Below are 112,866 nucleotides of genomic sequence, written 5' to 3' on the forward strand. Positions count from 1 at the left end.
CAAAGGCAGTAACCCCATTCACGGTTGCACAGGTGTACTGAGTGATGGCAAGACAGGTTGGACCGCGCAAAGGCAAGCCTGAGACATTTCTCGGACCTCGAGTCCGCTAATTAGATTAGGACCTTTGCGGCGAAATCCATCGGGGCCGGCGGGCATGCCCGCGATCGAGTCCGGATATAAGTCCGCAACCACCCTCCTCGCCACGCACAATCACCTTGCAAATGGGAGGCGACCATATAAGAAATGTCGCGTTTCCACCCGCCACGCGCCAGCCCCGAACCGTCCGACGCGCGCGGGTCGACTCACTGCCCCTGTTGCTGAGCCGCCTGCTCGATCAACGCGGCGACTTCCTTCGGATGCGACTCGTAAACCGAATGGCTGGCGCCATCGATTTCCACCGTCTGGGCGTGAGCGCGCTTCGCGTACATGCGCTCGAGGTCCGGGTTGATGATCTTGTCCGCCTTCGCAACCAGATAAAACGTAGGCTTGATCTTCCATGCCGGATCCGGGATCTCCGACGCGAATACACCTGCCGCAGTCGGCATTTGTTCATGGGCCTCGAATTCAGCCTGCGCAATCGGAAGGTCGGCGGCAAAATCGCGCGGATAGTCGGCGGGACTCAGGTACAGATAGTCGTCGGCTGTCTTCACGATGTCCTCATGGGGCGTCGCATTCGGATAACGCTTGCCATTCGAGACTTCGGTTTCGCCGGCGTCGAGCGCATGAGCGGCAATGTACACGAGCGACTTCACGTGTTCGTCGTTGCCCGCCTCGGTGATGATCGCGCCGCCGTAGCTATGGCCGACGAGCACGCACGGGTCATCCAGGCTATCGATGACGCGCTTCGTAGCCGTCACATCGTCCTTGAACGACGTCAGCGGTTCTTGCACGAGCCTCACGTTATAGCCGTCCTTCGTGAGAATGTCGTACACCGGCCGCCATCCGGCGCCACCCACAAACGCGCCATGCACGAGGACGACGTTCTTGACGGGCGCGGCCTGCGCTGTCGTAGCGGCGCCGGCAACCAGGCAAAGCGCCGCTGCTGCATGGGCAACGGCAGATCGGAAAGAAGGGAAAGACATGGCAGCTCCTCGGAATGACGCGATGTGAACGAATCGATTAACAACACGGCCAGTCTAAAAAGCTGCCTCGAACGGGAGGGTTACCCAGTCATTACGAAAAAATGACGTGCCCGCGCTGCGGCATCGAATCAAAGGGACGGAAGATTCGTTATTTTCTTGTAATGACTGGGTAACCTTGGCGACCGAAGCGCCTGCCTACACTGCAACCACGCAGTAACGCCTTGCCTCGCTTAGCCATGTTTCAAGTTGCTCGTTCCTAAGCCTGTCTTCGCGTCCATGCACAGTCGATGCTGCGGCTTTCCTTCCCGACTCATCCGCTCTACGGATATATAGGAGTATTGATCATGTCCAGGCTTCTTCTCAGCATTCTCGTCGCGGCTTCTGCGGTCGCCGTCCCGGCATATAGCTTCGCGCAGTCCACTCAACCCCTGACCCGCGCCGAAGTGCATGCGGATCTCGTGCGTGTCGAGCAGGCCGGATACAGCCCGGGCCGCGGCGACGACGTCGACTATCCGGCTGACATTCAGGCAGCCGAGGCCAAGGTCGCAGCGGCACAATACGCGCAAGATCCGGCGCAACGCGACATGGGTGGCGTCTCGATGGCGGGCAGCTCGGCTGCGGGTTCGCGTACGCATACCCCCGCATCGTCCACCTGTGTTGGCCCGGTCAGCTTCTGCATGACGTATTTTGGTAGCTGAATCGCCAACGTAAAGTGTTTAGTGATCCTGTTGAGCCGGTTCGCCTTCCATGGACGGCGAGCCGATCTCGCCCGTTGCCAGGGCAAGCGTCGCCGCGGCAGACAGCGCGGCGCTGTAGCTGTCGGTATACGCGTTCTGCGCGGCGAGCAGTTGATTCTGCGTGAGGAGCGCGTCGGTGATGGTGCCGACGCCGTGCCGGTACGCGGCGAACGCCGCATCGTAGGTCGTCTGCGCGGCCTCGACCAGCGCCTTCGCGGCGTCGTTCGACGCGAGGCTCGTCGAAAGCCCGTTCTGCGCGGCAACGATCTGCCGGACGGCTTCTTGCCTCGTATGGGTGAATTGCGCGGACGCACTGTCCGCATCGTTGCGCGCCTGCATCAGCACGGCGGACCGCAAGCCGCCGTCGTACAGGGGAATCGTCACCCCGAGGAATATGCTGCCGCTGCGACGGCTGCCGTTCAGGTTCACCGTCGCCGCCTGATCGCCGACCGGGGGAATTGCCGTGATCGACGTCGTGCCGGTGCCGTACGCGGCCGCGGCGGAGAGGAATATCTTCGGCATGAAGGCAGATTCGGCCGCGCGGATCTTCGCCTGGTTGGCCTGTTCCAGCGCATAGGCGCCCTGCACGTCCGGCCGCCGCGCAATCGCATCGGTCACGATTTCGTCGACGCTCTGGTGCAGCGCCGGCGTGAGCGTACGCGTCGGCAACGGGGCGATCAGCGGTTTCGACAACGGCGAAATGCCGAGCGCAGAGACGAGGCTCAGATAGCTGTCGCTCAACGCGCCGTCCGCCTGCACCTTCAGGAGATTGGCCTGTGCGCGGTTCTGCGTGGCCTGCGCGACCTCGACCACAGTGCCCACGCCCTGCTTTCGCCGTGCGCGCGCGGCGCTGAGAATGCCGTCCGCGTTGTCGAGCGCCTGCTGCGCGGTATGCTCCCTCGCGCTCGCGGCTTCATACGTGTAGTACGCGATGCTCACTTCGTGGATCACGTGCTGGTGAACGGACGTGAAGGCGACGTTCGCCGCCACGGAAAGCTGTTTGGCCGCATCGAGGCGCGCGCGGCGGCCGCCGAAATCGAATAGCAGCCATTGCAGCGAGAGCACCGAAACCGTGCCGTGAATGTTCGAGTTGGTCGATGTGGTGCCGAGCAGCGGCGTCGATGCCGCGCCGCTCGCCGCTTCGTATCCGCCCATGGCGGTGGCGGTGAGTTGCGGCAAGTAGGCGGTCTTTGCGATGCCCGCTGCGAGCGCCGCATCGCGCGCGTCGTTCCAGGCGATTCGCGTGAGCGGGTTCGTCGACTCCGCGAGATCGATCAGCTCGGGCAGCGTGTACGCGTGGTTCACATCGAGCGCCGCCGCGGGTTCGATCGAAGCGAGCGCGGCGCTGCGCGGCAACGTGTAGCCCGCCTGCGTCGCCTCGCCGGCGCTGCGCGGCGGGCCGGGTACGATGTTGCCGCCGGCATCCGTCTGCGGCTGCCAGGGACGGTCCGGCGCGCCAGGCGCGAGATCGATCGACGACGTCGCACATCCCTCGAATCCCGAGATAGCCAATACGGCAGCCAGCGCGGCGGCCAGGACGATGAGCCGGGGCGTCGGTTCAGGGGCGCGCATCGGTCGTCGTCTCCGTGGCCGAAGCTGGGCGCGTGATCGCGGCGATCTGTCCGAACCGCCTGGCGATGACGCTCTGGAGCGCATCAAGTGCGGGGTCGGCCGTGCGGTCCTCCACGGCCCCGGCGTCTTGCGTCTGCGTGTCGGCGGCATGCTGTGCAGCTTGCATGTGCGCGTCGTCGCCGGCAGCGAGGCGCTGGGCGATTTCACCGAGCCGCGCCGCGCCCGCGCGCCCTGCCGCCAGGACCAGCGGCGCCTCCAGCGCCTCGAGCTCCGCGAGCGCACGCCGCCGGCTCGCCACCCATTCAGGCTCAGGACGCACCCAAGAAGGCTCGTAGTGAATCAGGCCGAGATCCTGGCGCAGTCCGCCGTATTGGGCGAGCGCGCCGCCGGCGAGCGCGCTGCGCGTGCGGGCGTCCGCTGCGCGCGCGATGCGGCTCCACTGCGTAACGAGCGCCTTGAACGTCGCGTCGATCCGGCTGGCGATACTCACGGGCCAGACGCGCGTGAAGACCAGATAGATCACGACGTTGCCGATCAGGATGCCGATCACGCGGTCGCGCGCGAGCGTGAGGTCGAATGCGGGCGCCGCGCCCTGGATCACGCACAGGAAGAAGGCGAACGCGATCTGCATGCCCGCGTAGGCGATCCGTGCGGACCCCATCGCCACCCACGCGGCCAGCCACCCGCCCGCGAACACCAGCCCCATCAGCTCACCCACCGAGGTCAAACGCGGCGTCACGAACACGATCGCCGCCGTGCCGAGCACAGCGCCGACGAGGCAGCCCGCAATACGCAGCGTCAGCTTCTCGACGGTTTCGGCCGTGGTGCTGAGCGACACCATATAGCAGGTGATGAAGCACGTATGAATGCCCTGCCAGTCGAGCTGCTGATACAGCACGTAGCAGAACATCGCCGCAGCCGTGGTCTTCAGCGCGTAACGGACGTGATCGGGATTCGAGAAGGCATCGGCGTCGAAAAAGCCGCTGCGTGCGGCAGGCTCGGCGGCTTTTTCTGGCGCGGGAACCGGCGCTGCGGCGGCCTGCGCCGGCGGTACCGCGAAGCCCTCCAGCGCGGCGCGCAGGTCGGCGAGCACGAGCGCCGGTAGCGCGGCTCCCTCGGGCAGGTCCTGCGCTTCGAGCGTGACATCCACGGGATAGCCGCCCGCCTCCAGCATCGCGGCCATCTGCATCATCGTTTCGGCAAGCTGCGCCGCGCACGCGTCGGGCAGGCGCGCGCCGGGCTCGCTCGCCGCGAAATCCGTCGCGACCAGGATCGCCGTCGTGGACGCCGCCGCCTGGCACAGCGCCGCGCCGTCGCTCGGCGTCAACGTGCCTTCGAGCTTCGAGAGCTTGAGCCACGTGAGGATCTGATGGTCGCCCTCGCGCATGCACGCTTCGAATGCGGCGCGCTCCTCGTCGGTCGCCGTGCCCGTGAGGCGGCGCGCAGCGAGCCTCAGGCGCCGCGCAAGCTGCGCGGTGGCGAGTCGCCGCGGCGACGGCGCAATCACGACGTTCACGACGATCGCCACACCAATCGGAATCGCAACCATCAGCCACGCGTACATCAGGCCGCGCGTCGCCGCTTCGCCAAGCGGCGCGAGGCCGAGTTCGTCGAGCCCGAAGCCGACGATCATCGCCAGGATTGCGCCGATTGGCCGAAGCTTGCTTGCCGACGTGGCGAATAGCAGTCCGAACGACAGGAGCGCCATGCTCGCCACCCGCAGCGGCGGCTGGTCGATCGTGAGGATCGCGAAGATCATCACGATGGCGATGATCACGGTCACGAGCAGCATCAAGGCGAACGACATGACCACGCTCGTCATGCGGTCGGGCCGGTTCAGGAAGAACACGATATAGACGGCGGTCGCGGCGTCGGGCGTGCCGTACCCGGCCGTCACGAGCACCGTGAGCGCGCAGATCAGCGCAATGCGTGTGACGAGCGCGGCGCGCCCCGGAAACGGTGCGAGCAGCTTCGCGATTTCCCGCGGACCGGGCCGCCTGATGTCACCGGCAAGACTGGCCATGCCGGACCTCGACGATCGCGCTGGCGCCGATGCGCACCAGTCTGTTGACCGGCGCGTCGATGCGCACGCGAACCGGGAAGCGTTGCGCCACGCGCACCCAGTTCACCGACTGCTGCACGTACGGCAAGCTGCGCGGCAGGTTCAGACGGTCCGTGTCCACGATCCCGGCGCCGATGCCGATCACCTTGCCGCTCATCGGCTGTCTGCGGTCGATCATCGAGTACACGGTGGCGCAGTCGCCCACCTCGATGGCGCCGAGCGCCGTCTCGCGGAAGTTCGCCACGGCAAACCATTCGCCCGAGTGAATCAGCGTGAAGATGGACTGGTTCGGCGCGACCGTCTCGCCCGCGAGGATCGTCAGGCCCGTCACGTAGCCGTCGAACGGCGCGCGCACGACGGTATCGTCGAGGCCGCGCTGCGCGATGGCCAGCGCGGCCTCGCGCGCATGCAGTGCCGCGATGGCGTCGGTGTCGTCGCCTATCGTCTGCGCAGAGGAGCGCTGCTGCACCTTCGCCTGCGCGAGCGAGACGCTCGCGTCGCGCTGCGCCACGACCGCCTGGTCGAGCTGCTGTGTGGACACATAGCCTTGCGCCGCGAGCGGCCGCAGCCGGTCGACACTGCGCGTCGCGAGATCGTAATTGTGCGTCGCACGACGGGTCTGGTCGGCCGCGATCGTCGCGTTCGACGTCTCGCCGATCAGCGTGCGGCGGCGCGTGGCGAGCGAGGCGCGCGCCAGTTCGAGTTCGGCCTGCGCCTGCGCGACCGCGAGTCGGTACGGCACCGGATCGATTTCGAACAGCACGTCGCCCCGGGTGACATGCTGGTTCTCCTCCACGGGAACGCGTATGATGCGGCCGCCTACGGGGGACGCGACGTGGACGACGTCCGCGTCGATGGACGCGTCGTCGGTGGACGGATAGCGCGACGAGCGGTCGTACGCATACCAAAGCGCCGCGGCGCCGAGCAGGACGATCACGATGGCGATCGCGCGGCCCTTCCATGCATGTCGAGGATTCTGGCCGGCCATTTTCATGTCAGAGCTGCCCCGTTCCCCACAGCCAGACGAGCACCCCGGCGACGATGCCGATCGCGGTGCAGACGGAAAGCTGGTACGGCACCAGGCGAATCCAGCCGGTCGAGATGAATACGCGATGCGCGACGAGCGCGCCCACGATGCCGATCATGGCGCTCACGAGCCAGTACGGAAAGTACGCACCGAAGAGCGACCAGGACGGCGCGCCGCGAGCCACGCAACCCGCAAGCGGCATGAAAGCCAGGAATGAACAAACGACAGCGAGTCTGGGCCATGTACGTTGTTTCATCGCATCTTCAAGGCTTCGTGACTGGAATAAACGCTGAATTCCACTCGTACGAACAACCCATGCGCGCACCGATGGGTTGCGTCCCGCATTCCCGATTCAAGGCAGCCCATCATAGCGCGGTTTGTCGCACCACCGCCCCTGGGGCGCCTACTGGCTCCGGTGCTCGCGCTGCCGCGGGAACACGAGCGTAAAGCGCGTCACCCCGTTGCTGCTGGACGCGTGCCACGTTCCTCCGTGCAGCAACATGATGCTGCGCACGATCGAAAGCCCGAGCCCGCTCGACTCCGAAGAGCGGTGCCGTGACGGATCGGCCCGATAGAAGCGGTCGAAGATCCGCTCGAGATGATGCGGCTCGATCGTCGGTCCGCGATTTTCGACATGGAGTGTCGTCGCCTCCGGTCCTTGCTGCGCCAGGGTCGAGATAGCCGTACCCGGCTCCGCATACCGCAAGGCATTCGCAAGCAGATTGCCCAGCGCACGGCGCAGCAGATCCGGATCCGCGCACACGTGGCCTTCTCCGTGCCATTCGAGGCTCACGTTGCGGTCCTCCGCGAGACCTTCGAAGTACTCCTGCATGCGCCCGAACTCCACGGCAAGCGGCAAGTCCTTGCGCTCGATGGCGTTATCGGCCTGCTCGGTACGCGCGAGAAATAGCATGTTGTCGATCATCTTCGACAGGCGTTGCAGCTCCTCGTAATTCGAGCCAAGAAGCCGCTGGTAGTACGCGGTGTCGCGCGTCTGGCTCAAGCCGACTTCGGTCTGCCCGAGCAGATTGCTGATGGGCGTGCGCAGGTCATGCGCCATGTCCGCCGACACCTGTTTCAGCTGCGTGAAGCCGCGTTCGAGCCGATCGAGCATGCCGTTGAATGCCGCGATCAGCGCGTCCAGCTCGGGCGGCGCGGCGCGTTGCTCGATGCGCGTCGAAAGCGTGCTGATGCCGATCGCCCCGGTTTGCGCCGCGAGAACGCGCAACGGCTGCATGTTGCGGCGCGCGAGGACGAAAGCGAGCAAGGCAACGATGGTCGCGCCAGCGGAGGCGAATAGCAGTATCTGGTTGCGGTATGCTCGCAGCAATTGCGTGCGCTCAGTCAGCAAGCGGCCGGAGATGATCTGCAGGTCCTGTTTCCCCGCTACGTCGTGCGCCGCAGCAGCGACGTAGATGAACGGCGTCCCATCGGCCGCAACCGTATGCTGGACGGCGCCGAGCATGAGCGGCGCGTCCACCGGCACCGGCTTCATGTCCGGCACCGCCCTGTGGCCGGGATTCACCGAAATGAGCGGCGCTTCACCGGGAAAGCCCACGATCAGCAACGATTCCGTATTGCCGAGCATGTTCGCGAACAGATGGGGCTTGTCGCGTATCAGCTCGCGCACGTCGACATCGTTCATCAGCGTGCGAAGCTGGTCCACCCGCGTCACCAGCGCCGCATCGTCGCGCACCATCAGTTGCCGCTCCAGGCCGCGATACAGCAACGTGCCGAGCAACGCCATCGCGGTAAATACGATGAGTGCGTATAACAACGCAAGACGCGTGGTGAGGGAAAGCCGCTTCATGCTTCGTACTCGAAACGATATCCCACGCCGTGAATCGTATGAATCAGACGAACCGGGAACGGGTCGTCGATCTTCTGCCGCAGCCGGCGCACCGCAACATCGACAACGTTGCTATCGCTGTCGAAGTTCATGTCCCAGACGCGCGAAGCGATCAGGGCGCGCGACAGCACCTGAGCTTGATGCTCCAGAAAGAACGCCAGCAGGTTGAATTCCTTGTTGGTGAGCGTCAGGCGCACGCCGCCCCGGTCGACTCGCCGCTTCGGCACATCGACCCGCAGATCCCCGACTTCGAAGACCTGCTCCTCCTGCTTTTGAGGCTGGCCGCGCCGCAGTATGATGCGGATACGCGCCAGCAACTCGGCAAACGAGAAAGGCTTGACGAGATAATCGTCGGCGCCGAGATCGAGGCCCTTCAGCCGGTCTTCGACGGTGCCGCGCGCGCTCAGAAATAACACCGGAGTTTTGGTGCGGGCACCGAGCTTCTTCATGACGGTCCAGCCATCCATCTCCGGCATCATCACGTCGAGCAGGATCAGGTCGTAACCCATCTCCTGCGCGAGGTGCAGCCCGTCGATGCCGTTCGTGGCCACGTCCACTACGTAGCCTGCTTCCGTCAAGCCGTTCTGGATGTACTCGCTGGTCTTGGCTTCGTCTTCGATGACGAGGATTTTCATGGCGTCCGGTCCCTGCACTCTCATGTGCGTTTCACTGATTCTGTGCTCGTTTGCGCCCCTATACCAGCCGGGCGTGATAGCAGTCTAGGCAGTGCGTTCCAACAGGGCCGTTACTCAATCATTACAGAGAAATGACGAAGCGCAGCATGTTTCCTCCCTGATATTTTTTTGTAATGACTCAGTCACGCTCCTGTTTTTGCCGGGCGCCTAGACTGCGAATCCGTTGTGCCGCAGACCGACTTGCGCAGCGCCATTTCCGCGGAGTGCGATTGATCACCGGTACCGCACATTCCTCCAATGACCCAGCTTAGGAATCCGCCATGGAAACCACGCAAAACACGGCCAAACTCCCCCAACGCATGACGATTGGCGACTTCCTGCTGCGCCGCCTCGAGGAAGCCGGTATTCGTCATTTGTTTGGCGTCCCGGGCGACTACAACCTCACGCTGCTGCAGCAACTCCACGATCGCGGTGCGCTGGAATGGATCGGCACCACGGGCGAGTTGACCTCATCCTATGCGGCTGACGGTTATGCGCGGCTCAATGGCCTGGGCGCGCTGCTCGTCACGAACGGGGTCGGCGCCTTGAGCGCACTGAACGGCGTGGCCGGCGCCTATGCCGAGCACGTCCCCGTCATCTGCATCAGCGGTTCGATCCCGCTGCGCTCCATCGATCGCGGCCTGGGCATGCACCACACGATGTCCGACGGCAACTTCGATCACTTTCTGCGCGCCTATGCGCCGGTGACGGTGGCTCAGGCGAGGATCACGCCGCGCAACGCCGTCGTCGAGATCGACCGGCTGATCCTCACCGCCTGGCGGGAAAAGCTCCCGGTCTATATGGAGCTGCCGTCGGACATCGCCTATCTGGAAATCGAGGTGCCGGCTGCTCCGCTCCTTCTTGCCCACGTTCCCGGCGATCCGGAACGGCTGCAATCGTGCATCGCCGCGCTCGCGCAACAGTTGTCCGCTGCAACCGCACCGGCGATCCTCGTGGATACGGACGCCGACCGCTTCGGCGTCGTCCCCGAACTCGTGGCGCTGGCGGAAAAGCTGCAGGCTCCTGTCGCGGTGATCAACGCGGCAAAGGGCGTGATCGACGAGTCGCACCCGCAGTACGCTGGCATCTACGCCGGCAAGGGCAGCGAGCCGGAGGTGCAGGAGACGATCGAGAGCAGCGACTGCCTGCTCGCCGTGGGCTACCGGCCGATCGAGGTGACCACGGGCGATTTCTCGGCAACGCTTCCCGCCCGCACGATCCACGCGCGCGCGCACGCCGTGGACGTCGGCGAAGACAACTATCAGGCGGTGACGCTCAAGGAAGTGCTACGGGGCGTAATCGACACAATCCCGCAGGTTGCGACGCGCGTGCAACGCCCGGCTGACGCGCCAGCCGCCCGCACGCACGTCGAGGCTGCGGCGAAGCTGACGCAAGCCGCCTACTGGCAGGCTGTCCAGGATTATCTGCGGCCCGGAGACGTCCTGTATGTCGACAACGGCACGTCATTTTCCCTGCTCGGCCTGAAACTGCCGCCGGGCTGCACCTTCATCGGATCGATCAACTGGGGGTCGATTGGCTATTCGGTCGGTGCCCTGCTCGGCGCGCTGACTGCGGCGCCCGAGCGGCGCCACGTGTTGCTCATCGGCGATGGTTCGTTCCAGGTCACGGCGCAGGAGTTGTCGACCATCCTGCATCACGATCACAAGCCGGCGATCCTGCTGATCAACAATGGCGGCTACACCATCGAACGCGGCTACCTCGGCAAGACCGAGCCCTACAACGACATTGCGAACTGGGCCTACGCTGACCTGCCGAAGGTGCTCCATCCCGGCGCCGCCGTGCAGTCGTTCGTCGCCAGGACCTGCGGGGATCTGCAAAACGCCCTCGCCGCGCCGAACGACCGGATGATTTTTGTCGAATCGATCATGGACCCCTGCGATGCGCCCGCGGCAATCACGCGAAGCAGCAATCTGGGCGCCGAACTCGACTACGGTCCGCGCGGCCCGCAGCACCGCGAGGGTCTCCAGCTCCGGACCGACGCAGCACAGATCTAGAACAAGAACGCCGCCTCGCAAAGACTCGCGTCTGCGATGGCGGCGTGTGTTATTTCTTGCGCATCAAGCCGGCGTGGGCGAACCGGTTCGAGTGCAGGCAATCAATGCTGCGGAATCTTCCCGCCGAGTTCATCGTCGACGAACGCGCGCACGATATCCTTGAACGACGCGTCGCCTTGCAGGCCCAGCTGGGTCGCGCGCGCCATGTCCCACTGCGCGGGCCAGTTGCCGACGATCTTCTCGACACGCTCATCCGCCTTCCATTCGATCCGTGCCGCGACGGCATCGCCCGCCACGTCGCGCAGCGCGGCGATCATCTCGTCGACTGTCACCGATACGCCCGGCAGATTCACCGTGCGCCGGTTGCCGAGCGCCGAGCCGTCGATCTCGCATCCGGCAACGAGGCATTCTATGGCCTTGCGTGGCGACAGCAGCCACAGGCGCGTCGAACCGCTCACCGGGCACACCGCCGTCTCGCCGTTCAGCGGCTCGCGAATGATGCCGCTGGCAAACGAGGACGCCGCCGCATTCGGCTTGCCCGGGCGCACGCTGATGGTCGGCAGACGCAGCACGCGGCCATCGACGAAACCGCGTCGCGAGAAATCGTTGAGCAGCAACTCGGCGACGGCCTTTTGCGCGCCATACGACGACTGCGGATTCAATGCGGTGTCATCGAGGACGAGCTCGGGCAGATCGCCGCCATAGACGGCGACCGAACTTGTGAACACGACGCGCGGCCGATGCCCGCGCTCGCGGCACACGTCGAGCAGCAGCCGCGACGCGTCGAGATTGATCCGCATACCGAGATCGAAGTCCGCTTCCGCCTGGCCGCTGACGATCGCCGCGAGATGGAAAATCGCCGCGGTCCTGTCGTCGATCAGACGTTCAAGCACGCTGCGCTCGGCAATGTCGCCGACTTCGACATGCACGCGTTCGTCAGCCGGCCCCGGCGCCGCGACGACGTCGAGCAACACCAGTTCGGTGATCGGCTCGCGCTGCCCGTCCGCGCCCTTCAGTTCGCCGCGTGCGAGTAGTTCGCGCGCGAGACGCTGGCCCAGAAATCCCGCACCGCCCGTGATCAGTACTTTCATGTTGCTGTTGTTCCTCAGTGTGTCTGTCGAATGCGCGCAGTTTCGTACGCTCAGATACGCGCCTTCACGTACGGCCGGATCCATCCAAGCCCTTCCGATGTGCCTGCGCGCGGCCGGTATTCGCAACCGATCCAGCCGTCGTAGCCGAGTGAGTCGATTAGCGAGAACAGATATGGGTAGTTCACCTCGCCACTATCCGGCTCGTGCCGCTCGGGCACGCCCGCAATCTGGATATGCCCGATGCCCTTCATGTCACCCTTGAGCTTGACGGCAAGATCGCCTTCAACAATCTGGCAGTGGTAGAGATCGAACTGCACTTTCAGGTTCGGCGCACCGACTTCCGCGCAGATGGCCTGCGCGTCGTCTTGCCGGTTTAGAAAGAAGCCGGGAATATCGCGCGTGTTGATCGGCTCGATAACGACGGTGATGCCGTCCGCCTGGGCGGCCTTCGCCGCATAGGCAAGGTTCTTCAGATACACCTCGCGATGCGCGGCGCGCGATTGCTCCGGCGTGATCAATCCGGCCATCACGTGCAGCTTGTCGTTGCCGAGTACACGCGCGTAGTCGAGTGCGGTCTCGATGCTGCGGCGAAACTCGTCCTCACGGCCCGGCAACGACGCGATGCCGCGTTCGCCCGCCGCCCAGTCGCCCGGCGGCGCGTTGAACAGCGCCTGAGTGAGGCCGTTTTCGTCGAGACGCCGCTTGATATCGACGGCCGGAAACTCATACGGGAACAGAAACTCCACGGCCTCGAAACCGTCGTGCGCGGCGGCGGCGAAACGGTCGAGAAACGCGTGTTCGTTGTACATCATCGTCAGATTGGCGGCGAAGCGTGGCATCGAGGCGACTCCTTGAATACGTTTAGCGGTTCACGAGCCGCGCGGGCGTCAGCCAGACGGCGAGCGCGCCGATCACGAGCATCGCGGCAAGCACGTACATGCCGGACTGCGTGCTGTGCGTGAGATCCTTAAGATAGCCGATCATGTACGGGCTTGCGAAGCCCGCCAGATTGCCGACCGAATTGATGATCGCGATGCCCGCAGCCGCCGTCGCGCCGGACATGAACGCCGTGGGCAGCGACCAGAAGAGCGGCGCGCAGGTCAGCACGCCCGCAGCGGCGATCGACAGGAACGCAATCGACACGGCCGTGTTGTTCGCGAACGAAGCCGCGACCGTGAAGCCGACCGCTCCCGCGAGCGCCGGCCCGATCAAATGCCAGCGGCGCTCGCGACGCTTGTCCGCGCTGTGGCCCATCACGTTCATCACGACGATTGCAACGAGAAACGGGATCGCGCTCAGAAGACCGATTTCGAATGCCCCAGTCACACCCGTCGACTTCACGAGCGTCGGCATCCAGAACGTGAGTCCGTATTGGCCGGTGACGAACGCGAAATAGATTAGCGACATCCACCACGTGCGCGGATCGCGGAACACCGCGCCCAGCGAATGCGACTTCGCTGCTTCCTGCGGTTGCGCGGCGATCTCGTCGGCGAGCAGTTTCTTTTCGCGCGGCGTCAGCCATTTCGCGCTGGCAATCCCGTTGTCGAGATACAGGATCGTCGCGATGCCGATGGCGATGGCAGGCACCGCTTCGATCACGAACATCCATTGCCAGCCTGCGAAGCCGTGATGGGAATCGAAAGTCTGCATGATCCAGCCCGACAACGGATTGCCGAAAATACCCGAAACCGGAATCGCCGACATGAACACGGCAATGATCTTTGCGCGACGATGCGACGGGAACCAGTACGTCAGATACAGAATGACGCCCGGATAGAAGCCCGCCTCGGCGAGACCGAGCAGGAAGCGCAGTGCATAAAACTGCATCGGAGTCCGTACGAAAACGAACAAAGCGGAGAGCAAGCCCCACGTGATCATGATCCGCGCAATCCAGATACGCGCGCCAAGCCGATGCATCAGGATGTTGCTGGGCAGTTCGAAGAGAAAGTAGCCGACGAAGAACACGCCCGCGCCGAGACCGAATACGGTCTCGCTGAACGCGAGATCCTGCGACATTTGCAGCTTCGCAAAGCCCACATTGACGCGGTCCAGATACGCGACCACGTAGCACAGCATCAGAAACGGCACGATGCGCCAGAACACCTTGCCGTAGGTGCGTTCGATTTCGGCCGCGCCGGGTTGCCCGGCAGCGTCGGCGGTGGATGCAGGGCGAACCGATTCCGCCTGATAGCTTGTCATGCGTTGTCTCCTTCGTGGTGGCACCGGTTGCGGGCCGTCCGCTTCGTGTCGGACGGCCCTCCGGCTTTTTGCCTGAGGTGGGTGATACAGAGGGTCCGCGTGGGGGCGCGGGATGCTCGATACGCTCGAACGGGTTTACCAGCGCGCGCCGAATACCGTGCGCAACTCCTCGAGTGCGGTGTCGTCGAGCGGCGCGGGTCGCGGGTGACTCATCAGCCACAAGCGCGCCGTCTCTTCCAGTTCTTCGATCACATACGAAGCCTGCGAAACAGAACGCTCCCATACGACCGGGCCGAGCCGCTCCAGCAGCACGCCGCGTACGCTGTCGGCGAGCGAGGCGATCTGTTGCGCGACTTGCGGATCGCCGGGACGCCGGTAGCGGATCAGCGGAATGTGCCCGACCTTCATCACGTAGTACGGCGTGATGGGCGGCAGCACGTCGGCGTCGCTCCAGACGCCTGCGAGCGTCAGCGCGACGAGGTGCGTCGAATGCGTGTGCACGATGCCGCGCGCTTCGCGGTTGCGCTCGTAGACGCCGCGATGCAGCGCCAGCGTTTTCGACGGCTTGCCGCCCGAGACCGCGTTGCCGTCCAGATCGACCTTCGCGATCTCCGCGGGATCGAGGCGGCCGAGGCAGGCATCCGTCGGCGTGATCAGCCAGCCGTCGTCGAGTCGCGCGCTGATATTGCCCGCGCTGCCGACGGTGTAGCCGCGCTCGTATAGGCTTGCACCCGTCACGCAGATTTCTTCGCGGACCTTCGCTTCGCAGCTGGTGTGAATGGCCGCCGTCATTGCGCGCCTCCGTCGAGCATACGCAGCGCCTTCGCGAAGAAGTCGATCGCGCCGAAGTTGCCGGACTTGAGCGCGAGCGCGAGCGGCTCAACACCGATGGTCGCGGTTGCGGGCACCCCCGGATCGATCTGCTTGCCGATGCGCAACATGTCGACGCCAAGCGCCTGCACCACCGCGCCCGAGGTCTCGCCGCCGGCGACAACGAACTTGCGCACGCCGAGATCGCGCAGACCGCGCGCGATCGACGCGAGCGTGCGTTCGACCAGCTCACCCGCTTGCGCCACGCCGAGTTCGCGCTGCGTCGCCTTCACCTCGTCGGCCGATGCCGTCGCGTAGATCAGCACGGGCTGCGGCTGCGCTGCGTGCATGTGTTCGCGCGCGAAGGCCAACGCGTGTTCGGCGACGGGCTCGCCGCGCGCCGCCGCAAGCGGATCGACGCGGAACGCGGGACGCGTTTCGCGCCATGCGGCAACCTGGGCATTTGTCGCCTTCGACGCACTGCCCGCCAGCACCGCCGACGCCCCGTCGATACGCGGCAGTTCGCCTGCATCGGCGGAATCGGCAAGCAGACCGGCGCGGCGGAAATTCGCGGGCAATCCGAGCGCGACACCCGAGCCGCCCGTGATCAGCGGCAGGTCCGCGCACGCTTCGCCAAGCGTGTAGAGATCGGCATCCGAGACGGCATCGGCGATTGCCATGCGCACGCCGTCGGCACGCAACGCGTCGATCGAAGCGCGCACGGCTTGCGCGCCTTGCGCAACGGCGTCGTAGCGCACGAGGCCGACTTTCGAGCGCGTTTGACGTTGCAGCACGCGCACGAGGTTCGCGTCCGTCATCGGCGTCAGCGGATGATGCTCCATGCCCGACTCGTTCAGCAGCACGTCGCCGACGAACAGGTGCCCGCGATAAATCGTGCGGCCGTTCTCCGGAAACGCGGGACAGGCGATGGTGAACGGCCCGCCGCCTCCGTTGGGTGACAGCGCGTCGAGCAGCGCGTCGGCCACCGGCCCGATGTTGCCTTGATCGGTCGAATCGAAGGTCGAGCAGTACTTGAAGAAAAACTGGCGGCAGCCTTGCGCGCGCAGCCATTCGAGTGCGGCAAGCGATTGCGCCACGGCGTCGGAGGCGTCGATCGTGCGCGACTTCAGCGCGACCACGAGCGCGTCGGCTTCGATGCGCGTGTCGGCGCCGGGCACGCCGATCGTCTGAACGGTGCGCATGCCGCCGCGCACCAGCATGTTTGCGAGGTCGGTCGCGCCCGTGAAATCGTCGGCGATACAGCCGAGCAGCGGCTTGCTTGCAGAGGCGTTCGTGTTCGTCATATCGTTGCGCCCTTCTCGCTTAGCGCTTCGCGGGCACATCGATGCCCGGGAAAATCTTGATGACGGCCGAATCGTCTTCGCCGCCGTGCCCCGCCGTCGACGCCATCATGAACATCTGATGCGCAGCCGCCGACAACGGCAGGGGAAACTTCGAGCGTCGCGCGGTATCGAGCACGAGGCCGAGATCCTTGACGAAGATGTCGACGGCCGACAGCGGCGTGTAGTCGCCGTTGAGAATGTGCGGCACGCGGTTTTCGAACATCCACGAGTTACCGGCGCTGTGCGTTATCACGTCGTAGAGCGCGTCGGGATCGACGCCTTCGCGAAGACCGAGCGCCATCGCCTCGGCGGCGGCGGCGATGTGCACGCCCGCGAGCAACTGGTTGATGATCTTCACCTTCGAGCCCGCGCCATGCTGCTCGCCCAGCCGGTACACCTTGCCCGCCATCGCGGCGAGCACGTCCTCGCACGTGGCGTACGCGGCAGCGGGCCCGGACGTCATCATCGTCATTTCGCCCGATGCGGCGCGCGCCGCGCCGCCCGATACGGGCGCATCGAGCAGTTGCAGGCCGGCCGCTTCCACGCGGCGGCCGAGGTCGATCGCGAAATCGGGCGCAACCGTCGCGCACGCAATCACGACGCCGCCCGGCTTCATCGCCTTGACCGCGCCCTGCTCGCCGAACAGCACCGTCTCCGTTTGCGCCGCATTAACGACGAGCGTGACGACCACGTCGCACTGCGCGCCAAGCTCGGCCGGACTCGCGCAGGCCGTGCCGCCAGCGGCGACGAACGGGTCGAGCACTTCGCGGCGCACGTCGCATGCATGGACATTGAAACCGCCGCGCAACAGCGAACGCGCGACACCCATGCCCATCGCGCCCAGACCGATCACTCCGACATTTCTCGACATACCCTTTCCTTTACGAACAGTGCTGCAGACCGCGCGCCGCGCATCGCGCGAGCACATGCGTTTGAGAAATGCGTCTGCAAACTCAGCAGATCCCGGCTTCGGCCAAACGGCGCGCCGCGTTGTACATGTGCGTTTGCGCGGCATTACGCGCGGCCATCGGGTCGCCTGCGCGGATCGCCGCGGCGATCGCTGCGTGCTCGTCGCGCACCTGACGCGAGAAGTCCTCGCGCAGCGCCTCGTTGCGGCGCGTGACGACCGTGCCCGCTTCGAGGTATTGATTGAGAAACGTCAGCGTCTTCAGAAAGTACGGATTGCCCGTCACGGTGGCGATCGCGCGGTGAAACGCGACGTCTTCGGCAACGCCGTCGCGGCCTTCGGCGACGGCTTCATCGATCTTCCTGAGCGCGGCGTCGATCGCCATCATGTCGGCGTCGGTGCGGCGCATGGCGGCTTCCGCCGCGACTTCGGCTTCGATCGCGCGGCGCACCGCGAGAATCTGCAGCACCGAGCCGCCTTCCATCGCTTCCGCGTAGTCGATGCGCAGCGGCCGGATCGCGCCATGCGCGGCTACGTACACGCCACTGCCCTGGCGCGGTTCGACCACGCCTTCGTTCTTCAAACGCGAAATGGCCTCGCGGATCACCGTGCGGCTGACGCCGAACTCCTGAGCGAGCACGGCTTCCGTCGGCAGCTTGCCGCCGCGTGCGAACGTGCCCTTGTCGATCTGCGCGAGCAGTTGTTGCGCCACGGTGTCGCTCAGCGCCCGGTTGGGAATTTTCTCGAACATATCAGCAGATTTGCCATGTCATAGGGTCATCATACAAATTTTGACACGTAGGAAGGCACCAGGGTGAACCCTGAAGACTGCACGCGGGATCGAAACATTAATGCGTCACGAGACCCGCGGCCTTCATCGCAAGGCGCAGAATCTCCACGGCACCCATCGTCACGCACACGCTGGCGGTCCAGATCGCCAAGAGCCACAGCACGCGCGAACGCCACACCCGCACGCCCTTGCCTCTCGCCTTCTCCGATTGCGTCGTCGTCATGGCGGCGCTCAGTGATAACCTTCGCCCGGCCGAACCTTGCCGCGAAACACGTAATAGCTCCACGCTGTGTACATGAGAATGAACGGCAGAATGAAAAGCGCGCCTACGAGCGAGAACAACTGGCTTTGCGGCGGCGAAGCCGCGTCCCAGAGCGTAATGGAGGGCGGCACGATATGCGGCCAAAGGCTGATGGCGAGGCCGCTATAGCCGAGGAAAATGACCATCAGCGTAATGATGAATGGCATGACCGTTGCCCGGCGCGCGAGCGAGCGCAGCTTCGCGAGGAAACCGAGGATGAGAAGCACCGGTACAGGAAGAAAGAACAGCAGGTTCGGCATCGTGAACCAGCGGTGCGCGATGGCCGGGTGCGCAAGCGGCGTCCAGAGGCTCACGAGACCTATCGCGATCAGCAACGCCCACGCAAGCGTGTGCGAAAGCTGGTACATGTGCGTCTGCAACGGCCCTTCGGTCTTCATGATGAGCCACGTGCAGCCCAATTGCGCGTAGGCCGCAAGCAGCGCGACGCCGCAAAAAAGCGGGAACGGTCGCAACCAGTCGAGCGAGCCGCCTACCCACTCGTTGTTGCGCACCGGAAAACCGTCGATGAATGCACCCAACACCACGCCCTGCGCGAATGTCGCGACGAGCGAACCGCCGATGAATGCGAGATCCCACAAATGCCGCCGGTGCTCGTGGGCCTTGAAGCGAAATTCGAAGGCCACGCCGCGAAAGATCAGCCCAATGAGCATGATGATGAGCGGCAGATACAACGCGCTCAGCACGACGGAATACGCAAGCGGAAACGCGCCATAAAGCCCCGCGCCGCCCAGCACGAGCCAGGTCTCGTTGCCGTCCCACACGGGCGCCACCGTATTCATCATCACGTCGCGCTCTTCCTTGTCGCGCACGGTGAAGAACAGCAACCCGATGCCGAGGTCGAAGCCGTCCATCACGACATACATCATGATGCCGAATGCGATGATCGCGGCCCAGATCAAGGTGATATCGACGCCCATTGAATCGCCTCCATTTCCGTTCTTCGGGTCACTCCTGGGTCGGGGCCCGCTCGACGCGCTCGGGCGCCGCCGACAGCGGCCGCGCCGGCGTGCGCGAGCGTCCCGCGCCGCCTTCCGTCACGCGCTCGCCCTCGTGCGGCTCTGGCCCCTTGCGCACGAGCCGGAGGATATAAAGGATGCCCGTGCCGAACAGCGCGAAATAAACGATGACGAAAAGCGCGAGGCTCAGGCCAACCTGGGCGGGAGGCGTCGGCGAAGTGGCGTCCACGGTGCGCATCACGCCGTAGATCACCCATGGCTGGCGCCCCACTTCGGTCGTGACCCAGCCCGCAAGCAGCGCGATGAGGCCCGCCGCGCCCATCCATTGCGCGAATGCCAGGAACGGACGCGACGAATACAGCTTGCCGCGCAGCCGCAGCAGGAGCGCCCACAGGCCCATCGCGATCATCAGGAGGCCCATGCCCACCATCGCGCGAAAGCTCCAGAAGACGATCGTCGAATCGGGGCGGTCTTCGGGCGGGAACGATTTCAGCGCCGGAATTTGCCGCGACAGGCTATGCGTGAGGATGAGGCTGCCGAGCACGGGAACCTCGACGGCGAAGCGCGTTTGCTCGGCCTTCATGTCGGGCCAGCCGAACAGGATGAGCGGCGAAGGCTGGCCCGGAATGTTCTCCCAGTGACCTTCGATCGCCGCGATCTTCGCGGGCTGATGCTCGAGCGTATTGAGGCCGTGCGCGTCGCCCACCACGGCCTGGATCGGCGCGACGATCACCGCCATCCACATGGCCATCGAAAGCGCGGTGCGGATCGGCGTGTTGTCGTTGCGGCGGCGCAGATGCCATGCCGAACTCGCGCCCACGAAACACGCGGTGGCGAGAAACGCGGCAATGGCCATATGCGCGAGACGGAACGGGAACGAGGGGTTGAAGACGACGGCGAGCCAGTCGACCGGCACCGCGCGGCCATCGATGATCCGGTAACCCTGCGGCGTCTGCATCCAGCTATTGGACGAGAGTATCCAGAACATCGAAACGAGCGTGCCGAGCGCAACCATCGACGTGGCAAGAAAATGCAGGCCCCGCCCCACGCGGTTCCAGCCGAACAACATCACCCCGAGAAAGCCGGCTTCCAGAAAAAAGGCCGTGAGCACTTCGTAAGTCAGCAGCGGCCCGGTGATGCCGCCCGCAAAGTACGCAAAGCGGCTCCAGTTCGTGCCGAACTGCCACGCCATCACGACGCCCGAAACCACGCCCATGCCGAAGTTCACGGCAAAGATCTTCGACCAGTGGTGGTATAGATCCCGGTAAGCCTCACGCCCGGTCTTGAGCCAGAGTGCCTCGAGCACGGCCAGGAAACTCGCGAGCCCGATCGTAATGGCCGGAAAGATGATGTGAAAGCCGATCGTGAAGCCGAACTGGATGCGCGCGAGAATGAAGGCCGTCGTGTTCGAAGTATCCATGCCAGGTGCCCAATGCCAACGTATGCGCCCTGGCATGCATCCTGCGTTCCCGCCGCATGGCCGGTGCGCACAGCTAGTGTTCACTGATTCGTTGAGGACACCCACACCTGCGACGAGAGTGGGCAGCAAAAAGTACGACAAAGTCGTCGGCGACGTGGGGCGCGCCGGTCATCACAGCATACGCGGCTTCCGATGAACCGGCGATGAAGTGGGCAAGCGCGCGTGGGGTTGCGCGCCGGCGTTCAGGCCTGTCGCGCGGGGTGGTCTGCCTGCCGACCCGGCAGCCTTAACCCGCCGTTCATTCGGTAAAGTCACCCACTTCAATATCGAGCAGCGCCATGCTCATCGACTTGCCGTGCGCGTCCAGCGCCAGCGAACGCGTGACGCCTCCCCCCAGCGCGTTACCGAGCACGAAATTGAACGCGCCCAGCAGCGGCAGTTCGTAGCGCACGACCTCACCTTTGACCACATCGGCGAGATGAGCCTTGACGCGCTCCGGCGTCAAGACGTTGCGCAGATGGGCGTAGTGCTTTGCGTCATAGCAGATCACGGAAATATTCAGCGTATTGCCTTTGTCGCCGGTGCGGCCATGGGCCAGTTCACGCAGTTTCATCGCTTGCCTCGACAACCTGGAAAGCCGGATTCACCTGTTCGCGCGGCAGCAACACAGACTGCACGGCGAGCACCTCGCGAGTCGTCTTCGTTACGCCCCCGCCGCCCGCAGGCCCGTTGGTGTAGAGCGTTTCGACCTCGTTGCCGATGCGCGCCGCTTCCTTCGCGTTCGCCGTGCGCCCCGCCACGCGAATACGCACTTCGTACGGCTCGTCATGATTCGCCGCGAGTGCATCCCCATAGAGGGCATTCATGCCGATCACGTCGAAGCGCAATTCGGTCGTGTCGACGCCCGTGGTCACGAGGCGCTCCCGCACGATGTCGAGCGCGAGTCGCGCACGTTCAACCGCGCCCGGTCCGCCGTAGGAAATCTGTCCCTCTCCGATGTAGCCGTCGACATACGCGACCGACACCTTCAGTGTTCCGGGGCGGGCGCTGCCGCGCCCGCCCGTCACACGCACGCGGTCTTGCGCCTCTTCCACGATACGCACTCCGCTGAAATCAGCGACGACATCGGGTTGAAGGTAGCGTTGCGGATCGTGAATCTCGTAGAGCAATTGTTCCTTGCATGTCGCCTCGGTCACGCAGCCGCCCGCATGCGGCACCTTCGTCACGACGACGCTGCCATCGGCGCTCACTTCGCCGATCGGAAAACCTAGCCGCGCGAGATCCGGTACGTCCTTGAAACCGGGATCGGCGAAGTAGCCACCTGTGACCTGCCCCGCGCATTCGAGCAAATGCCCGACGACGGTCGCCTGTCCGAGCGTGTTCCAGTCGTCCATGCGCCAGCCGAACTCGTGAATGAGGGGTGCCGTGAACAACGACGGGTCCGCGACGCGCCCCGTCAGCACGATATCCGCGCCCGCCGCGAGCGCCTCGACAATCGGCGCCGCGCCGAGATAGGCATTCGCCGAAACGATGCGGTCCCTGTAGTGGCTGACATCGTCGCCGGACTCTTCGAAGCGCAGTTGGGAGCGCAGGACGACATCGAGCACATCGTCGCCAGTGACAGCGGCAATCTTCAGTCCACCGAGTCCAAGCGCCTGCGCGATCTGGGCGGTCCTGATCGCCGCTGCACGCGGATTCGCCGCGCCCATGTTCGAAATGATCCGCACGCCGTTGCGCATGGCGACCGGCAGGACGGCGCGCATGCGCGCTTCGAGCAGTGGATCGTAGCCGAGTGCGGGATCGTGACGGCGCGTCTGTTGGGCGATCGCGACCGTGCGTTCCGCGAGGCATTCGAATACGAGGTAGTCCAGCGCGCCGTGCTCCGCGAGTTCGGCAGCGGGTTCGATGCGGTCGCCCGAGTAGCCTGCGCCCGCGCCTATCCGTATGCGCCTTGGTGATTCGGTCCGGTTCATGACTGCTACCACTCCTGTTTACAGCGGAAACACGCCCAGCACGACGCACGCGATCGTCATGACGATCGACGCGCCGAACAGCAGCGGAAACGTGAACTTCTGATGATCGGCCAGATCGATTCCACACAGGCCGACGACGAGAAATGTCGCCGGCGTGAGCGGGCTCACGGGAAAGCCGGTGGTCATCTGGCCGAGCAGCGCGGCCTGGCCAATGTGCACCGCCGGCACACCGAGCTGCGACGCCACTTCGGCGATCACCGGCAGCACGCCGAAATAAAACGAATCGGGGTCGAAGAGCATCGAAAGCGGCATGGACAGCACACCGAGCACGACCGGAATGTGCCCGGCAAACGCAGGCGGCACGAAACCGACCGCCGCCTGCGCCATCGCCTTGAGCATGCCGCTGCCCTGCATGATGCCGGTGAACACGCCCGCTGCGAGCAGAATGCCCGCCATCATCAGCGCGGCGCGCGCGTGGGCGTCGATGCGCTTGCGCTGCATGTCGACGTTCGGGTAGTTCACCATCAGGGCGATGCACAAACCCACCATGAACATGATCGCGGGCGGAATCTTCTCGCCCATCACGACCATCGTGCCGAGCACGACGATCGTCAGGACGATGTTGAACCAGAAGTTCTTCGGGCGGCGCAGCGCCTGCTCCTCGGCTGTGAGTTCGCGTTTGGGCAGCGCAATCGTGCCGCTGGCGGAGGAATAGCCGAGGCGCTTTTCCTCGCGCCTGCCGAGCCACCAGGCCATGCTGAACACGAACACGAGGCCGATCGCCTGGACCGGAATCAGCGGATTGAAAAGCGCAGATATCGGCAGATGCAGCGACGCCGATGCGCGGATCATCGGCCCCGTCCACGGCAGGAAGTTGATGCCCGCCGCCATCGAAACAGCCGCCGCCAGCACGCGCTTGTCCATGTTCAGGCGCTCGTACAGCGGCAGCATGGCGGGGATGGTGACGAGAAAGCACACGGCGCCCGAGCCGTCGAGGTGAATGAGCAGCGCGAGCAGCGTCGTGCCCACCACGATACGCGTCGGTTTGGTGCCGACCGTGCGCAGGATGCGGTCGATGATCGGATCGAGCGTGCCCGCGTCCGTGATCGTGCCGAAATAGAGAATCGCGAACACGAACATGCCGACGACGGGCGCGAGGCCTTTCAATCCATCGATGACGAACTTGCTCGTCTGAAAGCCGAATCCGCCGATCAGCGACGCGACGAGCGGCACGATGATGAGCGCGACGAGCGGCGACATGCGTTTTGAAAGAATCGCGGCCAGCAACACCACGATCGTCACGAGCCCCAGCAACGGCAGCATGTTGTGTCTCCAGTCTTGTCTTTTAGTGCGGACCAGCGTAAGTTCGGCACTGCAATAACACAATTGAAATGAATTGATCGCAGCTATCACAGTTCATTATGGATCTCAACCTCCGTGACATTCGTGCTTTCGTGACCGTGGCGCACGCGGGCAACTTCACGCGCGCGGCGGCCCGGCTGCATTTGTCGCAGCCCGCGCTAACCGTGCAGATTCGACGCCTCGAGGAAACGGTGGGCGCGCGTTTGTTTGATCGCAACAGCCGCAGCGTGGCGCTGACCCAAACGGGCCGCGAATTGCTGCCTATCCTGACGCGATCGCTAAGCGATATGGAGCAGGCCCTACGAGATGCGCGCGCGCTCGGCGACGGGTCGAGCGGCACGGTGCGACTCGCGTGCCTCCCGACCTTCGCCGCCAGCGCGCTGCCCGAGCTGATCCAGGCGTTTCGCCAGCGCGTGCCACAGGCGCGGTTTCAGGTTCGCGATGTCGTCGCGAGCGCCGTCAACGCACTCGTGCGCAATGAAGAGGTCGATATCGGCCTGACCGGCGGCCATAGCGTCGATGCGACACTCGATATCCTGCAGACGGGCGAGGACCGCCTCGTGATCGTGTGTCCGAAGACCCACCCGCTTGCGCGCAAGCGCACGGTGACGGTCGACGACTTCGCTTCGCTGCCGCTGGTGCTGACCGCGCCGGGAACCAGTGTGCGCGCGGTGGTGGACGCCGCGCTGTCGAACTCGCGTTGCACGCCCGATATCGCGTGTGAGCCGATGTATATGATGACTGCGGTTGCGATGGTGCGCGGCGGCCTCGGGATCTCCGTGCTTCCGGAATCCGCGCGCGAAGTGCATGCCGAGCGTGGTCTCGTTATGCGGCCGATCGACGATCCGGCGTTCGTGCGGCCGATTGCGCTTGTCAAGAAGCGCGGTCGGACGCTGCCTCGTGTGACTGAGGATTTTGTCGATACGGTCGATCTTGGGGGCAAGGTGGGGGGTGACGCGGCCTGGACGTAGCGGGCCACTACGGCGGAGAAGGCGGCCCCTGCATCGGGTCCGGCGAGTCGATCAGCTGGCTGAACCCGGGCGCGACCCGGCACAGTTGCTTAGCCGCAAGCATCCGCCTTCGCGCTTGTCGCATTTCGATCGGCGCGGCTCAACGACCGCCGCCGTGACTCGTTCGTACCGTTAAACGATTCGAAACCGCTCTGACGCCGCGAACTGACCTTGCCGCGCTACTGGCCCGCTCGATCTGTGAACGCTGTGGTACCCACCCAGTCAGCGTAGCGATGCCGCCGCGCACCTGTACGTGAATATTCATGGAGTTCAGCCCGGGATTGCGCACGAGAGCTCGACGGACGTCGCCAGCCAGCATGGTATCGGACCTCCGTCGCGGCGCGGCCGTTGCAACCGCCGCCGTTTGCGCGGAGCCGTCGACAGATGGACTTACCGGTGTTTGTGCACCGGCACAGGGCGCGCCGCCTGCGATGGCAATTGCCAGCGCGGCACCGACGACTTGTCCTCCGGGGCGACTTCCCATGCTCCCTCCGGGTCGGCTTCCGAACGGCACCTCGCGACGAACATTCTCGCGTGAGCCCAACAGCGCGCAACGGTAAGACGGACACCCGACGTGCTCATGCGTGGATATCGTCACTGCTCAATATAGCTTCCCGTCGCGCACACGAGAGACCGATCGCCAGTGCAGATGTCACAGGTTTTGACCCCGGTATTTGAAGGCCCTTCGGAAAGGTACGAATACCCCGAGCAGAAGGCGCACCGCGCCGGTATCCGGTGAGCTGTTACAGGCGCGGCGCCGCAACCGCGTCGCTCCCGGCCTGGGCCCCACGCCGGCCCGACGGGCTGCCCAGGGGCCTGCGGCGGGACCCGTCGCGCTCGACCTCCACGATGCGCTCAAGGTCATCTTCGCGGGCGCCGCGGCGTGGCTGCCCTCGCGGGAACCTGGGAGTCTGGCAGCATGGCTGCCGCCGGTTCATTCCCTGGGGTGCTTCATGTTTTCCGATTCGATGGCCGCATGCCATTCCTCGCTCGCCTCATCGGGTTCCAGCGCGTCGTCGATGGACGCGCTCGCGCGCTCGGCGGCCGCCCTCGCTTCGTCTGCCTCGACTTCAGGTCCCTCGTCGGTGACCTCGGGGGGCCGGATCATCTCCTTGAGCATCGCGTCCAGCTCGGGCGTATCCCATGGAAGGTGACGCTGCATTTGCAACTTGATGTAGTGCCTCACTTCCGCATCCTGCTCAGCAGTCAGAGGCAATCCCCGAAACGTGCTTTCTGGGCCGAGGTCAATCATGGCGTCCTCCTGTTGCTAAGGCCTGCTGTCTAGCAGTGTAACCCCGGTGTCACGGCCCCGCTCCCTGAGCGAACGCACCCAGCAGCGCGACAAGGATGAAGTGCGAACGGAGACAAACCCTCTGCGGCAACTTCCGGTGAATATTCGTGACCGTGTCGCATCGTCGTATCTGATTCCATTCGATGAGGTAGCAATGAGGCACGATCGGAGTGGCGGCGAGTCTCCGCCTTGTGGTTCGCGCAGGACCTCCAATGGTTTTAAGTTCTCACATGGCTTTCGCCAGAAACCGCGCGGGTCAGATGGTCGCGGCGAGCGACCTGCCGTCCGTTGGACCGGCGATTTTCCATTGCGCCGGCTGCGGTGGCGAGGTCACTCGTGCGTCCCGCCGCAAAGGCCCGAGCGCCAGAGATTTCACGATGTCGACGGTGCTTGGCTGGCTGTACATGCGCTACAGAATTGTTCCGGCGCTCGAGGATGCGGAAATGGTCGCGGTCCATCAGTATCTTTGGGTGCTCACTACGCAGGGCTATCTGTCCGAACTGCCCGACCAGCAATTCCGCGTGCTGCCGGAGCCGCGTCCCGACGTACTCTCGACATTGCGGCGGAATCGAGATTCGAGGTTGAGCGTCAGCGGCCTGCGCGTCTGCTCGGAGCGGATGCGGATGGAGATTCCGGTCAACCAGGTCTAACGGCTGCTGGAGTATTTTGAGGATGGCCATCCTGCAGTATCGGTGGCGACCTTCGTGCATGACACCATGCTCCGGCTTCATGCCCTCGAGCGCACCATTGTGGCGCTACTGCGTGAGGCTGATCTGATCGTCGGACAACCGGGTGCGGGTCGACAGTTTGAAGCGGGGCACGAGCGTGTGCGCCGGTTGGATGCGGTTGCAAACAGAAACGACGCCGCGAGACCAATAGCGTCACCGTACAGAAAAAGATACGCGGGGGCAGCGATGGAGATGATCGAACGCACGTCGGCCGGAAAAGAGCGACTGTGGAGGGCGTGGTGAATCTGTCCGCATGTAAACGCGAAAGCTCATCGCCGTATCAACGACCACAACAGCAGCGCCAGCAATAGAACCGAGATCCCCTGCCAGAACAGCACTGGTTCGCTCTCGAGCAAGGGCTTGCGTCGAACCGGAGCCATCGCACCCTGGCCGCTCGAAAGGCGCTCGAGATCGGCGCAGACTGCGAGTACGTCCTGATACCTGCGTGCGGGATCGGACTGCAGCGCTTTCTCCAGCACGAGGTCAAGCCAATGCGGCGCGTCGAGCCGGTACTCGTAGAGCGGCACGCGACCATTGAAGCCGTACGGCAGTTTGCCGCCACTGAACAGCCGGTAAAGCGTCACGCCATACGCAAATACCTCGGAGCGCGCATCGCCTTGCGCACCCCTCATCAACTCAGGCGCCATGTACGCGGGTGAGCCAGGCGCGGAGGCTGGGCCCGGTAGCTCCATACCGGGCATATAACCAAAGCCCAGGTCGAGCAGGCACGTCCTGTCGTCCTGCATCACCAGCACGTTCTCGGGCTTGATATCGCGATGGAAGACATTGCGCCGATTCAGCGCGTCGATCGAGCGGCCCAATTGCCGTGCTATTCCGATCGCGCGCGGCAGCCCTATGGGCTCGGGCGCCGAAAGCAGCTTTTCGAGCGTGACTCCCGCGCCGAGCGGCATCACCACATAAAGCCGGGTTTGCCGATTGGCGTCAACAGGCAGCGGCGCGAGCACGCCGACGTCGCCGACCTTGCCTGCGAGCCAGCGCTCCCGCACGGTCGACTGGCGTATGTTCTCGTCTTGCTCGACGCGCGGTTTGGGAAACTTGAGCGCCAGTGGCGTGTCCGGATCGGCCAGATCGTAGCCGGCGAAGATCCGCGAATAGAAGCCATCGCTGAGCACGCTCTTGAGCAGATATCCATCGATCACGTCGCCGGCGTCGGGCACGGCGAGAATCGGCAGCATGCCGACCACTCGCTCCAGGTAGCCGACGTCGAGCAAAGGCACGCTGCCGACGTCAATCACCGCGCTCGTGACGTCGTCCTGGGAGCCGCGCGTCAGTGCCAGCGCGTCGAGTCGGCGCGCAGTTTCGAGCGCGCCATTGCGCGTCGCGAGCACCGTCTGCAGTTCCCGCACTGGCACATGACGATAAAGGCCGTCTGAGCACAATAGCAGGCGATCATCCTCGCGCAGTTCGAACGTTTCGAAGCGGGTCACGAGCGCCGGGTTCATGCCAACGGCGTGCGCCACGTACGAACCAAAAGCAACCGGCACAATGTCGTCTTCGCCGATTTGTGCCAGTTGCCCGTCGCGCAGCAAATAGAGCCGCACATCTCCGGCCGCTACCAGATACGCTGTGGCGCGCCGTATGACCAGCGCTGCAAATGACGCGGCCATCTGTTTAAGCTTTGGATCGACGCGGCCCATGTGGTGCAGCCAGCCGTGCACCGCCTGTAGCGAACGCGCAGCGGCCACGCTGGGCTGGAGCGTTTCGGGTAGCCCGTAATACGCATCGATGAAGGTACGCACCGAAAGCTCGGCCGCGACCCGGCCACCCTGACTTCCGCTCACACCGTCTGCCAGCGCGATCACACTGCCACGCGCGGCGCGCGCAGCAAGGTCGCCGAGCATCACGCCGAAATAGTCTTCGTTGACGCGATTTTGCCCACGCAGACGCGCCGGGCGGGAGACGCAGCCGATCTCGAGCGCGGCGCATTCGCCGCGCTCGGGCTGCAACTGCAAGTCGACTTCCTGAGGATCCGTTTCGCGAGGAGCAATGGCCGTCCCGGCTGCATGGACCGACCTCCAGTCCGCAGCCGGTGCGTAAAGGTGGTCCAGGGAGCGCGGTTCAGTCATTTACTTTTTGCCGTGAGTCATCACGTCGCTGGTTTCCAGATCGTGTTCGATCTTCTCGAGCACCTGAGGCGAACGCTTCTTCAGCATGAGCAACCAGACCGTGCCGACCAGCATGTACGCTACGAACAGATACGGCAGTATGTTATACGGATAGTCCGGCACCGGATAGACGCTGCCGATCACTGCGCCGACCATCGCCAGCGCGCCAAGCACGCTCCACAGCACGTTGACCGGCTTGAGCACGCCCAGTTTCTTCAGATAGATAGGCGCGGAAACCGCGACGAGAAAATAGGTCACCAGAAAGCCAAAGGTGGCGAACGTACTCGTGTAACCGAAGGTATTGAGCGGACCGGTGCCAAGCATCGCAATGCACACAACGAGCGTCACGATCGAGGAAAACGCCACAGCGAGATACGGTGTCTGGTGCGTGCGGTGAACCATTCCCATCGAGCGGTGCACGAACTGGTAGCGCCCCATGGAGTACAGCAGGCGGCTGGACGAGTTGATGCACGCAAGGACGCACGAGAACGCGCTGACCGAAGCGATCAGATAAAACACCGGGCCGAGCGGCGAGGCGCCGACGCTTGCAAGCAAGGTAGTAAGCACGGCCGAATCGGCACCGAGCTTGGCTGCATCGTCGTGGTAGGCGATCGTCATCGAATAGGCGACGAACATGAAGAACAGGCCCGACAGGATCACGCTCCAGACCACGGCGCGCGGAATGATGCGCAGCGGGTTCCTGGTCTCCTGGCCGAGCGAGGCAGCACTTTCGAAGCCCACGTACGAGAAGATGCCCAGCACCATGCCCTGCGCCATACCCTTCCTGCTCACGCCCTGCAGGCTCAATTGCGTATGGTCGATGATATGGTCAGGATGCAGGGCGAGCACGTAGATCAGCACGCCGCCCACGATCACCACCGAAGCTGCCTCGATTGCCAGTGAGAGGCGCGAGGAAAGCTTCACGTCGCGTGCGGAGAAGAACCAGGCGAGAGCAATGAAAACGGTGTAGACCGCCCACGACGGGATATTGATGCCCCAGGAAGAGAAGGCATTCTGCACGAACACCACACCTGCGGCACCCACCCCCATCGCGGTGCCCACATACGCCGCGATCAACCCCCAGCCGGCCATGCCCCCTGCCATCGGCCCGAGCGCGCGCGAAATATAGATGAAGAATGACCCGGCGGTTGCAATCCGGCTCGAGAGCGCGATGATGCTCATGCTGACCAGCAGCAGCCCGAGCGTCGAAAGTCCATAAATCAGCCAGGTCCCCGCGCCCGCCAGCGCCGCGATCGCGGTCACATTGATCGAAGGAGTAAAGGTTGGCGAAACGTTTGCGATAGATTGGCCAATCACCTCGGCAAAACCTAAAGTACCGGCACGCAGGCCGGTTGACGATGCTGGCGCGGTGCTTTGCGTACTCATGTAGGGCTCCTGAAAGATTGGTGATTTAACGGACTTTGCTTAAATTTCCCAGAGTCAAAAATTCCAGCCAACTGAATTTAATTGTTCCAGCCAGGAATCCACGAAGTGCCCGCGAGCGGCACGCGTGCCATCGCTGCGGCTTCCACGGTCAGGGCGACCAGATCCTCGGGCTCGAGGTGATGCACGTTCTGCTTCCCGCAGGCACGCGCGATCGTCGTCAGCTCCATGTTCAACGTCTTCAGGTAGTTGCGCACACGGCGCGAACCTTCGTCGGGCAGGACGCGCTGTTCGAGAACGGCGTCCTGTGTCGTCACGCCAACGGGGCATTTGCCGGTGTGGCAGTGGTGGCAGAAGCCCGGCGACGTGCCAAGCGCTGCATAGTCGGCAGCCGCCGAATGCAGTGCGCCGTTCTGGAAGTAGCTGTCACTATTGCAGCCGAGTGCCATCAGCATGCCCTGCCCGATCGCGACGGCGTCTGCACCAAGCGCCAGCGCCTTGGCTACGTCGGCTCCCGTCCGTATGCCGCCCGACACGATCAGCTGCACCTGCCCTTTCATGTTCAGTTCTTCGAGAGCGTCCACCGCCTGGCGAACCGCAGCCAGCGTCGGAATCCCGACGTTCTCGATGAAGCAGGTCTGCGTGGCCGCGGTGCCCCCCTGCATTCCGTCGATCACCACCACGTCCGCGCCAGCATGTACGGCAAGCTTGACGTCGTTGAACGTGCGGGTTGCCCCGACCTTCACATACACGGGCGTGTTCCAGTCAGTAATTTCGCGCAGTTCCTGGATCTTGATCGCCAGATCGTCGGGACCGGTCCAGTCCGGGTGACGGCTCGCCGAGCGCTGGTCGACGCCGGCTGGCAAAGTACGCATCGCTGCCACGCGCGGATTGACTTTCTGCCCGAGCAGCATCCCGCCACCACCCGGCTTTGCGCCCTGGCCAATCACGATTTCGATCGCGTCGGCACGGCGCACGTCGTCCGGATTGAAGCCGTAGCGCGACGGCAGGCACTGATAAACCAGCGTCTTCGACGAGCGGCGCTCCTCCTCGGTCATGCCGCCGTCGCCGGTGGTCGTGGACGTGCCCATCGCCGTCGCGGCCTGCCCGAGCGCCTCCTTGACGTTCGCCGACAGTGCGCCGAAGCTCATGCCCGCAATCGTGACCGGAATATCCAGCACGACAGGTTTCTTTGCGAAGCGAGTGCCCAGCACAGTCTGGGTCGAGCACTTCTCGCGGTACCCTTCGAGCGGATAGCGCGACAGCGAGGCGCCGAGAAACAGCAGGTCGTCGAAATGCGGCACGTGGCGCTTCGCGCCCAGACCGCGAATTTCATAAAGACCTCGCTGTGCCGCCGAGTGGATATAGTCGATCGTCTTGCGGTCGTAGCCGTGTGACTCTTCGTGCTGCAAACGAACGAATTGAACGGGTTTGGCATCCATGGGGAACCTTCTCAGAGAGCGTGTGTTCAATATTCCTGGTTGGCGTCGGCGTTCCAGTGATAGAGCGTGCGTGCCGACGCGATTCGCTTGAAGGACGCTGGATCGTGATCCAGCCCGCCCGCCGCGAGCAATACGCGCACTGCGTCGAGATCGGCATCGCTCATCGGTTCGTACTGCGCGTCCGCCCCGAGCGATTTCACTTCGCCGCGCACGTAGAGCACTGCTTCATAGAGCGAATCGCCCAGCGCGTCGCCCGCGTCGCCGCATATCACCATGCGGCCCGCCTGTGCCATGAAGGCCGAGAAGCTGCCCACGGAGCCGCCCACCACGATGTCGCCGCCCTTGAGCGAGATTCCGCAGCGCAGACCCGCGTCGCCGTCGATCACGAGCAGTCCGCCGTGCGCAGAAGCGCCCGCGCCGTTCGAGGCGAAGCCTCGCACATGCACCTTGCCGCTCATCATGTTCTCGGCGACGCCCGTGCCGGCGCTCCCCTCGATCACGATCGTCGCCTGCTGGTTCATCCCGCCGGCGTAGTAGCCCGCGTGGCCCTTGATCGTCACATGCAGGTCGGCATCTACGCCCACGGCGATGTTGTGTGCCCCATTCGGCGACGTGACGGCGATGCGCTGACCCGCCAGCGCCGCGGTGTCGCCGTGCAGGTATTGGTTCAGGTCCCGGACCGTCTGCGTATCGAGGTCGAAATTCAGGCTTTCCATACGTACATCTCCTCGGGAGCGGGTTCGAAGACCGTCGCATTGCGGATATCGGGCAGATGCGCGAGCGAGCGAAACTCCGAGGCAATCGCTACGTAGTCGTCGTTCTCCGCGACCACGGCCGGCTTGCACGCGAACGGATCGCGGATCAGCGCGAGCTCGGTCGTCGTGCCCATCAGGAACGTATAGAAGCCGTCCAGGTCCTCGAAGCCTTTTTGCAGCGCCTCGGGCAGCGCATCGCCCTCGCGCAAACGCCATTCGATGAAACGGCAAGCGGCTTCGGTGTCGTTGTCGGTCTCGAAGTGGATGCCGAGCGGCTCGAGCTTGCGCCGCACGCCATACGGGTTCGAAAGCGATCCGTTGTGCACGAGGCAGAAGTCCTCTCCCGCCGTGAACGGATGCGCGCGGTCCGGCGTGACGGCCGATTCCGTGGCCATGCGCGTGTGGCCGACGAGGTGCGAGCCTTTGAGGTTCGCGAAGTCATAGCGCGCGGCCACTTCGGCCGGCGAGCCGATGTCCTTGTAGAGGTCGATCGAGCGTCCAGTGGAAAGCAGATAGAGCTTCGGACAATGCTCGCGCAACCACACCTTGACGCGCTCCGCATCGCCCTGAAGCGTGAGCACTGCATGATTGCCCTTCGCGTCGAAGCGCGCGGTGACGTCCATGGCGTGATTGAGTGCGTCGGCGAGTGCGGCCCAGGGAAATTGCGCGCCCTCGTCCGTGAAGCCCGCGTAGAGGCTCAGCTTGCGCTGGCTCGCATCCACCTCGCTGCCGAACACTGCAAGCCCCGCCGAATCGGGTCCGCGCTCGGTCATGCCGATCAGCATCGGCACCATCAGCTCGCCGAGCCGCTCGCGTAGCGCCGGCGTCTTCACCAGCAACCCTACGATTCCACACATTGTGTGTTCTCCTTAGAAAAATTCGAGGTAGCTCTTGAGTTCCCAGTCGGACACGTGCCGCATGTATTCGAGCCACTCCATGCGCTTGAGCTTGAGGAACTCACCGGCCAGGGGGCCGAGCGCTTCGCAGATCAGCGTGTCCGCCTCGAGCGCGTCGAGCGCCTGCTCGAGGTTTTGCGGCAACACCGCAATGCCGTGCGCGGCAAGTCGCTCCGACGACCACTCGTAAAGGTTTTCGTTTGCAGGCGCGCCCGGATCGAGTTGCCGGTCGATCCCGTCGAGCCCCGCGGCAATCACGGCGGCCGTTGCGAGGTACGGGTTGCAGGAGCCGTCCGGCAGACGCAGTTCGATGCGCTCGCCGGGCATGCGCACCATGGTCGAGCGGTTGTTGTCGCCATAACTCACATAGGCCGGCGCCCACGTCGCGCCGGTGAGCGAGCGCCCCACCACGAGGCGCTTGTACGAGTTGACGGTCGGATTGCACAGCGCGGTGAGCGCGGGGGCGTGCGCAAGAACGCCGGCGGTGAACTGGTAGCCGAGCTTCGACAGGCCCATGCCCAGCGGGTCGCCGCCGTCGGCGAACAGATTGCGCTTGCCGTCGCCGATCGAGATGTGCATGTGCATGCCGTTGCCGGGCCGGTTCGCGAACGGCTTCGCCATGAACGAGCAGATCATGCCTAGCTCGTTGGCAATCTCCGACGCGGCCATCTTGAAGAACACGTAGTGATCGCACGACGTCAGGCAGTCGGTGTACGTGTAGTTGATTTCGAACTGGCCGTTGGCGTCCTCGTGGTCGATCTGGTAGACGTCGATGCCGACCGAGCGCAGTGCTTCGGTGAGGCGCTCGAGAAACACCCGCGTGCGCGATAGCCCCTTATAGTCGTAGCACGGCTTCGCCAGCGTGTCGCTGGGGTCGCACGGTTCGAGGGTTCCGCTAGCGGAGCGGCGCAGCAGCGAGAATTCCGGCTCGAGCCCTGTGAAAAGGGTCCAGCCGCGCTCGGTCAGGCGTGCTACCTGGCGCTTGAGCGTGACGCGTGAATCGAACGGCCACGCTTCGCCGTTCACGTGCCCCTCGCAGACGATGCGTGCGAGGCCCGGCTGCCACGGAACGGGCGTGAGCGTCGCGAGATCGCCGACTGCCATGAAATCGGGGCCGTTCGGCTCGATGCCGACACCCCAGATCGCAAACCCTGCGAAGCCGGCTCCCGCCTTGAGCACCGTCTTCAAATGCGCGACCGGCACCGACTTGGCCTTTGCGACACCATGGATGTCGACGAACTGCGCCAAAACGTATTTCACGCCCTGCTGAGCAAGCCAGCCTTGCGCGTTTTCTGCCGAGTCGAAACGGGGCACGCTTCCGGGCTCGCTGAGCGGCAGCTTACTCGCGTCGTTCAGATTCATCGTCACTCCTTGCACCAACTCCGTTTGCGGTTGAAAGAGGCTGGGCACATCGCGCCTGGGCCGGTTCCGGGGACTTGCTGGCCATCGTTCAGGGCGCTCACGCGCACCCGCCATTGCACTCGTTACGCACTTCTCGTTACGCGCTCCGTCTGGAATTCCTTTTCCTCCCATGCAACAATGCTTCATGACGTGAAACAGCCGGCGCGCGCCACTGCGTGCCGGCCAGCTACGCGTCAAGCATTTCTACCGAGGCCGATCATGCACACTGGAGACGACAGCAAAACTGCGCTCGAGCGCTTTCTGGGCGCCACCATTCGCGACTTGCGCCAGCGCCACGCGCTGACCATCGCGCAGGTGGCCGAACAAGCCGGCATCAGCCGCGGCATGCTCTCGAAGATCGAGAACGCGCAGACCTCGACCGGGCTCGACGTCCTGCACCGCATCGCCCAGGCGCTCGGCGTCTCCCTTTCCGCGCTCTTTCGCAACTTCGACGTGCCGCAAGGCGACGCGCAACTCGTCAAGAAAGGCGCGGGCATGGAAGTCGTTCGCAAGGGCACCAAACGCGGCCACACCTACCATCTGCTCGCCTACGACCAGGGCCCGCGCAAAGCCTTCGAGCCCTTCCTCATCACCCTCGAAGACGAAGCGGAGCGTTTTCCGACCTTCGAGCATCCGGGCACCGAGTTCATTCACATGCTCAAGGGGGTGATCGAATACCGCCACGGCCAGCAAACCTACATCCTCCATCCCGGCGACACGCTCACCTTCCAGGCCGATATTCCGCACGGCCCCGAACGCCTCATCAAGACGCCCATCCAGTTCCTGTCGATCTTCATCTATCCGCCGGGAACCGCCGAGTGAGACGCAAGCCTTGCAATCTCGCCTGTGCTGCTTCTTATGCAACGTCCGTGCCATGTTTATCGTCATGAACTAAAAATTCCTGCTGATAAACGCCTGGCGCGCACGCCGGCCCTGTCCCGCTTACCTTCCCGATTCGCTCGCACCGGCGTTTGCCTGCTGACGGTGCGCGGTTTTCCTGCCTGCCGTGCGCTGCTGCACTGAATCGGGACGCGGGCTTACGCTCGATTATCAGAAATACTTATGAACGCGGAGAGTCGGTGCGAGCGCCTTCACCGCGTCGAGCGCCGCCCCAACCATGCGGGAAAGCGTGGGCTGCGTTCGCGTGACGCTCGCGCAGCCGCGCAAGCTCCGCCGCGAGCGCGTCGTGATACGGCTGCCAGTATTGCGCGACGCGCGTGGCCCGCTCCGCCGCGTCGGGTGCGCAGCCGGGCTTGTATATAGGTTCGCCGCGGAACGTTTCGCCGGGGCACTGGCCTGTCGTCGTCTGGCCCGGATAGAGGCTTTCGTCGTCAGGCGGCCGGTTCAGGTCGATCACATAGCGTGAGACGAGCGCGCCGATCATCGTCGCGCCAAGCTCGCGCACAAAGGCATAAAGGCGATCGAGATGCCAGTCCGTATCGGCAACGGTGAGCGCTTCGTCCGTATACAAATGGCGCAGCGCCGCGGGAATCCGCGTGCCCAGATGCGGAATCGATACCAGCAACGGCGCGTCGCCGCGCTCCAGAGAAAACAATTCGGACATCGCTACACTCCTCTCGTACAAAAAGATTGCAGATCCGCTACATCAATGCGTCTTCGGGCAGTTGCGGCAGCGCGCGCGCGAGTGCCGGCCTGATGGGGGCGTCCAGCACGCGCCGCGTCAACGCAACGATCTCGTGCGCAAACGCGTCCCACTCGCCCTGCCGATGCAGCAGGAAGAAGTCGCGCCGCCCGAGCCGTCCGGCCGGCAGCGGCAACACGGCGATCTCGGGCAAATAATGGCGCGCCTGCCAGAGACACAACGGCGTGGAAATCGCGAAGCCGAGCCGGGCCGCGACGAGGCTCAGGAGCGGATCGGTCGCGTCGAATTCATAGCGGCGCGGACTGTTGATGCCGAGGTGCCGCGCATAGCGCTCGACCTGCTGTCCGATCACCGAGCGAGGCGTGTAGCGGATCATCGGCATTTCGAGCACAAGCGTGCGCCAGTCGATGTTCCCGCGCTCCGCAAGCAACGCGCGCGAGACGACCACGACGAACGCCTCCGAAAAAAGCGGCACCTCGACGATGCGTGCGTCGTTGAGGGTCGTCTGCGTGCACACCGCGAGATCGAGCTCGCGATCGTGCAACTGTTTGCTCAAGCCCGGCGTCAAGCCGGACCACAACGCAATCTGCCGCGCCGAGCCCGACACCGCGCGAATCAGTTCCGGGCCCACGGTCGCCGCGAACGAATCCACGCAGCCAAGCCGTACCGGCAAGGTGCCCGCGTTCGACGCGTCGCCTATGCGCGCGCTGACCATCTGCGCATGCTCGAGCAGAGAGCCCGCCAGTTCGAGCAGCGCGCGGCCCGCGACGTTCGGGCGTGGGGGCCGGCTTTCGCGATCGAACAGGACCACGCCCTGATCTCGCTCGAGCGCCGCGATGGCCTGGCTCACCGCGCTCTGGCTCACGCCGAGCTGCTTCGCCGCGCCGGTCATCGATCCGGTCTCGCACACCGCGAGAAAAGCCTGCAAGGCGTTGAGGTCGATTGGCGCCTGGGTACGTCTCATGAGGAGCTCCACGGATGTTTATGCAAATGACGCGGGCCGCTTTGCGCTCCGTCTGCGCATGATGCGGCCCTGGACGGCCAACACGCGGAGGATCAGTGCTTGCGGTGATGAGCCATAAGTTTGCCTAATACAAAATAATGGCGCGCACCTGGGACGCAGAATTTGCCCATCGTTCACCCACGGGGGCCCCATGAGCCACTTTGACTATGTCGTGATCGGCGCCGGCGTGATCGGCACGTCCGTCGCCCACCATTTCGCCGCGCTCGGCGCGAAAAGCGTTCTCGTCCTCGATCAGGGCACGATCGGCGCGGGCACCACCTCGCAGTCCTCCGGGCTGCTGCGCACGCATTACTCGGTGCGCCAGAACGTCGAACTCGCCCGCGCTTCCTGGTGGGCCTTCAACAATTTCGCCGACTATCTCGGCGACGACGAAGCCTCCTGCGGCCTCGTCAAATGCGGCTACATGATCAGCGCGCCCGAGGGCGACAAGCTCGACCCGCTGGCAGCCTCGCTGCGCGCCCAGCAGGAAATGGGCATCGAGGTACAACTGCTCGACCGCCAGACGGCGCAGGCGCGCCTGCCGATCGCCACCTTCGACGACGCCGCGCTGATCGGCTTCGAGCCCGAAGCCGGCTTCGCCGACGCCTACCTCGTCGCGACCAGCTTCGCACGCTCTGCGCGCCGCCGCGGCGTGAAGATCATGGAAGGGGTGCGCGTGACCGGCCTCGTGCGCGAAGGCCGCCGCGTGGTGGGCGTGCAAACGTCGGCGGGACGCTTTGGTTGCGGCACGCTCGTCAGCACGCAAAACATCTGGACGCCTGAACTCTCCGAATGGATCGGCGTGCCGCTGCCGGTTAAGCCCGAGCGCCACACCGTGCTCGCGCTCGAATGCGAAGCCGCCCCCTACACGTTCGCCATGCCCGCGTTCAAGGACCTCGGCTCGCCGGGCATGCTCTATTTCCGCAGCTACGGCGGCAGCCAGATGCTGGTCTCCGAAGGTGTAGTGGGCGAAACGCTCAATGCGCCCGAGACCGAGCAGGGCGAGATCTCTCTCGACTATGTTGCCGAAGTCGGCGCACAGGTGGCCGAACACTTTCCCGCCTACGAAACGGCGGGCCTCGCCTCGTCGTGGACTGGCGTGTACGACGTCACGCCCGACTGGAACCCCGTGCTCGGCAACGTTGCCGACGTGGAAGGCCTCACGGTGGGCTTCGGCTTCTCGGGTCACGGCTTCAAGCTCTCGCCGGGCATCGGCAAGCTGCTCGCCCAGCACGCGCTCGGCCTGCCCACCGACGTCTCTCTCCAGCCGTACGCACTCGAACGCTTTGCAAGCGGGGCGCTGCTGACCGGCAAGTACGGTCTGGGCGCGGTGTCGTAACGCCAGCACGCAATGTGCTTTCGCATGCAAACAGGAGAAAACAGATGACTGTCCGCATTCTCGTGCCCGTCAAGCGCGTGGTCGATCCGAACGTGCGCGTGCGCGTGAGCGCAGCCGGCGCGATCGAAACGGCGGGGCTTAAGATGTCGCTCAATCCGTTCGACGAATGCGCGCTCGAAAAAGCGCTGCAACTGAAGGAAGCCGGTGTGGCCTCGCACGTCACGGTGCTCACGTGCGGCCTGCCCGCGCACCAGGACGTGCTGCGCACCGCCCTCGCCATGGGGGCCGACGACGCGGTGCTGATCGACACGGGGGCGGCCACGGCCACGCTCGATTCGCTCGCCGTCGCGCGGCTCCTGGCCGCGCACATGAAGGAAGCCGAATACGGCCTCGTCTTGTGCGGCAAGCAGGCCATCGACGGCGACGTGGGCGGCGTGGCGGCCATGCTCGCTGCACTGCTTGGCTGGCCGCAGGCGCTCAACGCGAGCGGGCTCGACGCCATCGACGGCGGTTGGCGCGCAAGTTGCGGCGACGATGCAGGCACGGCGACGTGGCAGCTCGACGGCCCCGCCGTGGTCAGCGCGGATCTACGCCTGGCCGAACCGCGTCGCGTGACGCTGCCGAGCATCGTGAAGGCGAAGCAGAAGCCGCTCGCCACGCGAGAGGCAGCCTCGCTCGGCGGCGTGTCGAACGCCCGCAGCCACGTGCTGAAACTGAACGATCCACCCGTACGCGAGCCTGGTGTGAAGGTGGACGACGTCGGAGCGCTGATCGCAGCACTCGCCGATCGACGCGTATTTGAATCCGTGGGAGTTTGACTATGAGAACGCTGGTTCTGGCCGACACCGACGTGGGATCGATTTCCGATGTCACGCTGCGCGTGATAGGCGCTGCGCTACAACTGGGGCAGCCCGTCGATCTGCTCGTATTCGATGCGTCGAGCGCAGCAGCGGCGGCGCGTGTGAATGGCATCGAGCGCGTGCTGGTCGCCTCCGCTGGCGCAGCCGATGCGCTCGCGCCCGAAACGATCGCGGCGCAATTGCTCGTCCTTGTCGGAGAGTATTCGATGGTACTCGCGACACATCGCGCATCCAGCCGGGCCGCGCTGCCCCGCGCGGCGGCACTCTCCGAGGCGGCATTCATCGCCGACGTGATCGCCATTCGCGAGCGCACACAGTTCGTGCGCTGCCTCTATGCGGGCAGCGTGATCGCAACGGTGACGAGCGCCACGGCGCGCACCTATGCAAGCGTGCGGCCCTCGTCGTTCGCGCCCGTCGCGGCAGGAGGCGGCGCTGCGAATATCGTTGCGCTCGCACCTATTCTACCGTTCACCGCCACGCGACTCGTCGAGCGACGCGCCGCCGAACAGAGTGGGCAGGACCTCGGCAGCGCGCGCGTGGTGGTTGCGGGCGGACGCGGCCTCGCCTCGCAGGAAAACATGGAGCGCCTCGGCCGGCTCGCAGGAAGTCTCGGCGCGGCGCTCGGTGCCTCGCGCGCGGCAGTCGATGCGGGCTATGCGCCGAACGCCGCGCAGGTCGGACAGACCGGTCGCAGCGTCGCGCCCGACGTGTATGTGGCATTCGGCATCTCGGGCGCGATCCAGCACCTCGCCGGCATGAAGGACTCGAAGTTCATCGTCGCCGTGAACAAGGACCCGGACGCGCCGATCTTCTCGGTGGCCGATGTGGGGCTTGTCGGCGACCTGTTCGACGTGGTCGGCGCGCTCGAATCTCACGTGCAGCGTGCGGGGACGGGCGCATGAGCGCACGCCTGCCCGCTCCTTCTGCTGATGCAAGCGCCGCCGAAGTCTGCGCCGTGCGTTTCATCGACGGCACGCGTCTGCCGCCCGAGCCTTGGGCCAATGGCGCAGGCACGACGCGCACCCTCGCGCGCGGCGCGGAGCAGCACGGTGCCGCGCCGTGGCGCGTGAGCATCGCGACCCTCGATGGCCCGGCGAAGTTCTCGCAGTTCGCAGGCTACGACCGTACGCTGCTGCCCGTCGACGCCGCAGCGATCGACCTGCATTCGCAGGACGGTCAGTTGCTGGCGCGCGCCGGCCGGCCAGTGCATTTTTCCGGTGATCGTGAGTCTCGCCGGACAGTGGAATGTGGAGAGCGGGGCACCGTGCAGAAAAACGAAGCGGACTGGATACCCGACGCGGGCAGTTTTACCCTGCAGAGGAGCATCTTCACCCGGCTGATTCGGCTGGCCTCGCATCTGCGAAGCGTTCCGTATCTGCGAAGCGTCCCGCATCGATCGCGCGTATGGCGTACTCGATCGTCTCCCGATGTGCGTCGTCCGCGCTCGCCCAGCGCTGTGCGACGCAAGGCAGGTGCCAGTCCTCGACCGTCTGCTCGCCGCGCCGGATACGCACAATGGCCATGTACCTGCCTGATCCCTGCGGAAGTACGCAGTGCCGCACAGCAATAGCGCTGGTTTCGATCGCGAAGCCCTTCCAGTTCTGATTGCGTGTATCGTCCATGGTTGTCTGAGCGCATGTGCCGAAACGGCGCGGACCCGGCGGGCTGCGCCGCACGACCGGAAACATTCCTGTGCATGTGCCTAACCAACGCTCACCTCGATACGACGGGGTTTCGCTTCCTCACGGCGAGGGATGGTCAGCCTGAGCACGCCATCGCGCAGTTGCGCGTCGATGCGCGAAACGTCGAAGTCCGGGCTGAGCGCGAAGGCGCGCCGGAATTGCGGGTGGCGAACTTCGCCATGCTGCAGCCTCAGCCCGGATGGTGTCGGAATCACCGCCTCCGCCTCGATGGTCAGATTGCCGTCCTGTACCCGCACATCGAGCTTCTCGCGCGGTACCCCCGGCAGGTCCGCATATAGCGTGATGCCCCTGCTGTCCTCCAACACGTCGACTGCGGGCGTGAGGCGGGCCGGCTGCTTCGCGGGTTCGCCGCGCTCACGGTCGGCGATGTCGTTGCGCGTCGCACCCGTGGCCAGTTCAGTGCGGTCGTTCATGGTGTCCTCCGTGATCTCATGGTTCACACCGTGCTCACTGCACGGTGACCGCGCGCGGCTTCGACGCCTCGGAACGTCCGATGCTGATGGTCAGGCAACCATTTGCATAGCGCGCATTGACGTTGCCGGGATCCGCGTGCTGGGGCAGCTCGATGACGCGCCGGAACGCGCCCATGAAGCGTTCGCTGGCATACACGCGCGTATCGTCAGCCGCTTGCTGCTCGGGCGGCCTGCGTTCACCACTGATCGTCAGCAGTCCTCTATCAATCGAGACGTCGATCGCCGCCGGATCGAGCCCCGGTGCAAACGCAACGATCTCGACACTGTCGTCGGTGCTGCCGATGTTGAGTAGCGGAAACGTCTCGGTGCGCGTAGCGCGCAGGCTTGCGGGAAACCCCGCAAAGTGGCTGGCCATCTGCCGTTGCAGGCGGTCAAATTCGCCCAGCAGATCGGTGCTGAAGAAGGGATCGCTCATGACTGGCTCCTGGAAAACCGGGGCCGACACGGAGGACGAACGGAACCACGCGCCGAATGGAACCACGCGCTCCAGTCCGCCTGTCCGTGGGAAACCCCGCCGACAAACAAATCGAAACACGCAGCGCTTGTCGCGACTGCCTGAGCGATGGATAAAATAGCGCATGGAACGGAAATTTCAAGAGGCGCCGCAGCATGTCACGAGCGAAGTTTCATAGGCGATGGCGACAGGCTTCAGGGACCGGCGCGAGTTTGCGCACGCCGCTGCGTCCCGTAGCCGCTGCGACGCACAACCCCCGGTTTGATGTGGGCCGTACTGGATTCGAACCAGTGACCAACGGATTAAAAGTCCGCTGCTCTACCAGCTGAGCTAACGACCCGGTCGACTTTTACCCTCGCCGTCACAGCGCTTTCGCGTGCTTGCCCTAACCGATATCGATCGTCCGGCGCGCGGACGGCGCTGGTTCCATTTTCGGAATGGTCAACGTGAGAACGCCATTGTCGAACTTCGCCAGAGCGCGACCGGGATCGGCGTATTCCGGCATCGGAATCGTACGCACGAAGCGCCCGTGGGCACGCTCCAGCCTGTAGCAGCCGTTCTCCTCACTGTGTACATCCTGCTTCTTCTCACCTTGGAGCACGATCGCGCCGTCCTCGACGCTCACTTTCACGTTTTCGCGCTCCATTCCGGGCAGTTCGGCAGTCACACGCAGCACCGGTCCTTCATCGACAACGTCGATACGCGGCTGGAAACGCGACGAACTGAAGTCGCCAAACCACCGGTCGAGCGCGCCACGGCCCGCAAACGGGTCAAGAAAAAATTCCTCCATTGCGCGCCATGGTTCGCGTGAAAACAGTCGCGCGATGTCGGGCATTGAGGCACGTTCGTTTTCGCTCGTCGACGTGCTTTCCCGGCCTTGCGCATCGGACTTGCGGGAGGCTGCTCGAAGGAACTTGAAGGGATTCCACCTTTTCGGATCAGGGCTCATCGTATCCTCCTCCATGTTCTGGAAGGACAACCGGATTGCATCGACTGCGCCAATTGCGCGCCCCGGCGACCTCGCGATCTGTAAAGGGTAGCCGCAAGCGCCAGTGATTTCGCACCGGAGTATCGCTGCATGACAGCAACGCTTGTCGCGGCTGCCGGAACGATGCATAAAATAGCCCATGGAACGGAAATTTCAAGTGATCTTTGCAACATGCCACAGGAGGCTTCATGGACCTATTCGACAGGCTTCGGGAACAGGCCGAAAGCGTGCGCCTGCCGCTCTTCGCGGTCACTGTCAGCGCCGCTGCGCGGGTCAATACGCCGCTCATCGCGATATTCCACTGGCACGGTTTCCGGCGCGCAACGCCGCTCATGCTGCCCGGCGTGGAGATACCGGCGCGGCCAGTCCCCGGCACCGCCATTCAGATTGATGCGCCCTGGCAGAGCGTAGAAGCCGTCGACGCCATGCTGCTCGACGCGGCCTGGCAGTTCGGTGCCTGGGAGGTCGAGCGCATCGAGCGGCGCGGCTGCAATGCGATCGGCGCCGGCGCGGCCGAAGCGCTCGCCTGCCGCCAGGCGTTTGGCGACTACGGAAACGGCATGCCGCCCGACGAAGCGCTCATCGACGGTGCGAATAATCGCGACGGCCTGATGCGATTGGCCGCGCGACGCGGCTACCTGCGGTGGCTCTTCCGACCGGTGAAGGGTGGCGTGTGGCGGGCGCTTGACGAAGCCGACGACACCCTGGATGCGGACGGCGGTCGGCAGCCGCCCTGCCCCGTGGAGCCGCAACCGCGCAGCGCGCGCAAGCGCGCCCTCGGACGTACGGTCTACCGCCTTGGGACCATCCGCCGTATCCTTTTGCCGCGTTGAAATATTTTGTTACATTTGCGATTCGCGCCCCCTCTTGAACCGAGCGTCTGGTGGCAACACGCGCTAGTGCCCGGGTTGCTGGACCTCCGCAAAAATCTGCCCGATCACCGCGACGCCATCCGCAGCCCGTACGCCCTGGCCCTGAGGCAATACGAAGATCGGATTGATTTCCGCCTCGATCAGCCGGGAACCCGGCTCGGTCGCCATCCGGGCGAATGCGACGATCGCAGACGCCAGCGCATCAATGTCCGCGCGCGGGCGTCCGCGGAACCCGTCGAGAAGGGGAAACGTCTTCAGCTCCCGGATCAGCTCCAGTGCCTCTTCGTGCGAGAGACCGCACTCGGGATCGAGCATGCGCATCGAGGTGTCCTTGATCAGCTCGGCCGTGACCCCGCCCATGCCCAGAAGCACCGCAGTACCCAGTGGATCGCGGTGGAGTCCCAGAATCATTTCGACCCCTCCCGTCACCATTTCCTGGATCAGGAAAGCCCGCACAGGCACGCCCGTTGCCGTTTCAACATCAGCGCGCATCCGGTTCAGACGCGTGCCGACGGAACCCCGGGCACGCCCACGGCAACGCCACCGATGTCGCTTTCGTGCGTGACGGTGTTCGAGAGCATCTTCAACACGACCGTTTCGCCGAACGTACGCGCCGCATCTTCAGCCTGGGCGGCGTCACTGACCACCACCTCCCTCACTGACGGCACGCCAAACCGTGCGAACAGTGCTTTCGCCTGTGCTTCATCGAGCGAGCGAGCCGGAGGGAAGTTCGCTCTGGTCGAAATGAACACGCGCGGGCGGTGTCGGCCCCGAACGCCCAGTATGCAACATCTGGCCATACCGCCACATCGCTTCGATCGCGCTCGTTGCACTTTCGGGGCTCGTGAACGCCGGAACACCCTCACCGTTTAGCAAACGGGTAATCGCCGGCGCGTGCGGACTCACGTACGCGACTACCGGCTTGTTCGTGCCTGGCAGGGAATCGCGAATCGCCCCCGCCATCAGATCGGGCATTGCCAGTCCCGATGATCCGACAATCACGGCGACTTGGCGGCCTGTATTTCCTTCCGCGGCGCGTGGAGTTCCATCCGGAATCAAACCGCGCCGGATATAGCTCCATGCGAAGCTGGCGTCTTCCGAGGCGATGACGAGATCTCAGGCCAACGCCATGTCCGCGCCAAGACCCGCCGCTGCCCCGTTCACTGCCGCGATGGTCGGCTTTGAGGGTGATGCCTGTTCGGTGTGGACGATCTGAGTTGCGTGCCGGCGCTGCCGCACAGGCAGCGTCTCGTGTGATGGAGCATAGCGTTGGCTGCGGTGCGCCAGGTCTACCGGCTTGGCATTCCGGTACTGAGCGTGGCCCATGCGATGCGCACGGGCTCCAGAATCCTGCAGGCCAGCACGCCACTCATGCGCGAAGTCGCCCAGAAGCGCCAGATCAACGTGGGACTTGCAGCGGCCGACGGCGACGACATGGTCTATCTCGAATCCTTTCGCTATAACCAGCGAGCTTCGCTGCGCACGGCCGTCTCCGGCCAGCGGGTACCAATGGAGCTGACCGCGCTGGGACGCGCACACTTGTCGACCCTGGGCGATGACGAACGCGCGCAGCGGCTTGCATCGCTGGAGCGCCGCGGCAGCCAGCACTGGAAGCCAATCCGGCGGCAGATCCTCAAGGCAATCGATCACGTTCGTCGTCTTGGCTACTGTGTGGCGAGCTGGCAGCCCGAAGTTGTCGCACTTGCGACGCCGTTGACGGTACCTGGGCATCCGCCAGTCATGCTGAATTTCAGTGTGCGCACGACCGATACCCCATCAGACGTCTCGACCGCCCTCGCGGCCCCGCTGCTGCAGTTGCGCGACGCCATCGTTCATGCGATGGCGGTGCTGCAAGACGACTAAGTCATCGCTCGCTGACCGAGCGCTTCGGTACGCCGAGCACGACGGCCAGGCCACCGAGCAGGGAAACGAGCGCGACGGCGTAAAGCCCCATCGCCGTGCTGCCCAGACGCGAGGACGCAAGACCGATGACCGTCGGCGCAAAGATGCCGCCAAACTGCCCAAGACTGCTGATCAGGCCAATCCCGCTCGCTGCCACGGCCGGTTTCAGATAGGCCGGCGGCAAGGTCCAGAAGAGCGAAAGCATGCCGAGATAGCCAGCCGTAGCGACGCACAGCAGCACCATCAATGCGCCAACGTCATGCGCAAACAACGGGAGCAACACGACCCCGGCTGCGGCAAGCGTTGCACTGACCATGAAATGCCAGCGCCGTTCGAGCCTGCGGTCGGAACTACGTCCCATCAGATACATGGCGGCCGCTCCCACCACGTAGGGAATCGCCGAGAGTGCTCCGATATGCCAGAAGTAATTCCCGCCCGGACCGCCCGGTCGGATCCCGCATGAGCAGGATTATGGTTGCCGCATGGAGAATGCCAAGCCACCGGTTCCACTGTATGGAACAGAAAAGCTGGCTAGACCACCCTATGTGTGAGCGCTTCCTCATGTGTCCCCCGGGGTCACCGCATATGTCTCATTCTCACGCCGGACGCGATTCGTGATGAAATGGCACGTGGCAAACCTGTTACGTTAGGGCACCGCAAACTCTGAGACTTTCGATGGAACTTCGGCAGTTACGATATTTTGTCAGCGTCGTCGAACACGGCAGCATGGGCAAGGCCGCGCTCGAGTTAGGTATCGTCACGTCGGCGCTCAGCCAGCAGATCAGCAGGCTGGAAAGCGAACTCTCGACGCGCCTGCTACAGCGAACTTCGAGCGGCGTCGTTCCCACCGACGCGGGACTCGCCTTCTGGCGCCAGGCGCAACTCGCGCTGCGCCACGTCGACGATGCCGCACTGGCCGCGCGCCAGGCTCGCCTCTCCGGCCATGTCAGCGTGGGCCTCGCTCCGAGCACGACAGGTGTGCTCGGTCTCGCGTTCATGCAGGCGATGCGCGAGCGCTATCCCGACGTGCGGCTGCGCATGGTCGAAAGCCTCTCCGGTTATCTCGGCGCGATGCTCGGCGCCCGGCAAATCGATCTCGCGATTCTATTTCGTGAAGAGCCCGCACAGCGCTGGAGCGTCATGCCCTTGCTCGATGAGCGGCTGTTCGTGATCGGTGCGTCGACGCTGCAAGGCATGCCCGGAAGATCGCGCACGTCGATCGCGAAGCTGGGCGCCCTGCCGCTGATCCTGCCAAGCGGCACACACGGCCTTCGCGCACTGCTCGACGCCGCATTCAAGCGCGCTGGCTACACCCCGTGCATCGCCGCCGAAGTCGACGGCCTCGCCATGCTCATGGACGCCGTCCGCGGTGGACTCGGCGCGACGATTCAGCCCGGAGCGGCGCTCGCACGCGCAGAAAACGTTTCACTGGTGAGTGTGCCGCTCGTCGAGGCATACGCGACAAGACCGAACCTGATTGCGAGCGCCTCGGACGACGAACTTTCGCCCGCGGGGCTTGCCGCGCGCGTCGTACTCGCCGATGTCGCGCGCGATACCGTCATGGCGGGCCGCTGGCCCGGCGCAACGCTGCGCCAATCCACCCTTCACGAAACCTGAAGACCCCTTGCCGCCTCCCTGATGGCCGCGCCGGCTGGAGCTTCTTATAGTTGTCTCAAAGGAGACAACTCAGATGGTGGACGTTCTTGTAATCGGCGGAGGCAATGCCGCGCTGTGTGCCGCTTTGATGGCGCGAGAAGCCGGCGCCTCGGTCCTGCTTCTCGAATCGGCACCGCGCGAATGGCGCGGCGGAAATTCCCAGCACACTCGCAATCTGCGCTGCATGCACGACGCGCCGCAAGACGTGCTGTTTGATGCTTATCCGGAAGAGGAATATTGGCAAGACTTGCTCAAGGTGACCGGCGGCATCACGAATGAGGCGCTCGCGCGGCTCGTGATCCGGGCATCATCGACGTGCCGTCCGTGGATGCACAAGCACGGCGTGCGCTTTCAGCCGCCGCTTTCCGGCGCCCTGCATGTCGCGCGGACCAATGCGTTCTTCATGGGCGGCGGCAAGGCGCTCGTGAATGCCTACTACCGCAGCGCCGAAGCGCTCGGGGTGCAGATCCGCTACGACACGCCAGTCGACGCAATCGAACTCGACGCAGGCCGCTTCGTCGCGGCGCGCAGCGGCGTGCAACGTTTCGAGGCGCGCGCCTGCGTGCTCGCGGCCGGCGGATTCGAATCGAATCGCGAGTGGCTGAGAGAAGCGTGGGGACAGAACGAGCGCGGCGAATGGCCCGCCGACAACTTTCTCATTCGCGGCACGCGCTTCAATCAGGGCCTGCTGCTCAAGCACATGATCGACGCAGGTGCGGATACGATTGGCGATCCGTCGCAGTCGCACTGCGTCGCCATCGACGCCCGCGCGCCGCTCTATGATGGCGGCATCTGCACGCGTATCGACTGCGTGTCACTTGGCGTAGTCGTCAATCGCGACGCTCAGCGTTTTTACGACGAGGGCGAAGATTTCTGGCCGAAGCGCTATGCAATCTGGGGGCGGCTCGTCGCGCAGCAGCCAGGCCAGATCGCCTATTCGATCATCGACGCGAAGGCCATCGGGCGGTTCATGCCTCCTGTTTTTCCGGGCGCGAAAGCCGATTCGCTAAACGCTTTGGCGCGTCAACTGGATATCCCCGAAGCGGCGTTCGTCGAGACGATTCGCGCCTACAACGCCGCGTGCCGGGACGGTACCTTCGATCACACGGCACTCGATGACTGCCGCACCGAAGGCCTCACGCCAGCGAAAACCCACTGGGCGCGGCCCATTGATACCCCTCCCTTCTTCGGCTATGCATTGCGGCCGGGCATCACGTTCACATACCTGGGACTTAAGGTGAATGACCACGCGCAGGTGCATTTCGGCGGACGCCCAAGTGAGAACCTTTTTGTAGCAGGAGAAATGATGGCCGGCAACGTGCTCGGCAAGGGTTATACAGCAGGCGTCGGCATGTCGATTGGCACCGCGTTCGGACGCATTGCCGGCACACAGGCTGCAATGGCTGCTGCTCATCACACTGGAGTTCAACGTGCAAAAGCTTGAAGCACTTGCCCGCGAGGCGCGGGAACTCGCCTCGCCTTCCGTCATCACCGGCTACACGGCCACGAGCGAGCCCGCGACGCCGATCATCCGCGTGCTCCCGCTCAGGCAAAATGAAGCGGAAGTCGCACGGCAGATGCAGATCTGCAATGCGTGCCGTTATTGCGAAGGATTCTGCGCGGTCTTTCCCGCGATGACACGGCGCCTCGAATTCGCCAAGGCGGACGTCAATTATCTCGCCAACCTGTGCCACAACTGCGGGGCGTGCTATCACGCATGCCAGTATGCGCCGCCACATGAGTTCGCCGTGAACGTGCCGAAGGCGATGGCCAAAGTCCGCGTCGAAACCTATGCGGAGTATGCGTGGCCCGCGCCGATGGGCGCACTCTACAAGCGCAACGGATTGACCGTTGCGCTTGCGCTCGCGATCGGACTCGCCCTCTTTCTGGTGCTTGGCATCGGGTTCAAGGGTTCGCTGTTCGCAGGCATATTGGGCGGCAATTTCTATGCGATTTTCCCGCATAACCTGCTCGCGGCAATGTTCGGTTCGGTGTTCGGCTTTGCGATCCTCGCGCTCGGCGTCGGCGTGTCGCGATTCTGGCGTGACGTGTCTGCGGGACCGGCCAGCGCGACGGCCATTGCCGAGGCCGCGAAGCACACGCTTACCCTGACGTATCTCGACGGAGGCCATGGCGACGGCTGCAACGAGTCGAATGATGCCTTCACGCTCGCACGCCGGCGTTTCCATCATTTGACTTTCTATGGATTCATGCTGTGCTTCGCGGCTACGGCGGTGGCTACCTTCTATCACTATGCGCTCAATCTGCACGCGCCTTACCCGGTCCTGAGTCTGCCCGTGATGCTCGGCACGGGGGGTGGAGCCGGTTTGCTCGTCGGGCCGGCGGGCCTGCTCTGGCTCAACCTGCGCCGCGACCCGAGCCGGGGCGATCCGAAGCAGCGCCCGATGGACCGCGGATTCATCGCGCTGCTGCTCTTGACCAGCGTTTCGGGTCTAGCGCTCCTCGCGTGGCGCGACACCGCCGCGATGGCCTGGCTCCTGGCCCTCCACCTCGGCGTCGTGATGGCGCTCTTCGCCACGCTGCCTTACGGCAAATTCGCCCACGGGATCTATCGCTGTGCGGCGCTTCTCAAATCATCGATCGAAAAGCGACAGGCGAACCACCTGCAAACTGGCTCGGACTAACGGCGGTCCTCGAGGCAATACCTTCGATGGGCGGCCGCACTCACATAACACATCCATGGAGACAACTCATGCATCCCTCATCGCTCAACGGCGGGGATAACGCGCACGGTCGAACGTCGAAGTTTGGCGCAGTGCTGCGCGTGACCAGCGGCAATTTTCTCGAGCAGTTCGACTTCTTTCTTTTCGGCTTTTATGCGACTAACATCTCGCGCATCTTCTTTCCGTCCACGAGCGAGTTCGCCTCGCTGATGCTCACCTTCGCCGTGTTCGGCGCGGGCTTCCTGATGCGCCCATTGGGCGCGATCATGCTGGGCGCATACATCGATGAAGTGGGCCGCCGCAAAGGGTTGATCGTCACACTGTCGATCATGGCGAGCGGAACGATCCTGATCGCGTGCGTGCCTGGATATGCGACGATCGGATTTCTGGCACCCGCTCTTGTGCTGCTCGGGCGCCTGCTGCAAGGCTTTTCCGCTGGCGCCGAGCTGGGCGGCGTCTCTGTCTATCTGGCAGAAATGGCGACGCCGGGGCACAAGGGCCTCTATACGAGTTGGCAATCCGCGAGCCAGCAGGTTGCAATCGTTGTCGCAGCCGCTCTCGGCTATCTGCTCAATCATCTGATGACGGCCAGCGAAATCGGCGCATGGGGATGGCGCATTCCCTTCTTCGTCGGTTGCGCTATCGTGCCGGTTATCTTTCTGTTGCGACGCACGCTGCAGGAAACCGACGAGTTCAAGGCGCGCACCCACCATCGGCGCGCACGCGAAGTGTTCGCCACGATGCTGCAAAACTGGCGGACGGTGCTCGCGGGCATGTTGCTCGTCGCCATGACGACTACCACGTTCTACCTCATCACGGTCTATACGCCGACCTTCGGCAAAGCCGTTCTGAAGCTCACTACCGCAGACAGCCTGATCGTCACGCTTTGCGTGGGCCTCTCGAACTTCTTCTGGCTCCCGGTCGGTGGAGCGCTCTCGGATCGCATCGGCCGCAGGCCGATTCTCATCGCCATCACGGCGCTCGCTATCTGCACTTCGTATCCGGCGCTCTCCTGGCTGTCATCGGCGCCGAGCTTTGCTCGCATGCTCGTCGTGCTGCTGTGGCTCTCGTTCTTCTTCGGCATGTACAACGGCGCGATGGTTGCAGCACTCACTGAAGTCATGCCCGCCGAGGTCCGCGTGGCCGGTTTCTCGCTCGCGTTCAGTCTCGCCACCGCGGTCTTCGGAGGCTTCACGCCCGCCGTATCAACGTATCTCATCGAGATCACTGGCGACAAGGCCGCGCCGGGATACTGGCTGAGTTTCGCCGCCGCGTGCGGGCTCGTCGCGACTCTCATGCTGTATCGCCGGGGCAGCGCAGCCGGGCGGTCCACATCGCTCGCCTGAACGCTACTCCTGCGTCAGCCACCGCAAGCGCGCCCGCCGCGCCGAGGCTTTGTCGCATTAAGGGATCTTAAGCTGAAGTCCCGATGGCGAACGACCAGATCGATGAAGCAACACCTGAATCCGGCTGTGGCGAAGGTGCTCAAGCGCCTGCACTATCCGCTTGATGTAATCCTTCTCTGCGTGCGCTGGTACGTCGCATATCCACTGAGTCTGCGCCACCTCGAGCAGATGATGGCCGAGCGAGGAATTTCGGTTGACCATTCGACCGTGCTTCGCTGGGCGCTCAAACTGTTGCCGGTGCTGGAGAAAGCATTCCGACGTTGCAAGCGGGCGGTCGGCAAGAGCTGGCGTATGGACGAAACGTACATTCGGGTCAGGGGCGAATGGAAATATCTGTAAAACTCCCGCCCAGCAGTTCTATTCGTTGGTCGTATACGTAATCCTCATCATATCGACATTTGTTTGACTCGCCTTCCTTAACGCGACAAAACCTCGCTGAGCACCCCTTGCTGGGCGAGGCGGTAATAGTGCTCGACCAGCGTTTCTGCCTGCTGACCGAGCGACTTCAACTGATCACACCGGTCGTCCAGCATGGTCGAACGCATCTGCCATGCGTCAAAGCCGCCGATCAATACGAGGCCGATCCACAGCACGGCGATCATTGACAGGAGATTGCGATTCAACGTCATGATTGTATTTTTTATAAGGATAGCGAATCAGATACAGAAAAGTGCCACGACCTGCGCCGTGCGCGGTGGGCCTTACCGTGCGACGATCATGCACACTGCCGTTGCCGTTGCGATGAGCTTGTCTTCCTGCCAGAGTTCGCCGTGCACGTTGCATACGCCGCGCCCCCTGCGCACGAGGGTCGCGCGGCCGGTCAGCTTCCCCGGCTTCGCGGGCCTCAGGAAGGACGTGTTCAAGCTCAGCGTCGCGCAGTGCTCCCCTTCGGCGAGCGTGGAGGTAACGAGCGTTGCCGTCACGTCGTCGAGCATGGCGCACAGCATGCCGCCCTGCACTTGTCCCGCGGGGTTGCGAAACGATGGGGCGCCCTCGTACTCGGCTTCGAGTGCGTCGTCGCTCAGCGAGAGAAACGTGGCGCCCAGCGTGGTCGTGATCGGCGGCGAGCCGTTCGCGCCATACAGGCGCGCGAGAGCCGGGTTGTCTTCGATTTCCATGAATGGCTTCCTTTTGGTGTTCTTCGCGTGTTACCTGCGTTTTGATTCCGGGGGCTCATTCGCCGCGAAATACCGGCTTTCGCTTCTCCTTCCAGGCGAGCGAACCCTCGCGCAAGTCGTGCGAGGCATCCGCCTGCTTCACGTCGCGCTGGAATTCGTCTTCGTCGAGCGTACCACTCGCGATCCGGTTCAGGTGCTTCTTCATACCGAGCAGCGCGAGCGGAGCCATTGCCGCCAACTCGCCGCTCATGCGCTCTACTTCATCATATAAAGTTGCTCGCGCAACAATTTCATCGAGAAAGCCGCAAGTCTCCATCTGCGCTGCATCGAAGGTCGTGGCACACAGCAGGAGCCTCTTCGCCACATTCAAGCCGAGCCGAGACACGTAGCGCTGCAAGCCGCCGCGGTAGAACAGCAGGCCGAGCCGCGCGGCGGGCACGAACATCTGGCTCGTTTCGACGCCGATGCGAAAGTCGCACGCCAGCGCCAGATCGGTCGCGCCGCCATACACCCCGCCATTGATCGCAGCGATTGTCACAGGCCGCGCCTGCTCCAGTTCGTTGGTGAGCGCCTCGAAACTCGCCCCCGCATTCTCGTCCGCCACGTTGCCGATGTTGAAGCCCGCACAAAAGTGCTTGCCTTCGGCACACAGGCGCAGCACGAGCACATCGCGCTGCGCATTCACTTCGCGAATGAAGCCGCGCAACGTGGCGAGGTCTTCGAACTCAAGGCGGTTCGCCATTTCGGGGCGGCGCAGCGTGATCGTCGCGATCTTCCCGGCGACGGTGAGTTCAGGCGCCTGTCCTGCTGAATGCGCGGATTTCGAGGTCATCATCAATCTCAGTGGAAATTGTAGATCTGCATGGTGGTCTCGCCGGCCTCGATGCGCTTGCAGATCGCGGCTTCGTCGGCTTCACGCCGGGCGCCTTTCGCCACCACTTCTGCCGCGCTTGCACGCGAAACGGCCACCACGCCGTCGCGGTCTCCGACAATCAGGTCTCCCGCACAAACCGTAACGTTACCGATCATCACGGGCTCGTTGATCCAGCCAATCGCGCCATAGTCCTTGCCCGTGCCGCGAATGGAAAGCCCGCGCGAGAACACCGGGAAGCCGATCGACTCCAGCAGATCGGCGTCGCGCACCGCGCCGTCGATCACGAGCCCCGCAAGGCCGCGCACCTTCGCGGCGGTCGTCATCACCTCGCCCCAGTAGCCGTGTTCATACACGCCGTTCGTGTAGACCACCAGCACGTCGCCCGGCTGCGCAAGCAGGATGGCGCGGTGCAGCCAGAGATTGTCGCCGCCCGGCGAATGGACGGTGACCGCCGTGCCACAAATCCGAAAGCCTGGCGCCACCGGCTTGATTGCGGTGGGTAGCGCACCGATCTTGCCGCCGGCTTCGTGCAGCGTGGCTGCGGGCACCTGGCGGGCCGCCTCGACCACACTTGCCTCGACGCGTTCGATCGCAGTGCGAATCGTGGTTGCCGAATCGTGTTCTTTCATGCCTTTTGCTCCCGCGTTTGCAACTGGTGGTACTTGAACTGCTTGCGCGCTTCATCCAGACGCATGCCACCCCGGCACGCCTCGCGAATCGCTTCCTCTGCGTGATGGATTGCCTCCGCGGCATCGAGCACTGCGTCTTCGTGCTCACGCGGAATCACGAGCACGCCGTCGGCGTCGCCGCGCAGGATGTCGCCGGGCTGCACGCGCGCTTCGCCCACGTTGACAGGAATATTGGTCGCCTCGACTTGCACGCGGTCCTTGCCAGTACGCATCCAGTGATCACGGCTGAACACCGGATAGCCGAGCTTCAGGCACAGCGAAACGTCGCGGCAAATGCCGTTGATCACCGTGCCCGCGATGCCGCGCCGATGCGCGATCTCGGTGAGGATGTCGCCCCACACGGTCGCGTCTTCACGCCCGCCGTTGTCGAGCACGATGACCGCGCCTTCAGGAACATCGTCGATATAGTCGCCCACCGTGCCGGGAGGATTGGCGGCTGGACCGTACTTGAGCGTCCAGGCGCGGCCCACGAGGCGGAATTCCGTGCTGCGCGCCTTGATCTTGTAGCACTGCCCGTTGATACCGAGCTTGTCGAGCGCGTCGGAAAGCGTAGCGGTGTCGAGCTTGCCGGCGCGCTCTACGTTGCGGATGTCGTTCGTCGTCATGGTTCTAATGAGTTTCCGTGAATTGGGGATGCGCTCAGGCAAGCATGTGTTCGTAGTTGCCGCCCATGACCTTGGCAACGGGTACGCCGGCGAGAATCGCCTTGGCCATCGAGGCTTCCTTCGCCACGATCACCTCTGCGGTGTCCAGCACGAGGCCGATATCGGCAGCGCGGATGAAGATCACGGCGCTGTTGTCGGCCACGACGTAGTCGCCCGCCTCGACCTGCACCTCGCCGACCTGCACCGGCACGTTGGTGCCCTTCTCGACCACGCGGCCGCGCGCTGTGCGCGCCGTCGTGGCGCGGCTGAACACGGGCAGCTCATAGCCGATGGCCTCGTCGATATCGCGCACCGGGCCGTCGGCCACCACGCCCGCGACCTGGCGCACCTTCGCCGCGAGCGAGAGCAAACCGCCCCAGCAACCCGCTTCCACGCCGCTGCGCTGCTCGACCACGATCACGTTGTCGGCGTCGGCCTGTTCGATCGCGGTACAGCCCAGGTGCACCGGGGGCCCCGGCCGCGCTTCGCCGGTGCCGAGCTTGACGGTGATCGCGCGTCCCGCGATGCGGCCCTGGCCCGCGCGCTGCGGCAACCCGCTCACCACGCCGGGCAGTTTGAGTTTGTCGAGCGCGTCCGAGACGGCGCAGCAGTCGAGCCGCCGCAGGCGCTGTACGTTTTGGTCATCCATGTTCTTGTCTTCCGTGAATGTCTTGCGCGAATGAGGCGGGTCAGTCCAGCGTGCGCCACGCGGCGAAGCAAAGGCCCGTGCCGGTCAGGGCGGGGCTGCGATAGCCTGGCGTGTACGAGACCCATTCGAGGTCGAGCGAATTGACCGCCTCCACCGCGATGATCCAGTTGCGAATTTCCGAGCTGCCCGCCTGGAGTTGCTTCGGGTCGAGCGCAGCAAGCCATCCGCTGTCCTTGCGGCGAATCGCCTCGATAATGCCGTTGTCGAGTTCCTCGTCCACCACGAAGTGCGACAGGCCGCCCGATGCGAGCACGCCCACGCGCAGGTCTTCGGGGTAAGCCTCGATCAGCTCACGCAGCGCAGCGCCAAGCTGAATGCAGCGCCGCGGCGTGGGCTGATTGGGCGGGTCGAAGGTATTGACGATCACCGGAATCACCGGCAAATCGAGGCCTTGCAAGTAGCGGCGGTGAATGAACGAGAACGCGTGGCCCTCGTACTGACCGCGTTCCAGACCGTCCATTGCCGCCACGTCGAAGTCGCGTTCGCAGAGCTCGCGAATCATCCAGTGCGCCATCTCCGACTTGACGGGATAGTGCACGTCGGCATCCGGTTCCTGGCGCATGGTGCGGGCGCGGGCGTACCAGCTGTCGTTCGGGCCCGTTTCACGCTTCGCGTTACGGATCGTCTCGCCGTAGTAAATGGCGAACGCAGGGTTATTCGTGGTGCGAAACAACTCGGTCTGATCGTCGCCAACCACGATCAGCACATCCAGCTTCGCTGCGCGAATACGTTCGCGCAACTCATCCATCGCCGCTTCGGACTGGTCGTAACGCTCGCCCATGCGCTCGGGCGTGACCATCGCTTCGGCGTCGGCGGGCGCGCGTTCCAGCAAGTCGTCGTACGTGACATGATTGCCCGCCTTGTCGTAGTAGTGCGGGTTCTTCGGGTCCACCGCGCGAAAACCGTGCTGCCAGTCTTCGCGCTGCGACACCAGCATAATGCTGTGCGACGAGCCGAATGCAGCTACCAAACGTGCCATTTCGTCTCCTTCTCCTGTGCGTTGTTGCCTTGCCGGCGTTCGTTCACACCACGAGCGCCGCGCGCCATTGTTCGATTTGATCGTCCGTGTAACCGAGTTCGCGCAAGATCGCCTGCGTATGCTCGCCCTGCTCGGGCGCAAGCCGCGGGGACGCTTCGCGCGGATACCGCGAGAGCCGGAACGGCTGGCCCACGAAAGCGACCTCGCCCATGCCCGGCAACTCGACCGGCCACGCCATGCCGAGATGCTTGACCTGCGGGTCCTCGAATACCTCGTCGATACGGTGAATCGGGCCACACGGCACGCCGGCTTTGATCAGTACGGCGGTCCATTCCTTCGTCGTGCGAGTCTTGAAGACTTCGCTCACGGCGCGATTCACCGCATCGCGGTTCGCCACGCGTGCCGGATCGGAATCGAAGCCCGGTGCGCGCGCCAGGTGTTCGAGGCCGAGCGCCTCGCACAAGCGCTGCCACATCGTCTGCCCGATGGCCGCGAGATTCAGGTAACCGTCCTTCGTTTCGAACACGCCGGTCGGGACCGTGAGCGGATGCTCGTTGCCGACCTGCTGCGGCACCTTCTTGTCCACGAGCCATTGAGCGGCCTGAAAGTCGAGCATCGCGAGCTGCGCTTCGAGCAACGAGGTCTGCACCCACTGGCCTTCGCCCGACGCTTCGCGCTCGAGCAACGCGGTGAGAATCGCCATCGCGCAGAAGTGGCCAGCACAAAGATCCGCAATCGGAATGCCCACTCGCATCGGGCCTTCGCCGGGCTCGCCGGTCACGCTCATGAGACCGCCCATGCCCTGAGCGATCGAGTCGAAGCCAGGCCAGTTCGCATAGGGACCGTCCTGGCCAAACCCCGAAATGCTCGCATAGACGAGACGCGGATTGATCGCCCGCAGCGCATCGGGGCCAATGCCGAGACGGTCCTTCACGTCGGGGCGGAAGTTCTCGATGAACACATCGGCGTGGCGCACCAGCTCGTGAAGAATCTCGCGGCCCGCGGGGTCCTTCATGTTCAGCGTGAGGCTTTCCTTGTTGCGATGCAGGTTTTCATAGTCGGCGCGGTTGTGGTCGCGGCCACCGATCATGTCGTCGCCACCCGGCGCGCCGGGCGGGATTTCAAGCTTGATCACGCGTGCGCCCATGTCCGCAAAAAGGCGCATGGCGGTCGGACCCGCTCGCACGCGCGAGGCGTCGATGATCGTGAAGCGTGACAGCGCGCCTTTACGGGCGGTGGCCGTCGCCTGGTCGTGCTGGTTGTCCTTGATTGGTGCGCTCATGGGCGTTTTTCCTCAGACCGGAGTGAACATCGGAACCGGATAGCCGCCGTCGCTCGGCTTGAACGCGACCCGCACGCGCTGCCCGATGTCAAGCGTGGTCGGATCGCAGTCCACGATATTGGTGAGCATCGTCACGCCCTCGTCGAGCGTCACATAGGCCAGCGTATAGCGCGCTTCTTCCCTGCCCATCGTGCTGCACGAGTAAATCGCGCCATTGCCTTTCGACTCGACCCACTCTGTGTTCGCGCTCAGGCAATGCGGACAGATGTCGCGCGGATAGTAGTGCGTCTCGCCGCAGTCGGCGCAGCGCTTGACGAGCAGGCGTCCATCCTTCGCCGCATCCCAGAACGGCATCGCTTCGGGCAACACCCGCGGCGGCGCAATGCGGCGCGGACCGGTTGGCGCTGCGGGCTTGGCGGGCTTTTCCGCTAGAGGATTCTGATTAGTCGTACTCATCGTTAAACCCGTTCCAAAATGAGCGTTGCGGCCGTATGACGCGAAGCCAGTGCGCCGCCAATTCCGTTTGCGAGCGCGATATCGCAGTTCGGCACCTGCACGGCGGGGTGCGCTTCGCCACGCAACTGGCGCACGGCCTCGATCACCTTCGTGACGCCGCCCCGATTGGCGGGATGGTTGTTGCACAGGCCGCCGCCATCGGTATTGAAGGGCAGCTTGCCCACACCCGAAATCAAGCCGCCGTCCTGCACGAACTTGCCGCCCTCGCCTTTCTTGCAGAAGCCGAGGTCTTCGAGTTGCATCAGCACGGTGATCGTGAAGCTGTCGTAGAGCGACGCGTACTTGATATCGGCGGCCGTCACGCCTGCTTCGGCGAACGCCGCCGCGCCCGACCACTTAGCCGCCGACCACGTGAGGTCGATCTTGCCGCCAGCCGCGTGCTTGGGCGCCTCGCCCGCGCCGCGCACCTTCACGAGCGGGCGCTTGAGCAGTTTCGCGATCTCGGGACGCGCGACGATGAGCGCGCCGCCGCCGTCGCTCATCACGCAGCAATCGAGTCGATGCAGCGGGTCGGCGACCATCGGCGAATGCACGACGTCTTCGACGGTTACGACGTTGCGCAGCATTGCGTTGGGGTTGTGCTGCGCGTGATGGGAAGCGGCGACCTTGATCCACGCGAGCTGCTCGCTCGTGGTGCCATACTCGTACATGTGACGCTTCGCGACCATGCCGTACAAGTTCTGCGTGGCCGGGCCGAACGGCAGCTCGAACTGCACCTCGGGCGCGTCCGGGTCCGGCGCCTTGAGCGAAAGCGCCGCGCCCGCCGCACGCGGGCGGCCCGCCAGCGTGATCAGCGCGATATTGCAGCGGCCCGCCGCAATTGCCTCCGCCGCGTGCGCGACGTGCAGGATCGGCGCCGAGCCGCCGCACTCCGTCGAATCGACATGGCGCAGCTTCAGGCCAAGGTATTCGGCGATGGTCGTCGTGCCGAGGCCGGGCGCGTCACCCGCGCAGAAGTAGCCGTCGATATCGTCTTTCGTCAGGCCCGCGTCTTCCAGCGCACCCTTCGCAACGTCGGCGTGCAGGCGCGCGACGGAGAGGTCGTCGGCCTTGCGCGCGGGGTGTTCATAGGCGCCGACGATGTAGGCTTGTCCATTCAGGCTCATACGGATTCCTTAGCGAGTCGTTGCGCCGTAAAGCGGTTCAGATGCCAGGTGGCGTCGCCGTAGGTCATGTTGATCGCGAACATGCGCTTTGCGTAGTGGCCTGCGCGGCACTCTTCCGTCATGCCCATTGCGCCATGCAGTTGAATTGCCCATTCGCCCGCGGTCTTGCACGCATCGCCGATGAAGGCCTTCACCGCCGAGACGAAGCGGCCACGGCGCGCCGGGTCGTTTTCATCCACGGCCATGGCCGCGGCGCACGCCATCGACTTGCCCTGTTCGAGTGCGATCAGCATGTCGGCCACACGGTGTTGCAGCGCCTGAAACTTCGCCAGTGGCACGCCGAATTGCGAGCGCGTCTTCAGATGCTCGGCGGTTATTTCGAGCAACGCTTCCAGCGCACCGACCGACTCCGCGCACAGCGCGGCGTTCGCACGGTCGAGAGCCGCGTCGATAAGCGCATGCGCTTCACCGGCCTCGCCGATCAGGTCGGCCTTCGTCACCGCCACGTTGGCGAAGCTCACGTGGGCCGCTTCGCGTGCGTCGATCGTCGCGAAGCGGCGCAGCGTGATGCCTTGCGCTTTCGCATCGAGGAGGAAGAGCGAGAGGCCATGCGTATCGCCGCGCTCACCCGAGGTGCGCACGGCCACGACGAATGCGTCGGCGATCGCGCCGTCGAACACGAGTGTCTTGGTGCCGTCGATGCGCCAGCCGTCGCCGGTTTCCTTCGCCCGCACCGCGATGCGTGCGACGTCGTAGCGCGCATCGGCTTCGCCCACCGCGAGCGCAAGCACTTTGTCGCCGCACGCGGCCGCTTCGAGCCATTGCGAGCGCTGTTCAGCGCTGCCCGCGGCGCCGATCAGCGCAGCCCCCGGCAAGCCGCTCGACAGCCAGCCTGCGCCGCCGAGCGCGCGGCCCAGTTGCTGCGCGACGAGCATCGTTTCGACCGCGCCGTAACCGCTGCCGCCCTGGTCGGTATCGATGGTGAGGCCGGTGATGCCGAGTTCGGCGAAGCCCTTGCGGCGATGCGCCGCAAGCGCCGCGTCTTCGGTGTTGCCGCGCTGGTGCGCGGGAAATTCGCCGTCGCAGAAGCGGCGTACCGCGTCCTGCAGCGCGACGTGATCTTCAGTCAGAGAAAAGTCCATGATTATTCGTGTCCCGCTTCAGGCATTGAAGAACGCGCGGCTGATCAGGTTGCGCTGCACTTCGTTGGTGCCGCCGTAGATCGACAGCTTGCGTGCATCGAAGTAGTTGGCCGCGACGGCAACGGTCTCTTCCGGGCTCGGCGGCTCGTGGCCCGCCTGGTCGAGCAGCGCGGCTTCGTCGAACGGAATGCCGTCGGGTCCGGCGACATCCGTGAGTAGCGCGTAGATCGCCTGGCGCAGCTCGGTGCCGCGCACCTTGAGCATTGACGCCTCGACTGCCGGGACGCGGCTGTGCTGGTTTGCGCTCAGCATGCGCAGGCCGGTGAATTCGAGCGCCATCAGTTCGATTTCGAAGCGGCTCACGCGCGCCTCGAAAAGCGGATCGCCCGCGAGCCCCTGCAGCTTGCCAAGCTGCTTGACGCGCGCAAGCTGCTGCTTGCACGAGCCGATGCCCGCAATGCCCGTGCGCTCATGGCCAAGCAGATACTTGCCGTACGACCAGCCTTTGTTGACCTCGCCCACGAGGTTCTCGACCGGCACGCGCACGTTGTCGAGATAGACCTCGTTGAGGTCGGTGCCGCCCTCGAGCATGCGGATGGGGCGCAGCTCCACGCCCGGCGACTTCATGTCGATGAGCAGGAACGAAATGCCTTCCTGCGGCTTGGCGTTCGGATCAGTGCGCACGAGTGCGAACATCATCTCGCACCAATGCGCATACGAGGTCCACACCTTATGGCCATTCACGACGAAGTAGTCGCCGTCGCGTACCGCCGTGGTGCGCACGCTGGCGAGGTCGGAACCCGCGCCCGGCTCCGAGAAGCCCTGCGCCCACCACGTTTCGCTGCGGCGGATTGCGGGCAGGTAGCGCTCCTTCTGTTCGGGCGTCCCGAACGCGTTGAGCACGGGGCCCAGCATGTTGATGCCGCTCGCGATGATGCGCGGCGCGCCGCCAACAAGCGTTTCCTCGTCGAAGATATAGCGTTGCAGCGGCGTCCAGCCGGGACCGCCAGCCTCCTTCGGCCACGACGGCGTGATCCAGCCGCGCTCATACAGGTGCGTGTACCACTCGACATAGTCGGCGCGCTCGATGCGCAGGCCCAGTTCGGCCTTGCGCTTGAGTTCGGGCGAGAGCTTCTTCTTGACGAACTCGCGCACCTCGGCGCGAAACGCCTCGTCCTCTACGGAGAATTCCAGTCTCATTGATTCATTGTCCTTATTAGTGATGCTCGCCGCTGTTTTCACCCTGCGAGCCGCACACGACGAGCGCGTCGAGCCCGAGCACACGGTCCGGGTAAGCCACGAGCGGGTTCACGTCGATCTCGGTGATCTGCGGGTTCGCGCGCATCTGCGCGCCGATCGCGGCCACGGCCTTCGCGATGGCGGCCACGTCCACACCTTCGGCGCCGCGCACGCCGTCGAGCAGCGCAGTGGCCTTCAGGCGGCGCAGTTCCACCACGATGTCGGCTTCGGCCATGTCGGCGGGAATCAGGCGCACGTCCTTGAGCGCTTCGATCCAGATGCCGCCCAGGCCGACCAGCACGACCGGGCCCCATTCGGCGTCACGCTTGGCGCCCACCACGAGTTCGAGACCGCCCGGGCCCATCGCCTCGACGAGTGCGCCGTCGAGCCTCAGTTCGGGACGATGCAAAGCCACGCTCGCATGCAGTTTGTCCCAGCCGGCGCGCAGCGCGTTTGCATCGGCGAGACCGACCACCACGCCGCCCACGTCGCTCTTGTGCGGCAGTTCGCTCGCCTGCGCCTTGAGCACGACCGGATAGCCGATTTCATCCGCAGTCGTCAAAGCTTCCTCGATCGTCTTCGCGAGACGCCCCGGCGGCACCGGCAGACCCGCCGCGGCAAGCCATTGCTTGCCCTGATATTCGGCGTAAATGCCGTTCGCCGGCACGGCGCCCGGCAACGCGATCGCGGCTGGCTGCGCGGTTTGCGCGCGCTGTGCTCGCTGAAGCGATTCGCCGTAGGCCGCCACGCGCGCGCAGGCGCGCAGCGCGCGGTCCGGCGAACGGAAGAACGGCACGCCGCTCGCGGCAATCGCTTCTACGAAGAACGGCTCCAGCACGTTGTTGTCGCCCATCACCGCGAGCACCGCGGGCTTGGTGGCGCGCGCGAGCGCAGGCACGAGGTGGTCGGCCTTGTCGCGCTGCGCGATGGGCGGGCCGCCCATGATCGAGAGCACGAGGCTGCCGATGTTCGGGTCGGCGAGCACCGTGTCGATCAGTTCGCCGATCAGGCCGGGGTTGCGCACCCCGATCGTCGTGTAGTCGAGCGGGTTGTCGGCCACAGCGAAGTCCGGCAGCAGTTCGGTGAGCTTCCTGAGCGTAGGCTCGGTGAGCGGCGGCAGGTTCAGGCCGATGTCGTCGGCGAAGTCGAGCGTAATGTTCTTCACCGCACCCGATGCCGTCATCACCGCCGTGCCCGCTGCGGGCGGCACCGGGAAGCGCGCGAGGATCGTCGTGGTGTCGAACAGTTCGTCGAGTGAATCGACCACCAACACGCCTTCACGCGCGAGCAGCACGCTCGCCGTGGCATGGTCGCCTGCGAGCGCACCGGTATGCGACTGCGCCGCTTCGCGCGCCCGCGCGCTCTTGCCCGGCATCAGCATCACGATCGGTTTGCCCGCGGTACGCGCGTCGCGCGCCAGCGCGAGGAAAGTCTGCGGGCGGCGCACCTGCTCCGCATACACGGCGATCGCGCTCGTCTGCGGGTCGGCGATGAACCACGCGAGATAGTCTTCGATGCCAAGCACGGCTTCGTTGCCGGTCGAGACGGCCGCCGTGATCGGCTGGCCACGACCCATGAAGGCGTCGCGCAGGTTCGCGGCCATCGCGCCGCTTTGGGCGACCACGCCCACGCCCCTGCGGCCCGCGCACGGATACGGCGCGAGTGCCTCGAAGGTGACAGGCACGCCGGCCTCGAAATTGGTGAAGCCCATGCAGTTCGGGCCGATCAGCGCGATGCCCGCGGCGTTCGCGGCCTCAGTGAGTGCCTGTTGTTTCGCGCGGCCTTCCTCGCCCGCTTCGGCGTAGCCCGAAGCGAAGATCACCGCCGCGCCCGTGCCGCGTGCGCCCAGCGTGCGTACAGCGTCGAGCACGCCGGCCTCCGGAATGCACAGCACCGCGAGGTCGATGCCTTCGGGCAGCGCGTCCACGCTCTTCACGCAAGGGCGGCCGTTGATTTCCTCGCTGCTGCGCGACACGAGATGGATCGCGCCCGCAAAGCCGAAACGCTCCAGGTTCTGCAGCACAAAGTTGCCGAACGAGCGGGGGTCGGCGGAAGCGCCGACGATCGCGATCGATCGCGGCTTGAGCACGCGCTCGACGGAGATCACGCCGTCTGCTTCGGAGAGTGACTTACTCATCAGGTCATGCCTCTTCTTGATTGGGATCCCGGCGCTGGCGTACCAGGATCAGTTCGATTGAGAGCCATTCTGGCATACCAGAACTGGTTTCTCAATACACCAGAGCCCGATTTGCAGGGTTGGTGTTTTCCCCTAGCGGCACCCATCCGCACCGCGATTGCATCTCCATCCCTTTGATTTTAATGCGTTTATGTTCCCCCTCAGTGTACATCCATTGGCCTAGGCATCCGTATAAGAAAAACACCATCTTGAATACCACAACGTCATATTGGTATATTTCGTTCATCCGAACACCAACAACCGCGCTTCCCATGAAACCTGTAGCCGACCTGACCGCCGTGCGCGAGGGCGCAGCTCCCGACCAACCGGCAGCCGCGCCGCGCATGCGCGCGAGTCTGGCGAACGACGTTCGCGAGACGCTGCAGGCCGAGATTGAAACTGGCCAGCTCGCGCCTGGCATGCCGATCGACGAGCGCGCGCTCGCGGCGCGCTTCAACGTATCGCGCACGCCGGTGCGCGAAGCGCTTCAGCATCTCGCGGCGCGCGACCTCGTGGTGATCTCGCCGCGCCAGGGCATGACCGTGGCACGGCTCTCGATCGCGAAGGTGCGTTCGATGCTGGAGTACATCGGGGAACTGGAGGCGCTGTGCGCACGCTTTTGCGCGAGGCGCGCGAGCGACGCCCTGCGCGACGCGCTCGACCGCGCGCTGCTGGCGTGCCAGCAGGCCGCCGTGGAAGGCGACGCTGGCGAGTACGCACGCGCCAATACGCTCTTTCACGACACGATCTACGAAGGCAGCCGCAACGAGTGCCTCGCCGACCAGATTCGCGCGGCGCGCCGCCAGTCGGCGCGCTACCGCGTGGCCGACCTGCGCAACCGCAGCCAGATCAGCCGCTCTTTGCAGGGGCACTTCGAGATCGCCCGCGCCATCCAGGCCGGCGACGAAGCGAAAGCCGCCGAGGTGATGCGGCGTCACGTTCCCGCGGGCACGACCGGCTTTTCCGAATTCCTCGCCGCCGTGCCGCGCCATTTCTTCGACTTCGGCACCGACTGAGATAGGCGGTCAACCTGATTAATCAACACGGAGACACCATGCCCCGCTCCATCGACGTCCCAGGCCTCTCGCACAACGCTCCGATTCCGGTGGGCGCACGCGTGTCCAACGTGCTGTGCTCGTCGGCGATCGCCGGCAAGGACCCGGCCACCGGCAAGCTCGCCGCCGGCCCCGCGGACCAGGCCCGCCTCGCGTTCGACAACCTCGAGCGCTTTCTCGACGCCGGCGGCGCGACACTCGCGGACGTCGTGAAGCTCACGGTGTACGTGAAAGACGACAGCGTGCGCGAGCACGTCAACGCGCACTGGCTCGCCTTCTGGCCCGATCCGGCACAGCGCCCCGCACGCCATATCGTCGTGCACGACCTGCAGCACGGCATGGCTCTCCAGCTCGAAGCAATGGCCGTCGCGTCCTGAGCGCGCGGCCTACTCCACCAACGTCAAACAACGTTAGCGCATCCCTCCATTCATTGAGAAAGGTTCCAACGTGATCATCGATTCCCACGCCCACGTCGTCATGCCCCCGCAAAGCTTCCGCTACATGGCGGAACTCATTGGCGGCCGCGCCAACCCGTCGACCAACCCGAACATCCCGGACGAAGCCGTGCGCAAGCAAGCCGAGGAACTTGTGCGCAGCATGGACGCCGTCGGCACCGACGTTCAGTTCATCTCGCCGCGCCCCTACCTGCAAATGCATTCGGTGAAGCCTGCGCGCGTGACCGAGTTGTGGACGCGTCACTGCAACGACCTGATCAAGCGCTTCGTCGACATGTTCCCGGACCGCTTCCGTGGCGTGGCCGGCCTGCCGCAGTTCATGAACGAATCGCCTGCTGAAAAATGCGTGGCCGAACTGACGCGTTGCGTGAACGAACTGGGCTTCGTCGGCACACTGCTGAACCCCGATCCGACCGAAGGCGAAGGTCCGGCGCCGGCCGGTCTCGGCGATCCGTTCTGGTATCCGCTCTATGAAGCGATGACGGCGCTCGACGTGCCAGCGCTGATCCATTCGGCAGGCAGCTGCAGCCCGCGCGAGTCGTACACGCTGAAGTTCATCAACGAAGAAAACATCGCGGTCATTTCGCTGCTCGAATCGGACGTGTTCCAGAAGTTCCCGAGCCTGAAGATTGTGGTGGGCCACGGCGGCGGCGCGATCCCCTACCAGATGGGGCGCTTCCGCTCGTGGGCCGTGCGCCGCAACCATCCTCAGACCTTCGACGAGCAACTTCGCAAGCTCTACTTCGACACCTGCAACTACTCGAAGGAATCGATCGAGCTGCTGCTCAAGGTGGCAGGCACCGACAACGTGCTGTTCGGCACTGAAAAGCCGGGCACGGGCAGCGCGCGCGATCCGATCTCGGGCCGCGACTACGACGACATGAAGCCGGTGATCGAAAGCATCGAATGGCTCACGGAAGCGCAGCGCAAGAACGTGTTCGAGTGCAACTGCCAGCGCGTCTACCCGCGCGCGTTCCGCCACTATCAGGAGGCCTGACCATGGCCATGACCGCTGAAGAAAACGATCTGCTCACGCGCGTCGAAAACGGCGCACCGATGGGCGAGATGATCCGCCAGCATTACTGGATTCCGGCGGTACCCTCGGCAAAGCTCGCTGCGGACGGCGCGCCCGTGCTGGTACGCCTGCTCGGCACGAACTACGTGGCGTTCCGCACGACCGACGGCAAGGCCGGCCTGGTCGACGAGCTTTGCCCGCACCGCAAGACCTCGCTGATGATGGCGCGCAACGAGAACAACGGCCTGCGCTGCATCTTCCACGGCTGGAAGGTGAGCGTGGAAGGCCAGGTGGTCGAGGCGCCGAACCAGGTGGGCGACCAGGCGCAGTTCTGCAAGCGCGTGAAGACGAGCCAGTACGGCGTGGAAGAGCGCGGCGGCATCCTCTGGGTGTGGCTCGGCAAGGGTGATACGCCGCCGCGCTTCCCCGACCTGCCGTTCACGCAACTGCCCGCCGACCAGCGCGCGGTCACGAGCGTCGAAGTGCCGACCAACTGGGTGCAGGGCGTCGAGGCGTCGATGGATTCGTCGCACGTGGGCGTGCTGCACGAATCGACCACGCAGATCACGGCTGGCGGCGGTAATGAACGCTTGCACATGACGAAGGCGCTCGCGCCGCGTCTGGAGTTCGAGGAGCGGCCGTACGGCTATCGCTACGCCGCGCTGCGCGATCTGCCCGACGAGAACGTCTACGCACGCGTGAACAACTTCGTGATGCCGTGGTACGGCATCATCTGCGCGCCGGACTCGAACGGCCCGAGCACGGTGTTCTTCTCCACGCCCGTGGACGACGTCACGCACCGCGCCTGGTTCGTGCACTTCAACCCTACGCGCAAGCTCGGCATGACGGTGATGTCGGCCACGCCCGATGTGTGGAACTTTCCCCCGCTGCCGCCCGGCACGCGCGAAACCGGCTTCGGCCAGAACCGCGATCTCATGAAGCGCGGCCACGCCACGGGCTTCCACCAGCACCTGGGCACCGAAGACTTCGCGATGTTCCTGGGCCAGGGGCCGATTGCGGACCGCACCACCGAACAGCTTTGCTCCGCCGATGGCGCCGTGCTGCGCGTGCGCGTGCTGCTGCTCAAGTCGGCGCGCGAGTTCATGGCGGGCAAGACGCCCACGCTCGCCGACAGCCCCGAGCTCGACTACTCGCGCGCGATCTCGATCGGCGGCGTGCTGCCGAGCGGCTCGGACTGGCGCTCGCTGACCGAAACCGCCTGAGCGCCACGTAGTCGCCCGCACAACACGGTATCTCCGGAATGACTTCGATGCTTGTCCCCCTGCTGCTCACGCTGCGCGTCGCCGCGATCGACTCCCCGACTTCGCTCGTCAAGTCGTACACGCTCGAAGCAGCCGACGGCGCGCTGCTGCCCGGCTTCGAGCCGGGCGCGCACCTCCAGATCGAGATCCCGTCCGCGACGGGCAGCGCGCCGCATTGGCGTTCGTATTCGCTAATCCACCTCGATCCGTGCGTCGATCCGCGCGACGGCGTGCACGCCTACCGGCTCGGCATCCGCCGCGAGGACGAAGGCCGTGGCGGCTCGCGCCACATGCACGCGCTGGAAGTGGGCGCCACGCTCAACGTGCGCGCGCCGGTCAACCACTTCCCGCTCGCAGCGCCGCCGCGCGTGCTGCTCATCGCGGGCGGCATCGGCATCACGCCGATCGTCTCGATGGCCAGCGCCCTCGCGGCCCAGCAACGCGAATTCGAGCTGCATTTCAGCGGCCGCACGCGCGAGGCGCTGCCTTTCGTCGACGAACTTCGCGCGCTCGCGGGCGAAAAGCTCGTGCTGCACGCCGATGACGATCCGGCCACGCGCCTCTCGGTCGACGCGCTGCTCAACGGCGCGCAGGTGAACCAGCCGATCTACGTCTGCGGGCCGGCGGGCATGATCGAAGCGGTGCTCGCAGCGGCGCGCAAGCGTGGCTGGCACGAATGCGATCTGCACTACGAACTGTTTACCGAGGCTGCGCCCCAAGAAGGCGACGCCGCATTCGAAGTCGAGCTGAAGTCGTCGGGCAAATGCTTCACGGTGGCCGCCGACAAGTCGCTGCTCGACACCCTGATCGAAAACGGCGCCGACGTGATGTACGACTGCCGCGCCGGCTACTGTGGCCTGTGCACGACCAAGGTAAGCAGCGGCCAGATCGAGCATCGCGACGTCTATCTCTCCGAGGCCGACAAGGCGGCCGGCAAGGTCATGCAGGTTTGCGTGTCGCGCTGCAAGAGCGGCCGCCTCGTGCTCGACCTCTAACACTTTCAACGCAATTCAAGCGGAATTCAGAATGAGCGAAATCCTGGTTACTTATGAACTCGACGGCCCGGTCGCCCTGATCGGCCTGAATCGCCCCGACAAGCGCAACGCCATCAACGAAGAGGTGATCGCGCAACTGCGCGCCGCCATCATGCGCGCGGGCGAGGAAGCCGACGTTGGCGTGCTGTTCGGGCACGGCGGCAACTTCAGCGCCGGTCTCGATTTGCGCGAAGCGCTTTCACGCGCGACCGGCGAGACCGCAGCCCCGCGCAAGCGCCGCCGCCACTCGTGGCACGAAGTGTTCGACATCATCGCGCGCGGACCGATTCCGTTCGTCGCGGCGCTGCACGGCGCCGTGGTGGGCGGCGGCCTCGAGCTCGCCACGGCGGCACACGTGCGCGTGGGCGACTCGACGGCGTTCTTCGGCTTACCCGAAGGCCAGCGTGGCATTTTCGTGGGCGGCGGCGGCACGGTGCGCATTCAGCGCGTGATCGGCTACACGGTCATGGCCGACCTCATGCTCACGGGGCGCCTGCTTTCCGCCGAGGAAGGCTTGCGCGAGCACGTCATCACGTATCTCACGCCGCCGGGCGAAGCGCTCGTCAAGGCGAAGGAACTGGCCGCGAAAATCGCCCAGAACGCACCCGACACGAACTGGCGCATCACCAACCTGCTGCCGCGCGTGAACGATCTTTCGCACGAGGACGGCCTCTTCCTCGAATACATGAGCTCGAACATGGCGCGCTCCCCCGAAACCGCGAAGCGCCTGCAGGAATTCGTGGACGGCAAGGCTAAGCCGCTGGAGCGTCCCGACGCCCAGAAGACCCCGGCATAACGACAGCGTGAGGCGCAACGAATCATGAATGCAGCAAACGAACTGAATCCGCAGGAAGCGGCCGCGCGCGAAGCGGCGCTCGCACACGTGAAGGCTGCCGGGAAGGCCGCCGCGCAAATCCCGGTCGGTGACGCTACGCCGCGCCCAGTCGCACAGGCCGCCGTGATCGGCGCGGGCACGATGGGTGGCGGCATTGCGATGGCGCTCGCCGCCGCGGGCATCCCCGTCACGCTGGTCGACGCGAACGAGGAAGGCCTCGCGCGCGGCCTCGCCCGCATTCGCGACAACTACGAAAGCAGCGTGAAGCGCGGCAAGCTCGACGCCGCCGTGCGCGACGAGCGCCTCGCGCGCATCACGGGCTCGCTCTCGATCGCCGACGTGAAGAACGCCGACATCGTGATCGAGGCCGTATTTGAAGACCTCGCGCTCAAGCAGGGCATCTTCCGCGAGCTGGACCTGCACGCGAAGCCGGGCGCCGTCCTCGCCACCAACACCTCGGGCCTCGACATCGACGAGATCGCCACCATCACGAAGCGTCCCGCCGACGTGGTGGGCGCGCACTTCTTCAGCCCCGCGCACGTGATGCGCCTGCTCGAAGTCGTGCGCGCCGCGCAGACCGCTGACGACGTGATCGCCACGCTCATGGATCTGGGCCGCCGCATGGGCAAGGTTTCGGTGCTCTCGCGCATCTATCCGGGCTTTATCGGCAATGCGCTATTTCGCAACTACAACCGGGAAGCGCACTTCCTTGTCGAAGACGGCGCGCTGCCGCACGAAGTGGACGCGGCGCTCAAGGAATTCGGCTACGCGATGGGCATCTTCGCCGTGCACGACATGGCCGGCAACGACGTGGGCTACCAGACGCGCAAGGCGCAGATGGCGGCGCGCCCCACCGACCGCCGATGGAACGATCTCATCATGAAGCTCGTGGAGATGGGGCGCCTCGGCCAGAAAAGCGGCAAGGGCTGGTATCGCTACGAGGCGGGCAGCCGCGAGCCGCAGCGCGATGCGGAACTGGAGCGCTTCATCGTCGAGGAATCGGGGCGCATGGGCATTACGCGCCGCCCGATTTCCGCGGATGAAATCGTCAAGCGCTGCGTGTACGGCATGATCAACGAAGGCGCGAAGCTGCTCGAACAGGGCATTGCGCTGCGCGCAAGCGACATCGACGTGGTCTACGTGACGGGCTACGGCTTTCCCGCGCGGCGCGGCGGCCCGATGTACTACGCAGACCAGATCGGCCTCGCGAACGTCTATCGCGACATCAAGCGACTCCATGAGGAGTATGGCTACTGGTGGAAGCCCGCACCGCTGCTCGAAAAGCTCGCGGCGGAAAACGGCCGCTTCGGCGATCTGTGACGCAACCTTTGTCCTGCAGCCGCCGCGCGTTCGCGCACGGCGGCCGTTACGCATGCGCCCGGGCGGGCAACGCTTTCACTCTTCGTCCTGCTCTCCGTCGAGCGGCTCGGCTTCGGCCGACGCCGTTTCGCGCGCGTGGCTCATCGGCGCATCGTTGAAGAACTCGGCCGGCAACGTGGCGAGGAACTCCGAGAAGCCCGCGTCGCCGCCGGGCGAATGCTGTGCCATGACCTCCTCGGCGGTCGCCTCGTCGCCCGAAAGAAGCGCTTGCGCGAGGCGCTGGTGGTCGGCGATCACCTTTTCCCGGCGGCTCGGCGCCAGAAACAGCTTGGGGCGGTAGCGTGAAATCAGGCGGCGGATCGCCCGGATCTGCTCGGCCAGGTAGTCGTTGTGACATGCCTGGCAAATTACCTCGTGGAATTCGGCGTTGCTGCGCGCAAAACGGCGGGCGTCACTCTGGTTCAGCGCTTCCACGCCTTCGTCGATCGTGCGCTGCAGTTCCACGCGCTGCTCGTCGTTCATGCGGCGGGCAGCCAGGCGCGCCGAAACGGATTCCAGCTCGTGCAGCAGTTCGAGCATGTTCCGCAGCTGCGGGACCGTCATCTTTGTCACGAACACGCCCTGGCGCGGCACGATCTGCACATACTGCTGCGCAGCAAGCTGCTGCAGCGCCTCGCGTATGGGCGTGCGCGACACATTGAAGCGGGCGGCGAGCGCGCGCTCGTCGAGCGTCGCGCCCGGCACGAGTTCGCCTCGCTCGATTTCCGATTCCAGGAGCGCCTTGATTTCGGCCGAGCGGCTCAGTTTGGGTGGCAGACTCATTGAATGGCTGACAGTGGGGTCAAAGGGCCATATCGACGGCTCGCGACCGCCAATGGCGTTTAAAATTCATATGATACCGTGCAGGTATACCAAACGCCCAGCTGTGTGTTACCCCAATAAAAAGAATGACTGATTCCCCGAGTATCGGGTTCGGCGCACTCGCGACGCTGCCATCGCGAGAGCCGTGAGACGCCACAGTGGCCGCGGCGCGTTTGCGATCAGCACGTGTTCGCATTGACTCGGCAGGGCGTCCGTGCGCGAACGTCGACTCAACCCGCGCAAGCGAAATTGCATTCTCTTTGCCCCGGCTTGCCACCGCTCGCCTTGAGCGCGAATGCCCGCCAGGTCCATGAGACTTTGGCGGGCACGCGGATGAGTCAGCCTGAACTAGCCGAGGTTACTGAACAGGATTCCTAAAAAATTCGCCGACATCCAGAGATCCCAATCCAGCTGCCGGCGCGTCGCGAAATCTTTAGAAAGTGTGTCGAATACCGATCTGCATGGCCAGTTGGTTGGCCGTGGTCGATGCGAGGTTGCCGTACAGAGAACCACCCGCGCCCGGAACCGAGTACGGCGTCGAAACGAGGAAGCTGTCCGCGAACTTCTGCCCTGCGAACGCATGCTGGAATACACCGAACATGTAGACATCGGTGCGTTTCGAAAGGTGATAGTCCACGCCGGCACTGTAGAGGTTGTACTTGCCGAGGCGGTGCTGGTCTACATAAGTGAAGCCGCCACCTACCGTGAGCATCGGTGAGATCTTGTAGCTCGTGCCGACCTCGTAGGCATTTACCGTGACTACACCGAGCGGGCTCTTCGACGCATTCGTGTACGTGTACACACCATTTATCGACCACGCCTCGTTCAGGTTCACCATGCCGCCAACGGCGACCGTGTAGATCGATTCCGCGTCGAGCGCAACCTGCGCCATCGTGCCGACGCCGCGCGTTGCATTGCCCCCGTCCGTCTTTGTGATCACGGCAGCCATCGAATATGGTGCGTTGAAAGTGCCGGTCGGGCTGTACTTGATCCCGCCGCTAATTACCCGCGGGTTGCCGGTCGGCGTGCCGCCGAAGGCGCCCGCAATATTGCTGAAGCCATACATCACGCCCGCGCCGAAGCCATGCCAGTTAGGCGTTTCGTAGCGCACCATGTTGCTCACCGGCTCGCCCGCGAGGCGGTCGATGTCGTAGGCGCCGTGGAACGCGTATGAAGGCGCGAACTGAGCGACGTTCGTGTAATAGGAGATGTAGTCGTAGGTGAAATCGTAGTCGTAGCCGGCGATCAGCGTACCGAACCTGTCGCTCGACAGACCCACGAACGCGCGGCGTCCGAACAACGCGCCACCGTGGCCCGCAGCGCCGGTGTTCAGCGAAAAACCATTCTCCAGAGTGAAGATCGCCTTCAGTCCACCGCCCAGATCCTCCACGCCTTTCAAGCCCCAGCGTGACGCCTGGTTGATACCGTCATCCATTTTCCAGAGCGAATGACCGCCCGCGTTGCTCACATAGGTGAGACCATTGTCGATGATCCCGTACAGCGTCACGCTGCTTTGCGCGTGCGCGCCACCCGCCACCACGGCCGCTATCGCGCCCGCCAAAAGCTTCTTCTTCACTTGACGATCTCCTGAAATTGCGGGCTTTAGCACCCGCTTTATTTACTGCTGTATTTCCGTCGGCCGCCGCCGGCTTCGAACTACTTGCTGCGAGAGAGGTGGCGCGAGGCGAGGAAGTAATGCACGGCCGACCATACGAGCGCCAGGCTGACCGCCAGCATCGCGTAGCGAATGCCGTAAGCCGAAGCGTCGTGACACGCTGATGCGAAGGGCCCCTGAACGGCGGCGACTGCGCCATGCGGACCGTGTGCGCCGCCCGCCCCACAAACCAGCTTGTACTGGCCTTGCGTGAACTGGCGTACCGCAAGACGATCGCTAAGCAATCCTACGGTTGTCGGCCCCAGGCCCTGACCCACTAGATTCATGAGCAGGAACACACAGGCCGATGCCGTGGCGCGCATGCGCGGTTCGACGATGCCATGCACGACAGCGAAGGTCGGGCCGTTCCACATGCTCAGCAAGATCGTGGCGCCGAAGATCAGCGCGACCGCGGCGGGCCATTGCTCCAGAGTGAGCGCGAATGCCACGAGCGGGAAGCCGATTGCCGTGCCGAGCGCGGGCACCCAGGCATACCAGCGGCGATTCTTCGCGCCCAGCGAATCGGCGAGCAGGCCGCCCAGCGGGTTGCCGAGAAGGCCGCCCACGCCGATCATGAGGCCGAAGATCAGACCAGCCTGCGCAAAGCTCAGGCCGTACACGCGGTTCAGATAGATGGGGATGAACAGGTTGACGCCGTACTGCGCGAAGCCGCCGATCACAGTGCCGAGCAGCATATGCACGAAGGCGCGGCTCTTGAACAGAACGGCAAGCACATCGCTCAGCGGCGGCACGGGGGCCGCGGCGTGCGCACCGCCCTCCTCCGCCCCGCCACGCTTCGGTTCGCGCAGCGTGATCCAGGCAAGCAGCCCAAAAATGAGTCCCGGCAGGCCGACCACGAAGAACACCGGGCGCCAGCCCATGTGCTGGACCATCAAGCCGCCGCCTAGCGCGCCGGCAAGCACGCCGATGGGCGGCCCGAACGCATAGATGGAGAGCGCGCTTGCGCGGCGGCGCGGGCCGAACTGGTCGGAAATCAGCGAATGCGCGGTGGGCGTGCTGCCCGCCTCGCCAATGCCCACGCCAAGCCGGTAGACCAGCAGTTGCCAGTACGCGCCAGCGGTGCCGCACAGCGCCGTCATGACCGACCAGGCGCCAATAGAAAGCGCGATCAGCACGACACGGTTGAAGCGCTCGGCAAGACGCGCGATCGGCAGACCCAACAGCGAATAGAAGATCGAAAACGCGAGCCCATTCAGCAAGCCGAGTTGCAGATCGCTCAGGTTCATCTCGATTTTCATCGACTGGCCGACGACCGCGATGATGATCCGGTCGACAAAACTCGATGCGTAGATCAGAACCAGGAGCAGCAGAAACCAGCTGCGGTACCAGCCAGCTTCAGACCGGGCTCCGATGTTCTGGGCTGTCAGTTCCTTCATTGTGGTGTCTCCGAGGTGAGCCTCAGTCATGCTTGGCTCGCCGTTTGTATGCCACAAAGCGTCTGTGGGATTTTTTATGGATTCTGTAGCATAATTTTTGGGTGCGCAAGGCTAACTCGCGTCAACGGCATCCTCGTTTTCACTAGGGCGAATCATCTAATCAATGCAGCCGCCGGAGACCGGAAAAGTCACAGCGGGCCGCAAAGGCGCGCTGGCCAAGGCGCTGCCGGCACGAGGCGGCCAACTGCAAAAGGACGAAGAGGGTGAGACGCGACAAGCAGAAATTTGTTGCGCACGCAACGAATATGGCCGACCAGCGTGTCACTCATCTGGTGCCATTTAAAGTTTTATGTTTGGTGCCGCGGATACTACGAGTGGCGCGCCTGGTATGAGTCGCCAGTTTTTCCCGCGCAGGATTGTGGCAGGAACCCCGTTCCTGTAGCTACGTCTGGTCCACTGGACGAAAAACCAGCTCAATAACGTTCAGGTCGCTCTCTCGGCCGATTTGTCGCCGCAGGCACAAATGCAATGATTCACACGCGCGGCCCCTCGGCGAACGCACTGTGTCGTGGGCTGGGCATCGCACAGGCGCGCAAGCAGATCCATCGAGCCAATAACTTACGTCAGAAGTCGAGACTGTACAGCGTCTACACACGGTGGCTGCAGGGAACCCGCGCACCGCCTGGCGCATAAAGAAGGCGACTCCCGAAGCCCCATTCCCCCTCCCTGCAGGCCCCTCATGCGTTAATGTCGCGCTCGCTGGCGAGCCACGCTCGCCATCCACCAAATTCGGATATATCGGTTCCCGACAGCACGCCATAGGGTTCACACAGGAAGCCGGTCACCCACGAGCCGTCCGACAGTTCGACCTTCCCCAGTACGAGCGGAGACGGCACGGTTGCCATGAACGAGCCCAACTCGACGCTCGGCATTTCCCAGACTTCGACGGCAACCCTGGCGCCGTTCTCAGCAACTCGCCACAGTCCCGGGCGTCTAGTGCCGTCCGCAGAAGCCGGCAGCGCGGCCAGCCGATAATGGGCTGCCGTATGCGTTACCTGCATCCGTTGCGCGCCTCGCGAAACCAGGTCCTTGTTCAGCGGCAGCCCTTGCATGTGAGCACCGCACACCGCGACGCGAATCCGGTCGTTGGCCGCTACTCGTCGCGCGGAAGGCTCAGGGTAGCTTCCGCCAACGCATTCGATACCACTCGCCGTTTGCAGCATATCGGCAACGCCCAACAGATACTGGTCGGTGAACGCGCGGCCGAAGACCGTTACGCCCCACGGGAGTCCGTTCTTCATGAACCCAGTTGGCGTGGCGACAGCCGCGTAATCCAGCAGATTCATGAAGTTCGTGTAGTAACCGAGCAATGAATTCGGCCCAATTGGGTCCTCTTCCAGTTCAGCCAGCGTCACAGGGCGCGGATAAGTCGGCGTTAGTACGAAGTCCAATGAATCGACCACCGCATCGCAAGTTGCCTTCAACGCCTGCAGGCGATATTGCGCGCGAAACAGTTCAACCGCCGTCGTACCCGGCGCCTTGGCCAGGACGTCTCGAATGACAGGAAGCACAGCGTCTGGCGTCCAAGACATCAACTCGCCGGCCACGCTGTAACGCTCGGCAACCCACGGGCCCTGATAAAGGAGATTCGCGGCCTCGACAAAGGGTTCGAAATCAATCTCCACAGCCTCGCCACCTGCTGCTTCCAGGCGCGCACGAGCCCTCTCGAACAGTTCCGGACTCTCAGCGCATCCCGCGAATTCAAGCCGCGCCGGAACCCCAAACCGGAACGATGCTGGCGTGCCGAACGCGCCTGCCGTGTTCCACTGCGGGTTTTTGCGACTGTATGCATCGCGCGAGTCGGTTTGCGCGGTCAATGAGAGAAGCTCACTGGCCTCTTCGGCGGTGGCCGTGAAGAACGTCACGCAATCAAGCGTGCGGCAGGCCGGGACTACACCCGCCATCGACAGGATGCCCCTGGTCGGCTTGAGTCCGATGAGATTATTCAGGGCGGCGGGCACACGGCCGGACCCTGCCGTGTCGGTCCCGAGTGCGAAACTTGCCACGCCTAATGCAACGGCAAGCGATGAACCGGCGCTAGAACCACCCGCCGGGTAGTCAGGTAGGACACTGTTGCGACATTTTCCGAATGGCGAACGCGTGCCGTTCAGACCCGTAGCAAACTGATCGAGATTGGTCTTCCCAATCGGGATCGCGCCAAGCGCAATCAGTTGGCTGACGAGAGTCGCGGACTCCTCCGACGTATACGCAAAGTCGGGGCATGCGGCGGTCGTGGGAACTCCGGCAAGGTCGATGTTGTCCTTGATTGCGAACGGCACGCCGTACAACGGCAGACGCTCAAAGTCTTGCTTCTCGAGCCACTCAAGGTACGGCGCGACTTCGCTTTCGTCCAGAAGATGAATAAAGAGGTTGAACTCCAGATTCAGCGCGCTCGCCTTTCCGAGCAGTTCTGCCACAAGCTTGCGTGGCGTGAGGCGTCCATCACGATACGCGCTACGGAGCGTCGAAAGTCGCAGATCGAATGTCGGCATGGTTCTCTGTCCTTGTAATTAGTGACGGTCAATGACTGCGACTCGCTGCCCTGCGCGCACGGGCGAGCCAGGTGCCACGTAAATTTCGCCGACTGTCCCCGCACACGAGGCAAACACCGAGATCTCCATCTTCATCGACTCGATAATGAGCAGTACGTCGCCAGCGGCAACGACGTCTCCAGTCTTCACCTTCACCTGCCAGAGGCTGCCAGCGATTTCACAGTCCACCGGGACTTGTCCGTCCTTTAGCGGAGCCAGTTGGGCGTTCTCCAGATCCGGTGCCTCGCTTGCCTCTCCCGGGGTGCCCGCTTCGCGCCAACGCTCGCGCTCGGCCTGGAAGGCCGCTTTCTGTCGCGAACGGAACGTGCCAATGCTGACCGCTTCGCTCTCAAGAAACGCTTGATAATCCGGCAACGAGAGTTCCGACTCTTCAATCCTCAACGGATAACGCCCAAGCGGAAAATCAGCGCGGATGCGAAGCAGTTCGTCGGCCGACACTTCGTAGAAGCGAATCTGGTCGAAAAAGCGCAACAAATAGGGCTGACCGGCGAAATCTGCGACCTTGCGATAGCGATTCCACATCTGCAGCGTGCGACCGACGAACTGATAGCCGCCGGGCCCTTCCATGCCGTACACGCAGAGATACGCGCCGCCAATGCCGACCGAGTTCTCCGCGGTCCAGGTACGGGCCGGGTTGTATTTGGTCGTCACAAGGCGGTGACGTGGATCGAGCGGTGTCGCAACGGGTGCGCCCAGGTAGACGTCACCGAGCCCCATCACGAGATAGCTCGCGTCGAAAACGATCTCTTTTACGGCTTCGATGGACTCGAGGTCGTTGATCCGGCGAATGAACTCCAGGTTGCTCGGGCACCACGGCGCGTCTTTGCGCACCGTGGTCATGTATTTTTCAATCGCGAGCTGGCACGCCGGGTCATCCCAGGAGAGCGGAATGTGAACGACTCGCGACGGCACGCGCAGATCCTTCTTCAGCAAGACCTGCTCCCACGCCTGACGTACAACGTCCAGCAATTGCACGAGCGCCAGTTGCTCCGGTCGATAGTGAATCTGGAGAGAACGGACGCCAGGCGTCAGATCGATAACGCCGGCAAGCGCCGTGGCCTCGAGAGACTGCATGAGCGCGTGCCCACGAAAGCGCGAGACGAGGTCCAGCTCGGCAGGTCCAATTTCGAGCAGCAGGTGCGTGTCGCCGGACATGCGCGCCACGAGCCGCTCGCCGCCCGAACCCATGTCGAGCACGATCGGTGATGTGAGGGACGACCGTCTGCAGATCGGCGCGCTCGACTCGACCTCGAGACTGTCCAGTTCGCGGGCGCGTTGACGTGCGGCTTCACGCGCCTCTTCCACCTCCACCGGAACAAAGCGGATCTTGTCGCCGGCCTTCAACTGCCCGATGTGCCAGATGTCGGCCTCGATGATCGTGACCGGACAGACGAAGCCGCCGAGACTCGGCCCATCGGGTCCGAGAATCACTGGCATATCGCCGGTGAAATCGATCGCGCCGACCGCATAGGGATTGTCGTGAATGTTCGATGGGTGAAGCCCCGCCTCGCCGCCGTCTTCGCGCGCCCACTCCGGCTTCGGCCCGATCAGGCGAACACCGGTACGGCTCGAGTTGAAGTGAACTTCCCAGTCGGTGTCGAGGAAGCGTTCGATGTAGCGGGAGCTGAAGTACTCAGGCGCGCCATGCGGACCATAGATCACGCGGATGCTCCGAACCTCTTCGAGCTTCGGCACGTCGTTGAGCGTCTTGCCAGCCCGCGAGTTCTCGAGTGTATAGAGGTGAAGCACGTCCCCCGCGCGTATTGCGCGGCCGCCATGCCCGCCGAACTGACCGAGCGTGAAGGTGCTACGGCTGCCGAGATACACACCGACGTCCAAACCGCCGCGTACGCACAGATAAGCGCGTGCGCCGGCGCCGCGAATGGTGCCGAGCGACAACGTCGAGCCTGCCGGGACAGGGAGACTCGTATTCAACGGTTGCTTGACGTCGTCGAGCAGTACGGGAATTTCTGCCCCCGTGATGGCGACGACGGCGTCCGTATTGAAACGCAGCGTCGGGCCGCTCATGGTGATTTCGAGCGCAGCGGCATCCGGGGCGTTGCCAAGCAGGCGGTTGCCCAGCCGCATGGCGCGGTCATCCATCGGCCCGGAAGGCGGAATGCCGACCGCCCAGTATCCCAGACGGCCGGGGAAGTCTTGTACCGTCGTCTGCGTACCGCCGCTGACGACTTCGACCGTACTGGCCTCGTACTTGAGTCCCTCGAGGCACCGGGTCCATGGTTCGCCCGATGCAAACGGCTTGTCGTCCAGGATCTGACGCAGATAGTCGCGGTTCGTCTCCACGCCGTAAATGCGCGTGTTTTCGAGCGCGTCATTTAGCGCGCCGCGGGCCTCGTCGCGAGTCGGAGACCAGGCGATCACCTTGGCGAGCATGGGGTCGAAGTACGGCGGCACTTCGCAACCGGCTTCAATCCACGTGTCGATGCGAAGCGCGCGACCGTCGGCTTGCGGGAACACAACGTCGGTCAGCAGGCCGGGGCTCGGCTTGAAGTCCCGACCGGGATCTTCCGCATAGAGCCGTGCCTGAATCGCATGGCCGCGCGGCGTCAGGTTCGCTGCGAGTTCCTGCAACGGCTTGAGCGTGCCCGCTGCCAGCTCGATCATCCACCGCACGAGGTCGACACCCCACACCTGCTCGGTAACGCCATGCTCCACCTGCAGGCGCGTGTTGACTTCGAGGAAGTAGAACTGCCCGGCTGCGCTGTCGTACACGAACTCGACAGTGCCAGCGGAGCGATAGCCCACCGCCTTCGCGAGCTTCACCGCAGCCGCACAGAGTGCCCCGGAAATCCCATCCGGCAAGCACGGTGCGGGCGTTTCCTCGAGCACTTTCTGGTTGCGCCGCTGCACGGAGCAGTCGCGCACGCCGAGTGCGATGGCATCGCCCTTGCCGTCTCCGAAAACCTGCACTTCAAGATGTCGTGCCCGCTCGATGTACTTTTCGAGGAAAACGCCGGAGTCGCTGAAATTGTTTTCGCCCAGTCGCTTCACGGCTTCGAAATGCGCACTGAGTTCGGCCGCGTTCCAGCACACACGCATGCCGATACCGCCGCCGCCGGCCGTGCTCTTCAACATCACCGGATAGCCGATGCCTTCTGCCGCTTCCAGCCCGGCCATCAGGTCACCGAGCAAGCCGGTGCCCCTGAGCATCGGCACGCCTTCCTTCTCCGCGATTTCACGCGCCGTGTGCTTCAGGCCAAAGGCACGCAGCTGCGCGGGCGTGGGCCCGATGAACGCAATCCCTGCCGCTTCGCAAGCCTCGCCAAAGGCAGCGTTCTCGGACAGGAATCCATACCCCGGATGAATGGCCTGCACGGCCTCGCGGCGAGCGATCTCGAGGATTTTATCCGTGTCGAGATAGGTCATCGCGGCGGGGCCATCGCCCAGGCAGTGCGCGATGGGCGCCTCGCTCACATGACGGCTCGCTCTATCCGCCTCGGCAAAAACGGAGACTCCGGTGACATCGAGTTCGCGCAGCGTTCTCAGAATCCGGCACGCGATAGCGCCACGATTGGCGATAAGAATCTTCTCGAACATGGGAGAAATCTTGATTCAGGGGCGGGCCGTCCCGCCGTGGGAGATGCGAGCCGCGGTCGTCCACGGCCGTATTCGCGTCAGCGATCTGCCTGAGTCAGCGCTTCGCTGGTAAGCGTGAAATGACGTCCCGCGCGCACGAGCATGACGAACGAGATCCAGCTGCGCATACGCTTCAGTCCCATATCAGGAGTTCCGCTGGCGTCGGGTTATAGGCGTTGCACGGATTGTTCAACTGAGGGCAGTTGGAAATCAGCACAATGACGTCCATCTCGGCACGCAGTTCGACGTACTTCCCCGGTGCGGAAATGCCGTCTTCGAAGCTGAGCCCCCCTTCCGCCGTCACGGGCACATTCATGAAGAAGTTGACGTTCGCGCCAATGTCCTGCTTCGAGAGGCGGCCGTCATGTGCGCAAGCGCGCAGGAAGTTGTCGCGGCAGCTGTGCATATAGCGCTTTCCCAGCGCATAGCGCACGGTATTGCTCTCCTGTGCGCAGGCGCCGCCGAGCGTATCGTGGCGTCCGCAGGTATCCGCAACGACGGTCAGCATGGGATTGCCGAGATTCGAGTACAACACGGAGCCCGCCGTCAGGTAGAGCCTCTTCTGACGACGCAAGGTGCGTTGTGGGTCGAAGCGCTCGCGCGGGTCGGCGACGCTGTAGAACAGGGTATCGACCGCCTGGTTGCCTTCCAGATCGACGATGCGCAGTGTCTGGCCCGCCCTCACCTCGTGAAGCCAGGGCTCACCCGCAGCCACCGTCTCGCGGTAGACCGCGCTCTCGGGCTGTTTGTCGCTGACGACAAGCGTGCTCATCATGAAGTCGCCTCCGCTCAAAGAAAGAATCGCTCTGTGTTGATGAAGCCGCGCACGTTTTCCTCGCATGCGCTACGACACACTTCGGCCACGTTGGGCTGCGCCTCGCTCAACGCGAGTTTCACCGCCTTGGGCGCATATTCAGGGTTCGGGTCAAGCGGGTGCTGAATCGCGGTGAGCACGACAAGCGTGTTCATTGGCGCATACAGTTCAACGTAGTCACCGGCCTTCGAGTTGTTGCTCACGAAATTGAGCTCCCCTTCGCCGGTGACATCAACGCGGCTGAAAAGGTTGAGCGTCATCAGCAGGTCTGAGATGTCGAGCCCCCATTTGCTCATCTCGACGAGCAAATTGTCCGTGCCATTTCGGTAGAACGCGTTGCGCAGTTCCTGATAGCGGCCAGGACCATACCGCGCCGTGACCTCCTCGGCGTTCGAGACGCCTCCGATGCTGTCGTGCCACCCGCATGTGTCGTCGACGATGGCAGCGAGAACACGCCCCATATCGGAGTACAGGCAGTGACCCGTCGTGAGCTTTGCGGTGTGCTGGCACTTCAGCGAATCCGGCAGGTTCAGTCGCTCACTCTTCTCCATTGCATTGACCATCATGACGCTGACATTGGCGCCACCGTGCAGGTCAGTCACGCGCAGAGATTGCCCGCGCTTCACGATGAGCGAGGTATGGCCCCCGCCCGGTACGGTTTCTTCAAGCAATAACTTCATGTTCGAATTCCCTTCATGAAACCACTTCGATGCTGGGCGCGCCTTGAACCGCCGCGCGCGCCAGATGCACCGCGGACACCGATTCGCGGCTGCGGTCGAGTGGAATGTTGTAGGTAATACGGGCTCCGTAGGCGCCCGGGGCGTGGGGGTCCACGCGTACCTTGTCGAAAACCAGCACACGGCTTCCCAACGTGAAGCCTTCTTTCAAGTCATGCGTAACCATGAAGATGGTTAGCTTCGCTTCACGCCACAGATCCGAGAGCAGTGCGTGCATGTCCTTGCGGATACCGGGGTCGAGTGCACCAAACGGCTCGTCGAGCAGGAGGACGCGCGGCTTCATCATCAACGCCTGCGCAATGGCGAGGCGTTGTTGCATACCACCGGAGAGTTGCTGCGGATATTTGTTCAAGGCCGCACCGAGTCCCACCCGCTCGAGCATTGCCGCGGCCTCGTCTCGCGCGGCGCGCCGTTGCGCTCCGAAGAGTCTGCCCGTGAGCTTCGCTTTCGGAAGCTCCAGTCCCAGCATCACGTTGCGCAATACGCTAAGGTGCTCGAACACCGAGTAGCGTTGAAACACCACGCCACGATGGGCATCCGGTTCGCCGGGCAGCGGTTGGCCGTCGAGCAGGATCTCGCCGCGCGTCACTTGCTCCTGACCGAGCAGCAGTCGCAGAAATGTCGACTTTCCGCAGCCGGAAGCGCCGACCATGGAACAGAACTCGCCCTCCTGGATCGTCAGATTCAAACGTTCCAGAACCACCTGGCCGCCGTACTCTTTCCATACATTGCGGACTTCGATCATCGTCCACCTCCGCCGTACCAGGGAAACGACCACTGCGTGATCCGGCGAAGCAGTTCATCGGTGAGCCACGCGAGCAGCGTTATCCAGGCGACGTACGGCAGAATCAGGTCCATGGAGAGGTAGCGGCGCACGAGGAAGATTCGGTAGCCAAGGCCATCCGTCGACGCGATCGCTTCCGCGGCGATCAGAAACAGCCATGCAGCCCCGAGCGAGAGACGCATCGCCACCAGCAGGCGCGGCAAAAGTTGGGGCAACACCAGACGCAGAATCACCGTCCAGCTCGTGGCCCCCAAGGTCTGGGCCTTGACCCACAGCTCAGCGGGAATATCGCGGGCGCGAGCATGCAGGTCGCGAACGATCATGGGTGTAATGCCGAAAACAATGAGCACGACCTTGGATAGCTCATCGAGCCCGAAGACAATGAAAAGGATCGGCAGGACCGCCAGCGGAGGCACCATCGAGACGACGGTGATGAATGGCGAGAGCGTTGCGCTGACGAGCGGAAACGAGCCGGTGGCGATAGCGGCCACCAGTGCAATCACCGCGCTCACGACGAGGCCGATACCCAGTCGTCGCAAACTCGAGAGGGTGTCGTCCCACAACAGATATTCACCCGTGCGCTTGTCTTCGGTAAATGCGACCGCCTTCACGGCATCGCTCATTTGCACCGCGCCCGGAAGCAGCTTGTCATCGGGATTGAGCTTGAGCCGCGCCGCAGACCCCGTGAAATACACGGCAAACAGTACGACGAACGGCAGCAGGAGCAGCATCATGCTGCCGATTCGGCTCGGATGTCGATTGATGAGTCGCATGGTGACCGCCTGGTTGTTGCTTCGGAATCAGTCTCAGAGCTTGCCCGCAGCGGCCATCTCGACGTAGCTCGGGTCGAAACGCAGCTTGACGTTGTTCTTGTCGCCGACGATCAGGTTCTTGTCGAACGCCATGCCTATGGAATCCGCACTCTTGGCATCCTGGCCGAGCAGACCGTGGTCAAAGGAGAACTTCGCCACGCGCGTCATGATCTTCGGCATGTCCGGGCTCGTGACGAAAGCGACTGCCGCCTGAGGTGTGTAAAAGAGCGCGGTGGTCGACAGCTGCCCCTTGAAGTTCGCAAGGTCGGTACCGGAGGCCTTCGCCATCGACGTGAGCGCGCTGGTGCTGGCCGCCGAATTGCTGTGCATCAGCGCAACCATCTCGAACCATGCGCCCGTCAGTGCCTTACCGAGTGCCGGGTTCTCTTGCAGCGTCTTCGTGTTGACGACCATCATGTCCATGATTTCGCCGGGAATCTTGCTCGAATCGAAGACTTCGGTAACGTTCGGCTGCGCCTTCAGATCGGCGAGCATCGGATTCCATGTCACCGCGTTGTGAACTGTCGGGGTCGCGAATGCGCCTGAGATATCCGCGTCGGATGTATTCACAACCTTGAGATCACGCTCGCTCATATGCGCGCTTTCCAAAGCGCGTGCGAGCAGGTAGTGAGAGACCGAGAACTGCACGAGGTTGATCTGCTGGCCCTTCAGGTCGGCGATCTGCTTGCCCTTGCCCTTCATGAGCACGCCGTCGTTGCCGTTCGAGTAGTCGCTCACGATCAGGGCAGTCGAATCGACGCCGCCCGAGGCCGGGATGGTGAGCGCATCCATGTTGGTCATCGCGCAGCCGTCGAACTTGCCAGCCGTGTACTGATTGATGGATTCAACGTAGTCGTTTAGCTGAACGACATCGATCTTGATGCCATACTTCGTGGCCCACTTCGAGATGATGCCTTGGGTTTTTGCTTGCCCCCACGGCATCCAGCCGGCGTAGATAGTCCAGCAAACCTTGAAGTCGCTGCGGCCCGCGGCGAACGCGGCACTTGAAGCGAAGGTGGCGAGGGAGACGGCGGCGATGCCAAGACAGCGAACGAGCTTGCGCATGAGGTTGACCTCGAAGGGAACGGTTAGCAACGGCAGGGAGCAGCGCAAACATCGCGTTCTCTCCCGGGCTTTTATCCCGCCGTGTAACCTCGCCTGAGGTCGACAGCTCTCGGACCAGCACCTGCGAGAAGCAGGCCGGAACCCTAGCTGTCCATTTCCAGATTGTCTGACGAACCGGATACTGCGCCGGCTCCTTGCCCATTCCTTGAAGCGAGAAGCGTGCCAATGAAAAAAGGCAGGCATTTGTGGCGCGTGAGGCATTTCCCCTGCCCTGCGCCGGTACCAACGTGCACTGGCATGCATCATGGCGCACCCGTTTCGGGCGCTGCGACGGTCGGATACAAATGCGACATCGGCAACGAATAGCCGCGCGCCGCCTGGCTGGATATCCAATGCCTCCTCGACGGATTCCTTGAGATAGCGATGTGACGACTCGACGCTACCCTTCTCGTGAGCCAGACCACGATTGTTGGGAGTTCCGCTATCTGCAAAACTCCGGCAACTCAATTGTCCGCCGCGTTCTCATCGATGCCATCAGCAACCGGAAGCACAGATCGTCGCCCTTGTCCGACGGTCAACGTGATTCCTGGACGTGGAGCGCCTGGCAGTTCCGGCTCGCCTTCCCTGTACATGAGCGCCCCTTCGAGAAGTGCGCGCGCATGCAAGGGAACAACCCAGCCTTGCGGCCGGCTGCCTCCAGTGGTCAGCCGGTCACCACCGGCTGCGATGCCGGCTCACCATTACCTGTATCGAGGCGCTCGTACTCCGCAATGAGTTGCGCACCGAACAGCATCAGGGTCGCGAGAGTTTCGAGGCTGAAAAGCACGACGATCGCCGTCGTCAGCGTTCCGTAGACGACGCTCACCTCGGAAAGCGTCGCGAAATACCACACCAGCACGCGTCGCGTGATCTCCCACAGCACGCCGGCGGTGACCGCGCCGACGAACGCATGACGCAGCGTCGTGCGCCCCGCCGGTATCACCAGGTAAATCGCTGTCAATACCAGAATCTCTCCCGCGAAACCGCACAGATACAGCACAACCCGGGTCGCGCCCGTCAACGACACCGCATGACCGAACAGCACGATGCTGTCGCTTGCTACGGCATGCAGGCCGCTGGAGACGAGCGTCACCACCAGCACGCCGATCCCGAGAGACAGGCTGAACAGATAAGGCACGATTGCCGACAGCAGAAAGTGTCTGCGCCTGATCGCAACCCGATGTACGAAAATGATCGAAAGCGCGTTCTCAAGCACCGTGAACGCAAGCGAGCTGAAAAAGATCATCGTGACAACGAGAAACCAGCCAATCACGGAGCGATGTGCGAGAAAGCTGGCAAGCTCCGCCACAATCGCTTTCGACTGCCCCGGTACGAGCCATTCGAGCAAACGGGCAAGGGTATCGAGCAGCAACTGCTCTCCAACGAAATGACTGAACGCGATCGCGACGAGTATCAGGAGCGGCACGATAGACAGCAACGCGTAGTACGCGATCGCCCCTGCCAGCAGCAACCCCTGGTTCCTGCGGAACGCCGTGCACACCTGGAAGACGAACCGGAGGGGATGCCGGGTAACAAAGCGCAGCGCCTGTCCGCGTGGATGATCGGTGTTGCTCACGTGAAGCTATCCTGTTTCGTCCGCTCCGAGCAGCGTTCGCCTGCGCCCGGCGCGAGGCGCGCGCCCAAGGCCGCGCCGCCTGGGCTCATTGTGCAGGTGACGTCCTGAAGCACACAGCGTACTGATCCGCCCTGCGCGAAGCCAATTGCGGCGCCCCCGGCCCTGCATATCGAGTGCGATGGAAAGGGCTTTGCCTCGCGTACGAACTGCCCTTCTCGCGTCGTCGTCCCGCCCCGGTGCATAAAAACCTTCACCTTCGTCCACATTGAACTCCGACCTGTCAGCGAACATCGGCGCGCAGAAATCGGTACTTAACGGTGCGCGGGCCTGACTCCTCCCTGGCAGCAAACAGCGGACCTGCCTGTGCAACGCAGGTTGTAGATACGGTGAAACGCGATCATACGATTGGCCACGCGCAGTCGCCCGCGAGCAGCAGCTGAGGCTGTTGCTCGAACGCCCATCCGTGCGCCACGCGCTCGAGCACCCACATCATGTCGAACCGGTCGTCGGGCCAGACCGGTGGTACGGCGGGCGTACCCGGCACGTGTGCAATCAGCGACGGCAAGACCTTGTGTTCCCACGCAATGAGGACGACACCTGTTTGCACGAGCACCTCGGCCATGAGCGCCACCCCATCGTCTTTCGAATGCGCCGTTTCGTACTTCACGCGAGCGCTCTCGCGCAGCAGCATGACGAGCGGCTCGACCGTCTGCATCGAGCGTTTGCTCTTGCTGCCTGGCCCAATGCCCGTGGCGAACACCGCCGCGGGCCGCAACCGCCCGTTGCGCTCGTGCCCGGACCCCAAAAACATTCGCGCGAGCGCGCCGGCACGCTGCCAGCCTCGCACTGCAAGGCTGTCTTCGTCGGGCTGGCCATTGGCGTCCACGCCGCCGCCCAGCGCGGCGCCTGGCTTCTCCGCGTGCCGAATGAAAAGAATGCGATGCGGTCCCATCTCGGTCCTCCAGGCAGTCGGCGGGTATTAGCACTTCGCCAATATTGTTCCCACGGTTGCCCTCCTCCCGCGGTCCCCGGGCGTTCGCCCGTGCGGCACGTTTTGTGCTGTTTCGCTTTTGACCCGCCTGCCGCTGCGTGGCTTCGTATGCAGGCTCACCACCAAAACGAGGGTTAGCCATGGATGAAATCGATCGACTGGGGAGTAACGTCGCAGCAGCGCGCGCCGCCGAGCCACCCTATGGACGCCCACGCTCCGCCGTTTCCTGGAGCGCTGTCGTGGCGGGCGCCATGGGCATGGCGGCCTTCGCCCTCATCCTTCTCATGCTCGGCACGGGCCTCGGGCTTTCGTCGCTCTCGCCCTGGCCTGGAAGCGGCGCGCACGCAAAGACGTTCGGCGTGGCGGCCGTCATCTGGATTTGCGTGACGCAGGTGATGTCTGCCGGTCTCGGCGGCTATCTCACGGGGCGCTTGCGTCGGCACTGGCCCGGTATTGGTACAGACGAGACCCACTTCCGCGACACCGTACATGGCTTTCTCGCCTGGGCGCTCGCCACGCTCCTATCCGCCATCTTGTTCAGCGCGGCCATGTCCGGGCTGGCCCGAGAGGGCGTGAGTGCAGGCGCAGAGAACGCATCGCACGTCGCGAGCGGAGCCGTCGCCCTCAATCGCGGCAACGCCCCTGCCGCATATGGCACCTGGCCCATCGGCTATCTGATCGACGGCATGCTGCGTCCGGTCGCGGGCGCCGCCGCATCCGATGCGTGGGGTGCGTCGGGTGCCTCGGGTGCTTCGAGTTCGCCGAATACTATTCATGCCGAACAGGTCTTCGAGACCGCGCAACAGAAGCAGGAGATCGCGCGAATTTTCCTCAACAGTCTGCCTGCGGGCGGGGCGCTTTCAGCTGAGGACACCGAGTACGTAGCGCACATCGTGGCCGAGAAAACCGGGCTCGCACCGGCATATGCCCGCGCACGTGTCAGGACCACCTGGTCGCGCCTGCAGGAAAAGGTCAATGCCGAGGAGAACGCCGCGCGCGCAGCCGTAGAAACGCTCCGCAGGGCCACCGTCCGCGTCACGCTGTGGCTGTTCATTTCGCTGCTCATGGGGGCCTTCTCCGCCAGCCTCATGGCGACGATCGGCGGCAGGATGCGCGAATTTTGACGACTCGGCAATCCCACTACTTTCGATCTGAGAGGAGGCAAACATGCGCTCAATTCTTCTTTTTCTGCTCGGCGTTCCAATTCCGATCATCATCCTTATCGCGCTCCTATGGCATTGACCTGCACACGCACCCCTGTACCCGGACATGGCGGCTGCCACTCGCATTTGCGTGTCTGCTCACTGCAGAAGTCCGGGGCGGGCGCATGTCGCCGCCCAGGAGGCCGTGCATCGCCGCTCCACGCTCGCAGCAGTGGCGCGAGCACCCCGCTGCGCCGCTCGCATCGGCCGAAGAAACCGCGCAGCGGCTGCCCCACGGCGCGCTCATGACGATCGAGGGCAGCCCGCATATGCCCAACTATGCCGAGCCAACACACTTGCCTTCGCGATCACGCCGTTCCTCAAGGCCGACGCCGAGCGCGCAAAGCAAGGGAGCCATTCGAAGGGTAAGCAGGGAGAGAATCATGGACATTCTCGTTGCGCTGTTCGGCGCCGGAAAGGAACTCGATTCGCTGCAGATGGCATTGCGCGCAGCTCTTGCGTTCGTTTGCACACTTGCACTCATCCGCATATCTGGCAGACGGTCGTTTGGCCAGCGTTCGCCTTTTGATTATGTGGTCGCGATCCTGCTCGGCGCGACACTAAGCCGCTTCATTGTCGGCGCCTCGCCCGCGGTAGCAACGTTTGTGGCGTCGCTGGTCCTCGTGCTCATGCATCGGGCGCTCGCATGGCTGTGCGTTCGATACCGATGGCTGGAAACGCTGGTGGTCGGTGTCGAGAGGGAGGTCTACCGCGACGGCACGTTCAACCGCGCCCAGATGTCCGCTGCCCTCATTACGCGCACGGATGTACTCGAGACGGTCCGACAGGAACTCCATGCGACGCAACTAGAAGACGTCGAGGCAGCCATCCTCGAGCGTAACGGAGAAATCAGCCTGATTCGCAGGCGTTCTGCTAGCCCGTAGCCCCGAAACACCGCCGCTATCGCGCCACGCCAGGGGTTCTCGTGGCACCCGCAGCCGACGCGTCCGAGAGCGATTCGAGGGCTTGCTGCCCGTGAAAAATAACGGCAACACAGTATTCCTGCGTGCCAGCGCCGACGCGCTTACCGGGTACCGCGATGGCGCGACGCGGTTGACGGCCAGCGTCGAATGATCTGGCGTTTGGCGCCGTCCTTGCGGAAACGGCCCCATTTGCCGTCTATTCGCGGCATCGACGCCCCAAGCTGAAATGTAGCGGTTTGACCGAACGGTCCAGCGGGCGGCTAAGGCGCGCTATCCGTTGCGCCTGGCGTATTGCGCGTCCTGGCAGTACCCGTTTGAGCACGGAGCCGGACTGAGACTTGCTGCAAATGTGCCATCAGAGCGCAGCCTGGAAAGGGAGACGTGATGGAACGGGAACTCAAACTGAGGATTACCTCCAGGGATCTCGCCAAACTGCGCCGGGCGCCATTGCTCACCCACGGCAAGCGCGGAGGCAGTCCGGCGAAGTTGCTATCCAGTACCTACTTCGATACTCCGGAACTGGCCTTTCACCAGTGCGGAGCGTCGCTTCGAGTGCGTGGCGTCGGACAGCAGCGAATCCAGACACTGAAGTTTGGCGGCTCGGCTCAGGCCGGAATGTTCGACAGGGACGAGTTCGAGACACCCATCGACCGGGACACGCCCGACCTGACGCTGTTGCACGATGTGCTGTCCGCCGCTACGGATTGCGGCCAGCTCGTTCGAGATGAAGCCGTTGCGGCCAACCTCGCGCCGATCTTCGTCACACGGATCAACCGGTCAACGATCGCGCTGCGTACGTCGGCAGGGAACGAAATCGAAGTTGCGCTGGACGAGGGAACCATTGACGCTCGCACAGGTTCCGCCCCCATTGCCGCCGTCGAACTCGAACTCAAGCGTGGCAAGCCGCAGGGACTCTATGCCCTTGCGCTCGAACTCCTGCAGACGGCGCCGCTTCGCATCGACCGTCGCAGCAAGGCCGATGTAGGTTATGGGCTACTTGTCGCGGAGCACGCTGATTGCATAAAAGCCCGGCCTGTGCAGCTCGGGAAGAACGACTCTATCGAGGAAGCGTTCCGTACGATCGCGCACAACTGCCTCGACCAGGTGCACGCCAACGAGCGCGGCGTCGTCTCGGCTCACGATCCAGCGTGTGTCCACCAGATGCGGGTGGGGCTCCGGAGATTGCGCTCGGCGCTCGGCCTGTTCGGCAAAGTGATACCCGCATACGAGGGTCTCGACGGCGAACTCCGTTGGGTCGCATCGGAGCTGGGCTCCGCGCGCGATTGGGAAGTGCTGGCGGGAACCACGCTCGACCGGGCCGGAGCGGACGCACACGCAGACGAAGTGAAGTCTGTGCGGCAGGCATGCCGTCAGCTCGCTAGCGAAAACCGGCAGCGCGCCGCAGCCGCAATCGAATCGGTGCGCTATACCCGACTGGCTCTGGAGCTGACGTTATGGCTGGACACAAAAAAGTGGCGCAACACCATGACCGACGAAGCGCGCGCGGAGATCGAAAAACCCGTTTCGCAGTTCGCTGTAAAAGTCCTGCGCAATCGGCACCGCAAGTTGATCAAGCGCGGCAAGCGGCTTGCCGATCTCGACGATCATCTTCGACATCGTGCGCGCATCGCGGCGAAGAAGGTTCGATATGCGACGGAGTTCTTTGCGTCGTTATGCCCGAAACGCGCTGTGCGGCGCTACGTCGATGCGCTGACGGCGCTTCAGGATGACCTCGGATGGCGCAATGACGCCGTCGTCGCTGAGCGGTTCCTTCAAACGTTGCCGAACACGTTCCCGGAAGCGGCTCGCGGCGCCGCCTTCGCTCGAGGCTATCTCGCTTCGCGCGTCGCGGCCGATCATCGGAAAATGACGAAGCTATGGAAGCGTTTCAGACGGCTTTCCGCGCCGCACTGAGCACCTCTTACGGACCGAATGCGAAGACGACGATGCGTACGGGGCAACGCCGCCGCCGACCAGCAGCGCGCGCTTGCGGTGCGTGCTGCGGCGCTCCTTCCTGCTGGCCGCCCAGGCCATCGAGGCCGATCATGCACCTCTTGCAGAAAAGCCGCGGCGCGCGAGCCTGCACAGGATGCGCCACACGCATGCCACGCACGCGCTCGGCGGCAGTGCGGAACTCGCCACCGTCGGCGACAACCTGCGATACGCTGCTGTCCCGACCCTCTCGAACCATCTGCACACCGACGACGCCGAACTGCACAGCAGATCGGTGACGCGTTTGCCAGGATGAAATGAGTGGCTGGGGACCATATGCGCCTGCTCATGACCAGCTCGCCCGTAACGGCCCGCTGCCACATGTTGGGCGCCCTTTCTGCGGCTATACTCCGGACCTCTCTCCTTCAAATCTTCCCTGCATGAAACGCGTCTCCGTACGGCAGTCTCCCATCCACGGAAAGGGTGTCTTCGCCCTGCAGGCACTTTCCGCCGGCGAACGCATCTTCGAATACAAAGGGCTTGTCACCACCTGGCGCGAAGCGACCCGCGCCTGTGCGCAGCGCACCGACGCCGGACACACTTTTCTCTTCGGATTGTCGGATGGGCGCGTGATTGATGGGGGCCGTGGAGGAAACGGCGCGAGGTGGCTCAACCATGCGTGTATGGCGAACTGCGAGGCGATCGAGAAATCAGGCCGCGTCTATATCGACGCGCTCCGGGACATCCAGCCCGGCGAGGAACTCTTCATCGACTACGCGCTTGAGATCCCGCCGAAAGCGCACGACGATGCGACCCGTGAGTACACCTGTCGTTGCGGCAGCCGACGTTGTCGCGGGACCATGCTCGGTCCGATCCAGGTACGCCGCTCCGACCGTACCCGCCACCGCATATGAGGCTGCACATCCAGACGCCCTGGCCTTGGCTCCGCGGGCGCGCGCGAAGGCGCCCCACGGCGGCGCACCGGGTTCACGTCGAGCGCTGCACGTTACCCCCCAGATCTTCGTGAGTTTAACCGGCGTGCGCGGTCGCTGCGTGAACAGCGCGGACGGCACGGAACCGCTCGAATGGGAGCCATGGTGGAATAATGGGGCATCGACCGATGGAAGCCGATGCCCAAGTGGCCGCACAGGATAATGTTTTACAGAAGGCCACGAACTCCATAAAAACCCGGCTGCCTTCAGACGTCCACCGGATTGTTCACTCCGGGATCACGTCCCGGAAGCTCTCCGGTCGCCAGCCAGTACGGACGGCGGTTGTAGTAGTCATGCAACTGCGTGCCCCACGTCGAATCCGCCATTGATGGCCAGTGATCCTTATCGAAGCCGGGATCGTCCTTGATACGTTGGGCCGGAATGTCGACACGAAAGCACTCCTCGTTGGTGTCCAACGTCAATGCGTTCCAGGGGATCGCGTGAAGGGTGTTGCCCATGCCGAGAAATCCGCCCTCGGCCAGAACTGCGTACGCGACGCGGCCACTACGTACGTCGAGCATGATGTCGGAAATCTTGCCGACATGTTCGCCGTCAGCGGAAATCACCTTGTTGCCGTCGAGCGTGGCCGCGGCCATGATCTCCGGGCCTGGACCTTCGCCGGTGCCCCCGCCGACGATCTGTGCACCGGTGGCTCCTGATTGGGGATGAAGAATAGTCATGGCTGCGCTCCTTTCGGTTAAGAGTTGCGATGACTTCTAGCGCATGCGGTGTGCCACGCCGGGAAACGATCGGCATGTCTTGTCTGGAGAACTTGGCCCCTTCTGGTTGACCCCGTCGGAGCATCCACACCTTGAGACGTTCCAGTCAACGTGTGAAAAGCATGCGGATGTTGCGCGCAATCCAGCCAGTCAGACCTGTGCGCAACACGATGGGCACCACGCGCCTCGGACCAATCAGCAGTGAGCCTAACAAGATGGATCCGAGCACGGTGACGTAAGGCGCGGCCGACAACGCGCGACCAAGGTTCGCCAGGCTAAGCGATTTCGCGCGGGCAGGAGCGTACTCGGCGCCCCGCGAGGCAATATTGGCCGCCAGCAAACGCGAGCGGGTCAGCTCCATGTCGCTGAGCAGGACGGCTTCGGATGTCCGCCGGTTCAAACGGGCGCGACGACTCATTTAAGTGCCTCCTTGAGCGTTTCCAGATCCGCCCGCAGCTCGCCCTTGAGCACTGCAAATGACCGTACTGGCCTTTGCGCGCGGAAAACCAGCAATGCCGTGATCGAAGCGACTAACCAGAGCACCGCTATGCTCCATACGACAGCGAGAAAATAGCGCGTATTCCAGGCGGATGCGATCAGCGCGATACAGAAGAATGAAAGCGCAAATAGCCCACTGACCGCGAGAGCCACGAGCGCGAGGATCTCGCGCGTCACGTACGCGCGGGCCTCGGACAGTTCGAGCGACAGTAGTTGCCCGTAGTCCGTCGTACGGACGGCGAGGAACCGCAATACGTTGCGCCAGCGGTCGAGCTTCGCGTGAATTGTCATGGCCCACCTCGCCCATGCGGTGTGCTCAAAACGCCCGTCGGGTCCGGCGCCGCTTATTCGCGATTCGCGGCCCACAACGCGCCGAGCGCGAAGCCGATGCCCACGGCGATGCCCAGCGTCGCCAGTGGGTTGTCCGCAATCGCCTCGCGCGTCACAACCGCCGCGTCGGTCGCAAGCTGTTTTGACTTACCGCATAGCGCCCTTGCGTTGCCCGACAGCCGCATACTGGCGTCGCCGAGCATTTCGCCGACCGCCTCCTGCGCGTTGGCTGCGAGTTCGCTGACCGCGCTGTCGGTCTTCGTTGATCCCATGCTCATGTCTGTCTCCCAGTCAGTCTGCCTACGCAATGCGCGAAAACCCGCGCAAATCCGCTATTCGACGAGTGCCCATTCCTGCCGGACCAGGCCCCCGAACGGATTTTCCGCGGCTACTACAAATGCCGTGCGACCGGCCCGAAAAACCGCACGGCAGATCCTGGTGCTTCGGCAACCCCGCCCATTTTTGGCCCGGCACCGGCGGCCGTGCGATGCAGCGACGTCGCACTGATGAGTCGATTTCGGCCCGCGCACCGGCCGCCTGCTTCCGCACGATACGGAAAAGCGTCGGCGGCCCGGGCCATCCAGGACGCCAACGGCCATTCAACGCCGCCTGTAGCCGTATAGCAAACTGACGAGGAACAACACGAGGAAGATTACGAAGAGGATCTTGGCAATGCTCGCCGCACCTACCGCGATGCCCCCGAAACCAAAAAATGCCGCGACTATCGCTATCACCAGGAAAACGACCGCATAGTAAAGCATGGTAACTCTCCTCTTTTTGCACTCTCTCCCGTTACGCGATCCTGAAGAGCCGGAAGAGTGTCCGCGCTACGAGGTAGCAGCAACCCGCGTGCCTTGCGTCCGTGTGCCTGGCCGAGCCTGAAAAGAATGCGCAGGTGCCTCGATATGGCGTGCAACCGTTCAAGCGAGAACGGCTCGCGGGGAAGACGCACTCGAAGTCCAGGTCGCCCGGACACAAAGGTTTGATGCTCGATGCCCGTTGCCCGATGCCCTACCTCGGGTCATCGTCCACCATCAGTAGGGTCGTCAATCTGCGCCCCCCGGCACGGCTTCTCAAGAAAGATCAAGAGCGCCGCCTCGTCCGTCTTTAGTCCGCGACGGCGAGCGGCGACAATGAATTGCGCGAGCGCACCGCACTCGAACGCCTCGATCACGGCCGGATGTACATAGCATTTGCGACAGACTGCAGGCGTGTTGCGTAACAGCTGCGCGACTTCCCTGATCGTCGCAACGACGTGGCCGCGCGCTTCCGTGACCGTCTCCCATGTGGGTTTTCGAAGCGCGGCCAGGGCGAACACGCTGCCCGCCCAGGTGCGATAGTCCTTCGCGGTGAAATCGGCGCCCGTTACCTCGCGCAGATAGTCGTTGATATCCGACGAACTGACCGAATGACGCGTGCCATCCGCATCGAGATACTGGAAAAGATCCTGGCCGGGCAGATCCATGCAGTGCTTCACTATGCGGCTAATCTCGGCCTCGACCTCGATGCGCTTGCCCTCCGTCGTCGCACCATCGCCGGGTGTAGCCGCGACGCAGTCGTCCATGTAGCGCAGGCCGGGCGGCAGGCCCTCGCGGCACGCCTGACCGGTCTCCGACGGCGCGTCGATTCTGCCACCACCCCTGCCGGCGGGGCCAGCTTTTGCACCCGTCTCTTTTTTTGGCTGCCATGACCGCCTCGCCTCAACCTTTGCTCAGGAACGTCGTCAAGGCCCTAGCAACGCCCGTGCCCCGGCTCCCCTGGGGCGGTCGACTGCGGCGGAAGCGAGCTGGCCGGTGCCGAAGGGAGACCTCAGGGCGGGGCACCGGTCGCCCATCTCACCACACCCGGCGGCGCGCAATCGCGCATCCTTGGCATTAAGGCGCACCCGTCGGCGGCACGCCCGACAACCTCATACGGCGCGTTTGAAACCCGATTGTTCCGGATCGCCAGGCGATGCCCGAAGAGCAGGCAATCGTCGGGGCAACGTTCGCGCTGGCATTCTTCCCGCGCATAAAAACCATCCGCATTTCCGGAACAGTGCGCCCTCCTCACGGCACGCCCGTTGCGAGAAGCGAAACAGCGGCAGCACTTCACCAGCACTCGCTGCCGCCCGAATAGTGGTCGAGCATGAATCCGAGGGAGTGCCCATGGCCAACGTGCTGCTCGTCGACGACGACCCCGAGAACGTCTGGCCACTTGCGCTTGCGCTGGAGGAAGATGGTCACCGGGTGACCGTTCTGGCTGGCGCACACACTGCCATCGCTTTCATGCGCCGGGAAGTCGTTCAGTGTCTCATTACCGACTATCAGATGCCGGACATCGACGGCATCGAGCTGTGCCAGATGGTGCGGGCCCATCCCGCCTTCGCGCAATTGCCCATCGTGCTGCTTTCTGCGGTTCCGGAGCCCGACTGGTGCCCCCGGTGCTGGTCCCGGTTCCTGCGAAAGCCAGTGCAGGTGAGCGAGCTGCTCGAGGCCGTGGATGCGTATGTCGCGGCGCGTCTGACCAGCGCCGAGTCCCGCTCTCCTTCCTGGCACATGGGGGAAAGATTCCAACACCTGGCGCCGGCGAGGTGGGCGCCCGTGAATACTGCCTGCGGACCGTAGCGGGGAGCGCGTTCAAAAGCTGGGACCTCCGCAGTGAGCGCCGCATGCGCTTGTGGCAGCACCACCGGTCTCGTGTGGAGTCGGCTGACCCGGTCTTGAAAGGGTGTGAGCGAACCATGCGAATAATCATCGAAGCAAGGTTGGCAGACGAAGAGAGCGTTACGCCCGGCCAGACCGATGGGGTGATGGCCGTGATTAAGCGTCGTGACTTTAGTCTTGCCGACGTGCGCCTCACTCTTGCGCAAGGACGGTCGATACTGGCAAGGGGTTGCAGGCCGGCGAAATCGAAACAAGTGCAGTGCCGGCGTAAACGGAAGCGCGCAAAAACCGGGGGGCGAGTTATTTCTTCAGGATTCCTTCTTCTGGTCATGCGGCAGCCGGCTGATGGTCGGCATGCCCTTGCGGGGACGGACGTTGTTGGACAGCGTGCGCGCGTTGCTCCTCAGGTAACTGGAAACGGTGTTCACGTTCCAGTACAGCGTTTTGAATTCGTAGACCCGATCCGCTTTGCGGAGCATCGGGGACGGCGGCGCAGCATTCCAGTCAGGTGGCTTCTCGCCAGTCGACGATTGGGGCTTGCCGGTCCCTACGTCAGCGAAGTGTCCAATGAACGTCCTTGTTCTGGAAAGTACAACGGGAACAGCACCATTCAGCTCCGCAGCCCGGGCAGTGGTAGTGCTGGATGCGTACGCTGCCGAGATATGCCGGTTCGCCGACATCGCGTAGAGGGTGTGTCACGTCGAAATCGGGATGGCTCAGCAGAAGACTGCAGGACGCGCAAAGATGTGATGGATCGCTAATCATTTTCATTCCCTCAGCTTTACACGCAGCTCTTCGAATGACTTCTGGCGGGAGACCTCGCGTGTCATCAGGAAACCCAGGGCATCGCGGATACCCGGATCGTCCGTGACATTGGTCAGCCGCTCATAGACGATCTTTGCCCGTGCCTCGGCGGCGATGTTCGAGTGCAGGTCAGCTGTCGGCTCACCGATCGTGTCGATGTAGCCCGCGCTCCACGGCACGCCGGCCGAGTTGACCAGCGCGGGGCCGCCCCCGAACAGGACCGGAGTGACGTGGCTGTCGTTACCGGCGCCGTTGAGCTTTCGGTTGAGTTCTGTCAAACAGCATGTCCTTGCGGCCGGGATCCTCTTCGGAAACCGCCTGGGTGAAATACGGCATCGCGGCGGCAAGTTCTTCCTGAGGGCCGCCGAACTGCTCCAGAAGCAGATTGGCGAGACCGGCGTTGGCCACGTCAACGCGCACGGTGTACTGCGGCTTTCTGTTGTGCATGAACATGCGAATCTCCAGGGCTTTTACCGTGGATTACTAACGACCGGATAGCCGGCCGTCCGGAAGTCCCTGTCGCGTGGCTTATTGCTTTCCGGAAGCCTTTGCGCCGCCTGCCGACTCGGCGAACTTCGACAGCTTCAGATCGGTAGCCTTTTCCTCCTCAAGCGTTTCCTTGAGCAGCTTCACCGCCGCGCCGTGGCCGAGCAGCTTGCCGAGTGCACAGAGGCTGCCGTACGCCGCTATCTCGTAGTGCTCCACCTTCTGTGCGGCCGCAATGAGACCCGCATCGAGCACCGGGCCCTTTTCGATTTCCTCGATCAGTTCGTCCGCTTCCTCGATGAGACCTTCCATCGCGACGCACTTCATGCGCTTCAGGCGGAATCCCGTGACTTCGACCGCCTTGTCGATGCGCTCGATCTGACCGTGCGTCTCTTCCAGGTGCGTCTTGAACGCCTCCGAAAGCTGCGGGTCGGTCACGGTGCGCGACAGCTTCGCGAGGGCGCGGGTCAGCTGCTTTTCCGCGCTGTAAATGTCCGACAGCATGTGGACGAACAGGTCATCCAACGTCTTTCTCTGGCTCATGATCACCTCCGTGGTAGGGTGAGGCGTCCTCCGCAACGGTCATTCCTGCGGCGACACCCGGTGACATAACGGATGCGGATAGTTGGCGATGTCCCGGTCCAAAGGGTGGACTTCCGATGCAACGGCTCAGTAGAAGCGAAGGCTTTTGCAACTGCGCGCGGGACCAGGCTGGGAGTGTCCTTTCATCGCATGGCTCCGGAGGCTCAAAGGAGGACCGATGGGGGTGGGAACACCCGCAAGCGTTATGCCTCCTGACACGAACGCACCGGAGCGAGGTCCGACTGACTGATTCCCTCTTCTAAAGCTGCATTCAGGCACGGCCGTTGCGGAAGGGATGCGCGCGTCCGGCGCGAACATATTGGGAGAGGTGTCATGAACAAGGACCACGTGAAAGGCGAAGCTGAAGAGCTCAAAGGCAAGGCAAATGAAGTCGCTGGAAAAGTGACCGGAAACAAGTCCCAGGAACTCAAGGGCGATGTCCAGCAGGGAGCGGGTGAAGCACAAAAGAAGGCAGGCGACCTGAAGGACGCCGCGAAGGATGCCGCCGATGACCTCGAGGAGGACCGCGAGTAAGGCGAGCGTGGCATCGCGCGTGCGGGTGGCGCAAACTGCCCGCACGCCTTCGTGCAACTCAAGCTGGAGGCCCATCCCAGCCTTGTGAGGCGAAGCACCGCGCCGGGACGGCGAAGCGCGGTTATCCAGCATACTGCATGGCCGACTTTTGGACCGGATCACATCGACGCGCATCGTCGTTCCGCCCTCGCGAAGATCGCCCGCTGGGATCAAGAATACGTTTTGCGTGCGTACCGCTCAGGACCTGCGCGTCATCAGGACACCTTGACGCAAGCCCCGCAACTCATGAAGAAAACAGATCGCGTCAGTAGAGCAGGCATCGGGCTTCGGCATCCGCTCCCGGGATGGCGCTCGAATATCCGGTTGAACTCCGCGACGAGCGGACGGGCACGTTCGGGCAGCTGCGCTATCGCACCGCGATATCCGTCGTGCGCTCGCCTGATCGCGGAGGCGGCGCCTGCGATTCGTCAGCCCCGCCTGTATCGGCCTTTGGCCTTCGGCGCGGCGAGCCCTCAGGGTGAAGCGACTGGAGGAGCGTCTCTCCTTTGCCGGTCAGATACGCGCGTCGTGCGCCGGCAGCACAATGTTCGAGCATGACCAGCTGGCGCTCCAGCAGCGCGTCGAGCTCGGCGCGGTTCATGTCGAGCTGGTCCGGCGCCTGGCGGACCAGCATCAGGGTTGCAAATTCGTGTGGACTGAGCATTTCCGTCTCCTGAAGACCTCAAACTAAAGCAGGGGCGCGGTGAAGAAAAACGACACATGGTGCACAGCGCATTCGGGCCGCGTCGCGACGCAGCGACGCACCTTCATGCGACCAGCCCCGGCGATACCGTGCCTGCGAGACAGCCCGAATTGATGGCGCGTATCGCATATTCCGTCGTTTGCCGGTGCGCCTCGTCCGCGCTTGCCCAGTGCTGGGCGTAACGCGGCAGGTGCCACTTCGTGATCATGTGCTCGCCGCGCCGGATGCGGACCAGGGCCATGTAACTGTCCGGGACGCTCCCTGGCAGCGCGCAGTGCCTTACGGGAAATGCGCGGGTCTCGATCGTGAAACCCTTCCAGCTTTTGCTTGCTGTGTTGTCCATGGGTGCCTCCACGTGGCCCGTGAGGCAGCGCAGGCCCGGCGGCCTGCGCTGCATGGCTTGAGCCGTTCGTGCGCATACGTCTAGCCAACGCTCACCTCGATGCGCCGCGGCTTCGCCTCCTCCCGGCGGGGAATGGTGAGCTTCAGGACACCATCGCGCAGCTGCGCGTCGATGCGCGACACGTCGAAGTCCGGGCTGAGCGTGAAGGCGCGCCAGAAGTGCGGATGGCGCACTTCAGCGTGCTGCAGGCGCAGCCCGGATGGCGTAGGAATCACCGCCTCCGCCTCGATGTTCAGACTGCCGTCCTGCACACGCACGTCGAGCTTTTCGCGCGGCACGCCTGGCAGGTCGGCATACAGCGTGATGCCGCGGCTGTCCTCGAATACGTCAACTGCAGGCGCGATCCGGGTGAGCTGCTTCGCTGCTTCGGCACCCTCCCGCGAGGCAACCTCCGTTCCCGCACGACGGGTGGCCAGTTCAGTGCTGTCGTTCATGATGTCCTCCGTGATTCTGTGTATCGGGTGGCTTACTGGACAGTGATGGCACGTGGCTTCGAGGCCTCAGAACGTCCGACGCTGACCGTCAGGCAACCGTTCACGTAGCGCGCGTTGACCTTGTCAGGATCCGCGTGCTGGGGCAGCTCGATCACCCGCCGGAACGCGCCCATGAAACGCTCCCTGGCATAGACGCGCGCCTCGTCCCCGACTTCGGTCTCCGGGGGCCTGCGTTCGCCACTGATCGTCAGCAGTCCCTTGTCGATCGAGACATCGATCGAAGCCGGATGCAGACCCGGCGCGAACGCGACGATCTCAACGCTGTCGTCAGTACTGCCTATGTTGATGGAAGGAAAGGTTTCACTGCGCATGGCGCGCAGGCTCGCGGGAAGTCCCGCGAAGACGCTGGCCATCTGCCGTTGCAGGCGGTCGAATTCGCCCAGCAGATCGGTGCTGAAAAAGAGATCGCTCATGACTGGCTCCTTGAAACCGGGGCCTCTCACGAAGCTTCGAACCGGACCACGCGCTCCAGTCCGCCTGCCCGTGGGATAGCCCCGCCGACAAACAAATCGAAACACGCAGCGCTAATCGCGACTGCCTGAGCGATGGATAAAATAGCGCAAGGAACGGAAATTTCAAGGGGCCCTGCAACATGTCTTTCGGGGAGTCTTATGGTTCTTTTCGATACGCTTCAGGAACGGATCGACAGCGCGCGCCTGCCGCTCTTTGTCGTCACGCTCACGGCGGCTGCGCAGGTGAATACGCCGGTTCTCGCGATACTCCACTGGCACGCATTCCGGCGCGCGACACCGCTCGTCCTCCGCCCCGTCCCGCCTGCGCCCTGCAGCCCGCATCGCCGCAGCCGCACGGTTTATCGCCTTGGGGCGGTCCATCGCATCCTGCTGCCGCACTGAAACAATTTGTTACAAAGAGGCATTTTCGCATCCCTTGAAGCGCCCAAGGGGCGCCCCTATTTCGCTTTCCGCCAGACATTGGCTCGGCTGCACGGAGGCAAATCACGCGCCCCGTTACCCGCAGCCGGATTCCCTTATTGGTGATCCTTTAATCGCGCAGGAGATGGAAATGCAGATTCGTCCCCTCTACGACCGGGTTATCGTCAAGCGAATCGAAACGCAGCGGACGACGGCCTCGGGCATCGTGATTCCCGATTCAGCGGCAGAAAAACCAGAACAGGGCGAAGTCGTTGCGGTCGGCAGCGGCCGGCCGCTGCAGGATGGAACGCTGCGCGCGCTCCAGCTGAAAGTCGGTGACCAGGTGCTCTTCGGCAAATACGCAGGCCAGACCGTCAAGGTCGATGGCGAGGAACTCCTCGTCATGCGCGAGGAAGACGTCATGGGCGTCCTCGAGGCTGACGCCGGCGCCGCCCGCAAGGCCGCCTGATCATCCGACCGGTCGCGGACACCCGCCCGGTCGTTCGCGACGTGTCGAGTCAACGACTTTACCCGGAGCAACAACATGAGTGCAAAAGACGTCAAGTTCCACGACAGCGCCCGCGCCCGTATCGTCAACGGCGTGAACGTGCTCGCCGATGCCGTCAAGGTCACGCTTGGGCCCAAAGGCCGCAATGTGCTGATCGAACGCGGCTTCGGCGCGCCGACCATCACCAAGGATGGTGTGTCGGTCGCAAAGGAAATCGAACTGAAGGACCGCTTCGAGAACATGGGCGCGCAGGTAGTCAAGCAGGTCGCGTCGAAGACCGCCGATGTGGCCGGCGATGGCACCACCACGGCCACCGTGCTCGCGCAGGCGATCGTGCAGGAGGGCATGAAGCACGTCGCGGCGGGCATGAATCCGATGGACCTCAAACGCGGTATCGACAGGGCCGTGGCCGCCGTGCTCGACGAGTTGCGCAAGCTCTCCAGGCCGATTTCCACCAACCGCGAAATCGCCCAGGTCGGATCGATCTCGGCAAATTCCGACGAATCGATCGGGAAAATCATCGCCGACGCGATGGAGCGCGTCGGCAAGGAAGGCGTAATCACCGTTGAAGACGGCAAGTCGCTCGAGAACGAGCTCGATGTGGTCGAAGGGATGCAGTTCGACCGTGGTTACGTGAGCCCCTACTTCATCAACGATCCGGAAAAGCAGGCCGCGCACCTCGACGATGCACTGATCCTGCTGCACGACAAAAAGATCTCGAATATCCGGGATCTGCTGCCGGTTCTCGAAGCGACCTCAAAGGCCGGCAAGCCCCTGCTGATCGTCGCGGAAGACATCGATGGTGAAGCACTGGCCACGCTCGTGGTCAACGCGATGCGAGGCATCCTGAAGGTCGCGGCCGTCAAGGCGCCAGGGTTCGGTGATCGCCGCAAGGCCATGCTCGAGGATATCGCGATCCTCACTGGCGCGACCGTGATCTCCGGGGAAACCGGCAAGCAACTGCAGAAGGCCGCGCTGGAAGATCTCGGACGTGCGAAACGTGTTGAAGTCCGCAAGGACGAGACGATCATCATCGACGGCGCGGGTGAGGAGAAGCGCATCCAGGAGCGCGTATGGTCGATTCGCAGGCAGATCGAGGACACGACGAGCGACTACGATCGCGAGAAGCTCCAGGAGCGTCTGGCGAAGCTTGCGGGAGGCGTGGCCGTCATCAGGGTCGGTGCAGCGACTGAAGTCGAGATGAAGGAGAAAAAGGACCGCGTCGACGATGCACTGCATGCCACGCGTGCGGCAGTCGAGGAAGGGATCGTACCTGGCGGCGGGGTAGCGCTGCTGCGCGCGCGCGAGGCGGTGTCCACTCTTAAGGGCGTGAACGGCGATCAGGACGCGGGCATCCGCATCGTGCAGCGCGCGCTCGAGTCGCCGCTGCGTGTCATCGCCGCGAACGCCGGTGACGAGCCTTCTGTGGTCATCGCGAAGGTGCTCGCAGGCAAGTGCAATTTTGGCTACAACGCCGCTACCGGTGAGTACGGTGATCTCGTCGAAGCGGGCGTGGTCGATCCGACCAAGGTCACGCGCACCGCACTACAGAATGCGGCGTCGATTGCCGGGCTGATCCTGACGACGGACGCGACGATCGCCGACGCACCGAAGGACGAAAAGCCAGTGCAGGCGAGCGCGCCGGAACTGGAATACTGACCGCATCGGTCTTGCTGTGTGCACCGCTCACCTGGCCCGGGCGCTGCGTTTCCTTCGGCCCCGCTCTTTCTGTCTTCGCGGGGGCGGTGCCGCTTTTTACCTGGGACTGCCATGAAACTCGAACTTCGCATTGATTCAAGACCGCTCGACATCGAGCTCGATGACGTCGTGGCGGGACTGCTGGCCGTACGGCTCGGCCTGCCAGCAGGCGAGGACAACCGGGACGTCCTCGCGCGCTATCTGAGCGAGAAGGGCGAGCCCTGGATTCTGGACGAGGAACACATGCGCCGACGCATCCTGCGCCGGCTGATCCTGGACATCGCCGACCCGGCGCTCGTAATCCGCCATCTCATGGCTGACCAGTGACCCTTGCGCCTGTGCGGTCAGTGGCGAAGCTTCCCCCCGGGATACTCGGGCGCGACTTCCTCACGTTCCTGCAACTCTCTGTTGGTGATGAGATTCGCGCCGCCCAGGCCATCGACGATTCCGCGCTGCGCCAGGCGATGCGCGCCGTCCGCTGCGGGTCCATGCGTGCAGCGCGACCGCCGATGAAGGTCTTCTTCGATGGATGCCAGTGCTGGCTCGCCAGTCATCTTCACCGTTGCGAGGCAGCCCACCGTGTGGGCGCCCGCCACCAGGAGTTCTGGTGGGATGACCTTGATTCCATGTGGCGACGAGCGGTGTGACGAACGCCGCATCCGACGCGCGCACCCAGAAGGAAATGCCATCATCGGCCTGTGCGTGGGTCGCGGCGAAACAGATCCAGCACTCCGCCTGGCCTGGTCGCCGCCTGTCGAAGCCAGCAATGGCGGCCTGTTCGTATCGCGCGGCGTGGGCGTGCATCCGTCGCGGCGCATCCAGTCATACGAGTTGATCTATGTCCGGCAGGGCTGCCTCGAACTGCACGAGGACGGCAAACATTTCGAGGTGAATGCGGGGGAAACGTTATTGCTCTGGCCGGGCCGGCGGCACGTCGCCGTTTGCCCCTGATCTCAAGTTTTACTGGGTGCATTTCACGTTGCCCGAAACGCCGCTTTCCGCTTCCGCATGCCGTGAGTGGCTCGAGATTCCGCAGCACGCGCGGGTCGAGCGGCCCGATCATTTATCGGGCATGTTCCAGCGTCTCCTGAACGACCAGCAAATCTACGGCGTCCAGCCATTGCCGGACAGCCTCACGATCGTGCAGATGCTCTGGGAACTGAAGCGCTCGCGCGTGGCGGCCACCGCTGTCGACGGCGCGCCGCAGCAATTGGCGGCAAGTGCCGAGCGGTGGATTCGCACGCACTTTCACGAGCCGATCAGCGCGTCGTCGATTGCGGCGCACCTCGGCTGCAACGCGGACTATCCAGGACGGGTTTATCGCGCCGTCTATGGCCGCACGCTGACCGACGCCGTCCATGAACGTCGTATGCTGCACGCCGCCATCGTACTTGCCGAAGACCGGTTGACGATCGCGCAGGTCGCCTACGAATGCGGATTCGAAGACAGCGGCTATTTCCGGAGGCTGTTCAAGAAGAGTAAAGGCATGACGCCGAATGCATTCCGGCGGCTGCACTTGCGCGTTCACGTCAATACAGCCTGACACGCGCGGAAGGCCGGGATACCTGCGCCAGATCGGTTCGATGTGACGACGGCACCCGGGCCATTCCATTTCGCATCATTCGTCCTTAGCGGATCCCGCGCTTGATCAGCGGAATGAGCGAGTCGATCGTCGCGGGTGTCTGGACGCCTGCGCCGGTGTTGATGGTCAGTCCCGCGAAGTGATAAGCCGCCGAGAGCACGCACTGCGTGACCGGCAGAAAGCCCTGCAGATAGAGTTGCTGGTCGAGCGTCGCGGTAAGGTATTTGCTCTGCAGACCGGAAATCGTGGCGGGCGCCAGATCGATACCGCCCACGATGATTTGCCCCGGCTTCTTGCCGGCCTGCTGGAGCGCCTGCGGAATGAACCCGGTCACGCCGCCGTGCTGGGTGCCAATCGCCTTCAGATCAGGGTGCGCCTGAATAAAGGCGACCAGGATCGGCACGGCCAGCGATGAATCGGAATCCACCTGGGGCGAGATATTGAGCCGGGTCACCTTCACGCCGGCCTTTTCCAGCGTCTCGGCAAGACCGCGGTCGGACTGGCTGCGCACGCTCTCGTTGAAAACACCATATTCGAGCGCCTCGTCGCCCTTCTTGAGCCCGGCGTTGAGCATGGCCTGCGCGGTGATCTGGCCGCCTACGTAGAGTTCGACGCCGGCGTAGCCGAAGCCCTTCGCGTCGTAGAGCTTCTGGTTGTCGGGTAGCGGCGTGTTGCCGACGGTCACGATGATGCCCTGGTCCACCGCCTGCTTGATCAGTGGGGCGAAGGCCGGATCGCCCGGGTGGCCCATGATGCCGATACACGTCGGCTTTGCCGCCATCGCCTGGCGAAACTGCGCAAGCATCGTCTCCGGGCTCCAGGCCGAGAATTGCTCGATCACCTTGATGCCGAAGGCATGTCCCGCATCCGCCGCCCCGGTCTGACGTGGCAGCGTCGCGCCATCGCCGGGGTTTCCGCCCATCTGCATATACATCGTCATACCGGCGCCGAGCTGGCCTGACGTGGTCGGATCGGTGGCACCAGCGTTCGGCGAGAGGCCGAACGCAAGCACGCCCGCCCCCAGGAGGAACCCAGTCATGATCTTGTTCATTTCCGCTCCTATCTCCTGATTTAACGGCTTTATCGCCGCCCAAGCCTCAATCTTTCGCGCAGCGCGCGCAGCCTGGCGGGATTCTCGACCAACAAATGCAGGATCACGGCGACGATGAACACCACCCCTTCGATCGCCTGAACCCAGAAGCCGGCGATACCGGTCGCAACGATTCCTGCCTCCAGCATGCCAATCACGAAAGTGCCGAAGAATGTGCCCACGATCGTCGCCGTGCCGCCGAACACCGAGGTTCCGCCGATGAACACGCCGGCCAGCGCCGGCAGCAGGTAGCCTTGCCCCTGAGTCGAGAAGTAGTTCAGATTCTCGAGCGTGAGCAGGACCGTGGCGAAACCGGCCAGCACCCCCATCAGCGTGAACAGTTTCACCGTCTCACGCAGCACGTTGATGCCCACGACCTTCGCCACGTTGCGGTTATCTCCGATGAACAGCACGTGCTCGCCGAAACGGTGGCGATTGAGGATGAACCACATGAACACGGCGAGGCCGAGCGCCCAGAGCGCTTGCATCGGGATCAAACCGAACAGCGTGCCCGTGAATACTGCATAGGCTGAACCGCTGGCGAGCTGCTGCAGAGCATAGGAGAGCCCGCCGGAAAGGATCGATGCGACACCGGCCCAGAGGAACTGTGTGCCAATCGTCACGATGATGGACGGCATGCCGACCACGGCGACCAACACCCCGTTCACCACGCCGACCAGCGCACCGCCCGCCAACGCCGCAATAATGGCTAGCCAGGCGGATCCGGTGGTGTTCACGCACCAGGCGAACAGAAAGCCCGAGAATGCCATCACCGAGGGGAAAGACAGATCGATCTCCCCTGCCGCAATCACCAGCGTCAGCCCGATTGCCAGCACCACCAGCGGCGGCACGGTGGTCAGGAAGGAGAAGTAGATTGGCCAGCCCAAAAAGACGCGTGGCGCGGTTGCCATGAACAGGCCGACCACCAGCGCAAATACGACCAGGCTCGGCAATCCCTCCATGCGGGCAAAACCCGGCAGGCGCAAACCCACCAGGCGCACCGGCCGCTTTTCTTTTATCGGATCGCTCACGTCCTTGTCCCCGCAACCGGCGCCGGGCCGTGCCCGCTTTGCTGTAGCGAAATCAGGAACCGCGTCAGGTCTTCGAGGCTCATTTCACCTGACTTGATGTCCGCGACGATGCGGCCGCGATCGAGCACGACCAGCCGATCGGCGAGTTCGTGCACATGAGCGAGGTTATGTTCGATGTAGATGCAGGCGCGGCCGGACTCCTTAATGGAGCGCACAAAGTCGAGAACCTTGCGCACCTCGCTGATGGCAAGCGCCACCGTGGGTTCATCGAGAATGATCAGATCGCTGTCGAAATGCATCGCCCGTCCGATCGCGACGCCCTGGCGCTCGCCACCGGAAAGTTTCGCGATCAACGAATCCGCGTCAATCCCCACGCCGCGAAAACCGAGTTGTTGCTTCAGAATATCGTTGGCTATGCGCCGCTCTTCGGCAACATTGATAAAACCGAATCGGTTGGTGATCTGCCGGCCGACAAAAAAATTACGCCACAGCGGCTGCTTCTCGCCGAGCGATTTCTCCTGATACACCGTCTCGAAGCGCAACCGGTGCGCCTCGCGCACGGAAAAGCGGCTCCAGTCGACCTCCTCGTCGCGGATGAACAGCTTGCCCGTGCTCGGCCGCACGACCCCGGTCAGCACCTTGATGAGCGTCGATTTACCCGCGCCGTTATCGCCGATCAGGCCGACGATCTCGTTGCGGCCAATGGCGAGGTCGATGCCGGAAAGCGCGCGTATCTTGCCGTAGGACAGGCTGATGCCCTGCGCGCGCACGATATGCCGCCAGTCGCTCGTCGCGCGCGTGGCATCGCTCGCCGTCACGCTACGCTCCGGCGTAAATGACCTACAGGGATGTTGTGTACGACGATAGCCATAAAACTTTCCCCTTGCTTATCGATCGCCGCATCAACTTACATTGGAAAGTCTCTGGAATTCAGCAAGATTTACAGTCTAGTTCAAGAATCGCCTGACGAGACCCCTTATTTCATCGGGAAACCACTAGTCCTCGGCATCTGAATAACGGAATGTAAGGGATTCAGACGCGCCACAATTGATAGCAAACTTTGCGCATCTCCTCTGACACGGCAACTCGTGCAGGAGGCACGACAGCGCCGTTCGCTACCACGGCATCGAGGTCGACAACGAGTTTGAGATGGTCAACAATCACCGGGCCCGCCTATGCCAGTTTCGACCGCCACGAATGAATCAACCTGAATTCACACTTCGCGCAGCGACGCCCGCCGACGAGCCATTTCTGTTCGAATTACGCAGGGCAACGATGAACGAGCACCTGGAACGCGCGGGCGAAGCGACCGACGAGCGCGCGCATTGGGAGCGTCTGCGCTATCGCTACAACGACGCTTATGTCATCTGTTGCGGCTCGGAAAAACTCGGACTCTTCAAATTCTTTCGCGACCCGGACGCATGGACCATCGTGCAAATCCAGATCCTGCCCGAACATCAGGGTCGCGGTATCGCGGCCCATATTCTCGGTGATTTTCTACGCCAGGCGGACGACGCTCGCGTACCGGTCAAACTCAGCGTTCTGAAGGGAAATCGGGCGATAAGCCTTTACCAGCGCTTCGCGTTTCAGGTGGTCGATGCGACTGACACGTCGTTGCTGATGAGGCGGCGGTAACGCCGCCCAAGGAGGCGCTCGCGTCCGCTTGCTGCAGCCTCGCCCTCGACCGGCCGATGGCGGTGGCGTGCCGCGAGCACCTGCGATGCGGTCGTTTGCCGGCCGAAGGTATCGGGCGGAAGCCGGCAGTGTCCACAAGGCCTGGGCCCCCAGTCCGCCCAGGCCGCCCCCGCCTCAGTGCATATCGCCAACGACAACGCGTGCCGACAACGCGTTCGTATCACGCGACGACGACGCGGCGCGGATCTCGTAGCTTCCGCCATGCACCTGCCACGCGTGCGTGGTGGCGTTCCACGTCGCGAGGCGCCGCGCCGGGATGACGACGCTCACCTGTTGCGACTGCCCAGGCCGCAAGGCGACCTTCGTCCATCCCACCAGGCGCTGCGGCGGCTCGCCCAGACCCGGCGGCAGCGTGGCGTACACCTGGGCGACTTCGGCGCCGGCACGCGAGCCCGTGTTGGCGACGGTGAACGAGGCGATTACGTTGCCGCCCTGATCGGTATGCGTCCTGAGCCCCGAGTACGAGAAAGTCGTATAGGAAAGCCCATAGCCAAACGGGAACAACGGGTCGATGTTTTTCGCATCGTACCAACGGTACCCCATCAGGAGTCCTTCGCTATAGACAACGTTCAGGTTGTTGGGGTCGATGGTCGGCTGCGGCAGATCGGCTTCCTGGCGCGGGAACGTGATCGGCAGCTTCGCGGACGGATTCACGTCGCCGAACAGAATGTCCGCGATCGCCTGGCCGCCTTGCACACCCGGATACCACGCTTCCACGACGCCGTGAACGCTGGCGAGCCACGGCATCGTGACGGGACTGCCGTTCTCCAGCACCACGATGATCCGTTTGGCCTTCGCAGCCACCGCGTTGATCAGCGCATTCTGGTCGTAAAGCTGATTGCTCGGGTCCGCCTTGTTGTCCGGCAAGGACAGGTTCGCCAGATCCGTGCCCTCGCTTTCCCATTGCGTGGCAAACACGATCGCGACATCGGCGCTGGCGGCTGCGCTAGCCGCGGCGGTGGCGTTCGTGCCGTCGAAGTACGTCACCGTGGCCTGAGGCGCCTTGGCCTTGATCGCGTTGTACGGCGAGGACTTGTACCAGGTCGCGCAATTCGAAAGCAGCGGGTTGCCGGACTGGCATCCCGACACCGCATTGCCGTCTGCCGCGGGCACGCCTCCCGACCCGCCTCCGGACATCACGCCGACATCGGCATGGCCGCCGATCACGACGACCGAGTGCAGGCCGCCGGCGGCGAGCGGAAGGACCGGCTGGTTGCTGCCCGACGCCGGTCCATTCTTCAGTAGAACGATCGACTCGTGCGCCACCGCCAGCGCGTCACGGTTGCCAGCCGTCTGGTCGACCGAGCCGCCTGGGGTTGGCGGGTTGTCCATGACGCCAAGGGCGATCATGGTGCGCAGCTTGCGAAAGACCATGTCATTCAGACGGGCGACCGGAACGCTACCGGCCTGGACCGCGGCCTTGAGCGCGCTGCTGAAATACGACTGAATGCCGAAGCCCGCCCCAGCCGTGCCGAGATCGCCTGGCTGCTCTTCGTCGAGACCCGCCATCGCGGAGGCGACGGTACTATGGTTGGCCGTCCAGTCCGACTGCACTTTGCCCTTGAATCCCCACTCCTGCTTCAGGATGGTCGTGAGGAGTTCCGGGTTTTGGCAGGCATACACGCCGTTGACCAGGTTGTACGAGCACATCACGTTGCCAGGGTGCCCCTCGCGCACGGCAATCTCGAAGGCGAGCAGCTCCGTTTCCCGCATCGTCCTTTCGTCGACCACCGAATTGCTCGTCATCCGGTTCGTTTCCTGGTCGTTCATCGCGTAGTGCTTCACCGTTGCGATCACATCCTGCGACTGCGTGCCCATGGTGCGCGCGGCGCTCATCGTGCCGGTCAGGACGGGGTCCTCGCCCATGTACTCGAACGTGCGGCCGTCGCGCGGCTCACGAGCGAGATTGACGCCGCCACCCAGTCCTTCCGCATAGCCGAGCACGCGCAGCTCACGGGCAATACGCGTCCCGTAGGCCCCCGCGAGCGCCACGTCCCAGCTCGAGGCGAGCCCGATCGGTGCGGGAAAGGCCGTGGTATGCGCGTTCTGCACGTTCACGCCGCCAGCCGAATCCGCCGTGGCCAACGGCGGAATGCCCAGACGGCTGACGCCGGGGATATAACCGGCGCCCTGCACCCACGAAGGAAACGGGCCGCCCAGCCCGACAGTGGGAATGCCCGTTCCGTGCACCAACTGGATCTTTTCGTCGAGCGTCAGTTGCGAGACCAGGACTGCCGCGCGCCTGTCGGCCTGGTCGCCCTTCACCTTCCAGTCAAAGGCCGGCTGTGACGCACCCGAAGCATGGGAAAAGAACTGCTCCACCATCGAAAATGGGCTGGCGCCCCATGTATTGCTGCTGGCGGCTTGATCCGCGTACGCCACGGAGCCGGCACACAACGCGCCGGCGACTGCAACCGCTATTTGCTTCGCATTCCTCACCGTGTCTCTCCTGTTTTGCCGATTGCATGAGCGATGACCCGCGGGATTGCGGGACCGTAATCGGACTACATTTTTCTTCTAGTTTTATGTTGAATTGCCCTACGTAGCGA

At 63.8% G+C, this 112,866-nt stretch carries 110 protein-coding genes, 1 tRNA gene, 7 pseudogenes and 1 riboswitch; of the genes and pseudogenes, 38 read left to right on the forward strand and 80 right to left on the reverse strand.

The genetic code is table 11. The features are described from left to right. Positions 1-302: 302 nt before the first annotated feature. Positions 303-1,082 (reverse strand): alpha/beta hydrolase, encoded by a 780-nt coding sequence (locus M3I56_RS13235; RefSeq protein ID WP_254354323.1) that lies wholly within the window; start codon positions 1,080-1,082, stop codon positions 303-305. A 344-nt stretch (positions 1,083-1,426) separates the two neighbouring features. On the opposite strand from M3I56_RS13235, the gene M3I56_RS13240 reads away from it, so the two are divergent. After that, complete coding sequence (locus tag M3I56_RS13240) at positions 1,427-1,780, forward strand: DUF4148 domain-containing protein (RefSeq protein WP_254354324.1); 354 nt, start codon at positions 1,427-1,429, stop codon at positions 1,778-1,780. Between the two features lie 18 nt (positions 1,781-1,798). Here M3I56_RS13240 and M3I56_RS13245 read toward each other — a convergent pair whose 3' ends face one another. The 6 genes from M3I56_RS13245 to M3I56_RS13270 all read right to left on the reverse strand — a co-directional run bounded on the left by M3I56_RS13245 (position 1,799) and on the right by M3I56_RS13270 (position 8,964). Beyond that, positions 1,799-3,391 (reverse strand): TolC family protein, encoded by a 1,593-nt coding sequence (locus M3I56_RS13245; RefSeq protein WP_254354325.1) that lies wholly within the window; start codon positions 3,389-3,391, stop codon positions 1,799-1,801. Then, the gene (locus M3I56_RS13250) at positions 3,378-5,414 is read right to left on the reverse strand and encodes an FUSC family protein (RefSeq protein ID WP_254354326.1); all 2,037 of its coding nucleotides are present in this window, start codon (positions 5,412-5,414) and stop codon (positions 3,378-3,380) included. The genes M3I56_RS13245 and M3I56_RS13250 overlap by 14 nt, the downstream gene beginning before the upstream one ends. Continuing rightward, positions 5,395-6,447: a multidrug transporter subunit MdtN gene (gene mdtN / locus M3I56_RS13255; RefSeq protein WP_254354327.1), complete on the reverse strand. Its 1,053-nt coding sequence runs from the start codon at positions 6,445-6,447 to the stop codon at positions 5,395-5,397. The genes M3I56_RS13250 and mdtN overlap by 20 nt, the downstream gene beginning before the upstream one ends. A 1-nt stretch (position 6,448) precedes the next feature. After that, positions 6,449-6,736, reverse strand: a complete 288-nt coding sequence (locus M3I56_RS13260; RefSeq protein ID WP_028207303.1) for a hypothetical protein — start codon at positions 6,734-6,736, stop codon at positions 6,449-6,451. Positions 6,737-6,883: 147 nt separating this feature from the next. Beyond that, a complete protein-coding gene (locus tag M3I56_RS13265; protein ID WP_254354328.1) occupies positions 6,884-8,290 on the reverse strand; it encodes a heavy metal sensor histidine kinase in 1,407 nt (468 codons plus the stop codon). Further along, entirely contained in the window at positions 8,287-8,964 is a 678-nt protein-coding gene (locus M3I56_RS13270) for a heavy metal response regulator transcription factor (RefSeq protein WP_028207305.1), read from the reverse strand. Before M3I56_RS13270 ends, M3I56_RS13265 begins: the two co-directional genes overlap by 4 nt. A 359-nt stretch (positions 8,965-9,323) precedes the next feature. On the opposite strand from M3I56_RS13270, the gene M3I56_RS13275 reads away from it, so the two are divergent. Further along, positions 9,324-11,018 (forward strand): alpha-keto acid decarboxylase family protein, encoded by a 1,695-nt coding sequence (locus tag M3I56_RS13275; RefSeq protein WP_254354329.1) that lies wholly within the window; start codon positions 9,324-9,326, stop codon positions 11,016-11,018. 101 nt (positions 11,019-11,119) lie between these two features. Here the strand turns inward: M3I56_RS13275 and denD are convergent, their stop codons facing one another. From denD to M3I56_RS13340, 13 genes are all read right to left on the reverse strand, one after another. After that, a complete protein-coding gene (gene denD, locus M3I56_RS13280) occupies positions 11,120-12,109 on the reverse strand; it encodes a D-erythronate dehydrogenase (protein WP_254354330.1) in 990 nt (329 codons plus the stop codon). Positions 12,110-12,159: 50 nt separating this feature from the next. Then, complete coding sequence (otnI, locus tag M3I56_RS13285) at positions 12,160-12,948, reverse strand: 2-oxo-tetronate isomerase (protein WP_254354331.1); 789 nt, start codon at positions 12,946-12,948, stop codon at positions 12,160-12,162. Between the two features lie 22 nt (positions 12,949-12,970). Next, positions 12,971-14,308, reverse strand: coding sequence for an MFS transporter (locus M3I56_RS13290; RefSeq protein WP_254354332.1), 1,338 nt, complete (start codon positions 14,306-14,308; stop codon positions 12,971-12,973). 135 nt (positions 14,309-14,443) lie between these two features. Next, on the reverse strand, positions 14,444-15,100 hold the full coding sequence (locus M3I56_RS13295; protein WP_254354333.1) for an aldolase: 657 nt from the start codon (positions 15,098-15,100) through the stop codon (positions 14,444-14,446). Beyond that, positions 15,097-16,422 (reverse strand): 3-oxo-tetronate kinase, encoded by a 1,326-nt coding sequence (otnK, locus tag M3I56_RS13300; protein WP_254354334.1) that lies wholly within the window; start codon positions 16,420-16,422, stop codon positions 15,097-15,099. Before otnK ends, M3I56_RS13295 begins: the two co-directional genes overlap by 4 nt. Positions 16,423-16,441: 19 nt before the next feature. Then, positions 16,442-17,332 (reverse strand): L-threonate dehydrogenase, encoded by an 891-nt coding sequence (ltnD, locus tag M3I56_RS13305; RefSeq protein WP_254354335.1) that lies wholly within the window; start codon positions 17,330-17,332, stop codon positions 16,442-16,444. A gap of 82 nt (positions 17,333-17,414) precedes the next feature. Further along, positions 17,415-18,119, reverse strand: coding sequence for a FadR/GntR family transcriptional regulator (locus tag M3I56_RS13310; protein WP_254354336.1), 705 nt, complete (start codon positions 18,117-18,119; stop codon positions 17,415-17,417). 97 nt (positions 18,120-18,216) lie between these two features. After that, positions 18,217-18,381, reverse strand: coding sequence for a DUF2474 family protein (locus tag M3I56_RS13315; RefSeq protein WP_254354337.1), 165 nt, complete (start codon positions 18,379-18,381; stop codon positions 18,217-18,219). 8 nt (positions 18,382-18,389) lie between these two features. Continuing rightward, entirely contained in the window at positions 18,390-19,397 is a 1,008-nt protein-coding gene (cydB, locus tag M3I56_RS13320; RefSeq protein WP_254354338.1) for a cytochrome d ubiquinol oxidase subunit II, read from the reverse strand. Between the two features lie 28 nt (positions 19,398-19,425). After that, positions 19,426-20,856 (reverse strand): cytochrome ubiquinol oxidase subunit I, encoded by a 1,431-nt coding sequence (locus M3I56_RS13325; protein ID WP_254354339.1) that lies wholly within the window; start codon positions 20,854-20,856, stop codon positions 19,426-19,428. Between the two features lie 298 nt (positions 20,857-21,154). Further along, the gene (locus M3I56_RS13330; RefSeq protein ID WP_254354340.1) at positions 21,155-21,469 is read right to left on the reverse strand and encodes a hypothetical protein; all 315 of its coding nucleotides are present in this window, start codon (positions 21,467-21,469) and stop codon (positions 21,155-21,157) included. Continuing rightward, positions 21,456-22,829 (reverse strand): acyclic terpene utilization AtuA family protein, encoded by a 1,374-nt coding sequence (locus M3I56_RS13335; protein ID WP_254354341.1) that lies wholly within the window; start codon positions 22,827-22,829, stop codon positions 21,456-21,458. The genes M3I56_RS13330 and M3I56_RS13335 overlap by 14 nt, the downstream gene beginning before the upstream one ends. Positions 22,830-22,847: 18 nt before the next feature. Further along, positions 22,848-24,152 (reverse strand): CitMHS family transporter, encoded by a 1,305-nt coding sequence (locus M3I56_RS13340; RefSeq protein ID WP_254354342.1) that lies wholly within the window; start codon positions 24,150-24,152, stop codon positions 22,848-22,850. Positions 24,153-24,250: 98 nt separating this feature from the next. On the opposite strand from M3I56_RS13340, the gene M3I56_RS13345 reads away from it, so the two are divergent. Continuing rightward, positions 24,251-25,162, forward strand: a complete 912-nt coding sequence (locus M3I56_RS13345; RefSeq protein WP_254354343.1) for a LysR family transcriptional regulator — start codon at positions 24,251-24,253, stop codon at positions 25,160-25,162. Between the two features lie 139 nt (positions 25,163-25,301). On the opposite strand, the gene M3I56_RS41355 is transcribed toward M3I56_RS13345, so the two are convergent. Then, entirely contained in the window at positions 25,302-25,685 is a 384-nt protein-coding gene (locus M3I56_RS41355; protein ID WP_309249153.1) for a BON domain-containing protein, read from the reverse strand. Positions 25,686-26,135: 450 nt separating this feature from the next. Next, positions 26,136-26,453, reverse strand: a complete 318-nt coding sequence (locus M3I56_RS13355; RefSeq protein WP_254354344.1) for a hypothetical protein — start codon at positions 26,451-26,453, stop codon at positions 26,136-26,138. A 269-nt stretch (positions 26,454-26,722) separates the two neighbouring features. Between M3I56_RS13355 and M3I56_RS13360 the strand changes: the two genes are divergently transcribed. After that, positions 26,723-27,142: a hypothetical protein gene (locus tag M3I56_RS13360; RefSeq protein ID WP_254354345.1), complete on the forward strand. Its 420-nt coding sequence runs from the start codon at positions 26,723-26,725 to the stop codon at positions 27,140-27,142. Positions 27,143-27,489: 347 nt separating this feature from the next. Here the strand turns inward: M3I56_RS13360 and M3I56_RS13365 are convergent, their stop codons facing one another. From M3I56_RS13365 to glnT, 6 genes are all read right to left on the reverse strand, one after another. Continuing rightward, a complete protein-coding gene (locus M3I56_RS13365; protein ID WP_254354346.1) occupies positions 27,490-29,307 on the reverse strand; it encodes a bifunctional protein-serine/threonine kinase/phosphatase in 1,818 nt (605 codons plus the stop codon). Then, a complete protein-coding gene (locus M3I56_RS13370) occupies positions 29,308-30,732 on the reverse strand; it encodes an APC family permease (RefSeq protein WP_254354347.1) in 1,425 nt (474 codons plus the stop codon). A 77-nt stretch (positions 30,733-30,809) separates the two neighbouring features. Further along, positions 30,810-32,171, reverse strand: coding sequence for an FMN-binding glutamate synthase family protein (locus M3I56_RS13375; RefSeq protein WP_254354348.1), 1,362 nt, complete (start codon positions 32,169-32,171; stop codon positions 30,810-30,812). Positions 32,172-32,197: 26 nt separating this feature from the next. Further along, positions 32,198-32,887, reverse strand: a complete 690-nt coding sequence (locus tag M3I56_RS13380; RefSeq protein WP_254354349.1) for a protein glxC — start codon at positions 32,885-32,887, stop codon at positions 32,198-32,200. Then, the gene (locus M3I56_RS13385; RefSeq protein WP_254354350.1) at positions 32,875-33,783 is read right to left on the reverse strand and encodes a class II glutamine amidotransferase; all 909 of its coding nucleotides are present in this window, start codon (positions 33,781-33,783) and stop codon (positions 32,875-32,877) included. The genes M3I56_RS13380 and M3I56_RS13385 overlap by 13 nt, the downstream gene beginning before the upstream one ends. 12 nt (positions 33,784-33,795) lie before the next feature. Continuing rightward, positions 33,796-35,184, reverse strand: coding sequence for a type III glutamate--ammonia ligase (gene glnT, locus M3I56_RS13390; protein ID WP_254354351.1), 1,389 nt, complete (start codon positions 35,182-35,184; stop codon positions 33,796-33,798). A 258-nt stretch (positions 35,185-35,442) separates the two neighbouring features. Here glnT and M3I56_RS13395 point away from each other — a divergent pair, with 258 nt between their 5' ends. Beyond that, positions 35,443-36,045: a helix-turn-helix domain-containing protein gene (locus M3I56_RS13395; RefSeq protein WP_254339532.1), complete on the forward strand. Its 603-nt coding sequence runs from the start codon at positions 35,443-35,445 to the stop codon at positions 36,043-36,045. A 316-nt stretch (positions 36,046-36,361) separates the two neighbouring features. Here M3I56_RS13395 and M3I56_RS13400 read toward each other — a convergent pair. Both M3I56_RS13400 and M3I56_RS13405 read right to left on the reverse strand, forming a co-directional pair. Continuing rightward, positions 36,362-36,787, reverse strand: a pseudogene (locus tag M3I56_RS13400) (N-formylglutamate amidohydrolase); the annotation flags it as partial. A gap of 37 nt (positions 36,788-36,824) precedes the next feature. Then, positions 36,825-37,790 (reverse strand): LysR family transcriptional regulator, encoded by a 966-nt coding sequence (locus M3I56_RS13405; RefSeq protein WP_254354352.1) that lies wholly within the window; start codon positions 37,788-37,790, stop codon positions 36,825-36,827. Between the two features lie 190 nt (positions 37,791-37,980). Between M3I56_RS13405 and M3I56_RS13410 the strand changes: the two genes are divergently transcribed. The 4 genes and pseudogenes from M3I56_RS13410 to M3I56_RS41620 form a co-directional block, all read left to right on the forward strand. Next, on the forward strand, positions 37,981-39,168 hold the full coding sequence (locus tag M3I56_RS13410; RefSeq protein WP_254339537.1) for an FAD-binding oxidoreductase: 1,188 nt from the start codon (positions 37,981-37,983) through the stop codon (positions 39,166-39,168). Between the two features lie 44 nt (positions 39,169-39,212). Continuing rightward, positions 39,213-39,986: an electron transfer flavoprotein subunit beta/FixA family protein gene (locus M3I56_RS13415; protein WP_254354353.1), complete on the forward strand. Its 774-nt coding sequence runs from the start codon at positions 39,213-39,215 to the stop codon at positions 39,984-39,986. Positions 39,987-39,988: 2 nt separating this feature from the next. Continuing rightward, positions 39,989-40,930, forward strand: a complete 942-nt coding sequence (locus tag M3I56_RS13420) for an electron transfer flavoprotein subunit alpha/FixB family protein (RefSeq protein ID WP_254354354.1) — start codon at positions 39,989-39,991, stop codon at positions 40,928-40,930. Continuing rightward, positions 40,927-41,247: pseudogene (locus M3I56_RS41620) on the forward strand (HutD family protein); the annotation flags it as partial. The gene M3I56_RS13420 and the pseudogene M3I56_RS41620, both read left to right, overlap by 4 nt. 109 nt (positions 41,248-41,356) lie before the next feature. Here the strand turns inward: M3I56_RS41620 and M3I56_RS41625 are convergent. From M3I56_RS41625 to M3I56_RS13445, 5 genes are all read right to left on the reverse strand, one after another. Beyond that, the gene (locus M3I56_RS41625) at positions 41,357-41,716 is read right to left on the reverse strand and encodes a DUF6566 family protein (protein WP_375541722.1); all 360 of its coding nucleotides are present in this window, start codon (positions 41,714-41,716) and stop codon (positions 41,357-41,359) included. A gap of 14 nt (positions 41,717-41,730) precedes the next feature. Then, positions 41,731-42,144 (reverse strand): Hsp20/alpha crystallin family protein, encoded by a 414-nt coding sequence (locus M3I56_RS13430; RefSeq protein WP_254354356.1) that lies wholly within the window; start codon positions 42,142-42,144, stop codon positions 41,731-41,733. Positions 42,145-42,178: 34 nt separating this feature from the next. Continuing rightward, positions 42,179-42,619, reverse strand: coding sequence for an Hsp20/alpha crystallin family protein (locus M3I56_RS13435; protein WP_254354357.1), 441 nt, complete (start codon positions 42,617-42,619; stop codon positions 42,179-42,181). A gap of 306 nt (positions 42,620-42,925) precedes the next feature. Continuing rightward, positions 42,926-42,998: transfer RNA gene (locus M3I56_RS13440), tRNA-Lys, on the reverse strand. Between the two features lie 45 nt (positions 42,999-43,043). Beyond that, positions 43,044-43,607, reverse strand: a complete 564-nt coding sequence (locus M3I56_RS13445; protein WP_254354358.1) for an Hsp20/alpha crystallin family protein — start codon at positions 43,605-43,607, stop codon at positions 43,044-43,046. A 227-nt stretch (positions 43,608-43,834) separates the two neighbouring features. Here M3I56_RS13445 and M3I56_RS13450 point away from each other — a divergent pair, with 227 nt between their 5' ends. After that, on the forward strand, positions 43,835-44,479 hold the full coding sequence (locus tag M3I56_RS13450) for a diguanylate cyclase (protein WP_254354359.1): 645 nt from the start codon (positions 43,835-43,837) through the stop codon (positions 44,477-44,479). Between the two features lie 63 nt (positions 44,480-44,542). On the opposite strand, the pseudogene M3I56_RS13455 reads toward M3I56_RS13450, so the two are convergent. Then, positions 44,543-45,526: pseudogene (locus M3I56_RS13455) on the reverse strand (acetate--CoA ligase family protein); the annotation flags it as partial. A 36-nt stretch (positions 45,527-45,562) separates the two neighbouring features. After that, positions 45,563-45,754, reverse strand: a pseudogene (locus tag M3I56_RS13460) (enoyl-CoA hydratase/isomerase family protein); the annotation flags it as partial. 42 nt (positions 45,755-45,796) lie between these two features. Between M3I56_RS13460 and M3I56_RS13465 the strand changes: the two are divergent. Then, positions 45,797-46,381 (forward strand): IclR family transcriptional regulator C-terminal domain-containing protein, encoded by a 585-nt coding sequence (locus M3I56_RS13465; protein ID WP_254354475.1) that lies wholly within the window; start codon positions 45,797-45,799, stop codon positions 46,379-46,381. A 1-nt stretch (position 46,382) separates the two neighbouring features. Here M3I56_RS13465 and M3I56_RS13470 read toward each other — a convergent pair whose 3' ends face one another. Further along, positions 46,383-46,874 carry an MFS transporter gene (locus M3I56_RS13470; RefSeq protein ID WP_309249156.1) on the reverse strand — a complete coding sequence of 164 codons (492 nt, stop codon included), beginning with the start codon at positions 46,872-46,874 and terminating at the stop codon, positions 46,383-46,385. 221 nt (positions 46,875-47,095) lie between these two features. Here M3I56_RS13470 and M3I56_RS13475 point away from each other — a divergent pair, with 221 nt between their 5' ends. The 5 genes and pseudogenes from M3I56_RS13475 to M3I56_RS13495 all read left to right on the forward strand — a co-directional run. Continuing rightward, positions 47,096-48,037 (forward strand): LysR family transcriptional regulator, encoded by a 942-nt coding sequence (locus tag M3I56_RS13475; RefSeq protein WP_254354361.1) that lies wholly within the window; start codon positions 47,096-47,098, stop codon positions 48,035-48,037. A gap of 73 nt (positions 48,038-48,110) precedes the next feature. Beyond that, positions 48,111-49,520: an FAD-dependent tricarballylate dehydrogenase TcuA gene (tcuA, locus tag M3I56_RS13480; protein ID WP_254354362.1), complete on the forward strand. Its 1,410-nt coding sequence runs from the start codon at positions 48,111-48,113 to the stop codon at positions 49,518-49,520. Further along, positions 49,507-50,721 (forward strand): tricarballylate utilization 4Fe-4S protein TcuB, encoded by a 1,215-nt coding sequence (gene tcuB / locus M3I56_RS13485; RefSeq protein ID WP_254354363.1) that lies wholly within the window; start codon positions 49,507-49,509, stop codon positions 50,719-50,721. Before tcuA ends, tcuB begins: the two co-directional genes overlap by 14 nt. 68 nt (positions 50,722-50,789) lie before the next feature. Continuing rightward, the gene (locus M3I56_RS13490; RefSeq protein WP_254354364.1) at positions 50,790-52,106 is read left to right on the forward strand and encodes an MFS transporter; all 1,317 of its coding nucleotides are present in this window, start codon (positions 50,790-50,792) and stop codon (positions 52,104-52,106) included. 102 nt (positions 52,107-52,208) lie between these two features. After that, a pseudogene (locus M3I56_RS13495) lies at positions 52,209-52,502 on the forward strand (transposase); the annotation flags it as partial. Positions 52,503-52,582: 80 nt separating this feature from the next. Here M3I56_RS13495 and M3I56_RS13500 read toward each other — a convergent pair. The 13 genes from M3I56_RS13500 to M3I56_RS13560 form a co-directional block, all read right to left on the reverse strand. Beyond that, positions 52,583-52,795: a hypothetical protein gene (locus M3I56_RS13500; protein ID WP_254354365.1), complete on the reverse strand. Its 213-nt coding sequence runs from the start codon at positions 52,793-52,795 to the stop codon at positions 52,583-52,585. A 72-nt stretch (positions 52,796-52,867) separates the two neighbouring features. Continuing rightward, positions 52,868-53,284 (reverse strand): PaaI family thioesterase, encoded by a 417-nt coding sequence (locus M3I56_RS13505; protein ID WP_254354366.1) that lies wholly within the window; start codon positions 53,282-53,284, stop codon positions 52,868-52,870. A gap of 55 nt (positions 53,285-53,339) precedes the next feature. Then, entirely contained in the window at positions 53,340-54,119 is a 780-nt protein-coding gene (locus tag M3I56_RS13510) for an enoyl-CoA hydratase/isomerase family protein (protein ID WP_254354367.1), read from the reverse strand. Between the two features lie 5 nt (positions 54,120-54,124). Beyond that, positions 54,125-54,787 carry a 4-carboxy-4-hydroxy-2-oxoadipate aldolase/oxaloacetate decarboxylase gene (locus M3I56_RS13515; protein ID WP_254354368.1) on the reverse strand — a complete coding sequence of 221 codons (663 nt, stop codon included), beginning with the start codon at positions 54,785-54,787 and terminating at the stop codon, positions 54,125-54,127. Next, positions 54,784-55,452 (reverse strand): RraA family protein, encoded by a 669-nt coding sequence (locus M3I56_RS13520; protein WP_254354369.1) that lies wholly within the window; start codon positions 55,450-55,452, stop codon positions 54,784-54,786. The genes M3I56_RS13515 and M3I56_RS13520 overlap by 4 nt, the downstream gene beginning before the upstream one ends. Positions 55,453-55,486: 34 nt before the next feature. Then, entirely contained in the window at positions 55,487-56,140 is a 654-nt protein-coding gene (locus M3I56_RS13525; protein WP_254354370.1) for an RraA family protein, read from the reverse strand. A 40-nt stretch (positions 56,141-56,180) separates the two neighbouring features. Next, positions 56,181-57,179 (reverse strand): protocatechuate 3,4-dioxygenase, encoded by a 999-nt coding sequence (locus tag M3I56_RS13530; protein WP_254354371.1) that lies wholly within the window; start codon positions 57,177-57,179, stop codon positions 56,181-56,183. A 43-nt stretch (positions 57,180-57,222) separates the two neighbouring features. Then, positions 57,223-58,461: a CaiB/BaiF CoA-transferase family protein gene (locus M3I56_RS13535; RefSeq protein ID WP_254354372.1), complete on the reverse strand. Its 1,239-nt coding sequence runs from the start codon at positions 58,459-58,461 to the stop codon at positions 57,223-57,225. 12 nt (positions 58,462-58,473) lie between these two features. Then, positions 58,474-58,917 carry a Zn-ribbon domain-containing OB-fold protein gene (locus tag M3I56_RS13540; RefSeq protein WP_254354373.1) on the reverse strand — a complete coding sequence of 148 codons (444 nt, stop codon included), beginning with the start codon at positions 58,915-58,917 and terminating at the stop codon, positions 58,474-58,476. A 2-nt stretch (positions 58,918-58,919) separates the two neighbouring features. Beyond that, a complete protein-coding gene (locus M3I56_RS13545) occupies positions 58,920-60,083 on the reverse strand; it encodes a thiolase domain-containing protein (RefSeq protein ID WP_254354374.1) in 1,164 nt (387 codons plus the stop codon). After that, on the reverse strand, positions 60,080-61,225 hold the full coding sequence (locus tag M3I56_RS13550) for an acyl-CoA dehydrogenase family protein (protein ID WP_254354375.1): 1,146 nt from the start codon (positions 61,223-61,225) through the stop codon (positions 60,080-60,082). Before M3I56_RS13550 ends, M3I56_RS13545 begins: the two co-directional genes overlap by 4 nt. An 18-nt stretch (positions 61,226-61,243) precedes the next feature. After that, positions 61,244-62,425, reverse strand: coding sequence for an acyl-CoA dehydrogenase family protein (locus M3I56_RS13555; protein ID WP_254354376.1), 1,182 nt, complete (start codon positions 62,423-62,425; stop codon positions 61,244-61,246). A gap of 16 nt (positions 62,426-62,441) precedes the next feature. Next, positions 62,442-64,601, reverse strand: a complete 2,160-nt coding sequence (locus M3I56_RS13560) for an acetate--CoA ligase family protein (protein ID WP_254354377.1) — start codon at positions 64,599-64,601, stop codon at positions 62,442-62,444. A gap of 311 nt (positions 64,602-64,912) precedes the next feature. Here M3I56_RS13560 and M3I56_RS13565 point away from each other — a divergent pair, with 311 nt between their 5' ends. From M3I56_RS13565 to M3I56_RS13595, 7 genes are all read left to right on the forward strand, one after another. After that, positions 64,913-65,656 carry a GntR family transcriptional regulator gene (locus M3I56_RS13565; protein WP_254354378.1) on the forward strand — a complete coding sequence of 248 codons (744 nt, stop codon included), beginning with the start codon at positions 64,913-64,915 and terminating at the stop codon, positions 65,654-65,656. Between the two features lie 38 nt (positions 65,657-65,694). Further along, on the forward strand, positions 65,695-66,072 hold the full coding sequence (locus M3I56_RS13570) for a RidA family protein (protein ID WP_254354379.1): 378 nt from the start codon (positions 65,695-65,697) through the stop codon (positions 66,070-66,072). A gap of 70 nt (positions 66,073-66,142) precedes the next feature. After that, complete coding sequence (locus M3I56_RS13575; RefSeq protein WP_254354380.1) at positions 66,143-67,147, forward strand: amidohydrolase family protein; 1,005 nt, start codon at positions 66,143-66,145, stop codon at positions 67,145-67,147. Positions 67,148-67,149: 2 nt separating this feature from the next. Continuing rightward, entirely contained in the window at positions 67,150-68,388 is a 1,239-nt protein-coding gene (locus M3I56_RS13580) for a Rieske 2Fe-2S domain-containing protein (protein WP_254354381.1), read from the forward strand. 47 nt (positions 68,389-68,435) lie between these two features. After that, positions 68,436-69,422 carry a PDR/VanB family oxidoreductase gene (locus M3I56_RS13585; protein ID WP_254354382.1) on the forward strand — a complete coding sequence of 329 codons (987 nt, stop codon included), beginning with the start codon at positions 68,436-68,438 and terminating at the stop codon, positions 69,420-69,422. A gap of 31 nt (positions 69,423-69,453) precedes the next feature. Then, positions 69,454-70,257 carry a crotonase/enoyl-CoA hydratase family protein gene (locus tag M3I56_RS13590; RefSeq protein ID WP_254354383.1) on the forward strand — a complete coding sequence of 268 codons (804 nt, stop codon included), beginning with the start codon at positions 69,454-69,456 and terminating at the stop codon, positions 70,255-70,257. Positions 70,258-70,281: 24 nt separating this feature from the next. Next, positions 70,282-71,616: a 3-hydroxyacyl-CoA dehydrogenase gene (locus M3I56_RS13595; RefSeq protein ID WP_254354384.1), complete on the forward strand. Its 1,335-nt coding sequence runs from the start codon at positions 70,282-70,284 to the stop codon at positions 71,614-71,616. Positions 71,617-71,691: 75 nt separating this feature from the next. Here M3I56_RS13595 and M3I56_RS13600 read toward each other — a convergent pair whose 3' ends face one another. The 12 genes from M3I56_RS13600 to M3I56_RS13655 form a co-directional block, all read right to left on the reverse strand. Then, the gene (locus M3I56_RS13600; RefSeq protein WP_254354385.1) at positions 71,692-72,438 is read right to left on the reverse strand and encodes a GntR family transcriptional regulator; all 747 of its coding nucleotides are present in this window, start codon (positions 72,436-72,438) and stop codon (positions 71,692-71,694) included. Positions 72,439-72,910: 472 nt separating this feature from the next. Further along, entirely contained in the window at positions 72,911-74,053 is a 1,143-nt protein-coding gene (locus tag M3I56_RS13605; RefSeq protein ID WP_254354386.1) for a porin, read from the reverse strand. Between the two features lie 80 nt (positions 74,054-74,133). Then, entirely contained in the window at positions 74,134-75,528 is a 1,395-nt protein-coding gene (locus tag M3I56_RS13610; protein WP_254354387.1) for an MFS transporter, read from the reverse strand. A gap of 737 nt (positions 75,529-76,265) precedes the next feature. Next, the gene (gene atzF / locus M3I56_RS13615) at positions 76,266-78,080 is read right to left on the reverse strand and encodes an allophanate hydrolase (RefSeq protein ID WP_254354388.1); all 1,815 of its coding nucleotides are present in this window, start codon (positions 78,078-78,080) and stop codon (positions 76,266-76,268) included. Between the two features lie 18 nt (positions 78,081-78,098). Beyond that, the gene (gene uca, locus M3I56_RS13620) at positions 78,099-81,698 is read right to left on the reverse strand and encodes an urea carboxylase (protein ID WP_254354389.1); all 3,600 of its coding nucleotides are present in this window, start codon (positions 81,696-81,698) and stop codon (positions 78,099-78,101) included. A 172-nt stretch (positions 81,699-81,870) separates the two neighbouring features. Continuing rightward, the gene (locus M3I56_RS13625; RefSeq protein ID WP_254354390.1) at positions 81,871-82,512 is read right to left on the reverse strand and encodes an urea amidolyase associated protein UAAP2; all 642 of its coding nucleotides are present in this window, start codon (positions 82,510-82,512) and stop codon (positions 81,871-81,873) included. A gap of 14 nt (positions 82,513-82,526) precedes the next feature. Further along, a complete protein-coding gene (locus tag M3I56_RS13630) occupies positions 82,527-83,231 on the reverse strand; it encodes an urea amidolyase associated protein UAAP1 (protein ID WP_254354391.1) in 705 nt (234 codons plus the stop codon). A gap of 13 nt (positions 83,232-83,244) precedes the next feature. Then, entirely contained in the window at positions 83,245-84,033 is a 789-nt protein-coding gene (locus M3I56_RS13635) for an ABC transporter ATP-binding protein (protein ID WP_254354392.1), read from the reverse strand. Next, on the reverse strand, positions 84,030-84,845 hold the full coding sequence (locus M3I56_RS13640; RefSeq protein ID WP_254354393.1) for an ABC transporter permease: 816 nt from the start codon (positions 84,843-84,845) through the stop codon (positions 84,030-84,032). Before M3I56_RS13640 ends, M3I56_RS13635 begins: the two co-directional genes overlap by 4 nt. 33 nt (positions 84,846-84,878) lie before the next feature. Next, on the reverse strand, positions 84,879-85,949 hold the full coding sequence (locus tag M3I56_RS13645; RefSeq protein WP_254354394.1) for a putative urea ABC transporter substrate-binding protein: 1,071 nt from the start codon (positions 85,947-85,949) through the stop codon (positions 84,879-84,881). Between the two features lie 58 nt (positions 85,950-86,007). Next, a riboswitch (guanidine-I (ykkC/yxkD leader) is annotated at positions 86,008-86,107 on the reverse strand. A gap of 545 nt (positions 86,108-86,652) precedes the next feature. Continuing rightward, on the reverse strand, positions 86,653-87,564 hold the full coding sequence (locus tag M3I56_RS13650; protein ID WP_254354395.1) for a YihY/virulence factor BrkB family protein: 912 nt from the start codon (positions 87,562-87,564) through the stop codon (positions 86,653-86,655). A gap of 397 nt (positions 87,565-87,961) precedes the next feature. Then, entirely contained in the window at positions 87,962-88,516 is a 555-nt protein-coding gene (locus tag M3I56_RS13655) for a phosphoglycerate mutase family protein (RefSeq protein ID WP_254354396.1), read from the reverse strand. 179 nt (positions 88,517-88,695) lie between these two features. On the opposite strand from M3I56_RS13655, the gene M3I56_RS13660 reads away from it, so the two are divergent. The 5 genes from M3I56_RS13660 to M3I56_RS13680 all read left to right on the forward strand — a co-directional run bounded on the left by M3I56_RS13660 (position 88,696) and on the right by M3I56_RS13680 (position 93,526). After that, entirely contained in the window at positions 88,696-89,679 is a 984-nt protein-coding gene (locus tag M3I56_RS13660) for a hypothetical protein (RefSeq protein WP_254354397.1), read from the forward strand. A gap of 461 nt (positions 89,680-90,140) precedes the next feature. Continuing rightward, positions 90,141-90,641: a DUF421 domain-containing protein gene (locus M3I56_RS13665; protein ID WP_254354398.1), complete on the forward strand. Its 501-nt coding sequence runs from the start codon at positions 90,141-90,143 to the stop codon at positions 90,639-90,641. A 423-nt stretch (positions 90,642-91,064) separates the two neighbouring features. Next, on the forward strand, positions 91,065-92,594 hold the full coding sequence (locus M3I56_RS13670; protein WP_254354399.1) for a CYTH and CHAD domain-containing protein: 1,530 nt from the start codon (positions 91,065-91,067) through the stop codon (positions 92,592-92,594). A gap of 73 nt (positions 92,595-92,667) precedes the next feature. Next, positions 92,668-92,928, forward strand: a complete 261-nt coding sequence (locus M3I56_RS13675) for a hypothetical protein (protein WP_309249154.1) — start codon at positions 92,668-92,670, stop codon at positions 92,926-92,928. A 124-nt stretch (positions 92,929-93,052) separates the two neighbouring features. Further along, positions 93,053-93,526 (forward strand): SET domain-containing protein, encoded by a 474-nt coding sequence (locus M3I56_RS13680; RefSeq protein ID WP_254354400.1) that lies wholly within the window; start codon positions 93,053-93,055, stop codon positions 93,524-93,526. A gap of 284 nt (positions 93,527-93,810) precedes the next feature. On the opposite strand, the gene M3I56_RS13685 is transcribed toward M3I56_RS13680, so the two are convergent. The 6 genes and pseudogenes from M3I56_RS13685 to M3I56_RS13710 all read right to left on the reverse strand — a co-directional run. Continuing rightward, positions 93,811-94,284, reverse strand: a complete 474-nt coding sequence (locus M3I56_RS13685) for a PRC-barrel domain-containing protein (protein WP_254354401.1) — start codon at positions 94,282-94,284, stop codon at positions 93,811-93,813. Positions 94,285-94,429: 145 nt separating this feature from the next. Beyond that, positions 94,430-94,741, reverse strand: a complete 312-nt coding sequence (locus M3I56_RS13690; protein ID WP_254354402.1) for a hypothetical protein — start codon at positions 94,739-94,741, stop codon at positions 94,430-94,432. Further along, positions 94,738-95,112 carry a phage holin family protein gene (locus M3I56_RS13695; protein WP_254354403.1) on the reverse strand — a complete coding sequence of 125 codons (375 nt, stop codon included), beginning with the start codon at positions 95,110-95,112 and terminating at the stop codon, positions 94,738-94,740. The genes M3I56_RS13690 and M3I56_RS13695 overlap by 4 nt, the downstream gene beginning before the upstream one ends. A 53-nt stretch (positions 95,113-95,165) precedes the next feature. Further along, a complete protein-coding gene (locus M3I56_RS13700) occupies positions 95,166-95,429 on the reverse strand; it encodes a DUF883 C-terminal domain-containing protein (RefSeq protein WP_254354404.1) in 264 nt (87 codons plus the stop codon). Positions 95,430-95,750: 321 nt separating this feature from the next. Further along, positions 95,751-95,912: a DUF1328 domain-containing protein gene (locus M3I56_RS13705; RefSeq protein ID WP_254354405.1), complete on the reverse strand. Its 162-nt coding sequence runs from the start codon at positions 95,910-95,912 to the stop codon at positions 95,751-95,753. A gap of 308 nt (positions 95,913-96,220) precedes the next feature. After that, a pseudogene (locus M3I56_RS13710) lies at positions 96,221-96,649 on the reverse strand (DNA topoisomerase IB); the annotation flags it as partial. A 649-nt stretch (positions 96,650-97,298) separates the two neighbouring features. On the opposite strand from M3I56_RS13710, the gene M3I56_RS13715 reads away from it, so the two are divergent. Next, positions 97,299-97,757 (forward strand): PleD family two-component system response regulator, encoded by a 459-nt coding sequence (locus tag M3I56_RS13715; RefSeq protein WP_254354406.1) that lies wholly within the window; start codon positions 97,299-97,301, stop codon positions 97,755-97,757. A 347-nt stretch (positions 97,758-98,104) separates the two neighbouring features. Here M3I56_RS13715 and M3I56_RS13720 read toward each other — a convergent pair whose 3' ends face one another. The 3 genes and pseudogenes from M3I56_RS13720 to M3I56_RS13730 all read right to left on the reverse strand — a co-directional run bounded on the left by M3I56_RS13720 (position 98,105) and on the right by M3I56_RS13730 (position 99,629). Next, a complete protein-coding gene (locus tag M3I56_RS13720) occupies positions 98,105-98,275 on the reverse strand; it encodes a hypothetical protein (protein ID WP_254354407.1) in 171 nt (56 codons plus the stop codon). Positions 98,276-98,587: 312 nt separating this feature from the next. Continuing rightward, positions 98,588-99,053, reverse strand: a pseudogene (locus tag M3I56_RS13725) (manganese catalase family protein); the annotation flags it as partial. A gap of 75 nt (positions 99,054-99,128) precedes the next feature. Beyond that, positions 99,129-99,629 carry a ferritin-like domain-containing protein gene (locus M3I56_RS13730; RefSeq protein WP_254354408.1) on the reverse strand — a complete coding sequence of 167 codons (501 nt, stop codon included), beginning with the start codon at positions 99,627-99,629 and terminating at the stop codon, positions 99,129-99,131. 372 nt (positions 99,630-100,001) lie between these two features. Between M3I56_RS13730 and M3I56_RS13735 the strand changes: the two genes are divergently transcribed. Further along, on the forward strand, positions 100,002-100,202 hold the full coding sequence (locus tag M3I56_RS13735) for a CsbD family protein (RefSeq protein ID WP_254354409.1): 201 nt from the start codon (positions 100,002-100,004) through the stop codon (positions 100,200-100,202). Between the two features lie 406 nt (positions 100,203-100,608). On the opposite strand, the gene M3I56_RS13740 is transcribed toward M3I56_RS13735, so the two are convergent. The 4 genes from M3I56_RS13740 to M3I56_RS13755 all read right to left on the reverse strand — a co-directional run bounded on the left by M3I56_RS13740 (position 100,609) and on the right by M3I56_RS13755 (position 102,254). After that, positions 100,609-100,905 carry a hypothetical protein gene (locus M3I56_RS13740; protein ID WP_254354410.1) on the reverse strand — a complete coding sequence of 99 codons (297 nt, stop codon included), beginning with the start codon at positions 100,903-100,905 and terminating at the stop codon, positions 100,609-100,611. 103 nt (positions 100,906-101,008) lie between these two features. Next, on the reverse strand, positions 101,009-101,185 hold the full coding sequence (locus tag M3I56_RS13745) for a hypothetical protein (protein WP_254354411.1): 177 nt from the start codon (positions 101,183-101,185) through the stop codon (positions 101,009-101,011). Positions 101,186-101,367: 182 nt separating this feature from the next. Beyond that, complete coding sequence (locus M3I56_RS13750; protein ID WP_254354412.1) at positions 101,368-101,781, reverse strand: Hsp20/alpha crystallin family protein; 414 nt, start codon at positions 101,779-101,781, stop codon at positions 101,368-101,370. 32 nt (positions 101,782-101,813) lie between these two features. After that, positions 101,814-102,254, reverse strand: a complete 441-nt coding sequence (locus M3I56_RS13755) for an Hsp20/alpha crystallin family protein (RefSeq protein ID WP_254354413.1) — start codon at positions 102,252-102,254, stop codon at positions 101,814-101,816. 198 nt (positions 102,255-102,452) lie between these two features. Here M3I56_RS13755 and M3I56_RS41630 point away from each other — a divergent pair, with 198 nt between their 5' ends. From M3I56_RS41630 to M3I56_RS13790, 7 genes are all read left to right on the forward strand, one after another. Then, a complete protein-coding gene (locus M3I56_RS41630; RefSeq protein ID WP_375541723.1) occupies positions 102,453-102,695 on the forward strand; it encodes a hypothetical protein in 243 nt (80 codons plus the stop codon). Between the two features lie 169 nt (positions 102,696-102,864). Continuing rightward, a complete protein-coding gene (groES, locus tag M3I56_RS13765) occupies positions 102,865-103,182 on the forward strand; it encodes a co-chaperone GroES (protein ID WP_254354414.1) in 318 nt (105 codons plus the stop codon). Between the two features lie 75 nt (positions 103,183-103,257). Beyond that, positions 103,258-104,880, forward strand: a complete 1,623-nt coding sequence (gene groL, locus M3I56_RS13770; RefSeq protein ID WP_254354415.1) for a chaperonin GroEL — start codon at positions 103,258-103,260, stop codon at positions 104,878-104,880. 111 nt (positions 104,881-104,991) lie between these two features. Further along, positions 104,992-105,246, forward strand: a complete 255-nt coding sequence (locus M3I56_RS13775; RefSeq protein WP_254354416.1) for a hypothetical protein — start codon at positions 104,992-104,994, stop codon at positions 105,244-105,246. 20 nt (positions 105,247-105,266) lie between these two features. Then, a complete protein-coding gene (locus tag M3I56_RS13780) occupies positions 105,267-105,566 on the forward strand; it encodes a hypothetical protein (protein WP_254354417.1) in 300 nt (99 codons plus the stop codon). Next, the gene (locus M3I56_RS13785; RefSeq protein WP_254354418.1) at positions 105,532-105,870 is read left to right on the forward strand and encodes a cupin domain-containing protein; all 339 of its coding nucleotides are present in this window, start codon (positions 105,532-105,534) and stop codon (positions 105,868-105,870) included. The genes M3I56_RS13780 and M3I56_RS13785 overlap by 35 nt, the downstream gene beginning before the upstream one ends. 16 nt (positions 105,871-105,886) lie before the next feature. Further along, entirely contained in the window at positions 105,887-106,462 is a 576-nt protein-coding gene (locus tag M3I56_RS13790; RefSeq protein WP_254354419.1) for an AraC family transcriptional regulator, read from the forward strand. A gap of 85 nt (positions 106,463-106,547) precedes the next feature. On the opposite strand, the gene M3I56_RS13795 is transcribed toward M3I56_RS13790, so the two are convergent. The 3 genes from M3I56_RS13795 to M3I56_RS13805 are packed head-to-tail and all read right to left on the reverse strand — an operon-like array spanning position 106,548 to position 109,440. Then, positions 106,548-107,552, reverse strand: a complete 1,005-nt coding sequence (locus tag M3I56_RS13795) for a substrate-binding domain-containing protein (protein ID WP_254354420.1) — start codon at positions 107,550-107,552, stop codon at positions 106,548-106,550. 29 nt (positions 107,553-107,581) lie between these two features. Next, a complete protein-coding gene (locus M3I56_RS13800; protein ID WP_254354421.1) occupies positions 107,582-108,622 on the reverse strand; it encodes an ABC transporter permease in 1,041 nt (346 codons plus the stop codon). After that, positions 108,619-109,440: an ATP-binding cassette domain-containing protein gene (locus tag M3I56_RS13805; protein WP_254354422.1), complete on the reverse strand. Its 822-nt coding sequence runs from the start codon at positions 109,438-109,440 to the stop codon at positions 108,619-108,621. Before M3I56_RS13805 ends, M3I56_RS13800 begins: the two co-directional genes overlap by 4 nt. A 379-nt stretch (positions 109,441-109,819) precedes the next feature. On the opposite strand from M3I56_RS13805, the gene M3I56_RS13810 reads away from it, so the two are divergent. Further along, the gene (locus tag M3I56_RS13810) at positions 109,820-110,257 is read left to right on the forward strand and encodes an N-acetyltransferase (RefSeq protein ID WP_254354423.1); all 438 of its coding nucleotides are present in this window, start codon (positions 109,820-109,822) and stop codon (positions 110,255-110,257) included. Between the two features lie 174 nt (positions 110,258-110,431). Here M3I56_RS13810 and M3I56_RS13815 read toward each other — a convergent pair whose 3' ends face one another. Beyond that, positions 110,432-112,756 (reverse strand): glycoside hydrolase family 3 C-terminal domain-containing protein, encoded by a 2,325-nt coding sequence (locus M3I56_RS13815; protein ID WP_254354424.1) that lies wholly within the window; start codon positions 112,754-112,756, stop codon positions 110,432-110,434. Between the last annotated feature and the right edge of the window lie 110 nt (positions 112,757-112,866).

The sequence above is a fragment of the Paraburkholderia sp. CNPSo 3281 genome, assembly GCF_024206515.1.
In the GTDB taxonomy this organism is placed as follows: Bacteria; Pseudomonadota; Gammaproteobacteria; order Burkholderiales; family Burkholderiaceae; genus Paraburkholderia; species Paraburkholderia nodosa.

Bases quoted from the DNA above. Each gene is read 5' to 3' on its own strand.
- M3I56_RS13235 (WP_254354323.1), bottom strand. From the start codon at position 1,082: ATGTCTTTCCCTTCTTTCCGATCTGCCGTTGCCCATGCAGCAGCGGCG.
- M3I56_RS13240 (WP_254354324.1), top strand. From the start codon at position 1,427: ATGTCCAGGCTTCTTCTCAGCATTCTCGTCGCGGCTTCTGCGGTCGCC.
- M3I56_RS13245 (WP_254354325.1), bottom strand. From the start codon at position 3,391: ATGCGCGCCCCTGAACCGACGCCCCGGCTCATCGTCCTGGCCGCCGCG.
- M3I56_RS13250 (WP_254354326.1), bottom strand. From the start codon at position 5,414: ATGGCCAGTCTTGCCGGTGACATCAGGCGGCCCGGTCCGCGGGAAATC.
- mdtN (WP_254354327.1), bottom strand. From the start codon at position 6,447: ATGAAAATGGCCGGCCAGAATCCTCGACATGCATGGAAGGGCCGCGCG.
- M3I56_RS13260 (WP_028207303.1), bottom strand. From the start codon at position 6,736: ATGAAACAACGTACATGGCCCAGACTCGCTGTCGTTTGTTCATTCCTG.
- M3I56_RS13265 (WP_254354328.1), bottom strand. From the start codon at position 8,290: ATGAAGCGGCTTTCCCTCACCACGCGTCTTGCGTTGTTATACGCACTC.
- M3I56_RS13270 (WP_028207305.1), bottom strand. From the start codon at position 8,964: ATGAAAATCCTCGTCATCGAAGACGAAGCCAAGACCAGCGAGTACATC.
- M3I56_RS13275 (WP_254354329.1), top strand. From the start codon at position 9,324: ATGACGATTGGCGACTTCCTGCTGCGCCGCCTCGAGGAAGCCGGTATT.
- denD (WP_254354330.1), bottom strand. From the start codon at position 12,109: ATGAAAGTACTGATCACGGGCGGTGCGGGATTTCTGGGCCAGCGTCTC.
- otnI (WP_254354331.1), bottom strand. From the start codon at position 12,948: ATGCCACGCTTCGCCGCCAATCTGACGATGATGTACAACGAACACGCG.
- M3I56_RS13290 (WP_254354332.1), bottom strand. From the start codon at position 14,308: ATGACAAGCTATCAGGCGGAATCGGTTCGCCCTGCATCCACCGCCGAC.
- M3I56_RS13295 (WP_254354333.1), bottom strand. From the start codon at position 15,100: ATGACGGCGGCCATTCACACCAGCTGCGAAGCGAAGGTCCGCGAAGAA.
- otnK (WP_254354334.1), bottom strand. From the start codon at position 16,422: ATGACGAACACGAACGCCTCTGCAAGCAAGCCGCTGCTCGGCTGTATC.
- ltnD (WP_254354335.1), bottom strand. From the start codon at position 17,332: ATGTCGAGAAATGTCGGAGTGATCGGTCTGGGCGCGATGGGCATGGGT.
- M3I56_RS13310 (WP_254354336.1), bottom strand. From the start codon at position 18,119: ATGTTCGAGAAAATTCCCAACCGGGCGCTGAGCGACACCGTGGCGCAA.
- M3I56_RS13315 (WP_254354337.1), bottom strand. From the start codon at position 18,381: ATGACGACGACGCAATCGGAGAAGGCGAGAGGCAAGGGCGTGCGGGTG.
- cydB (WP_254354338.1), bottom strand. From the start codon at position 19,397: ATGGGCGTCGATATCACCTTGATCTGGGCCGCGATCATCGCATTCGGC.
- M3I56_RS13325 (WP_254354339.1), bottom strand. From the start codon at position 20,856: ATGGATACTTCGAACACGACGGCCTTCATTCTCGCGCGCATCCAGTTC.
- M3I56_RS13330 (WP_254354340.1), bottom strand. From the start codon at position 21,469: ATGAAACTGCGTGAACTGGCCCATGGCCGCACCGGCGACAAAGGCAAT.
- M3I56_RS13335 (WP_254354341.1), bottom strand. From the start codon at position 22,829: ATGAACCGGACCGAATCACCAAGGCGCATACGGATAGGCGCGGGCGCA.
- M3I56_RS13340 (WP_254354342.1), bottom strand. From the start codon at position 24,152: ATGCTGCCGTTGCTGGGGCTCGTGACGATCGTGGTGTTGCTGGCCGCG.
- M3I56_RS13345 (WP_254354343.1), top strand. From the start codon at position 24,251: ATGGATCTCAACCTCCGTGACATTCGTGCTTTCGTGACCGTGGCGCAC.
- M3I56_RS41355 (WP_309249153.1), bottom strand. From the start codon at position 25,685: ATGGGAAGTCGCCCCGGAGGACAAGTCGTCGGTGCCGCGCTGGCAATT.
- M3I56_RS13355 (WP_254354344.1), bottom strand. From the start codon at position 26,453: ATGATTGACCTCGGCCCAGAAAGCACGTTTCGGGGATTGCCTCTGACT.
- M3I56_RS13360 (WP_254354345.1), top strand. From the start codon at position 26,723: ATGGCTTTCGCCAGAAACCGCGCGGGTCAGATGGTCGCGGCGAGCGAC.
- M3I56_RS13365 (WP_254354346.1), bottom strand. From the start codon at position 29,307: ATGACTGAACCGCGCTCCCTGGACCACCTTTACGCACCGGCTGCGGAC.
- M3I56_RS13370 (WP_254354347.1), bottom strand. From the start codon at position 30,732: ATGAGTACGCAAAGCACCGCGCCAGCATCGTCAACCGGCCTGCGTGCC.
- M3I56_RS13375 (WP_254354348.1), bottom strand. From the start codon at position 32,171: ATGGATGCCAAACCCGTTCAATTCGTTCGTTTGCAGCACGAAGAGTCA.
- M3I56_RS13380 (WP_254354349.1), bottom strand. From the start codon at position 32,887: ATGGAAAGCCTGAATTTCGACCTCGATACGCAGACGGTCCGGGACCTG.
- M3I56_RS13385 (WP_254354350.1), bottom strand. From the start codon at position 33,783: ATGTGTGGAATCGTAGGGTTGCTGGTGAAGACGCCGGCGCTACGCGAG.
- glnT (WP_254354351.1), bottom strand. From the start codon at position 35,184: ATGAATCTGAACGACGCGAGTAAGCTGCCGCTCAGCGAGCCCGGAAGC.
- M3I56_RS13395 (WP_254339532.1), top strand. From the start codon at position 35,443: ATGCACACTGGAGACGACAGCAAAACTGCGCTCGAGCGCTTTCTGGGC.
- M3I56_RS13405 (WP_254354352.1), bottom strand. From the start codon at position 37,790: ATGAGACGTACCCAGGCGCCAATCGACCTCAACGCCTTGCAGGCTTTT.
- M3I56_RS13410 (WP_254339537.1), top strand. From the start codon at position 37,981: ATGAGCCACTTTGACTATGTCGTGATCGGCGCCGGCGTGATCGGCACG.
- M3I56_RS13415 (WP_254354353.1), top strand. From the start codon at position 39,213: ATGACTGTCCGCATTCTCGTGCCCGTCAAGCGCGTGGTCGATCCGAAC.
- M3I56_RS13420 (WP_254354354.1), top strand. From the start codon at position 39,989: ATGAGAACGCTGGTTCTGGCCGACACCGACGTGGGATCGATTTCCGAT.
- M3I56_RS41625 (WP_375541722.1), bottom strand. From the start codon at position 41,716: ATGTTTCCGGTCGTGCGGCGCAGCCCGCCGGGTCCGCGCCGTTTCGGC.
- M3I56_RS13430 (WP_254354356.1), bottom strand. From the start codon at position 42,144: ATGAACGACCGCACTGAACTGGCCACGGGTGCGACGCGCAACGACATC.
- M3I56_RS13435 (WP_254354357.1), bottom strand. From the start codon at position 42,619: ATGAGCGATCCCTTCTTCAGCACCGATCTGCTGGGCGAATTTGACCGC.
- M3I56_RS13445 (WP_254354358.1), bottom strand. From the start codon at position 43,607: ATGAGCCCTGATCCGAAAAGGTGGAATCCCTTCAAGTTCCTTCGAGCA.
- M3I56_RS13450 (WP_254354359.1), top strand. From the start codon at position 43,835: ATGGACCTATTCGACAGGCTTCGGGAACAGGCCGAAAGCGTGCGCCTG.
- M3I56_RS13475 (WP_254354361.1), top strand. From the start codon at position 47,096: ATGGAACTTCGGCAGTTACGATATTTTGTCAGCGTCGTCGAACACGGC.
- tcuA (WP_254354362.1), top strand. From the start codon at position 48,111: ATGGTGGACGTTCTTGTAATCGGCGGAGGCAATGCCGCGCTGTGTGCC.
- M3I56_RS13490 (WP_254354364.1), top strand. From the start codon at position 50,790: ATGCATCCCTCATCGCTCAACGGCGGGGATAACGCGCACGGTCGAACG.
- M3I56_RS13500 (WP_254354365.1), bottom strand. From the start codon at position 52,795: ATGACGTTGAATCGCAATCTCCTGTCAATGATCGCCGTGCTGTGGATC.
- M3I56_RS13505 (WP_254354366.1), bottom strand. From the start codon at position 53,284: ATGGAAATCGAAGACAACCCGGCTCTCGCGCGCCTGTATGGCGCGAAC.
- M3I56_RS13510 (WP_254354367.1), bottom strand. From the start codon at position 54,119: ATGATGACCTCGAAATCCGCGCATTCAGCAGGACAGGCGCCTGAACTC.
- M3I56_RS13515 (WP_254354368.1), bottom strand. From the start codon at position 54,787: ATGAAAGAACACGATTCGGCAACCACGATTCGCACTGCGATCGAACGC.
- M3I56_RS13520 (WP_254354369.1), bottom strand. From the start codon at position 55,452: ATGACGACGAACGACATCCGCAACGTAGAGCGCGCCGGCAAGCTCGAC.
- M3I56_RS13525 (WP_254354370.1), bottom strand. From the start codon at position 56,140: ATGGATGACCAAAACGTACAGCGCCTGCGGCGGCTCGACTGCTGCGCC.
- M3I56_RS13530 (WP_254354371.1), bottom strand. From the start codon at position 57,179: ATGGCACGTTTGGTAGCTGCATTCGGCTCGTCGCACAGCATTATGCTG.
- M3I56_RS13535 (WP_254354372.1), bottom strand. From the start codon at position 58,461: ATGAGCGCACCAATCAAGGACAACCAGCACGACCAGGCGACGGCCACC.
- M3I56_RS13540 (WP_254354373.1), bottom strand. From the start codon at position 58,917: ATGAGTACGACTAATCAGAATCCTCTAGCGGAAAAGCCCGCCAAGCCC.
- M3I56_RS13545 (WP_254354374.1), bottom strand. From the start codon at position 60,083: ATGAGCCTGAATGGACAAGCCTACATCGTCGGCGCCTATGAACACCCC.
- M3I56_RS13550 (WP_254354375.1), bottom strand. From the start codon at position 61,225: ATGGACTTTTCTCTGACTGAAGATCACGTCGCGCTGCAGGACGCGGTA.
- M3I56_RS13555 (WP_254354376.1), bottom strand. From the start codon at position 62,425: ATGAGACTGGAATTCTCCGTAGAGGACGAGGCGTTTCGCGCCGAGGTG.
- M3I56_RS13560 (WP_254354377.1), bottom strand. From the start codon at position 64,601: ATGAGTAAGTCACTCTCCGAAGCAGACGGCGTGATCTCCGTCGAGCGC.
- M3I56_RS13565 (WP_254354378.1), top strand. From the start codon at position 64,913: ATGAAACCTGTAGCCGACCTGACCGCCGTGCGCGAGGGCGCAGCTCCC.
- M3I56_RS13570 (WP_254354379.1), top strand. From the start codon at position 65,695: ATGCCCCGCTCCATCGACGTCCCAGGCCTCTCGCACAACGCTCCGATT.
- M3I56_RS13580 (WP_254354381.1), top strand. From the start codon at position 67,150: ATGGCCATGACCGCTGAAGAAAACGATCTGCTCACGCGCGTCGAAAAC.
- M3I56_RS13585 (WP_254354382.1), top strand. From the start codon at position 68,436: ATGCTTGTCCCCCTGCTGCTCACGCTGCGCGTCGCCGCGATCGACTCC.
- M3I56_RS13590 (WP_254354383.1), top strand. From the start codon at position 69,454: ATGAGCGAAATCCTGGTTACTTATGAACTCGACGGCCCGGTCGCCCTG.
- M3I56_RS13595 (WP_254354384.1), top strand. From the start codon at position 70,282: ATGAATGCAGCAAACGAACTGAATCCGCAGGAAGCGGCCGCGCGCGAA.
- M3I56_RS13600 (WP_254354385.1), bottom strand. From the start codon at position 72,438: ATGAGTCTGCCACCCAAACTGAGCCGCTCGGCCGAAATCAAGGCGCTC.
- M3I56_RS13610 (WP_254354387.1), bottom strand. From the start codon at position 75,528: ATGAAGGAACTGACAGCCCAGAACATCGGAGCCCGGTCTGAAGCTGGC.
- atzF (WP_254354388.1), bottom strand. From the start codon at position 78,080: ATGCCGACATTCGATCTGCGACTTTCGACGCTCCGTAGCGCGTATCGT.
- uca (WP_254354389.1), bottom strand. From the start codon at position 81,698: ATGTTCGAGAAGATTCTTATCGCCAATCGTGGCGCTATCGCGTGCCGG.
- M3I56_RS13625 (WP_254354390.1), bottom strand. From the start codon at position 82,512: ATGATGAGCACGCTTGTCGTCAGCGACAAACAGCCCGAGAGCGCGGTC.
- M3I56_RS13630 (WP_254354391.1), bottom strand. From the start codon at position 83,231: ATGAAGTTATTGCTTGAAGAAACCGTACCGGGCGGGGGCCATACCTCG.
- M3I56_RS13635 (WP_254354392.1), bottom strand. From the start codon at position 84,033: ATGATCGAAGTCCGCAATGTATGGAAAGAGTACGGCGGCCAGGTGGTT.
- M3I56_RS13640 (WP_254354393.1), bottom strand. From the start codon at position 84,845: ATGCGACTCATCAATCGACATCCGAGCCGAATCGGCAGCATGATGCTG.
- M3I56_RS13645 (WP_254354394.1), bottom strand. From the start codon at position 85,949: ATGCGCAAGCTCGTTCGCTGTCTTGGCATCGCCGCCGTCTCCCTCGCC.
- M3I56_RS13655 (WP_254354396.1), bottom strand. From the start codon at position 88,516: ATGGGACCGCATCGCATTCTTTTCATTCGGCACGCGGAGAAGCCAGGC.
- M3I56_RS13660 (WP_254354397.1), top strand. From the start codon at position 88,696: ATGGATGAAATCGATCGACTGGGGAGTAACGTCGCAGCAGCGCGCGCC.
- M3I56_RS13665 (WP_254354398.1), top strand. From the start codon at position 90,141: ATGGACATTCTCGTTGCGCTGTTCGGCGCCGGAAAGGAACTCGATTCG.
- M3I56_RS13670 (WP_254354399.1), top strand. From the start codon at position 91,065: ATGGAACGGGAACTCAAACTGAGGATTACCTCCAGGGATCTCGCCAAA.
- M3I56_RS13680 (WP_254354400.1), top strand. From the start codon at position 93,053: ATGAAACGCGTCTCCGTACGGCAGTCTCCCATCCACGGAAAGGGTGTC.
- M3I56_RS13685 (WP_254354401.1), bottom strand. From the start codon at position 94,284: ATGACTATTCTTCATCCCCAATCAGGAGCCACCGGTGCACAGATCGTC.
- M3I56_RS13690 (WP_254354402.1), bottom strand. From the start codon at position 94,741: ATGAGTCGTCGCGCCCGTTTGAACCGGCGGACATCCGAAGCCGTCCTG.
- M3I56_RS13695 (WP_254354403.1), bottom strand. From the start codon at position 95,112: ATGACAATTCACGCGAAGCTCGACCGCTGGCGCAACGTATTGCGGTTC.
- M3I56_RS13700 (WP_254354404.1), bottom strand. From the start codon at position 95,429: ATGAGCATGGGATCAACGAAGACCGACAGCGCGGTCAGCGAACTCGCA.
- M3I56_RS13705 (WP_254354405.1), bottom strand. From the start codon at position 95,912: ATGCTTTACTATGCGGTCGTTTTCCTGGTGATAGCGATAGTCGCGGCA.
- M3I56_RS13715 (WP_254354406.1), top strand. From the start codon at position 97,299: ATGGCCAACGTGCTGCTCGTCGACGACGACCCCGAGAACGTCTGGCCA.
- M3I56_RS13720 (WP_254354407.1), bottom strand. From the start codon at position 98,275: ATGCTCCGCAAAGCGGATCGGGTCTACGAATTCAAAACGCTGTACTGG.
- M3I56_RS13730 (WP_254354408.1), bottom strand. From the start codon at position 99,629: ATGAGCCAGAGAAAGACGTTGGATGACCTGTTCGTCCACATGCTGTCG.
- M3I56_RS13735 (WP_254354409.1), top strand. From the start codon at position 100,002: ATGAACAAGGACCACGTGAAAGGCGAAGCTGAAGAGCTCAAAGGCAAG.
- M3I56_RS13740 (WP_254354410.1), bottom strand. From the start codon at position 100,905: ATGCTCAGTCCACACGAATTTGCAACCCTGATGCTGGTCCGCCAGGCG.
- M3I56_RS13745 (WP_254354411.1), bottom strand. From the start codon at position 101,185: ATGGCCCTGGTCCGCATCCGGCGCGGCGAGCACATGATCACGAAGTGG.
- M3I56_RS13750 (WP_254354412.1), bottom strand. From the start codon at position 101,781: ATGAACGACAGCACTGAACTGGCCACCCGTCGTGCGGGAACGGAGGTT.
- M3I56_RS13755 (WP_254354413.1), bottom strand. From the start codon at position 102,254: ATGAGCGATCTCTTTTTCAGCACCGATCTGCTGGGCGAATTCGACCGC.
- M3I56_RS41630 (WP_375541723.1), top strand. From the start codon at position 102,453: ATGGTTCTTTTCGATACGCTTCAGGAACGGATCGACAGCGCGCGCCTG.
- groES (WP_254354414.1), top strand. From the start codon at position 102,865: ATGCAGATTCGTCCCCTCTACGACCGGGTTATCGTCAAGCGAATCGAA.
- groL (WP_254354415.1), top strand. From the start codon at position 103,258: ATGAGTGCAAAAGACGTCAAGTTCCACGACAGCGCCCGCGCCCGTATC.
- M3I56_RS13775 (WP_254354416.1), top strand. From the start codon at position 104,992: ATGAAACTCGAACTTCGCATTGATTCAAGACCGCTCGACATCGAGCTC.
- M3I56_RS13785 (WP_254354418.1), top strand. From the start codon at position 105,532: ATGACCTTGATTCCATGTGGCGACGAGCGGTGTGACGAACGCCGCATC.
- M3I56_RS13795 (WP_254354420.1), bottom strand. From the start codon at position 107,552: ATGAACAAGATCATGACTGGGTTCCTCCTGGGGGCGGGCGTGCTTGCG.
- M3I56_RS13810 (WP_254354423.1), top strand. From the start codon at position 109,820: ATGAATCAACCTGAATTCACACTTCGCGCAGCGACGCCCGCCGACGAG.